The sequence below is a fragment of the Saccharopolyspora sp. MMCC62 genome, assembly GCF_057736575.1.
Genome location: NZ_JBYKCM010000001.1, coordinates 449960 through 565302, shown reverse-complemented (window position 1 = coordinate 565302; position 115343 = coordinate 449960). Strand labels below are relative to the sequence as shown.

Here is a 115343-nt window from a genome sequence, read left to right as displayed (position 1 = left end):
AGATGGGCACGATCGACTACGTGGGCCACGCCGTCGCCGGGGTCGGGCTGCCGCTGCTGGCGGCGCTGCTGCTGTGCTACATCGGCGGTGTCGTGTCCGCGTTCGCGTCCTCGGTCGGGTTGATGGGCGCGCTGATCCCGCTGGCGGTGCCGTTCCTGGCGACCGGCACGATCGGGCCGATCGGCGTGGTGACGGCGCTGGCGGTGTCGGCGACGCTGGTGGACGTCAGCCCGTTCTCCACCAACGGCGCGATCGTGCTGGCCAACGCCAAGGGCGTGGACCGCGAGGTGTTCTTCCGCCGCCTGATGGTCTACGGCGGAGTGGTGGTCGCGGTGGGCCCGCTGCTGGCGTGGCTCGTGTTCGTCGTCCCCGGACTGGGGTGACATGGAACCGGAGGTAGGCATGGAACTGTTCCCGACGCTGCGCAGGCCGGTGGCGAAGGAGGCGGTGCGCTTCGGCGACCGCGCCCTGACCTACCCGGAGCTGGCGGCCGCCGCGGCGGGTGTCGCCGAGCGCGTCGGCGACGCCCGGCGGGTCGCGGTGTGGGCGACCTCGGAGCTGGAGACCGCGGTGGCGGTGCTCGGCGCGCTGGCCGCCGGAGCCGCGGTGGTGCCGGTGAACCCGAAGGTGGGGGAGCGGGAGCTCGCGCACATCGCCGGGGACAGCGAACCGGAACTCCTGCTCGCCGCCCCCGGTTTCGCCGTCCCCGCGGCGTTGTCCGAGGTCCCGCTGCACGAGGTGGACCTCGCACCGGGCGGTCAGCTGCCGCCCGAACCGGACGAGGAGCGCCCCGCGCTGATCGTCTACACCTCCGGCACCACCGGCCCGCCGAAGGGCGTGGTGCTGCCGCGCCGGGCGATCCGCGCCAACCTCGACGCGCTCGCCGACGCCTGGGAGTGGACCGAGCAGGACGTGCTGGCGCACGCGCTGCCGCTGTTCCACGTGCACGGGCTGATCCTCGGCACCCTCGGGCCGGTGCGGCTCGGCGGCACCGTGCACCACCTCGGCCGGTTCTCCTCGGCGGCGGTGGCGGCGGAGCTGGCCGGCCCGGCGACGATGCTGTTCGGGGTGCCGACCATGTACCACCGGCTCGCCGACGACGCCGAGCGCGATCCGGAACTGGCGCGGGCCGTGGGCTGCGCCCGGCTGCTGGTGTCCGGGTCGGCCGCGCTGCCCGCGGTGGAGCACGAGCGGATCTCGCGGCTGACCGGACAGCGCGTGGTGGAGCGCTACGGCATGAGCGAGACGATCATGAATTCGGGCGTGCGCGCCTCCGGGGACCGCAGGCCCGGCTACGTCGGCCTGCCCTTCGACGGGGTGGAGATCAAGCTCGTCGACGACGCGGGCGCCGACATCGAGGTCAGCGACGACGAGACCGTCGGCGAGATCCTGGTGCGCGGCCGCAACCTGTTCACCGGCTACCTGAACCGGCCCGACGCCACCGCCGCCGCGTTCGTCGACGGCTGGTTCCGCACCGGCGACGTCGCCACCCGCGCCCCCGACGGCTACTTGCGGATCGTGGGGCGCAAGGCCACCGACATCATCAAGAGCGGCGGCTACAAGATCGGCGCGGGCGAGATCGAGAACGCGCTGCTGGAGCACCCGGCCGTCGCCGAGGTCGCCGTCACCGGGCGGCCCGACCCGGACCTGGGCGAGCGGATCCTCGCCTGGGTGGTGCCCACCGCGGCGCCCGCGGACGCGGACGAGACCGGCCGGGAGCTGGCCGAGCACGTGGCCCGGCTGCTCACCCCGCACAAGCGCCCGCGCGAGGTCCGGTTCGTGGAGTCCTTGCCGCGCAACGAGATGGGCAAGGTCATGAAGAAGGCGCTGGGGTGATCCGGTGGGCGCGCGCGAGCTGATCACCGCGGTGTGCGCGGACTTCACCGAGTTCGCGCCGCGCCGCACCGGAACCAGCCCGGCGGACGGCCCGCTGGACTGGGACGGGTACGGCGAGCAGCGGCAGCGGGCCGCCGAGCGCACCGGCGCGGCGGAATCGGTGCGCTGCGGGCTCGGCTCGGTCGGGTCCGGTCGCGCGGTGCTGATCGCCTTCGAGTTCGGCTTCCTCGGCGGCTCGGTCGGCGAGGAGGCGGGCGCCCGGGTGGTGGACGCCTTCGACCGGGCCCGGGAACTGCGACTGCCGGTGGTCTCGCTGGTCGCGTCCGGGGGTAGCCGGATGCAGGAGGGGATTCGCGCGCTCACCCAGCTGCAGACGATCGCGCAGGCCTGCTCGCAGACCCGGCGGGCGGGCCTGCCGCACGTGGCGGTGCTGCGCGATCCGACGACCGGCGGCATGTGGGCGTCGCTGGCCGCGGGCGCCGACGTGGTGCTCGCGGTGCCCGGCGCGGAGGTCGCGTTCGGCGGCAGCCGGGTGCGCCCGGCCGAGGAGTCGGGGGAGGAGTTCACCGCGGCCGGGAAGTTCGCCGCGGGCCAGGTCGACCGGTTGGTGCCCGAGGACGAGCTGCCCGCGGTGCTGGCCGAGCTGATGGACCTGCTGCGACCGGGCCGTGCGGTCCCGGAACCCGTCGCACCGCCCGCGCCGCCGAGTGCCGGACCGCCGCCGAGTGCCGGATCGCAGTCGAGTGCCGGACCGCCGCCGAGCCCCGGACGGCAGTCGAGCCCCGCGCCGGAGACCGGGTGGGCGGCGGTGCAGCGGGCCCGCGCGGCCGGGCGCCCGCGCGCCGTCGAGCACTTGGACGCCTTCTTCTCCCGCCGGTTCGCGCTCAGCGGTGACCGGGCCGGCGGCGTGGATTCGGGAATGCTGTGCGGAATCGGCGAGCACGAGGGCCGCACCGTCGCCTACGCCGCGCAGACCGGCACCGCGAACACCCCGGCCGGTTTCCGCACCGCGGCCCGGCTGGTGCGGCTGGCGGACCGGCTGCGGCTGCCGGTGCTGACGCTGGTGGACACCCCGGGGGCGGCGAACGGCGCGGCGGCCGAGCTCGCCGGGGCCGGGCCCGCGATCGGCGAGCTGTTCACCGCGGTCGCCGAGGCGGAGGTGCCGATCACCACCGTCGTGATCGGCGAGGGCGGGTCCGGGGGAGCGCTGGCGCTGGCCGCGCCGGGGTCGACGTGGATCACCGCGGACGCCTACTTCGCCGTCATCGCCCCGGAATCGGCGGCGTCGATCCTCAAGCTCCCGCCGGAGCAGGTGCCGCACCTGGCGGACCGGTTGCGGTTGCGGCCCCGGGACCTGCTCGAACTCGGCTTCGTCCGCGACATCCTCGACCGGCCCCCGCCCGGCTGACCGGCCGCCACCGGCAGCGGGCCCGTGCCATCCGCGGCCCCGACCCGATCGCACGAATCTCCCCGCACAGCAACGAGAGCCCATCCCCGCGTCTGCGGGGCCGACCAGCTGGTGGCGGCCGTGGGGATGCCCACCGGGGGACCATCCCCGCGCCTGCGGGGCCGACCGCATTACCTGTTCCCATCCGCCACCCATGAGCGGACCATCCCCGCGCCCGCGGGGCCGACTAGAGGTAGCCGCCGACGATGGGACCATCCCCGCGCCCGCGGGGCCGACACTTCTTGACCTGCTGGTTCATCTCGTGGAGGTCTGATTTTCATTCACCCCGCTTCGTAGGCGGGGTTCGAGGTCCTGTGGTGGCTTCATGTGTTCGGGACTGGTTCGTCGGTAGGCATCGCTACGGTTCGTGCGTCCGATGTTACTGAGGGGGACGGGGACGGAGGTGTGCATGGTGGAAATCGAGGCCCGCCAAGCACAAGAGGAACGATCCGGCTGCGCCTCCGACCGCAACAGGCATCCATGATCAACACCCAGAACGCACTGAATGAAAACAGCCCCATCCGTCGATAAACCCGCAGTTCAACAAGTGTCGGCCCCGCGCACGCGGGGATGCTCCCGCGATGAGCCGGTGCCGGTTGTTCGTCGGCACGTCGGCCCCGCGCACGCGGGGATGCTCCCCGGTATTCCTCCAGCCGGGCGGCGAGATCGGCGTCGGCCTCGCGCACGCGGGGATGCTCCCGCGATCAGTTCTCGCAGTTGCGGCGCCCACCCGTCGGACCCGCGCACGCGGAGATGCTCCTGAGGATGCGGTGCGTGCGTCGGATGAGTTGGAGTCAGCCCTGCACGCGGGGATGACCCGATGGTGCGAGCGCCGGCGAGATTCCTGGAGGCGTCGGCCCCGCGCAGGTAGGGATGGTCCGCCCGGCCAGGACAAGACCGCAGGGGAGGCGCACGTCGGCCCCGCTCGTGTGGGGACGCGTGTCCGCGCCTCCTCGGCGAGGACCGCGTCCGCTGGTGCTGAGGGCAACCGGGCGCGTGGGGGTGCGGGACCAGATGTGATGGTCATCCCCTACCGAACCCCGCTGTGGTCAGGTTAGCCTAACCATACAGGGCTGAGCCGGTCTCGGAACAGGAGAACGAGCCCGGTCGTGGCAGCAGCCGAGGGGAAGGACGAGATGGACCGCAGTGGCATCAGCGGCCGGGTCGCGGTGGTGACCGGCGCCGCCCACGGTATCGGTACCGCTGTGGTGCACGCGCTCGGGGAGCTGGGGGCGACCGTCGTCGCCGTCGACCTCGACGCCGACGAACTCGCCGGAGTCGCCTCGACCGCGACCGGCAAGGGCCGCCGGGTGCTGGCCTGCCCCGCCGACGTCGCCGACTCCGCCGCCGTGGAATCCGTGGTCGAGCGCGCCGAACGCGAAGCGGGGCCGGTGGATCTGCTGGTCAACGTGGCGGGCATCCTGCGCCCCGGCACCGTGCAGGAGATCGACGAGGCGGACTGGCACCGCACCTTCGCGGTGAACACCACCGGCGTGTTCCACCTGTGCCGGTCGGTGTCGAAGCGGATGATCCCCCGCGGCCGCGGCTCCATCGTCACCGTCGGCTCCAACGCCGCGGGCGTTCCCCGCCAGGGCATGGCCGCCTACGGCGCCTCCAAAGCGGCCGCGACGCTGTTCACCAAGTCGCTCGGGCTGGAACTCGCCGAGCACGGCATCCGCTGCAACGTGGTCTCGCCCGGATCGACCGACACGCCGATGCAGCACCGGCTGTGGGACGAGCGCGGACCCGCACCGGTGATCGCCGGATCGCTGGAGACCTACAAGACCGGCATCCCGCTGGGCAAGCTGGCCACGGCCGAGGACGTCGCGGAGGCGGTCGTCTTCCTGCTCTCCGACCAGGCCGGGCACATCACGATGCACGATCTGTACGTCGACGGCGGCGCGACGCTGCGCGCCTGAGCCGCTCCTCGACCACCGCCGCACGGAAGGCACACATGACCATCGACAGCGATACCACCATGCGCGGAGAATCCGACGATCTCGGCGAGCGAGCCACCCCGGGCGTGCTGCTCGACCGGTACGCGGCGGGTTCCTCGTTCTTCTTCGCCTCGCCGCGCGGCTCGATGCTGGCGCGCGGCGTGGACGCCGTGGTGCCGAAGGCGACCTGTTCCGGAGGGCGCGACCGGCTCCCCGGTCAGGTCGCCGAATTCCTGCGCCACGCCGAGGAGTTCGGGCGGGAGAACCCCGTCGTCGTCGGTGCGGTGCCGTTCGGCGACAACCTGCCCGCGCACCTGGTGCTGCCCGCCGAGGTGGACCGGGCCGCACCGCTGTCCGAGCCGGTGCCCGCCCCCGACGCGCCCCGGGTGGACTACGAGGTCAAGCACGTCCCGGCACCGTCCGAGTACGAGCGCGCGGTGGAGCGGGTGCTCAAGCGGTTGCGCGACGGGGAGATGAGCAAGGTCGTGCTGGCCCGCTCCCTCGAACTGTCCACATCGGACCCGGTGGATCCGGCGGTGATGCTGCGGAACCTCGCGGGCACCGACCCGGGCGGGTACACCTACGCCGTGGACCTGCCGCGCCGCGGCCAGGACGGCTCCCGCGATTCCTTCGGCGAGCGGCCCGAGACCGGCCGCACCCTGCTCGGCGCCAGCCCGGAACTGCTGGTGTCGCTGGACGGCACCCGGGTGCGCTCCAACCCGCTGGCCGGTTCCCGGCCGCGCAGCGCGGACCCGGCGGAGGACCGCCGCCGCGCCGAGGAGCTGCAGCACTCCGAGAAGGACCTGCGCGAGCACGCCGCCGTCGTCGAAGCCGTGGTGGCCGCGCTGCGCCCGCTGTGCCGCGACCTCGTCGTCCCCGACGGGCCGTCGGTGGTGCACACCGCCGCGATGTGGCACCTGTCCACCGAGATCACCGGCGAACTCCTCGACCCGGAGACCACCTCGCTGCAGCTGGCCGTCGCGATGCACCCGACGCCCGCCGTGTGCGGCACCCCGCCCGAGGACGCCCGGGTCGCCATCGCCGAAGCGGAACCGTTCGAGCGCGGTTTCTACACCGGGATGGTCGGTTGGTGCGACGCCACCGGCGACGGAGAATGGGTGGTCACGATCAGGTGCGCCGAGATCGAGGACTCCGCGGTCCGCTTCTACGCGGGCGCCGGGATCGTCGAAGGTTCCGACCCGGCCGACGAACTCGCCGAGACCTCCGCCAAATTCCGCACCGCGCTTTCGGCGATGGGCTGGACGGACGCGCTGTAACCGCCCGACGCCACTGCCCACCACCGAACGAACAGGAACGACGATGCTGCCCGGATGCCCCACCTGGCCCGAGAAGGACGCCGCCCGCTACCGCGAAGCCGGGTACTGGCGCGGGGAGACCTTCGGCGAGATCCTCCGCGCCCGCGCCGCCGAGCACGGTGAGCGCGTCGCGGTCGTGGACGCCGAGCGCTCGCTGACCTACGGCGAGCTCGACACCCGCGCCGACCGGCTCGCGGCCGGGCTGCGCGAGCTCGGCATCGGCGCGCAGGACCGGGTCGTGGTGCAGCTGCCGAACATCGCCGAGTTCTTCGAGGTGTGCTTCGCGCTGTTCCGCCTCGGTGCGGTGCCGGTGTTCGCGCTGCCCTCGCACCGGTTGACCGAAGTGGCCTACTTCTGCGAGTTCGCCGAGGCCGCCGCCTACATCACCTGCGACGTGGAAGGCGGGTTCGACCACCGCGCGCTCGCCACCGAGGTGCTCGCGAAGGTGCCGGGGCTGCGCCACGTGCTCATCGCGGGCGACCCGGGCGAGTCCGGGTTCCGCGCGCTGTCCGGGATCGACGCCGAACCGTCCGATGTGGATGGTCCGGGGCCGGGGGACATCGCGTTCCTCCAGCTCTCCGGCGGCAGCACCGGGGTGCCCAAGCTCATCCCGCGCACCCACGACGACTACGCCTACTCGTTCCGCGCCAGCAACGAGATCTGCGGAGTCACCGCCGACACCACCTACCTGGTGGCGCTGCCCGCCGCGCACAACTTCCCGATGAGTTCGCCGGGCACGTTCGGCGTGCTGCAGGCCGGGGGCAAGGTGGTGCTCTCGCGCAGGCCCAGCCCCGACGAGGTCTTCCCGCTCGTGGAACGGGAACGGGTCACGCTGCTGGCCGCGGTGCCGCCGCTGGCGCTGGTGTGGCTGGACGCGGCGGCGAACACCGCGCACGACCTCTCCAGCCTGGAGGTGCTGCAGGTCGGCGGCGCCAAGTGCAGCGAGGAGGTCGCGCGCCGGGTCCGCCCGGTGCTCGGCGCCACCCTGCAGCAGGTGTTCGGCATGGCCGAGGGGCTCGTCAACTACACCCGGCTCGACGATCCCGAGGACGTGATCGTCGGCACCCAGGGCAGGCCGATCTCCCCGGACGACGAGGTCCTCGTCGTCGACGACGAGGACCGGCCCGTCGCCCCCGGCGGCACCGGGCACCTGCTCACCCGCGGGCCCTACACGATCCGCGGCTACTACAAGGCCGAGGAGCACAACGCCAAGGCGTTCACCCCCGAGGGCTTCTACCGCACCGGCGACGTCGTGCGGTTCACCGCCGAGGGCAACATCGTCGTCGAAGGCCGCGCCAAGGACCAGATCAACCGCGGCGGCGAGAAGGTCGCGGCCGAGGAGGTGGAGAACCACCTGCTGGCCCACCCCGCCGTGCACGACGCCGCCGTGGTGTCCATGCCGGACCCCTACCTCGGCGAGCGCACCTGCGCGTTCGTGGTCGCCCGCGGCGAGGCGCCGAAGGCCCGCGAACTGATCAAGTTCGTGCGGCAGCGCGGACTCGCCGGCTACAAGGTGCCCGACCGCGTCGAATTCATCGACGCGTTCCCGCAGACCGGCGTCGGCAAGGTCAGCAAGCGCGACCTGCGCGAAGCGATCCAGCGCGACCTGGTGCCGGAACTCGAACGTCGTTGACCGGCCGAGCGGCCCCGCGCGAACGGGGCGGGCCCGGCGATTCCCGGCCGGGGCGGCCCCGGACCGGACGTGGAGCAGGACAGGAGGACGCACAGGTGGGGTTGCCGACGATCGCGCCGTACCCGGTTCCGCGGCAGGACGAACTGCCCGCCAACCGGGTGGACTGGCGACCGGATGCGGACCGGGCCGTGCTGCTCGTGCACGACATGGAACGGCACTTCGTGAACGTGTTCGAGCCCGACGCCGAACCGCTCACCGAGGTCGTGCCGAACATCCGCAGGCTCGCCGCGGGCGCCCGCGCCGCCGGGGTCCCCGTCGTGTACTGCGCCCAGCCCAGCGGCCAGACCCCGCAGCAGCGCGGGCTCCAGCTGGAGTGGTGGGGGCCCGGTGTCGCCGACCCCGAGCAGGAGGCGATCATCGACGAGCTCGCGCCGGAACCCGGCGACGTGCGGCTGACCAAGTGGCGCTACAGCGCCTTCCAGCGCACCGAGCTGCGCGAGATGCTGCGCGGCTGGGGCCGCGACCAGCTGATCATCACCGGCATCTACGCGCACATCGGCTGCCTGATGACCGCGGCCGAAGCGTTCCAGCAGGAGGTCCAGGCCTTTCTGGCCGCCGACGCCGTCGCCGACTTCTCCGCCGAGGACCACCGGATGGCGGTGCAGTACGCGGCCAAGCGGTGCGCCGTGGTGGACTCGACGCAGCGGCTCGTCGAAGCGCTGGCGCCGCAGCCTTCCGCGGTGGCATGAGCGCCGCGACGACCGGACCGGGCTTCGCCGAAGCCGGTGGAGAACGGGTGCAGGAGGAGAACATGAGCGGGAAGCTGACCCTCGACGACGTGCGGGCCGACGTGGCCGAGCTGCTCTACGAGGACCCGGCCGAGATCAGCGACGAGGAGAACCTGCTGGACTGGGGCCTCGACTCGGTGCGGATCATGAGCCTGGTGGAGCGGTGGCGCACCAAGGGGGTCGAGGTCACCTTCGCCGACCTGGCCGAGCGCCCCAGCCTCGCCGAGTGGTGGACGGTGCTGGAGCCGAAGGCGGGCTGAGCCCCGCCGCCCCGCGGCCGCGGCACCCGCCGCGCGCACCGGTCAGGCCGGGTCGTGCAGCAGCCGGTGCAGCCGGGCCGCGACCGTGGGGCGGCGCCAGTCCTGCGCGGGCAGCACCGTCAGCAGCGCCTCGTGCACCTCGATGTCGTCGCGGCCCGCCGGGCCGTCGGCGAGCCGCCACAGCGGTTCCGGGTCGCGCGCCGCCAGCACGGCGCCGCGCAGGCCCGCCAGCAGGTCTTCCCGCTCCTCGCGGACCGCCGGTGCCTCCGAACTGGGCAGCAACGTGCCCCGGTGCAGGTCCAGCGCCGGGTCCAGCCGCCCAGCCCGCAGCGCGGTGCGCAGCTGCAGGAAGTCCGCGTCCACCTCGGCGGCGATCCGGTACGGCTTCGTCTGCACCACGTCGTGGCCGAGCTGGGTGCGCAGCCGGTGGATCTCGGCGCGCACCGTCACCGGGTTGCCCTGCTCGCCGTGCAGGGCCAGCGCGAGCTGTTCGGCGCTGAGGCCGTCGGGGGAGAGCGCGAGCACCGCCAGCAGCTCGGCGCGGCGCGGGCTCAGCGACACCTCGCGGCCGCGCAGCTCCGCGATCGGCCGGGACGTGAGGAAGCGCAGCCGCAGTGTCGGTGCCCGGGGTTCGTCCTGATCGGCCGAGTACGGTGCCGGGCCTGCCTCGGCGCTCGTGCCCGTTCCGGCGGCACGCGCCGGACCCGTCCCGGCCGCACCGCCCGAACCCGCCGGGCCGGGGCCCGCGACGGCCCGGGGCGCCCGCAGCAGGTACCCCTCGGCCAACGGCTCGATCCGCGCCTCCCGGCCGCTCAGCCGCAGCGCGCCCTCCGGGCGGTCCAGCTCGACCCGCTCCGGCAGCGCCAGATCACCCGGTTCGGCCGCGATCACCCGCCCGGTGGCGCTCAGCAGCGCCCCCGGTTCGCCGCGCAGCGCCCGCAGCACGTCCGAGTTCCGCTCCCGCAGCCGCTCGTCGCGGCGCGCCATCCAGTCCCGCAGCGTGCTCTCCACCAGCGTCGTCGCCGCCGCGACCAGCGCCGCCAGGGCCGGGTGCATCGTGTGCAGCGGCCCGCTGATGTCGATCGAGCCGAGGATGCGGCCGGTCTCCGGGTCGTGCACCGGGGAGGCCGCGCAGGTCCACGAGTGGTAGCGGCGCACCAGGTGCTCGGCCGAGTGGATCTGCACCGGGCGGCCGGTGGCCAGCGTGGTGCCCATCGCGTTGGTGCCCATCGAGGCTTCCGACCAGGTGGTGCCCTCGGACAGCTGCACCCGGTCCGCGGCCCGGCAGACGTTCGGATGCCCCTCGCGCCAGAGGATGTTCCCCTCGGCGTCGGTGATCACCATGATGTGCGTGGTGCCGTCCGCCGCGTCCAGCAGGGTGCGGCGCAGCAGCGGTACGCAGGCCGCGAGCGGATGCGCCGCGCGCATCTCCGCGAGCCGGTCGACGCCGACGCCCATCGGCGGTTCCACCCGGTCCGGGTCGACGCTGGCCGCCAGCGAGCGGCGCCAGGATTCGAACACCACCGCGCGCGGGGCGTGCGGCGCGCGCTCCCCGGAGAGCACGGCGCTGTGCACCCGCCGCAGCAGGCGGGCGCGTTCCATCGGGTCGGCGGGAATCTCGTCGGTGCGCTTCATGCCTCCGTGCTCACAACCGGGACGGGGCGGACACCGCCCTCGCTGAAGATCCAGAGCCGGTACGGTACTCGACCGCTCATGCGCGGTCACGCTCGGAAGCTGCTCCACCGGTGCGGCGGAGCGCGCCCGATCGGCCCATCCTGGACCGTGACGCGCGCAACAGGCAAGGACGCTCACCCCATTGCCAGCGGGGTGCGCCGCCCGTGGGCAACGTCACTGCAACGTCGCCGCCCGTAGCTTCGCGCCCAGCACCGCACAACGTCGTACGGGAGGCACCAGATGACGCTCTACGCAGCACCGGGGACCGAGGGCGCGGTGGTCGAGTACCGCTCGCGCTACGACCACTTCATCGGTGGCGAGTACGTCGCCCCCGCGAAGGGCGACTACTTCGAGAACCCCACCCCGATCACCGGCAAGGTGTTCACCGAGATCGCCCGCGGCACCGCGGACGACGTCGAGCGAGCCATCGACGCCGCCGAAGGCGCCGCACCCGCCTGGGGCCGCACCGCTCCGGCCGAGCGCGCCGGGGTGCTGCTGGCCATCGCCGACCGCATGGAGCAGAACCTGGAGAAGCTCGCGGTCGCGGAGAGCTGGGAGAACGGCAAGCCCGTCCGCGAGACGCTGGCCGCCGACATCCCGCTGGCGATCGACCACTTCCGCTACTTCGCGGGCGCGCTGCGCGCCCAGGAGGGCACCCTCTCGCAGGTCGACGAGGACACCGTCGCGTACCACTTCCACGAGCCGCTGGGCGTCGTCGGCCAGATCATCCCGTGGAACTTCCCGATCCTGATGGCGGTCTGGAAGATCGCGCCCGCGCTGGCCGGTGGCAACGCCATCGTGCTCAAACCGGCCGAGCAGACCCCGGCGTCCATCCACGTGCTGCTGGAGGTCATCTCCGACCTGCTGCCGCCGGGCGTGCTCAACGTCGTCAACGGCTTCGGCGTCGAGGCGGGCAAGCCGCTGGCCTCGAACTCGCGGATCCGCAAGGTCGCCTTCACCGGGGAGACCACCACCGGGCGGCTCATCCTGCAGTACGCCAGCGAGAACATCATCCCGGTGACGGTGGAGCTCGGCGGCAAGAGCCCGAACATCTTCTTCGACGACGTGGCCGCCCAGCGCGACGCCTTCTACGACAAGGCGCTGGAGGGCTTCGCCATGTTCGCCCTCAACCAGGGCGAGGTGTGCACCTGCCCGTCGCGGGCGCTGGTGCAGCAGGGCATCTACCGGGACTTCCTGGCCGACGCGGTCGCCCGCACCGAGAAGATCAAGACCGGGCACCCGCTGGACACCGACACCCAGATCGGCGCGCAGGCCAGCAACGACCAGCTGGAGAAGATCCTCTCCTACATCGACATCGGCAAGCAGGAGGGCGCCAAGGTCCTCACCGGCGGGGAGCGCATCGAGCACGGCGGCGAGCTCGCCGGCGGCTACTACGTGCAGCCCACCATCTTCGAGGGGCACAACAAGCAGCGGATCTTCCAGGAGGAGATCTTCGGGCCGGTGCTGTCGGTCGCGTCGTTCGCCGACTACGACGAGGCGATCAAGACCGCCAACGACACCCTCTACGGCCTCGGTGCGGGCGTGTGGGCCCGGGACGGTTCCACCGCCTACCGCGCGGGCCGCGACATCCAGGCGGGCCGGGTGTGGGTGAACAACTACCACGCCTACCCGGCGCACGCGGCGTTCGGCGGCTACAAGCAGTCCGGCATCGGCCGCGAGACGCACAAGATGATGCTGGACCACTACCAGCAGACGAAGAACCTCCTCATCAGCTACTCCCAGAGCGGTCCGGGGTTGTTCTGATGGCGGACGAGGACACGGGCACTCCCGCACGGGTGGCCGTGACGCCGGAGGCGGCGGATCTGATCCGCCGCCTCCGGGCCCAGCACGGCCCGGTGATGTTCCACCAGTCCGGCGGGTGCTGCGACGGCAGCGCCCCCATGTGCTATCCGCAGGGCGAGTTCCGCACCGGAGCGTCCGACGTGCACCTCGGCGACCTCGCCGTGGTTGACGAGGACGGGAACCCCGATCCGGTGCCGATGTGGATGTCCGGCGCCCAGTTCGAGTACTGGAAGCACACCCACCTCACCGTCGACGTGGTCCCGGGGCGGGGGAGCGGTTTCTCCTTGGAGGCGCCCGAAGGCGTGCGCTTCCTGATCCGGTCCCGGCTGCTCACCGACGAGGAGTGGGCCGGGCTCGGCGAGCGCTGACCGCGGTGCGGCCGGGCGGGGGGCCCGGCCGCACCGGAGGCCTCACGGCCAGTCGATCTGCGGGGATCGGGTGTAGCCGATGCCCGCCGCCTCCCAGCGCGGGCCCTGCTGCGCCAGCCGGGCCCGGAACGACTCCCAGTCGTGGGTGGCCGCGGGCGACCAGCCCAGCTCGGCGATCGCGGGCAGCCGCGGGAACGCCATCAGCTCGACGTGCTCGGAGTTCTCCAGCGTCTCCGTCCACATCGGAGCCTCCACGCCGTGCACCGCGTCCGCGGGCACCCCGGGCAGCAGCGTCGCCGGGTCCCAGCCGTAGGCGTCGGCGACCTCGACGTAGCCGGCCCAGCTCAGGCCCAGCTCGGTGGACTCGTCGTACTTCATGTCCAGGTAGGACCGGTCCGCGGGGGACAGCAGGATGCGGTTGCCGCGCTCGGCGGCCGCGGCCATCAGCTCCGCGTCGGCACCCTCGGTGCCCCAGTACTGCACGACCGATCCGGCGGCCGGTTCGGCCTTGGCGTACTCGTGCCAGCCGACCGCGGTCTTGCCGTACTTCGCCACGATCGGCAGCGCCCGGTCCATGAACGCCCGGTACTGCTCGTCGGTGGTGGCGTCCGCCTCGTCCCCGCCGATGTGCAGGTACGGGCCGGGGGTCAGGGCGGCGATCTCGCGGATCACGTCGTCCAGGAACTCGTAGGTGATGTCCGAGTCCACGCACAGCGAGCTGAACCCGACCTCGATGCCGGTGTACAGCGGCGGCGCGACCCCGTCGCAGTTGAGCTCGGCGTAGGAGGAGAGCGCCGCGTTGGTGTGCCCCGGGGTGTCGATCTCCGGGATGAGCGTGATGTGCCGCGATTCGGCGTGCGCCACGATCTCCGAGTAGTCCTGCTGCGTGTAGAAGCCGCCGGGCCCGCCGCCGACCTCGGTGCTGCCGCCGTGCTCGGTCAGCCGCGGCCAGTCGGTGATCTGGATCCGCCAGCCCTGGTCGTCGCTCAGGTGCAGGCGCAGGAAGTTCACCTTGTACCGCGCGAGCTGGTCGATGTAGCGCTTGACCGAGTCGACGTCGAAGAAGTGCCGGGCCACGTCGAGCCCGGCGGCACGGTGCTCGTAGCGCGGCCGGTCGGTGATCTCCCCGCCGGGCACCGTCCACGGCACGTCCTGCACCTGCGGGCTCTCGATCTCGGCGGGCAGCAGCTGGCGCAGCGTCTGCACGCCGTGGAACAGGCCGGTGTCGGTGGCGGCGTGCAGCGTGACCGCGTCCGCGGTGACCTCGAGCCGGTAGCCCTCCGGTCCGGCGTCCGGCTCGTCGAGGCGCAGCGCGAGGTCACCGCCGTCGGATACCGGCAGCGGGAACCCGGTGGCGGGCCGCAGCACCTCGGCGAGCCGGTCGGCGACCTCGGTGGCGCCGGGGTCGGCGCTGATCGCGCTGTCGGCGGTGAGCGCGAACTCGACGCCCGGCGCCTCCTGCACTGCTTCGGGAGCCGGGATGACCTGGTGCAGCCGCGCCTGCGGGTCCGCGGAGGCGTCGGGGGTGAGGGTGCTCAGGGCTCCGGCGGCGAGCACGCCGGTCAGCAGCGCCGCCGTCGCGGCGCGCACGGGGGTGAGGGGCATCGGCAACTCCCGGTCGGGGACGTGGTCGTAAAAGGTATAGACCACGCATCCCGCGTGGGCAGCGGCCGAACGGACGTATCGGGCGCCGCTCGGCCCGGCCGCGCTCCGGCGGTCAGCGCTCGCCGCGCAGCGCGGTGCGCAGGGCGTCCAGCACCGCCGGGTCCTCGATGGTGGAGGGCACCTTCGCCTCGCCGGTGTCGGCGATCTCCCGCATCGACTTGCGCAGCACCTTCCCGGACCGCGTCTTCGGCAGCCCGTCCACCACGTCCACGTCCCGGAACGCCGCCACCGGCCCGATCTGGTCCCGCACCGCGGCCACCAGCTCGGCCCGCAGCTCCGCCGGATCGACCTCGACACCGGACTTGAGCACCACGAAGCCGCGCGGCACCTGGCCCTTCAGCGCGTCGTGCACGCCGATCACCGCGCACTCCGCGACCGCCGGGTGGGCGGCGAGCACCGCCTCCATCGAGCCGGTGGACAACCGGTGCCCGGCCACGTTGATCACGTCGTCGGTGCGGCCCATCACGAACACGTAGCCGTCCTCGTCCACGTGCCCGCTGTCGCCGGTCAGGTAGTAGCCGGGGTAGCGGGACAGGTACGACTCCCGGAACCGCTCGTCGTCGCCCCACAGCGTCGGCAGCATCCCCGGCGGCAGCGGCTGCTTGATGCAGATCGCGCCGTCCACGCCGGGCGGCAGCTCCTCGCCCGCCTGGTCGAGCACCCGCACGTCGAACCCGGGCACCGGTACCGTCGGCGACCCCGGCTTGATCGGCATCGGTTCCAGGCCGCGCAGGTTCGCGCAGATCGGCCAGCCCGTCTCGGTCTGCCACCAGTGGTCCACCACCGGCACGCCGAGGGTGCGCACCGCCCACTGGTAGGTCTCCGGGTCCAGCCGCTCCCCGGCCAGGAACAGCGTGCGCAGCGAGGACAGGTCGTAGCGGGCGAGCTCGGCGGCGTCGGGATCGACGCGCTTGATCGCCCGGAACGCGGTCGGCGCGGTGAACAGCGCCCGCACCCCGTGCGCGGCGATGACCCGCCAGAACGCGCCCGCGTCCGGGGTGCCCACCGGCTTGCCCTCGTAGACCACGGTCGTAGCCCCGGCCAGCAGCGGGGCGTAGACGATGTAGGAGTGCCCGACGACCCAGCCCACGTCGGAGGCCGTCCAGAACACGTCACCGGGCCCGATGTCGTAGATCGCGCCCATCGACCAGCGCAGCGCCACCGCGTGCCCGCCGTGGTCGCGCACCACGCCCTTGGGGCGCCCGGTGGTGCCGGAGGTGTAGAGCACGTACAGCGGATCGGTGGCCGCCACGGGCACGCAGTCGGCGGGTTCGGCGGCCGCCAGGGCTTCCGCGGCATCGGCGTCGCCCGGTCCCAGCTCGGCCCGCGCCTGCTCCCGCTGGAACACCAGCACGCCGCCCGCCGGGCGGTGCTCGGCCAGCCGCAGCGCCTCGTCGACGATCGGCTTGTACTCCACGACCCGGTTCGGCTCCAGCCCGCAGGACGCGGCCACCACGATCGCCGGGTGGGCGTCGTCGATGCGGGCGGCGAGCTCCTTCGGCGCGAAGCCGCCGAAGACAACCGAGTGCACCGCCCCGATCCGCGCGCACGCCAGCATGACCACCAGCGCTTCCGGGATCATCGGCAGGTAGACGATCACCCGGTCGCCCTTGCCGACGCCGCGCGCCCGGAGCGCCCCGGCGAAGCGGGCGGTGCGGTCCAGCAGCTCGCGGTAGGTCCAGCGGGACACCTCGCCGGTCATCGCCGAGTCCCAGATCACCGCGGTCCGCTCGCCCCGCCCGTCGCGGACGTGCCGGTCCAGCGCGTTGAAGCAGGTGTTGAGCACCCCGTCCGGGAACCATCGCCCGGACTCGTCCAGCGCCCGCTCCGGTGCGCGGTCCCAGTCGATTGCGGTCGCGGCCTCCAGCCAGAACCCCTCGGGGTCGGCGAGGCTGCGCCGGTGCGCGTCGGCGTGGGCACCCATGGTCGAGACCTCCCGCGGTGATGTGTGGGACGGATGCCGGTGGTCTACCCGAAGGGGGCCGTCCGCGCCAGCACCCACGCGGTTCCCGCGGGCGGTGACCGCGACGCGCCGGGACCGCGGGCGTGGCGCGCCCGGGCCCGACAGTCCACAATGGTCGATCAGCGGAGGAGGTGGTTTCCGGTGCGGCTACCGAACATCGCGAGTTCCTGCGACGAGCGGTCGACACCGCTTCGGCCGCGCCGAACCCGCGCGCTTTCAAGATCATCCATTCGGCGTCGGGTCGCTCCCGCTGGGCGCAGGCGCGCCGAATTCGGGGAACCCCCGGTCGCCGGTCGAACACAATGCGTGGGTGGGGAGGCGGCCGGTTAACGCGGATCGCGACCGGGCCGACAACCGTGATGGAGGTGTCAAGCTGTGACCAGCGTGGAGATGACTCACCGGGACGGCATCGCCGGTGGTGAAGACGACGCGGCGGAACTACCCACCACCCCGTGCAGCGTGGTGTGGAGCCGTGGCCACTCGTTCGTCCTCGAAGGCGTCGGTGGCCGCGCCCGCTGGGCCGGGGTGGACGACCGCGGCCGGGCCCGCTTCCTGACCGACGCCGAGATGCGGCGCCGCGGCTGGAGCCACGAGCGCCGCTGACTCCGGCAGCGCACCCCGTGGCCGCTCCGGCCACCACCAGGGGGGTGTGGCACCCTGATCCGTGCGGACGCCCAGGGCGTCCCGGAGTCGCAGGCGCAGGTGAGCGCTTCGCGGCGGAACGCACAACCGCGTCAGGGGAGGGCTGTGGTGCAGGACGCCGACGGCACCACGGCCGGGTCCGGAGGCCGAGGTCGAGGGGGCGATCCCACGTCCCCGGAACCGGACGAACCGCGGATCACCGGCACCGAGCGGCCCGCGGCCGAACCGGCCGCGGACTCCGCCGGAGCGGACCGCGGCGGTGAACCGGCCACGCCGCCCGACCCCGGCATCGCCCGGATCAAGGAAGTCGCCGCGAGCGTCTGGGACGACCCGTGGATCACCTGGCCCAACCTGCTGAGCGCGGTGCGGCTCGCCGGGGTCCCGCTGTTCCTCTGGCTGCTGCTCGGCCCGCAGTCCGACCTGCTGGCGCTGCTGGTGCTGGTCGTCAGCGGAGCCACCGACTGGCTCGACGGCAAGCTGGCCCGCTGGCTCGACCAGTACAGCCGCGTCGGCGAACTGCTGGACCCGGCGGCCGACCGGCTCTACATCGTCGCCACGCTCATCGCCTTCGTGCTGCGGGACGTGATCCCGTGGTGGGCCGCGGCGGCGCTCATCGGCCGCGACGTGGTGCTCACCCTGTGCCTGCCGGTGCTGCGCTGGCACGGGTTCGAGCCGCCGGAGGTGCACTACCTCGGCAAGGCCGCCACGTTCTGCCTGATGTACGCGTTCCCGCTGCTGCTGCTCGTGCAGGAGGACTTCGCGTTCGCGGGCGTGGCGCGGCCGATCGCCTACGCCTTCACCTGCTGGGGCGGCGCGCTGTACGTGTGGGCGGGCGTGCTGTACCTGGTGCAGGTGATCGCCGCGGTGCGCGCCGCGCGCACGCTCAAGACCTGATCGGTCCAGGTCCGGCCGGTGCGGGTGTGATCACGCGCGGCCGCCTTGCGGCCGGGAGCGGCCCCGACCTAGGCTCGCTGGGTCCGTGGCGATCATCGCGCGGGTGCGGTGGCAGCCGGCCCCGCCCAGGTACGACGAGGAAGGCGGGACCACCAGTGGCCCCGGACGGGATCAAGTACACCCAGGAGCACGAGTGGGTGCGGCGCACCGGCGACGACACCGTGCGCATCGGCATCACCGACTACGCCCAGCAGCAGCTCGGCGACGTGGTGTTCGTGCAGCTGCCCGAGGTGGGCGAGACCGTCGAGGCCGGTGGCGGCATCGGCGAGGTGGAGTCGACCAAGAGCGTCTCCGACATCTACGCCCCGATCGCGGGGGAGATCGTCGCCCGCAACGAGCAGCTCGACCAGGAGCCGGAACTGGTCAACTCCGATCCGTTCGGCGACGGCTGGATGATCGAGATCAAGCTCGCCGACCCGGCCGCGTTCGACGGCCTGCTCAGCGAAAGCGACTACCAAGGCATCATCGACCAGGGATGATCGTTGATCTCGGGTTCGCGAACGGCGTGAGGTGGGAGTCCCGCGTCTGCGACCTGTGACGGCACGGTACGTTTGAACCACTTGCACGACCCATCCGCGCAGAGGAGAGCTCAGGTGAGCCAGAACGACGGGCCCGGCGGCGTTCCGCCGGAGCAGTCACCGGAGACCACCTCGGTCTTCAGGCCGTTCCTCTCGGAGCCGGAGAGCACCGAGAGTGCCCCCCAGGAGCCGGCGGCCTCCGGGGTCGATTCGCTGCCCGCCGGGGCTGCACTGCTGGTGGTCAAGCGTGGCCCGAACGCCGGGTCGCGGTTCTTGCTCGACCGCGAGACCACCAGTGCTGGACGCCACCCGGACAGCGACATCTTCCTCGACGACGTGACGGTGTCCCGTCGGCACGCCGAGTTCCGGCGAGAGGGCAACGACTTCGTCGTCGTCGACGTCGGCAGCCTCAACGGCACCTACGTCAACCGGGAACCGGTGGACACCTCGGTGCTGGCCAACGGCGACGAGGTGCAGATCGGGAAGTTCCGGTTGGTGTTCCTGACCGGTCCCATCGACGGTCAGGGCCGCTGAGGCGGACGTTCCGCGGACCGAGCGCATCGGGGCGACGCCGATCCGGCGCCGCCCCGATCGCTCTCGGCGGTGATCGTTCCAGGCGATCTCCGGGCCGCTGGTTCCCGCAGTCCGGAACGGGTTCTGCGGGATGCGGTGCGGTGTATCGTGACGGGGGACATCGTTCGCGTCGCGAGCGGTCGGCGCCCGACCCGGGAACCGACCTGGTCGGAGTCGCGGGAGCCGCGTCCGGTGAGCACCTCCGGGTGCCCGCGGAACCGGTGCGCGACGGCGTCGAAGACCGCCCCTGCCCGGGGCGGACAACGGAAGGGCCCGGTACCGGCGACCCCGCTGGTGCGAGGCCCGGAACGAGCCGGAAAAGCCGTCCACCGAGCGGAAAATCCGGGCGGGAACGACGGCCGGAGGTCGGCGTGTCCGCCGTATCGCGGGTAGCGTCAGAGGCGTCGGTGCGCGATCCTCGACCAAGGATGTCACGCTTCGGCGCGCTGGAGGAGGCGATGTGTCGATGAGCAGCGAAATGCGCGTCGTCGGCGTGCGAGTGGAACTACCAGCCAACCAGCCGATCCTGCTGCTGCGCGAGACCGAGGGCGAGCGGTACCTGCCGATCTGGATCGGATCGGTGGAGGCCACCGCCATCGCGCTGGAGCAGCAGGGCGTGCGACCCGCCAGACCTCTCACCCACGACCTGCTCAAGGACGTCATCGGCGCCCTCGGGCGGGACCTGGAGCAGGTGCGAATCACCGACCTGCAGGAGGGCACGTTCTTCGCGGAGCTCATCTTCGACGGGGACGTGCGGGTCTCGGCCCGGCCGAGCGACTCGGTGGCGCTGGCGTTGCGGATCGGGGTGCCGATCCACGCCGACGAATCGGTGCTGGACGAAGCCGGGCTGATCATCCCGGACGAGCAGGAGGACGAGGTCGAGAAGTTCCGGGAATTCCTGGACTCGGTCTCGCCGGAGGACTTCCGCGGCGCGGACACCTGATCGCGGCGGGCGGGGCTCGGCCCCGCCAGGCCGACCGCGTCGTTCGAGAGGGGCTCCTGGTGCCGCGCGCACCAGGGGCCCTTCTCGCATGCCGGGCCCCGGTCGGGGCACGCGTCACACCGGGGTCGGGGGACGGCTCCGCGCGTCGCGTTGACCCGGTCTCGGGGCGGGCTTACCTTCGAGGTGCGCGAATCGCCCCGATGTGATTTTCCAGGTCGGGGAAGGTCAAACCCCCGGTTCCATGATCGTTCGTGGTCGTTCTCGATGATCATGCGTCGAGCCGGGTTCGGTGGTTCGCCGGCTTCGGGCCGGGCGGAGGGAGGCAGGCGTGGTGGAGCGAGCACCTGGCGAGGAAGCCGCCGCAGGGGGTTCGGCACCGTTCCCGGACTCCGCGCTGCCGGACGAGCTCGTCGGTTATCGCGGACCCGCGGCGTGCCAGATCGCCGGGATCACCTACCGGCAGCTGGACTACTGGGCGCGCACCAAGCTGGTCGGGCCGTCCATCCGCGGCGCGGCCGGGTCCGGTTCGCAGCGGCTGTACTCGTTCAAGGACATCCTGGTGCTCAAGGTCGTCAAGCGGCTGCTGGACACCGGGGTCTCGCTGCACAACATCCGGGTCGCCGTCGAGCACCTGCGCCACCGCGGGGTCGAGGACCTGGCCCGGATCACGCTGTTCAGCGATGGCACGACGGTCTACGAGTGCACGTCCGCCGAGGAGGTCGTGGACCTGCTGCAGGGCGGTCAGGGCGTGTTCGGCATCGCGGTGAGCGGTGCGATGCGCGAGATCACCGGCACCATCCACGAGTTCCCCGCCGAGCGCGCCGACGGCGCCGAGGCCGTCGAGCCGGTCGGGGACGAGCTGTCCCGCAGGCGCGACCGCCGCATCGGCTGAGCGCTGCCACCCGGCACCGCTGGGTGCCGGGGCCATCACCGCCCGTCAGCGGCCCGCCTGGACCGTTGGGATGATCGGGCGGGATGAAGATCGCACCGTTCGGCCGTCACCGGATCGGGTAAGCTGCTGAGCATCGCCGACCCCGCGCGGGAGAGTTCGCCGTTGACCTGGTCAGCGGCGGCGCCGAAGGAGCAAACCCTCCCCGACAACCTCTCAGGCCTGCTGGACCGCACGGGCGAGATACCTCTGGAAAGCGGGACCACCGACGTGGTTCCCCGCCGACGGTGCAAGGCCGGTCCGCGGACCGGGTGAAGCTCTCAGGCGTTCGCATCGCGGACAGTGACAGAGGGGGAGAGCAGCACACGTGCTGCCGCCCTGTCCGTCGCGATGAATGAGGTGTGGCGATGACGACCGAAGACCGCATCCCGCTGGCCGCCCTGGAACACGGGACTCCGTTCGCCGACCGCCATGTCGGGCCGCTGCCCGCCGAACTGGCCCGGATGCTCGACGTGATCGGCGTCGGGTCGCTGGAGGAGCTCGGGCAGGCGGCCGTGCCCGACGGCATCCGGGAACGAGACCTGCAGCTGGCCCTGCCGGAACCGGCGACCGAAGCCGAGGCGCTCCGGCAGCTGCGCGACCTGGCGCGGCTCAACAGCCCGCACACCGAGATGATCGGGCTCGGCTACTACCCGACGATCACGCCGCCGGTGATCCGCCGCAACGTGCTGGAGAGCCCGGCCTGGTACACCGCGTACACGCCGTACCAGCCGGAGATCTCGCAGGGCAGGCTCGAGGCGCTGCTGAACTTCCAGACCATGGTGGCCGACCTGACCGGCGTGCCCGTGGCGAACTCCTCGATGCTCGACGAGGCCACCGCGGCCGCCGAGGGCATGACGCTGGTGCGCCGCGCGGGCCGGGCCAAGTCGCCGCGGTTCGTGGTGGACGCCGACGTGATGCCGCAGACCCTCGCGGTGCTGCGCACCCGGGCGGAACCGCTGGGCATCGAGGTCGTGGTGGCCGACCTGAGCGCGGGCGCCTCGGCGCTGCCCGAGGGCGACTTCTTCGGCGCGCTGCTGGCCTACCCCGGTGCCTCGGGAGCGGTGCGCGACCAGCAGGAGATCATCGAGCAGGTGCACGAGCGCGGCGGCATGGTCGTCGTCAGCGCCGACCTGCTCGCGCTGACCCTGCTGCGCGCCCCCGGTGAGCTGGGCGCGGACGTGGTGGTGGGCACCACGCAGCGCTTCGGCGTCCCGATGGGCTTCGGCGGCCCGCACGCCGGCTACATGGCGGTGCGCAAGGGCATCGAGCGGCAGCTGCCCGGCAGGCTGGTCGGCGTGAGCGTCGACGCGGACGGGAACCAGGCCTACCGGCTGGCGTTGCAGACCCGCGAGCAGCACATCCGCCGGGAGAAGGCCACCAGCAACATCTGCACCGCGCAGGTGCTGCTCGCCGTCGTGGCCGGCATGTACGGCGTCTACCACGGTCCCGCGGGGCTGCGGGCCATCGCGAAGCGGGCGCACCGGATGGCGGCCGTGCTGGCGGAGCGGCTGCGCCGCGGCGGGGTGCGCATCGAGCACGCCGCGTTCTTCGACACCCTCGTCGCCGAGGTGCCCGGCCGGGCCGCCGAGGTGGTGCAGGCCGCGCGGGACGGCGGCATCAACCTGCGCCACATCGACGACGACCACGTCGGTGTCAGCTGCGACGAGACCACCACGCGGGAAGCGCTGGTGCGGGTCGCGGAGGCCTTCGGCATCGCCGGGGGCGCGCTGGCCGACATCGACGAGCTGGACGCCGAGACCGAGGACGCGCTGCCCGCCGGGCTGCTGCGCACCTCCGAGTACATGACGCACCCGGTGTTCCACGCGCACCGCTCGGAGACCTCGCTGCTGCGCTACCTGCGCAGCCTGTCCGACTCGGACGTGGCGCTGGACCGCAGCATGATCCCGCTGGGCTCGTGCACGATGAAGCTCAACGCGACCGCGGAGATGGAACCGATCACCTGGCCGGAGTTCGCCGAGCTCCACCCGTTCGCGCCGGCCCAGGACGCGACCGGCCTGCTGGAGATCGTGCACGATCTGGAGCGCTGGCTGGCCGAGATCACCGGGTACCACTCGGTGAGCCTGCAGCCGAACGCGGGCAGCCAGGGCGAGTTCGCCGGGCTGCTGGCCATCCGCGCCTACCACCACAGCCGTGGTGCGGCGGCGCGGGACGTGTGCCTGATCCCGGCGAGCGCGCACGGCACCAACGCCGCCAGCGCCGTGATGGCCGGGCTCCGCGTGGTCGTGGTGCGCTGCGACGACCAGGGCAACATCGAGCTCGACCACCTGCGCGAAGTCGTCGACCAGCACCGCGACGACCTCGCCGCCATCATGATCACCTACCCGTCCACGCACGGCGTGTACGAGGACACCGTGGAACAGGTGTGCGCCCTGGTGCACGATGCGGGCGGTCAGGTGTACGTGGACGGCGCGAACCTGAACGCGCTGATCGGCCTGGCGCGGATGGGGGAGTTCGGCTCCGACGTCTCGCACCTGAACCTGCACAAGACGTTCTGCATCCCGCACGGCGGCGGTGGCCCCGGCGTCGGCCCGATCGGGGTGCGCGAGCACCTGGCGCCGTTCCTGCCGAACCACCCGCTGCAGCCCGCGGCGGGTCCGGCCACCGGGGTGGGGCCGATCAGCGCCGCGCCGTGGGGGAGCGCCTCGATCCTGCCGATCTCCTGGACCTACGTGCGGATGATGGGTTCCGACGGGCTGCGGCGGGCCACGCTGACGGCCGTGGCGGCGGCGAACTACGTGGCGCGGCGCCTCGACGAGCACTTCCCGGTGCTCTACACCGGTTCCGGCGGGTTCGTCGCGCACGAGTGCATCCTGGACCTGCGGGCGCTCACCAAGTCCTCCGGCGTCACGGTGGACGACGTGGCCAAGCGGCTCGCCGACTACGGGCTGCACGCGCCGACGATGTCGTTCCCGGTGGCGGGCACGTTGATGGTGGAGCCGACGGAGAGCGAGAACCTGGCCGAGCTGGACCGGTTCTGCGACGCGATGATCGCCATCAAGGGCGAGATCGACAAGGTCGCGAGCGGCCACTGGCCCGCCGACGACAACCCGCTCGTGCACGCTCCGCACACAGCGGCCTCGCTGGCCGGGCCGTGGGAGCACGCCTACACCCGGGCGGAGGCCGCCTACCCGCTGGGCACCGGCGCGCCGAAGGTGTGGCCCGCGGTGCGCCGGATCGACGGGGCGCGCGGGGACCGGAACCTGGTGTGCTCGTGCCCTCCGCTTTCGGCCTACGAGGGCTGACCGCGGCGCGGGGGTGAGCGGGAGCCGCTGCTGATGCACTACGGTGGGCGGCTCCATCCGATCGCCTCCGAGAGGAGTGCAGCAATGCTCACGATCAGCGAGAGCGCAGCCGAGGTCATCAAGGTCGTGCTGGCCGGCGGTGACTCGCCCGAAGGGTCGGGGCTGCGCATCGCCCCGGTCGCCGACGAGGCCGGCCAGGCCGAGTTGCAGGCGTCGATCGCCAGCGAGCCGCAGGGAGACGACCAGGTGGTGGAGGAATCCGGTGCCCGGGTCTTCCTCGAACCGCAGGCGGCGTCGCTGCTGGGCGACAAGGTGCTCGACGCCGAGCGCGACGACAACGGCGAGCTGAACCTGGCCGTCCGGGACTGAGCCGGAGCGACCCGCCGCGCGCGGGTCACCGAGCCGACGACAGCGCCGGCCGGGACCGGGGGAGCGAACTTCCCCCGGCCCGGTCGGCGCTGTCGTGTTCCGGGGCTCAGCCCACCGGCCGCGGGACGGCCAGCAGCAGCTCGCAGTGCTCGACCAGGCGGTCCCGCAGCGGCGCGGCCCGCTCGGCGAATTCGCGCTGCGCCCGCACGTAGGCGGCGCGCCCGTCGGGCGTCTCCACCGCGACGGGCGGGTAGCCGAGGTCGGCGAGGTCGTAGGGGCTGGCGCGCATGTCCAGTTCGCGGATGTCCACGGCCAGCTCGAAGCAGTCGGCGACGAGTTCGGCGGGCACCAGCGGGTCCAGCTTGTAGGCCCACTTGAACAGGTCCATGTTGGCGTGCAGGCAGCCCGGCTGCTCCAGGGCGACCTGGTCCTCGCGGGCCGGTTGCAGCGCGTTCAGCGGTCGCGCGGGCGGGGTGAAGAACCGGAACGCGTCGTGGTGGGTGCACTTGATCGGCATCGAGTCCACCACCTCGTCGGTGCCCGCGTGCCCGAGCCGCAGCGGCCAGGACTCGTGCCGCACGTCGCCGGGGGAGGTGCGGTAGACCATCGCCCACTCGTGCAGCCCGAAGCAGCCCAGCTGCGGGCTGCGGGAGCGGATCGCGGTGAGCAGCCCGTGCACGAAGCGCACCGAGTCGTGGCGCTTCGCGGTGAGCACCGCCGGGTCCAGCGCCACGCCCTCGTCGGTGCGCAGGTAGCCGCGGCGCTCCAGGAACTCGGCACCGCCTTCGAGCGCGACGCCGAAACCGGGCTGCCAGCGCTCCAGCAGCGACGGGCGGTGCGAGTAGTAGGTGAACAGGAAGTCCATCACCGGGTGCTTCTCCCCGGCGCGCTGCCTGCGGCGGTGCGGTCCCGTCCAGCGCTCCACCCGCTCCCGGTGCGCGGTCGCGCGGCCCCGCCATTCCTGTTCGCCCAGCACTCGCATAGTGCGGCCAGGATAGGTCAGCCCTCGTCGGTGCCGGTCCGGCCGGGGCGCAGCTGCGAGATCAGCTCCCGCAGCCGTGGCGGGACGGGAGCCTTCCCACCCTGCGGATCGCGGCAGGCGAAGGTCATCCGGCCGTGGACGACCAGCTCGCCGTCCCGGGTGAACTCGAAGCCCAGCGCGTAGGAGGTGGTGCCGATCCGGTCCCGCACCACTTCGCAGGCCAGTTCGTCGAACACCCGCACCGGCGCGAGGTAGGTGGCCTCCGAGTGCACCCCGACGGTTCCGGTGCCCAGCTGCGCGGCCAGCTCCGCGGAGCGCAAACCGCGGGCGTGCAACCAGCTGCTGTAGGCGCGCTCCATCCACGGGTAGTAGATCGCGAAGTACGCGATGCCGAGCGCGTCGCAGTCCCCGTAGGACAGCCGGAAGCGCTGCACCTGGTCGGACACCGTCACCCTCCGATGTGGACGGACGCGGTGCCGGAGAGCACCGGATCTCCGCCGAGCACGTCGAGTCCGACCGCGCAGGACGCGATCAGCGCACCGTCCTGTTCGGACACCCCGAGGACCGTGCCGTGCGCGCGCAGCCGATCCCCGGCGAACACCGCGCCGAGGTGGCGCAGCCGAAGCTCCCGGATCCGGTGCGCGCCGCCCGCCCAGCGCGCCAGCATCGACACCACGTACGCCTGGTTCAGCGGTCCCTGGTTGATCACCCGGTCGCCGAGCCCGAGCGCCCGCACCGCCGCCGGATCGAAGTGGATCGGGTTCGCGTCCCGCATCAGGGCCGCCATCGTCCGCATCTTCTCCGCGCTGACCGGCCCGACCTGGTGGTCGGGCAGCACGTCCCCGGGCCGCACGCCGCTCATCGCGGCCGCCGCGGGAACAGGATCGAGCTGGTGCAGGAGGCGGCCGGGGAGCCGTCCGGTTCGTGCAGGTCGAGGCGGTACTCGACCAGGTCGAAGACGCCGGTGCGGGCGCCGTGCTTGCGCCGCGCGGACTCGATCCGGCCGCGCACCGCGTAGGTGGCGCCGACCCGCAGCGGGCGGTGCAGCACGGTGTGCACCTCCCCGGCCATCGGGCCGTCCGACTCGCGGGCGCCGAACCAGGCCCAGAACCGCTCCCAGCTCACCCCCATCGCCGAGGTGGCGGCCAGGAACGCGAACACCGGGCTCTCCGCCCCGTCGTCCGGGTCGGCGAGCGCGCAGTCGTTCACCAGCCGCACCCACCACGGCTCCAAGGTGAACTCCCCGCCGGGGAACTCGGTGCCGACGAGCTCGGCCAGCGCCGCCTCGTCGGGTACGGGTGAGGTCATGTTCGCTCCTGATCCGCCCAGTAGGGGGCGCGCAGCTCGCGCTTGACCACTTTTCCGGTCGGCGCCTTGGGCAAGCTCGCGACGAAGTCGACCGACTTCGGCTTCTGGTAGGACGGCAACCGTTCCCGGGCGGTGGAGATGATCTCGGCCTCGGTGGCGGTGGTACCGGGCTTGAGCACCACGACGGCCTTCACGTTCTCGCCCCACTCCGGGTCGGGCACGCCGATGACCGCGCACTCCAGCACCGCGGGGTGGGCGGCCACGGCCTCCTCGACGGGGACGCTGTAGATGTTCTCCCCACCCGAGATGATCATGTCCTTGGCGCGGTCGACCACGTAGACGTAGCGGTCCTCGTCCCAGGTCGCCACGTCCCCCGTCCACAGCCACCCGGCGCGCAGCGTGCGCGCGGTCAGCTCGGGCCGGTTCCAGTAGCGGGCCATGTTCGCCTCCGAGCGCACCACGATCTGGCCCGGCGTGCGCCCGTCCCGCGGCACCTCGGCCCCCGAGTCGTCCAGCACCCGCAGCCGCGCCCCGAAGCCCTCCCGGCCGCAGGAGCGCAACCGGTGCGGGTGCCGCCCCGCGATCGCCGCGGCGTGGTCCTCCTGGGACAGGAACGCCATGCCGGGGCCCTCGGTCTGCCCGTAGCCCTGGATCAGCGAGCACGGGAACGACTCCAGCGCCGCCCGCACCACCGAGGTCGGCATCGGACCGCCGCCGTACTGGATGTTGCGCAGGCTGCGCAGGTCGTAGCGGTCGAACCCGGGCACCGCGAGCATCCAGTTCAGCATCGTGGTGATCCCCAGGAACGCCGAGACCCGCTCCTGCTCGATGACCCGCAGCGCCTGCTCGGCCGCGAAGTCCACCAGCACCAGCGGGCAGCCGTGCCGCAGGTAGTTCATCGCGAGCACGATCGGGATGTGGAACATCTGCCCGGTCAGCAGGTACACGTCACCGGGCACGATGCGTTCGGCGACGGTCTGGTGCGCACCGCCCGCCTCGGCGCTGGAGTGGGTGTGCAGGGCGCCCTTGCTGCGACCCGTGGTGCCGCCGGTGTAGAGGATGAAGAACGGGTCGTGGTCGCCGACGTGCTCGCTGCCGGGCGGTTCGGCGTCCGAGGCGGCCGCCAGCAGCTCCTCGTAGCCGCCGTCGCCGCCGAACTCCAGCCAGTGCGGCACCTCGCAGCTCCGCTGCAGCTCCGCGGCCTGCACCGACCACTCGGCGGCGGTGACCGCCACCTGCGGTGTCGCGTCCCGCAGCAGCCGGGCCAGCTCGGCGGTGTCGAGCCGCCAGTTCAGCGGTTGCAGCACCAACCCGGCCCGGCCGCACGCGAAGTACAGCTCCAGCAGCTCCACCCGGTTCCGGGACAGCGCCGCCACCCGGTCGCCGCGGCGCAACCCCAGCCCGAGCAGCCCGTTGGCGAGCCGCCGCACCCGCCGGTCCAGCTCCGCCCAGCGCACCCGCCGCCCGGTCGGCACGTCGTGCACGGCGAGCGCGCGCGGCGTCAGCGCCGCCCACTTCGCCGGGATGAGCCCCTGGTTGAGGGTCACGAGAACGGCAGGTCCAGCTCGATCCGGAGCGTCGCGATGCGCCACTCCCCGGAGCCGGCCCGCAGCTCAGCGAGGTACCGCCCGGTGGTGATCGCGCGCAGCGCGCCGTCGGCGACCGCGAACAGCGTCAGGTAGGTGCGCGCCCGCGCCCGGTCGCCCGCGTGGTCCAGCACCAGGTTGCTCAGCACGTGCTTGCGCCGGTCCCGCTGCGAGCGCGCGGTCTCCCGCACCAGCTCGACGATGGCGTCCCGGCCGCGGACCGGGCCCGCCACCGGGCCGTCCGCCACGCGCATCGACAGCTCGGCGTCGGCGGTGAAGCAGTCCGCCAGCAGCTCCAGGTCGCCCTCGTCGTAGCCGAGCGCGTAGCGCGCCAGCACCTCTTCGACCGCGGCCCGCACCGCCACGCCGCTCTCGGTGGCCGTCGCGCTCACCGGACGCCGACGCCGGCGTCGACGGGGAACACCGCGCCGGTCACGAACCGGGCTTCGTCGCTGGCGAGGAAGGCGACGGCATCGCTGACGTCGGAGTCCTCCACCCACTTGGTCGGCAGCACGTGCATCGCCCGCATCGCGGGTTCCGCGTTCTCCAGCGTCGGCTCCGCGTCCGGCGGGCTGAAGAGGCCGTAGAAGGCGGGGTTGCGGATCATCGGCGTGTTCACGTTCGTCGGGTGGACCGTGTTGACTCGGATGCCGTGCTCCCCGAGCTCATCGGCGAGGCTCTGCATCAGCCCGACCACGCCGTGCTTGGCCGCCGAGTAGTGCGCGAGCCCGCCGCGGCCCTTCATCCCGGCGACCGAGGAGATGAACAGCAGGCAGCCGCCGTCGCCCTGCTCGATCATCGTCGGGATCGCGACCTTCGCGGTGTGGAAGACACCGGTGAGGTTCACGTCGATCATGTCCTGCCACTGCTCGGCGGTCAGTTCCCAGCTGCGGCCGAAGCTGACGATGCCCGCGTTGGCGACGACGACGTCGACCCGGCCGAGTTCGGCGACGCCCGAGTCGAACGCGGCCTGCAGGCCGTCGAGGTCGCGCACGTCGGCGATCCGCACCTCGGCGCGTCTGCCCAGCTTCTCCACCCCGCGCGCGGTCTCGGCCAGGTCGTGCTCGGTGGGCATCGAGTAGACGGGCGCGACCGAGTCGATCTCGGCGCACCGGTCGACGGCGATGATGTCGGCGCCCTCGGCGGCGAACCGCAGCGCGTGGGAACGTCCTTGGCCGCGCGCCGCTCCGGTGATGAAAGCGACCTTGCCGGCCATCCGCTCGGCCATGCGTCCGCCCTTCCTCGCACGCCGGAGCACGCGGTGCGCGTGCTCCGGGAACCCGCGGACCTCGGCTCAGGGCCCGCTCCGTAGCGGAGTATGGCCTTGCCGATCTTGCTGTCAAGACGCCGGAAACCGCGCCCGGACGGCCCGGCGGGCCACGGCCGGGAGGTGCGTCGAGGCCGTTTGCAGCGCAGTTGCGGCGATCGCGCACGGTGCTCCGGTCATCACCCCGGGTGTTCGGTGCGGGTGAATTCACGCGTTCGGCGGAGGGGAAGGCCGCGAGGGTCGTCACCCGTTCGGCCGGAGCTCAGGGCCGGGTCGCGGGGGAGCGGTGGCCGGGAACGGCGGCGCGGGCCGCCCCCGAGGGGACGGCCCGCGCCGATCGAGCTCCGCGCCGGTCAGGCGGTGACGTGCGTGCCGTCCCGGACGGTGCCCACGTACTCCTCCACGAGGTCCTCCAGCGCGACCACGCCGTGCGAGGCGCCGTCCGCGTCGACCGCGACGGCCAGGTGGCTGCGCGCCCGCCGCAGCGAGGTCAGCGCCTGGTCCAGCCGGGCCGTCACCGGCACCGACGGCAGCCTGCGGATGCGGGTGGGCGCGACCGGGGTGGAGGGCTCGCCGCCCGCCTGGTCCAGCACGTCCTTCACGTGCAGGTAGCCGAGCAGCTCACCGGAGTCCGCGCGCACCGGGAAGCGGGAGAACCCGGTGCTGGACACCGCGTGCTCCACGTCGCCCAGCGTCGGGGCACCGGGCAGGCTGGTGACCTGGTCCAGCGGCACCAGCACGTCCGCGACGGTGTGCTCCACCGAGGACAGCGTCTGCGCCAGCCTGCGGTGCTCGGACTGCTCCAGCAGACCCTCGCGCCGCGACTCCACCAGCAGCTCGGCCAGCTCAGAGGACGTGTACGCCGTGTCCAGCTCGTCCTTCGGCTCCACCTTCAGCGCCTTGAGCACGCCGTTCGCCATCATGTTGAACAGCGCGATCAGCGGCCGCGCCAGCTTCACGAACGCCACCAGCGCGGGCACCAGCCACAGCGCCAGCCGCTCCGGGTCGGCGAGCGCCAGGTTCTTCGGCACCATCTCGCCGATCAGCACGTGCAGCACCACCACGATCGCCAGCGCGATCGTGAAGCCCAGCGCGTGCACCACCGGCGCGGGCACCGAGAACGGCTGGATGAGCAGCTCCAGCCGGTGCGCCACGGCCGGTTCGCCGAGCCGGCCCAGGCCCAGCGAGCACAGCGTGATGCCCAGCTGGGCGCTGGTGAGCATCAGCGAACCCTCCTGGCTCGCCTTGATCACGGTGCGGGCCCGGCTCACGCCCTGGTCCAGCAGCGCCTCCAGCCGGTCCCGGCGGGAGGACAGCAGCGAGAACTCCGCGCCCACGAAGAACGCGTTGAGCAGCAGCAACAGCACGCCGAGCAGGATCGCCACGGTGTCGCTCATCGGGTCCCCCCAGAGGTGCCGGTGGAGTCCGCCGGGTGGTGCGCCTTCGTCAGGCGCAGCTCGGCGATGCGGTGGCGGTCCATGCTCGCGACGGTGAGCCGCCACGGGCCCACCTCGACCTGGTCGCCGTAGGCCGGGATGCGGCCCAGCCGCGCCAGCACCAGACCGGCGACGGTCTCGTACTCGCCCTCGGGCATCTCGAAGCCGGTGGCCTCCTCGATCTCGTCGGCGCGCAGCAGCCCGGAGACGATCCAGGTGCCCTCGGTCAGCCTGCGCACCGCAGCGGTCTCCCGCCGGTCGTGCTCGTCGCGGACGTCGCCGATGATCTCCTCGACCACGTCCTCCAGGCTCACCAGGCCCGCGGTGCCGCCGTACTCGTCGACGACCAGGGCCAGCTGCAGCCCGGAACCGCGCAGCCGGTTCAGCAGCGAGTCACCGTCCAGCGTCTCCGGCACGGTCGGCACCGGGCGGGCCAGCGACCCGACCCGGGTGGTGTCGCGCTGGTCGCCGGGCACGCCGAACGCCTGCTTCACGTGCACCACGCCCTGCACGTCGTCCAGGTCGTGGTCGTGCACCGGGAACCGGGAGAACCCGGTGCGCCGGGCCAGCGTCAGCAGGTCCAGCACCGACGCGTCCGAGGGCAGCGACTCGACCTTCACCCGCGGCGTCATCAGCTCGTCCGCGGTGCGGTCGCCGAAGCGCAGCGAGCGGTCCATCAGGGCCGCGGTGGACTCGTCGAGCGTGCCGTGCTCGGCGCTGGAGCGGACGATCGATCCGAGCTCGTCGGGGGAGCGCGCCGAGCGCAGCTCCTCCTGCGGCTCGATGCCGAAGCGCCGCACCGCCCAGTTCGCGCTGTTGTTCATGCCGTCGATCAACCAGCGGAACACCTGCGAGAACCGGGAGTGGTAGCCGGAGACGGCACGGGCGGTCGGCAGCGGCCGGGCGATGGCGAGGTTCTTCGGCACCATCTCGCCGAACACCATCGACAACGTGGTCGCCAGCAGGATCGCCACCGTCAGCGACAGCGGTCCCGCCGCCGCGTTCGGCAGGCCGACGGCCAGGAACGCGGGGCGCAGCAGCTCACCGATCAGCGGCTCGGCCACGTAACCGGTGATCAGGGTGGTGAGGGTGATGGCGACCTGCGCGCCGGAGAGCTGGAACGACAGCGTGCGGTGCGCGCGCTGCACCGCTTTCGCCCGGCGGTCGCCGACCTGGCTGACGTGGGCGTCGACGGTGCTGCGTTCGAGCGACGTCAGGGAGAACTCGGCGGCGACGGCGAGCGCGGTGCCCAAGGTGAGCACGGCGACGAACAGGAGTCCGAGGACGGAGAGCACGATGGCCATCAGCGATCACCTCGCCGCAGGCCGGTAGTGAGCGGAAAGCCGGGACCACGTCCCGGCTCGGTACTTCCTTCAGGGGACTGTGCCGTGGGCACCGAACGTGTCACTCCTCGGGAGGAAAACGGAAATAAGCGACCCGAGTATATCCCGATCGGAGCACTGGAACCGCGCATCGTGACTCCGGCGATGCGCGGAAGGGATGTGGAGTCGCGGGGTGCGACGGCGCAGCCACCCGCGGTCACGCGGTCGCGTCCACCTCGGCGACCGCGGCAGGCTCAGCCCGCCGGCGCGCTCACCCCGGTCAGGACATTCGTGATCACCGCGCCGCCGGGGGAGCGCCGCACCCGGCCGCCGCCCACCGGCGATTCGCCGTCGAGCGGCAGGCCGTCCCGCTGCGAGACGCGCCCGAACCCGGGCGGGCCCGCCTCGGCGCCGACAGCCCGGACACGTGGGTGGCGGCGCCGTCGGACGAGATCGGGAAGGCCCGGCGATCCGCTGTTCCGGGGCGTCCTCCGCCGGCTCGCGCAGCAAATCGGGGTGCTCCATCCTGGCGGAACGCACCGCGCCTCCCGGCCCGCCCACCGCTGGACCGGAGCGCGACCGCGGATCTCGGGGACCCGCCGGGAAGGCGGACCCGCGAACCGCGGTGGGTGCGGGGGCAACGGCACTGCGTCCGATCGGCGGTAGCGCGATCGCGCCGAGTGCTCGCAGAACAGCGCTGCGTACGTCGCTGCGGATGATCACCCCACCGGTTTTCACCGTATTTCCAGGTTGCGGTTCACACCATTTGGGCAAGGCGTAACCTCTGCGCAGTTCCGCACGCGGCCACCCGCCGCACCAGCACCAGAGAGGTCGTGATCGTGAGTAACCCCACGGTTGCGGACGCGCCGCAGCAGGGCTTCTTCGGCCAGCCACGGGCACTGTCCACGCTGTTCTTCACCGAGATGTGGGAGCGGTTCTCCTACTACGGGATGCGCGGGATCCTCGCGCTCTACCTGTACACGGCGGTGCAGGACGGTGGTCTCGGGCTTCCGGAGACCACCGCCACCTCGCTCGTGTCCGCCTACGGCGCCTCGGTGTACCTGACCGGCGTCGCCGGCGGCTGGATCGCCGACCGGATCTTCGGTGCTCGCCGCGCCGTGTTCTGGGGTGGCGTCCTGATCATGTTCGGGCACATCGCGATGGCGATTCCCGGCGGTCTGGTCACCACCGGCATCGGCATCGTGCTGATCATCGCCGGTACCGGCTTGCTCAAGCCGAACGTCTCGAAGATGGTCGGCGACCTCTATGCGCAGCAGGACAAGCGCCGCGACGCCGGTTTCTCGATCTTCTACATGGGGATCAACCTCGGCGGGTTCGCGGGGCCGCTGATCGCCGGGTTCCTCCAGTCCGAGATCGGCTTCCACTGGGGCTTCGGCGCCGCCGCGGTCGGCATGGCGCTGGGCCTGGTGCAGTACGTGCTGGGCAGGCGCAACCTCTCCAGCGTCAGCGACGTGCCCGGCAACCCGCTGCCCGCCGAGCACAAGGGCGCCGTGCTGGGCCGCGCCGGCGGCATCGCCGCGGTGTTCGTGATCGGGCTGGTGGCGCTGGTCGGCACCGGGGTCATCGGTCTCGGCGGCCTCGTCAACGTGGTCACGGTGATCTCGGCCGTGCTGCCGATCGCCTACTTCACGGTGATGCTCAGCAGCAAGCAGATCACCAAGGTGGAGCGGGAGCGGCTCGTCGCCTACATCCCGCTGTTCCTCGCGACCGCGCTGTTCTTCATGCTCTTCGAGCAGCAGGCCAGCACCCTGGTGATCGTCACCGACATGCAGACCACCCACGAGGTGTTCGGCTGGGAGTTCCCGGTCAGCTGGTTCCAGTCGATCAACTCGCTGGCGATCATCATCCTGGCACCGGTGTTCGCCGCGCTGTGGCTGAAGCTGGGTGACCGGCAGCCGAGCACGGCGATCAAGTTCGTCGGCGGTCTCGTGTTCGTCGGACTGGGCTTCCTGTGGGTCGTGGTGTCCGGGTTCATCACCGACTCCAGCGGCAAGCAGCTGGCGCTGGTGGTGGCGCTGGTGTTCGTCATCCTCACCATCGGTGAGCTGATGCTCTCGCCGGTCGGGCTGTCGGTGACCACGAAGCTGGCGCCGCCGGTGTTCTCCTCGCAGACGATGGGCCTGTACTTCCTGGCCCCGGCGCTGGGGCAGGGCGTCGGCGCGCAGGTCGTGAAGCTCTACGACCCGGCGAACCAGATGCTGTACTTCGGCGTGATCGGGTTGGCGACCATCGCCTGCGGCGGGCTGCTCGCGCTGGGCGCACCGAAGATCAAGAAGTTGATGCACGGGGTGCCGTGATCCAGCCCCTCGACGGCGGCGGGCGGTCCGGTTCGGGCCGCCCGCCGCGTCATGCCGGGGCCCGCTCCCGGGTGCTGCCGAGACCGGTCTCCTCGGCGAGGTCGTCCAGCAGCCCCCGCAGCCGGTCCAGGGTGGCGAGCGTGCGGTGCAGCGAGGTCGGGTCCTGCGGCAGCGACTCGGCGAGGTCGCGCAGGTCGTCGGCCCAGGACTGCGCGGACTCGCGGGCCTCCCGGGTGCTCTGGGTGGCCTCCTGGGTCATCGATTCGGCCGTCTCGGCCATCGCCCACAGCAGTTCGGCCAGCCTCTCGCGGGTGTCCCCGTCGAGCATGTCCACGGCGGGCGGCAGCACGGCCGCCAGGTTGCGGGCGGCGTAGGCGCAGCCGGTGAGCACCGTCAGGGACCGGTCGAGCGCGCTGCGCCGCGACGGCATCCGGTACGCCAGCAGCGGCCGGGCGCTGGAGAGCGAGCTGTCCAGCGCGTCGTCCACCTCGCGGACGCCTTCGCGCAGGCCCTCGCCGCAGTCGCCGGCGCTCACCGCGGTGCCGGTCGACCGCAGCAGGTCCCGCAACCGCAGCAGGAAGTCCTCGGCGTTGTCCCGCACCAGCCGCCGGGTGCGGGTGGGCAGCACCACCGTCGCCGCCAGCACCCCGGCGCTCGCGCCGATCGCGGTCTCGGCGAGCCGCACGCCCAGCACGCTCACGTCGAAGGTGCCGAGCACCGCGTAGAGCGCCCCCAGCATCGTGGTGATGAAGAAGGTCATCCCGGCGTAGGACACCCCGGCCAGGTAGAACGCGGCGAACACGCAGCACAGGATCACCAGCAGCTCCGCGGCGGGATCACCGGTGATGCGGGAGGCCACCAGCACCCCGGCGACCACCCCGAGCATGGTGCCCGCGGTGCGCTGCCAGGCCCGCACCAGCAGCTCGCCGCGGCTGTTCGCGCTGATGAACACCACGAACGCCGTGATCACCGCCCAGTACCAGCGGTTCGGCGAGACCAGCTGGCCGAACACGATCGCCATCGCGGCGGCGCAGGTGGCCTGCACGGCTGCGCGCACCTCGGGGCGGCGCAGCCCGGTCTCCTCCTGCTCCCCGCGGTCCCGGTCCTGGTCGTCCCGGTCCCGGTCGGCCGCGTCGCGCTCCTCGCGGGAGCTCTGCCCGGCGTCCTCCCCGGCGGTGCCGTCGGCGTCCCCGGTGCGCGGTGCGACCCGGCCGAGGTCGCCGTAGGCGGCGGTGAGCTCGGCGAGCGCCGCCCCCAGCCTGCGGATCGCCATCGCCAGCTCCACCGAACCGTCCCGCGTCGTCCGGGACCCGTCGCCGTCCGCGACCGCGGTGGCCGCGCCCGGTGCGGCGCGCACCCCGTCGCGTTCGATGCGGTCGGCCAGCGAGCGCGCGGCCGCTCGGACCTCGGAGGCGTCGCTGCGCACCACCGCCAGCAGCTCCGCGACGGCCTGCGGGACCGCCGTTCCGCCGCTGGGGTGGTCGAGCACCCGCATCAGCGGGGTCAGCAGGTTCTCCGCGGTCAGCTCGACGCCGAGGATGCGCCGCCGCAGCAATTCCCGGCCCGCCTCGCCGAGCTCGTCGAGGTCGGACACGGCGCTCTCCAGCATCCGGGCGGTCTCGTTGAGCCGCACCGAGCGGTGCCGCAGCCGCTTGCGGCGCCGCTCCGAGTCCGGCTGCTGGGCCAGCGCGCGCACCTCGTGCAGCAGGGCCTGCACCTGGGCGCGCAGCGTGCGCCGCCCCCGCTCCAGCACCCCGCGCGGGTCGTCTCGCAGCAGCACGAACCGCAGCAGGAACGCGCTGCCCGCCCCGCACACCGCCGCCCACAGCAGGTCCGGCAGCTGCGGCAGCTGCGGGCGGAGGAACATCGCGAAGAAGTACCCCATGAACGCGACCATCCCGAACGCGAAGTACCGCGAACCGAACCGCCGGATGTAGGTCGCCGCGAACACCACGGGCAGGAACAGCGCCACGTGCAGCACCGGCAAGCCGGCCGTGGAGGTGGCCAGGGCGAGGGAGATCGCGGCGGGCACCGGGATCAGCAGCGTGGTGCGGCGGCGTTCCCGTTCGGTGGCGTCGTTGACCGCGGTGACCGAGTTGATCGCCACCACCGCGGCGACCATCCCGTTGGTCACCGGCCGGTGCAGCAGCCAGAGCGCTCCCATCGCGACGATGAGCGCGAAGGCCACCGCCAGCGTCGTGCGTGCGGCGTTGCGCAGCCTGCGCAACGCCGGGTCGGAGGCGAGGAAGCGGTTCCACCACTCGCTGACCACGTTGCGCTCGCTCCTTCCTCGCCGCTCGCCGCGGCCGCCGCCGCGACCCTACGCCGCGCTACCGCCGGATGGGCGTGGCGCGCCGGGCGGACGGGGGAGCGGTTGTCAGGCCCCGCGGTGCCTGCGCACGCTCTCCTCGACGACGTCGAGCACCGGGCCGAGGTCGTCGGCGGGCAGGCCCATCGCCAGGTGCGAGACGAGTCCTTCGAGGACCAGTTCGAGGTAGGCGGTGAGCACGTCGACGTCCACGTCGTCGCGCAGGTTCCCGCCGTCGCGCTGCCACTGCAGGCGGGCCTTGGTGGCGGCGGTGAGCTGTTCGGAGCGCTGCGCCCAGCGGGCCCGGAACTCGGCGTCGGTGCGCAGCCGCCGCGACACCTCCAGCCGGGTTCCCAGCCACTCGGCCTCCGGTTCGCTGCCGCCGCCGGGGGTGCGGTCGGCGAGCAGGTCGCGCATCACCTGCACGAGGCCTTGCTCGGCGACCACGTCGGCCATCCGGGCGGCGTCGTCCTCGGCGAGGGCGAGGAAGAGCGATTCCTTGTCCTTGAAGTGGTGGAAGATCGCGCCGCGGGACAGTCCGGTGGCCTCTTCCAGCCTGCGGACGGTGGCACCCTCGTACCCGTTGCGGGCGAAGCAGCTGCGGGCACCGTCGAGGATCTGGCGGCGCCTGGCCTGGAGGTGATCCCGACTGACCCTGGGCATGGGTTGATCGTCCCAGTTCGGTCGCGCCCCATGCAATCCGTACGTACGTATTGTTGGCAACCATCCACCTGTTGGGGAAGTATTCCGCAGAGGCACTGGACTTCTCCGCACACCTGCGCACCGATTTCGACCCGCCCGTGACGTTCGCCCGATTCGTGGCGTTCCCGCCGGCTCCGGTCGGGCAGGCACCGCGCCCGGACGGTCCCGGCGGCCCAGGTGGGCCCCGGTGGCGCCGGTGCTCTACCCAGGTGGTGATGATCCGCATGACCGCGTCGATCGATTCCCCCTCCGCGGCGCACCCGCCCGCCGAGGTACCCAGCTCCCGCATCCGCACCAGGGCCGAAGCGGAGGCCTACGTGGCTTCGGTCTGCTTCAAGCACGGGCCTCCGAGGCTGCTCGGCGTCGAACTCGAATGGACCGTCCACCACGCGGCCGATCCCCGGCGGCCGCTCGACGCCGAGGCGCTCATCGCGGCGCTCGGCCCGCACGCCCCCCGCTCCCTGGTCCCGGACAGCCCGCAGCGCCCGCTGCCTAACGGCTCCGCGCTCACCGTCGAACCCGGTGGCCAGGTCGAGGTCTCCAGCCTCCCGTCGCCCTCGCTGCGGTCCCTGCTCGACACGACCGCCGCCGACGCCGCGCACGTCCGGCGCAGGCTCGCCGACGCCGGACTGCTGCTCGGCGAGCGCGGCACCGATCCGTGGCGCATCCCGCACCGGTTGCTGCACGTCCCCCGCTACGCCGCGATGGAGTGCGCATTCGACCGCATCGGCATCGGTGGCCGGCTCATGATGTGCAGCACCGCAGGGGTGCAGGTGTGCCTGGACGCCGGTGAACCGCACCGGGTCGCGGCGCGCTGGGCGGCGCTGCACGCGCTCGGCCCGGTGTTCATCGCGGCGTTCGCGAACTCCCCGCAGCTGTTCGGCGACCCCACCGGCTGGGCGTCGGCGCGCACCCGCTCGCTGCTGCGCACCGACATCCCGCGGATGCGCCCCGGCCCGGCGACGGCCGATCCGGGCGCGGACTGGGCGCGCCGGGTGCTGGACACCGCGCTGCTGTGCCTGCGCCGCGACGGCACCGACTGGCGGGCGCCCGGCGGGGTGACCTTCGCCGAGTGGATCTGCGGCGCGCTGCCCTGGCCACCGACCTTCGACGACCTCGACTACCACCTGAGCACGCTGTTCCCGCCGGTGCGGCCGCGCGGGTACTTCGAGGTCCGCTACCTGGACGCGCAGCACGGCGACGGCTGGATGCTGCCCGCCGCCGCGCTCGCCGCGCTGTTCGCCGACGAGTCCGCTGTGGACCGAGCGCTGGAGCTCGCCGCGCCCGCCGCGGGCCGCTGGGTCGCCGCCGCCCGCCACGGCCTCGGCGACCCGGTGCTGGCCCGCACCGCGACCGCCGTGCTGGAGCTGGCCTGCCGCGAGCTCGACCGGCTGGACGAGACCCCGGAACTGGTGGAACCGCTCGCCGACGTGGTGCGCAACCGGCTCGCCGAAACCCGCTGACCGACGCGCAGTCATCCCGCGCGTCGAGGTGGCAGCCCCGGCGCGCCCTTCCCGCCGAACATGGAGGTGACCCGGTGAACACCAGGTCCCAAGCAGGCACCGAACCCCAGCACCCCCCGCGTCCCGGCCGCGGCGACCTCGCCGACCTCGGCGTCGAAGCGCTGCGCTCGCGGGTGGCCGACGAACTCATCCGCACCCGCGCCCGCAGCGAGGCGCTCACCGGCAGCGTCGACGACGACGACCTCACCCGGCAGCACTCGCCGCTGATGTCGCCGCTGGTGTGGGACCTCGCGCACATCGGCAGCCAGGAGGAACTGTGGCTGGTGCGCGACGTCGGCGGGGCCGAGGCGATCCGCCCCGACATCGACGACCTCTACGACGCGTTCCAGCACCCGCGCCGCGACCGGCCGCAGCTGCCGCTGCTCGGTCCCGCCGAAGCCCGCTCCTACGTGGGCGAGGTGCGGACCAAGGTGCTCGACCTGCTCGACCGCGCCCCGCTGGAGGGCAGGCGGCTGGTGGCGCAGGCGTTCGCGTTCGGCATGATCGTGCAGCACGAGCAGCAGCACGACGAGACGATGCTCGCCACCCACCAGCTGCGGCAGGGCCCGCCGGTGCTCACCGCCGACGACCCGCCCGCCGCCGGAGCCGAGGCGCTGCCCGCGGAGGTCCTGGTGCCGGGCGGGCCGTTCACGATGGGCACCTCCACCGAACCGTGGGCGCTGGACAACGAACGCCCCGCCCACCGGGTGCACGTGCCGGACTTCCTCATCGACACCACCCCGGTCACCAACGCTGCCTACCGGCGCTTCGTCGACGGCGGCGGCTACGACTCGCCGCGCTGGTGGAGCGAGGAGGGCTGGGCGTACCGGCAGCACGCGGAGCTCACCGCGCCCCGGTTCTGGCGGCGCGACGGCGACGGCTGGCTGCGCCGCCGGTTCGGGCACGTCGAGCCGTTGCCGCCGGACGAACCGGTGCTGCACGTCAGCTTCCACGAGGCCGAGGCCTACGCGCGGTGGGCCGGCAAGCGGCTGCCCACCGAGCAGGAGTGGGAGAAGGCCGCTCGCCACGACCCGCGCACCGGGCGCTCGCTGCGCCACCCGTGGGGCGACGAGGACCCCGGGCCGGAGCACGCCAACCTCGGCCAGCGGCACCTGCGGCCCGCGGCGGCCGGTGCCTACCCGCTGGGTGCGGCGCCGTGCGGGGCGCGCCAGCTCATCGGCGACGTGTGGGAGTGGACGTCCTCGGACTTCCTGCCCTACCCGGGTTTCGCGGCGTTCCCGTACCGGGAGTACTCGGAGGTGTTCTTCGGCCCCGGGCACAAGGTGCTGCGCGGCGGCTCGTTCGGCACCGATGCGGCGGCCTGCCGCGGCACCTTCCGCAACTGGGACCTGCCGATCCGGCGGCAGATCTTCAGCGGCTTCCGCTGCGCCCGCACCCCGCGCCCGGACGAGCTCGGCTGAGCGCGGCATGTGCAGGCACCTGGGCTACCTCGGGCCACCGCTGCCGCTGGCGGAGCTGCTGCTGGACCCGCCGCACTCGCTGCTGGAGCAGACGTGGGCGCCGCGGGACATGCGCGGCGGCGGCACCGTCAACGTCGACGGGTTCGGCGTCGGCTGGTACGAAGCCGGCGCCGAGCCCGCCCGGCACCGCCGAGCCGTTCCGATGTGGACGGACCGCTCGTTCGCGGAGCTCGCGCGCAGGCAGCGGTCCGGGGCGGTGCTGGCGGCGGTGCGCTCGGCGACCGTCGGCATGCCGGTCAGCGAGGCGGCGTGCGCCCCGTTCACCGACGGGACGTGGCTGTTCAGCCACAACGGCGTCGTCGCGGGCTGGCCGGAGTCGCTGGCGAAGGCCGCGGCCGAGCTGGACGTCGTGGACCTGATGACGCTGGAGGCGCCGACCGACTCGGCGGTGCTGTGGGCGCTGCTGCGCCACCGGCTGCAACGCGGCGCGGAACCGGCGCGGGCGGTGCGCGACGTCCTCGGCCAGGTGGTGCGCACCCGGCCGGAATCGCGGCTGAACCTGCTGCTCACCGACGGCGGCACGCTGATCGGCACCACCTGGGGCCACGCGCTGTCGGTGCGCGCGGACGCGGACTCGGTGCTGCTGTCCGCCGAACCGTTCGGCGACGACTCCCGGTGGCGGCCGGTCCCGGACCGGCACCTGGTCATCGCCCGGCCCGGCGATGTGCACGTCGCACCACTGCTCGACGAGGGGGAACGACCATGACCGAGCCCGAACTGATCGTGCACTTCACCGCGGCGGACGCGGCCCGCGAGCTGCGCGCCGACGCCCGCGCGGGCCTCACCGACCGGCCGAAGTGGCTGCCGCCGAAGTGGCTCTACGACGCCCGGGGCAGCGAGCTGTTCGAGCGGATCACCGAGCTGCCGGAGTACTACCAGACCCGCGCCGAGCACGGCATCCTCAGCAGGCACGCCGTCGACGTCGCCGAGCTCACCGGTGCGGGCACCCTCGTCGAGCTCGGCTCCGGCTCCTCGGAGAAGACCCGGCTGCTGCTGGACGCGCTGCGCAAGACCGCGACGCTGCGGCGGTTCGTGCCGCTGGACGTCTCCGAGTCCGCGCTGCGCCAGGCCACCGCGGCGATCGCGCTGGACTACCCGGAGCTCCTGGTGCGCGGCATCGTCGGCGACTTCACCACCGAGCTGGCCGCGGTCCCCGCGGGCAGCGGACGGCTGGTGGCGTTCCTCGGCGGCACCATCGGCAACTTCCCGCCCGCCGAACGCGCCCGGTTCCTCGCCGCGGTGCGGGCCGCGCTGCGGCCGGGGGAGTGGCTGCTGCTGGGCACCGACCTGGTGAAGGACCCGGACCGGCTGGTGCGGGCCTACGACGACGCGCAGGGCGTCACCGCCGAGTTCGACCGCAACGTGCTGCGCGTGCTCAACCGGGAACTGGGCGCCGGGTTCGACCCGGACGCCTTCGCGCACGTGGCGCGGTGGGACGCCGAACAGGAGTGGATCGAGATGCGGCTGCGGGCGTCCCGCGCGATGCGGGTGCCGGTGGACGGGCTCGGGCTGACCGTGGAGCTCGCCGCGGGGGAGGAGATCCGCACCGAGGTGTCGGCGAAGTTCCGCCGCTCCCGCGTCGAGGGCGAACTCGCCGACGCCGGGTTCGAGCTCACCCGCTGGTGGCTCGACGACCCGGGCGACTTCGCGCTGTCCCTGGCGACCGCGGTCTGAACCGGCGACCGCGGTCCGGCCGGTGGTCGGGGCCTGCCCGGTGGTCGCGATCACGATCGCGGGTCGCGGTCACCGGGCGGTGTGACAGGGTTGGCCGGGTGAAGGTCATGACCAAGGTCGCGCAGCGGCTCGGCAGGCAGCAGTGGTTCGCCGCGGTCGGCCGGAAGCTGGTGCCCGCCGACCTCGCGGTGCAGCGGCGCACCGGTGGCCGCATCGGCCTGGCGCGGCTGGGCGGGCTGTCCGCGATGGTGCTCACCACCACCGGGCGGCGCAGCGGCCTGCCGCGCGAGGTGCCGCTGCTGTACGTGCCGCACGGCGACGACTACCTGGTGATCGGCTCGAACTGGGGTCAGGCGGCGCACCCGGCCTGGTCGGCGAACCTGCTGGCGCACCCGGACGCCGAGGTGGACGTGATCTCCCGCCGGGTGCCGGTGCGGGCACGGCTGCTCACCGGGGACGAGCGGGAACGGCTGTGGCACGAGGTGGTCCTGCCGTTCTGGCCCGCCTACGAGGACTACGAACGCCGCGCCGGGGGCCGCGAACTGCGGGTCTTCCTGCTCAGCCCGCACTGACCGTCAGCGGCGCTCGCCGACGAGCACCGACCAGCCCAGCGAGCCGCGTTCGCGGGTCAGGTAGTCGTTGCGGAACCGGCGCGAGTCGCCGAGCACCCGGTCCCGGTCGGGGTGCTCGGGATTGCACTTGGCCCAGGTGTGGGCGTTCTTCCACTGCCCCGACTCGTAGCGGTCCCAGTCGTCGAGGGAGGCCGACACGAGGCCGGTGACCTCCACGTCGAACTCCTCGGCGACGTGCACCAGCTCGATCAGCGAGGGCAGCTCCTCGGTGGAGGACCCGTCCACGGAGTGCACGTCGCCGATCGCGAACCGGCCGTGCTCCACCAGCGCCGCCACCATCCACTCCATCGACGCGCGGAAACCGCCGAGCGCGAAGCTCGCGCCCAGGCAGGTCGCGACCGCGTAGCCGCCGGGCTCCGGCTCGAACTCCAGCGCAGGCCCGTGCACGTGCCGCACCCGGTCGGTCAGCCCGGAGGACGCGGCGCGCTCCCGCGCGGCCCGCACGAACTCCTCGTTGCTCTCCAGCCCGACCACGTCGGCGCCCATCGCGGCCAGCTCCGCCGCCCACCAGCCGCGGCCGGCGCCGATGTCGAGGACCCGGTCACCGGCGCCGATCTCCAGGTGTTCGGCGACCTCGCGGAGCTTCGCGGGGCTGATCGGGTTCTGCACGTCGTGGGTGGATTCGACGATGGAGAAGTAGTCGCTGTCGCTCATCGGCGGTCAGGGTAGCGGACCCGGTGATCGCTCCCGCCCGGTGATTCCCCGGGCTGCGCGGGCAGAACCGCCGGGATGGATCTTTGGCGCGTCCCGGCGGCGGAGCAGAGTTGCGGCCGTGCGCGCAGCCGGATCGGGAGGACCGTCGATGACCCGTGCGAGCCGACCCCGCGGCGTCGGTAGGTGCGAGCGCCGCGCGGCGCCGCCGGACCGGCCGCCGCGGGAACCGGACGAGGACGAGTGCCCGGCCGGTGGTGAGCACGTGCTGATCCCGGAGCAGGGCGGCCGCATGGTCTGCATCAAGTGCAACCAGGTCAGGTGAGCGGCCCGTTCCCGACCTGGCCGGGCGCGGGGAGGCCGACGAGGCAGCGCAGGCACGGCATCCCGGCCGGGCCGTGCGAGACCTCGGCGAGGTCGGCGGGGATCAGCTCACCGCAGGCGGTGGTCCACTGCGCCACGTCCTCGACCGGTCCGGCGGCTTCGGCGAGGTGCGCTTGCCTGCGGGATTCGGCGACGGCGCCCGGCGCGTAGCGGACGGCCACGACCTGCGTGGTGCGGGCGGGCGATCGGTCGCCGCCGGATAGCTCGTGCTCCGATGCGTCGGACAAACCGGTTCACCTCCGGGGGTGGGACGCGGTCGCCCACGCAGGGTAGGCGGGGCCGCTACCCGAGCAGGGTAACGACAGCGGGCGGACGGCGGTAGCTCCCGACGTCGAGCCGGTTTCCGAAGCGGACGGTGACCGGCGGGCCCGATTTTCGCCGCTGCACGCGGGTGTTCGGCGGAACGGAGTACGCGCGGGACTGCGGTGGTGGGCCCGCGGCACGCGGCTGAACGGAGCAGCCGCGGATAGCCTGACCAGCGGTCCGCGCAATCCAGGGGGTGGCTCGTTGAGTCGAGAATCACGCGCGTTCGACGCACCGCGGCTGCCGCACCGATCGCGGGCGTCGACGGTGGCCCGGGTCGGCGCGGCCCTGCTGTCGGCGGCGGTGCTCGCCGCGACCGGCTACGGCTGGGCGAACTACGGCGACCTGCGGTGGGCGTTGAGCACCAGCTCCGCCACCGAGGGCGCGAGCGCCGACGGCGCCACCGACATCCTGCTGGTGGGCCTGGACAGCCGCACCGACGCGCAGGGCCGCCCGCTGCCGGACGACGTGCTGCGCAGGCTGGGTGCGGGGCGGAATCCGGCGAGCCTCACCGACACGCTGATCCTGGTGCACGTGCCGGAGGACGGGTCGCGGGCGACCGCGTTCTCCATCCCGCGGGACACCTACGCGACCATTCCGGGCCACGGCGAGCACAAGATCAATTCGGCGTACGGGCGGGGGAAGGCGGCGGCCGCGGCGAGCATGGGCGGCCTCGACCCCGCGGAGCGGGAACGGCGCTCCGCCGACGCGGGCCGGTCGCTGGTCACCGACTCGGTGCAGCGGCTGACGGGGGTGCAGGTCGACCACTACGCGGAGGTGAACCTGCTCGGTTTCGCCCGGCTCACCGATGCGGTCGGCGGGGTGCCGGTGTGCCTGAACCGACCGGTGCGCGATTCCTACTCGGGGGCGGAGTTCGCGGCGGGCCACCAGCGGATCGCGGGCGCGGACGCGCTGGCGTTCGTGCGCCAGCGCCACGGCCTGCCCCGCGGCGACCTGGACCGGATGGTGCGCCAGCAGGCTTTCCTGGCCGGACTGGTGCGGACCGCGACCTCCGGCGGGGTGCTGTCGCAGCCCGCGCGGCTGAGCGAGCTGATCGACTCGGCGCGGCAGTCGATCGTGCTGGACCGGGAGTGGGACGTGCTCACCTTCGCCCAGCGGATGCAGGGGATCACCGCGGGGGCCGTGGAGTTCTCCACCATCCCGATCCGGGACGCGAACTTCGCCACCCGCGACGGCCAGGCGGTCCGGGTGGATCCGATCGAGGTCGGGCGTGCCGTGCAGGGCGCCGCGGACGGACGGCCGGTGCCGCGCCAGGCCGAGCCCACCGGCGCGCGCGCCACGGGGGAGTCCACCGGGGAAGCCGGCCGGTCGTCGGCGCCTCGCAGCACCCGGGATGACGAGACCGGGTCCTCGTCGAGCTCGGCCCGGCCGTCCACGACCCGCACGTCCCGGTCGAGCGAGGGGACGACGAGCCGCTCCGGCACGACCCGCTCGTCCAGCAGCCGCGAGACCACCTCCGAGGCCTCCGAGACCTCGGCGCCGTCGACGAGCCGCAGCGCCACGTCGTCGGCCCCCGCCACCTCGACGACCCCGGTCGACCGGCCGATCGCCCCGGACCCGATCACCGCCGACGGCATCAACTGCATCAACTGACCCCGGACGCGCGACGGCCCCGGCACGCTTGTGACGTGCCGGGGCCGCCGATCAGCTACCTGCCGGATCGGCAGGTGATCAGGAGCGGATCATCTTGCGCAGCACGTACTGCAGGATGCCGCCGTTGCGGTAGTAGTCCGCCTCACCGGGGGTGTCGATGCGCACCTTGGCGTCGAAGTCCACAGTGGACCCGTCGGCCTTGGTGGCCACGACCTTGACGGTCTGCGGGGTCTCACCGTCGTTGAGCGCGGTGATGCCCGAGAAGTCGAAGGTCTCGGTGCCGTCCAGGCCCAGCGACTTCGCCGAGGAGCCCTCCGGGAACTGCAGCGGGATGACGCCCATGCCGATCAGGTTCGAGCGGTGGATGCGCTCGAAGGACTCGGCGATGACCGCCCGCACGCCCAGCAGGCTGGTGCCCTTCGCGGCCCAGTCGCGGGACGAACCGGAGCCGTACTCCTTGCCGCCCAGCACGACCAGCGGGGTGCCCTGCGCGGCGTAGTTCTGCGCGGCGTCGTAGATGAACGCCTGCGGAGCGCCGTCCTGGGTGAAGTCCCGCGTGTAGCCGCCCTGCACGTCGTCCAGCAGCAGGTTCCGCAGCCGGATGTTCGCGAAGGTGCCGCGGATCATGACCTCGTGGTTGCCGCGGCGCGACCCGTAGGAGTTGAAGTCCTTGCGGTCGATGCCGTGGTCGCTGAGGTACTTGCCCGCGGGGGAGTCCGGCTTGATCGCACCGGCCGGGGAGATGTGGTCGGTGGTGACCGAGTCGCCCAGCAGCGCCAGCACGCGGGCACCGGAGATGTCGGTGACCGGGCTCGGCTCCATGCCCATGCCGTCGAAGTACGGGGGCTTGCGCACGTAGGTGGACTCGCCGTCCCAGTCGAAGGTCTCGCCCTCGGGGGTGGGCAGCGCGCGCCAGCGCTCGTCGCCCTTGAAGACGTCGGCGTAGTCCTTGGTGAACATCTCCTGGGTGATCGCGTAGTCGATGGTCTCCTGGACCTCCTGCGGCGAGGGCCACAGGTCGCGCAGGAACACCGGCTTGCCCTCGGTGTCGTGACCGAGCGGGTCGGTCTCGAAGTCGAAGTCCATGGTGCCCGCGAGCGCGTAGGCGATGACCAGCGGCGGCGAGGCCAGGTAGTTCATCTTGACGTCGGGGTTGATCCGGCCCTCGAAGTTCCGGTTGCCCGACAGCACCGAGGTGACCGACAGGTCGTTCTGCTGCACGGCCGCGGAGATCTCCTCCGGCAGCGGGCCGGAGTTGCCGATGCAGGTGGTGCAGCCGTAGCCGACCAGGTGGAAGCCCAGCTTCTCCAGGTACGGCCAGAGACCGGCCTTCTCGTAGTAGTCGGTGACGACCTGCGAACCCGGCGCCATCGAGGTCTTCACCCACGGCTTGCGGGTGAGGCCCCGGTCCACGGCGTTGCGGGCCAGCAGCGCGGCACCCAGCATGACCGAGGGGTTCGAGGTGTTGGTGCAGGAGGTGATCGAGGCGATCACCACGGCACCGTGGTCGAGCTCGAACTCGCCCAGCTCGTCCGAGTTCACCTTGATCGGGTTCGTCGGGCGGCCGGAGGCGCCGTCGGCGGCCGAGACCAGCCGCGGCTTGTCGCCCTCGCCGTGGTGGGTCACCGACACCGGGTCGCTGGCGGGGAAGGACTCCTCGCCCGCCTCGTCGAGCGCCGCGTCGTCGGTGTTCTGCACCTGGACGTAGTCGGTGAGCGACTTGCGGAACGACGGCTTGGCGTCGGAGACCTCGATGCGGTCCTGCGGGCGCTTCGGCCCGGCGATGGACGGCACGACCGTGGACAGGTCGAGCTCCAGCAGCTCCGAGTACTCCGGCTCGTGGTCCGCGTCGTGCCAGAGGCCCTGCTCCTTGGCGTAGGCCTCCACCAGTGCGACCTGGTCGGCCGGGCGCCCGGTGAGCTTGAGGTAGCGGATCGTCTCGTCGTCGATCGGGAAGATCGCGGCGGTCGAGCCGAACTCGGGGCTCATGTTGCCGATGGTGGCGCGGTTGGCCAGCGGCACCGAGGCGACGCCGGAACCGTAGAACTCGACGAACTTGCCGACGACGCCGTGCTTGCGCAGCATCTCGGTGATCGTGAGGACCACGTCGGTGGCGGTGGCACCGGCGGGGATCTCCCCGGTCAGCTTGAAGCCGACGACGCGCGGGATGAGCATCGACACCGGCTGGCCCAGCATCGCGGCCTCGGCCTCGATGCCGCCGACGCCCCAGCCCAGCACGCCCAGGCCGTTGACCATGGTGGTGTGCGAGTCGGTGCCGACGCACGAGTCCGGGTAGGCCTGCCCGTTGCGGGACATCACGGTGCGGGCCAGGTGCTCGATGTTGACCTGGTGCACGATGCCGGTGCCCGGGGGGACGACCTTGAACTCGTCGAAGGCGCCCTGGCCCCAGCGCAGGAACTGGTAGCGCTCCTTGTTGCGGCCGTACTCGAACTCGACGTTGCGTTCGAAGGCGTCCGGCTTGCCGAACACGTCGATGATCACCGAGTGGTCGATGACCAGCTCGGCGGGGGCCAGCGGGTTCACCTTGGAGGTGTCGCCGCCGAGGTCGGCGACGGCCTCGCGCATGGTGGCCAGGTCGACCACGCAGGGGACTCCGGTGAAGTCCTGCATGATGACCCGCGCGGGGGTGAACTGGATCTCCGTCGACGGCTCGGCCTTGGCATCCCAGCTCGCCAGGGCGCGCACGTGGTCGGCGGTGATGTTCGCACCGTCCTCGGTGCGCAGCAGGTTCTCCAGCAGGATCTTGAGGCTGTAGGGCAGCCGCGCCGCGCCGTCGACCGCGTTCAGCCGGAACACCTCGTAGGAGGCGTCACCGACCTTCAGCGTGCCGCGGGCACCGAAGCTGTCCTTGCTCGCAGGTGCAGTCACGTTCAACTCCATCTCGCGACGGGCGCAAGTCAGTTCAGGGAACGACCGCGAGTCTCGCGCACGTCGGCCGAGCGTGCGCGCAGCCCCGGCGGTCTGATGGTCATAACAGTACGCTTGTCCTGTAAATCGGCTCAAGGCCGGGTCCGCCCGAATCGGCCCTCCGATGTTCCGGTTCGTGCACAACCCCGTTTTTTCCGGCGGAATCCCGTCCGGAACGCAGCGGAACGGTGCGGGAGATCACGTTTCGCCCGGGCGCGCCCCTCGGCGCTCGCGGAGGCGCGCGCCCGCCCGGCCGCGGACTTACCCTCGACGCGGCGCACCACCGGGCGGACCGGGGCCGCCCGGCGCCTCAGCGCAGGGGGAACCATGGCCACACGGGAGCGGTCCCGCAACGGGATCGGCGGCGAGCTCGCCGCGGAATTCCTCGGCACCTTCGTGCTCATCCTGCTCGGCTGCGGCTCGGTCGCCGTCGCGCTCGCCGGACTGCCCGGCTCCGGGCGCCAGGCCGACGCCTTCGGCGCGGGCAACTGGCTCATCATCGCGTTCGGCTGGGGGTTCGCCGTCGTGTTCGGCGTCTACGTCGCCGGCGGCATCAGCGGCGCGCACATCAACCCCGCCGTCACCCTCGCGTTCGCCGTCCGCCGCGGCTTCCCGTGGCGCAAGGTCGTGCCCTACTGGGCGGCGCAGGTCGTCGGCGCGTTCCTCGCCGCGGGCGTCGTGCACGCCTGCTACCGGTGGGCCATCGACGCCTACAACCTGAAGGCCGGGGTCGGACGTCCCGAATCGCTGGACACGTTCTCCATCTTCGCGACGTTCCCGGCGAAGTACTTCGGTTCCTCCTGGTTCGGCCCGCTGCTGGACCAGGTGGTGGGCACCGCGATCCTCGTCGCGCTGATCTGCGCGCTCATCGACCTGCGCAACACCGCGCCCGCCTCGAACCTCGGCCCGTTCCTGATCGGGATGGTGGTGACCGCCATCGGGCTGAGCTTCGGCACCAACGCGGGCTACGCGATCAACCCGGCGCGCGACTTCGGGCCGCGGCTGTGGACCTACCTGGCCGGGTGGGACCGAATCGCGCTGCCCGGCAGCTACCAGTACTTCAGCTGGTACTTCTGGATCCCGATCGTCGGCCCGCTGATCGGCGGCGTGCTCGGTGCCGTGGTCTACGACCTGTTCATCGGCAGGGTGCTCGCGGCGCGCGACACCGCGCCCGAGCCCGGTCGCACCGGCGACCAGGAGACCTGAACCCGGCCGGTGCCGGAACCGGGCGCGGTGGGGCCGGGACCTGTGCTTCGATGATCTCCGTGCGCACCCTGCTCGCCGCCCCCAAGTCCGCCGGTGTGACCGCAGCGATCCTGTCCGCGTTCTGCTTCGGCGGCTCGGGGCCGTTCGCGAAACCCCTGATCACCGCCGGGTTCAGCCCGCTGCAGGTGGCGTGGATGCGGCTCGCGGGCGGCGCGCTGCTGATGCTGCCGTTCGCGGTGCGTCACGCCGGAGCGCTGCGGCGCGCGCCGTGGCTGCTGCTGGGCTACGGGCTGTTCGCCATCGCCGGGGTGCAGACCTTCTACTTCGCCGCCATCGCCGCCATCCCGGTGGCGGTGGCGCTGCTCATCGAGTTCCTCGGTCCGGTGCTGGTGCTCGGCTGGATCCGGTTCGTGCGCCGCGCCCCGGTGACCAGGCAGGCCGCGATCGGCACCGCGCTCGCGCTGGTCGGGCTCGCGTGCGTGGTGGAGATCGCCGCCGGGCTGCGCTTCGACGCGGCCGGGCTGCTGCTCGCGCTGGCCGCGGCCGGGTGCCAGGCCGGGTACTTCCTGCTCTCGGACAGCTCCGCCGAGGTCGACCCGCGGGCGCTGGCCTCCTACGGGCTGCTCGTCGGCGCCGCCGTGGTCACGCTGGTCGCGCGGCCGTGGGAACTCGACTGGGTGCTGCTGGCGAAGCCGGTGGAGCTGGCCGGGGTGCCCTTCCCGGCGCTGCTCGTCATCGGCTGGGTGGTGCTGGTGAGCACCGTGCTCGCCTACCTGACCGGCATCGTCGCGGTGCGCAGGCTGTCGCCACCGGTGGCGGGTGCGGTGGCGTTCCTGGAGCCGGTGGTGGCCACGGTGCTGGCCTGGCTGTTGCTCGGCGAGCACGTCGGCGGCTGGCAGCTGGCCGGGGGAGCGCTGGTGCTCGCGGGCGCGTTCATCGCCCAGCGCTCCGCTCCCGCGGTCGAACCCACCGCGCGGCCCGTCGAGGTCTGACCAGCGGCCTCCGGTCAGGCCACCCGGCCGCGGGCCATGCGCTGGTAGGCGGTCTTGGCGGCGTGGACGATGAGCCCCTCGAGGAGGGCCACGGCCACGCTGGTCAGCAGGGTCGCCAGGAAGTTCATGGTGGGCGCGCTTTCTGCCGTCTCGGATTCCTGCTCGTACGCCCCGACGGTCCCGGTACGGGGTGAGGAGCGGGTGGGTTCCGGGTGACGGGCAGGTGAAGTGGCGCGGAAAATCCGCCGTTGTCCCAGGTGGGGGATCTACGAGGGCTCGACGCGGCCGGTCGCCCCGAGCCCTACCGGGCGACCGGCCGCGGGTGTCACCCGGGTGTCGTGGCGAGCTGCCGCGAGCCTGCGGGCCGACCGCGATCGACGCCGTTGCGGGGCTCCGGGAGCACCTCGCCGTCGACGACGGCAGCACGCTCCGCGTCCGGCTCCGCGACCGGTTCATCCGGTTCCTCCGCTGCCGCGGCCGGTAGCTCGCGCGGCTCTTCGGGTGTCGAATCCGCAGGTGGGCGCTGCCATATCACCACGGCTGTGGTGGTTCCGACCGCCGACCCGAGTGCGATCCACCACTGGTGTGGTAGTAGCGGAGTGCTGCCGAAGAACTGGCTCAGACCCGGCACCTGCACCACCCCGAACAGCACCGCCAGCGACACCGCACCGGAGGCCAGCACCAGCGGGGTGCGGCCGCGCACGGCGAGGGTCTGGGCGAGCTGCGCGGACACCAGCGCCACCAGACCGGTGGTCCGGGCCTGCGCCGGGGTGGACACCGGGCGGGCCAGCGCCCAGGCGAGGCCGGCCGCACCGGCCGTGGCCGCCGCGCGCAGGTATACGGCCTCGGTCAGCGCCTTGCCCAGCGAGGCGTCCGGCCCCTCGGCGAGCAGCCGCTCCGGGGTGGCGTTCGGCGGCGGGCGCACCGCGATGGCGATCGCGGGCAGCACGTCGGTCAGCATGTTCACCACCAGCAGCTGGCGGGCGTTGAGCCCGGCGTCGCCGCCGAAGAACCCCGAGCCCACCGCGTAGCCGATCTCCCCGAGGTTCCCGCCGAGCAGCATCGACAGCGCGTCGTGCACCGAGGCCCACATCCCGCGGCCCTCCACGATGCCGTCGGTGATGGTCTCGATCCGGTCGTCGGCCACCACGAGGTCCGCCGACTCCCGCGCCGCCGGTGTCGCGCGCGAGCCCAGCGCGATCCCGACGTGCGCGAGCTTGATCGCGGGCACGTCGTTGGCGCCGTCGCCGGTCATCGCCACGGTGCGGCCGTCGGCGCGCAGCAGCCGCACGATGCGCGCCTTCTGCGCCGGGCTGACCCGGGCGAACACCGAGATGGCCGGCAGCTCGGCGGCCAGCTCCTCGTCGTCGAGCTCGTCGAGCTGCGCGCCGTGCAGCACCCGCTTGCCGCCGAGCATGCCGAGTTCGGCGGCGATGGCCTCCGCGGTGCTCGGGTGATCACCGGTGATCATGATGACGTCGACCCCGGCCCGCTGCAGCCGGGTGACGGCCTCGGCCGCGGTGGGGTGGACCGGGTCGGCGAGGCCGAGCAGCCCGACGAACTCCAGCCCGGCCACCTCGGCGTCCTCCAGGTCGGTCCCGGTCTCGTCCGGGGTGGCCTTCTCGGCGACGGCCAGCATCCGGTAGCCCAGCAGCGCGAGCCGTTCGATCTCCGCCTCGACCCGGGCGCGTGCCGCCGCGTCGAACTCGGCGCCGCGCCACCGCGCGCAGCGCTCCAGCACCACTTCCGGCGCGCCCTTGACGTGCAGCGCCACCCCGTCGGGACCGCGGGTGCGGGTGGCGTGGAAGCTGCGGGACGGTTCGAACGGCAGGTCCGCCAGCACCTCCCGGCCGTTCGGGTCGATGCCCGCGGCCAGCGCCCCCTCCAGCACCGCCCGGTCGGTGAGGTGCGGCAGCGGCTGGTCGCCTTCGGCCTGCGGGTTCGCCCGCACCGCGGCCTCGACCACGGCGCGTTCGGCGGCGTCGAGCCGGTCCGGGCTGCTGCTGTGCGTGCCGTCGGAGACCTGGCCGAGGGTGATGCGGCCCTGGGTGAGGGTGCCGGTCTTGTCGAAGCACAGCGCGTCCACCCGGCCCAGCGCCTCGATCGTGGCGGGACTGCGCACCAGCACGCCGCGGCGGGACAGCCGCCGCGCCGCGGCCAGCTCGGCGAGGGTCGCCACGAACGGCAGCCCTTCCGGGACGGCGGCCACCGCGAGCCCCACGGCGCGGCCGACGGTGGCCTGCAGCGGGGTACCGCGCAGCAGGTCGACCACCAGCAGCGCGCCGCCCGCGCCGACGGACAGCGGCAGGATCTGCCGGGTCAGCTCGGCCAGCCGGGCCTCGACGCCGCCCGCCGCGCCGCCGGACCGGCCGTCCTCCTGGGTGGTGCGGCCGACCTCGGTGGCGGCCCCGGTGGCGACGACGACGGCGGTCGCGGTGCCGGTGGCGACCGTGGTGCCCTGGTAGAGCATCCCGGTGCGGTCGCCGAGCGCCGCGGCCGTGGTCGCCTCCGGGGTCTTGACCACCAGGTTCGACTCGCCGGTGAGGCTGGACTCGTCGACCTCCAGGTATTCGGCCTCCAGCACCCGGCAGTCGGCGGGCACCCCGTCGCCGGAGCGCAGCTCGACCACGTCGCCCGGCACCAGCTGGTCGGCGGGCACGGTGGAGGTGGTGCCGTCGCGGCGCACGCGCGCGGGCAGCTGACCGGCGTCGAGCAGCTTGGCGAGCTCGCGATCGGTGGCGATGCGCTGCGCCCCGTCGATGAGCGCGCTGATCCCCAGCACCCCGATGATCAGCACCGCGTCCAGGACGGAACCGAGCCCGGCGGACACGACGGCTCCGGCGACCAGCACCGGGGTCATCGGGTTGACCAGGCCTTCCAGCGTGGCGCCGACGACCCCGGCCTCGTGCTCCGCCCGTTGCGGCTGGGCCCGCCGCCAGCGGCGCGCGACCGCGGCGCTGAGGCCGTCCACCGAGCTGTCCAGCACCCCCAGCACGGCCCGGCCGGGCAGCGCGTGCCACGGGGTGCGCTGGTGCGGCGCGGGCGGCGGTCGCTGCCCGGCCTGGAAACCGGCGAGGGTCCCGGTGCCGAGCGCGAACAGGTTCGCGGCGTGCACCGGCAGCCCGGCGCGCGCGGGCGCGCCCAGCGACGGCCCGATCGCGCCGAACAGCACGCCGAGGCACGCCCCGCCCGCGCACAGCGCGGCGGCGTGCTTGCTGGCGGTGCGGGCTTCGGCGACGGCGCACAGCGCGCTGTGCGCCTCGGACCGGTTCGGGGACAGCAGGTCGGCTCCCCACGGCGCCGGCTGGTCGTTCTCGGCGATCCCGATGCCGACGTCGGCGGCGGCCAGCGCCGCGTGCCCGCGGGTGGACACCACGGCCACGACGTGCCCGTCCTGCTGCAACCGCCGCACCGAGGCGGCGAGCCGGGTACCGCCGTGCACCACGTCGTCGACGGCGAGCCTGCGGTCCAGCTTGCTGCCGATCCCGGCGAGCACCGCGGTCCCGGCGCTGCGGGCGGCGTCGATGAGCGCTTCGGCGAGCGGGTCGAGCTCCTCGATGACGGCGACCACGGCGACGAGCTCGTCGTGCCTGCGCAGTTCCAGCAGCACCGCGCCCCGGTCGCGGTGCTCGCGCAGTTCCGCCTGCACCCGTGCCGGCAGCTGCGCGGTGCGGCCGTCCAGCGGCGCGCAGGACCACTTCCCGCGGCTGCGGCGGGCCTTGGGCCGGTCGGGGGCGACGAGTTCGGCGGCGTGCGCGAACAGCCGGGTGGCGTCGGCGTCGCTGTCCAGCGGCACCACCTCGTCCACCACGCGGCGTCCGGTCAGCAGCGCGGGCGCGTCCAGCACGACGGTGTCGACCCGGTCGAGCCTGCGCACCGCCTTCGGTTCGAGGACGAGGGTGCCGCGGGCGGACAGCGCGGTGGTGAGCTGCGCGGCGAACCCGTCACGGCCGGTCTTGGCCGGTTTCGGGATCGCGGCGAGCATGGTGGCGAGCGCGCGCCGCTGGTCGCGGGTCGCGGCGAGCACCGTGCCGTAGCCGCCGAGCGCGAACGCGCCCGCGAGGTTCGCGACCTGCTCGACCGGTCCGTCCGGCAGGTCCACCGGCCGCGGTTCGGTGCTGATCGCGGTGGACTCGTGCGAGCCGGGCTGGGTGGTCTCCTCCCAGTGCCGCCACGCCTGCTGGCGGGCGATGCCCTCGCGGGCGGAGCTGAACCGGGCGGCCAGGTCGCTGAACACCGCCAGCGGGTTCTGCGCGAGCCCCTGGGTGACGGCTCCGCCGACGGCGAGCGCGGCGTCGGCGCCGGTGCGGCCGAGGGAGCTCTCCGCGCCCCGGCGCAGCCACGGCACCGAGTCGGCCAGCGACACCGCCGCCGGGATCAGCGGGGACGCGGGCCGGAACGGCAGCAGCCCCGCGGCGGCCGAGTAGCCGAGGCCGAGCACGCTCAACCCGAGCGCGCCGACGTCGCGCATCAACCCGTCCGCGTTGCCGGGGTGCGCGGCACCGGCGGGGGAGTTCCCGAGCCCGGCCAGGTCGTGGTCGCGTTCGACCGCGTCGACGACCTCGGCCAGCGCGGCGCACCCCACCTGCTCGGCGTCGTGGTGCACCAGCACCCGGCCGAGCACGGCGTTCACCTCGACGGAGCCGACACCGTCCACAGCGGACAGCCGGTCGCGCAGGTCCCGGGCGGCGCCGGCGGACTCGGGCACGTGCAGGCCGCGGACCTCCAGGTGGCTGCGGCCGTGCCGGGTGTAGGTGCGGCGGTTCAGCGGTGGCGCGCCGGCGTTGCGGACGGCGTCGACCACGGGTGCGGCGACGTGGACGGCTCGGGATAGCAGGGCGCCGAACGGCATGGAATCCCTCTCCGGGAGTGCGGGCGCGGTGCGCGGGAAGCGCGGTGCCGGGTGGCGCACGCACCGCCCCGGTCCCGGGAACGACCGCGTGGACCGGGGCGGTGGGCGGTTCGGGATCTCCGGAACCGCGGTGCGGCTACTTCTGGTCGTGGCCGATGACGGCGGTGCCGACGCCGATGGCCAGCGCGACCGGCCACTCGAGCAGGCTCAGCGCGACGCCCGCGGCGAGACCTCCGTAGAACAGGGCCTGGCGGGGTTCGGGCAGCTGGGCGCGGACCGCTTCGGTCGCGGAGGCGAGCTCCTTCTTGCCGGGCAGGTGCACGTCGGGCGCGTGGAACTGGGCGGTGACGAACGGCAGGTGCACCGTGGCCTCCTGCGCCTTCGACGTGGCGGTCGACTGCGAGGTGGTCCCGGATCCGGTGCTCGCGGTGCTGCGGCCGCTCGAGCCGCGAGTCCCGGTCGCGGTGCTGCGGGAGGTTCCGGTGCCGCGGGAGGTTCCGGTGCCGCGGGAGGTTCCGGTGCTGCGCGAGCTCCGCGCAGTGCTGGACCCGCGACCGGACCTCGTGCCCGTGGAGGTGGTGCTCGTCCTGGTGGTGCCGGACCCGCGCGCCGACCTCGTGCCCGTGGAGGTGGTGCTCGTTCGAGAGGCGCCGGATCCGCGACCGGACCGGGTGTTCGCGGAGGTGGTGCTCGTCGTCCGCGAGGTGCCGCCGGTGCTCTTCCGGGTGCTGCCGGAGCGCGAGCCGGACCCGGAGCCGCGCCCCGCGGCGCTGCCGCCGGACGTGCTCCGGCCGGAACTCGACTTCGCTCCGGAACTGGTTGCGCTGGTCATGTGTTCCTCCCCGCTGACGACGCAAGAAACGTCCACCGTAAGTGGGTATGAACAAGGTATGAATCGAACGGACTCCAAGTCCCCACGAAGGGGTCAGGTCGGAGGACCCGGGCTCACCGCGGGTGAACCGCTCCCGCGCGGACCGGACCGGACACCGCGCGGAGGGCCGCCCGGTAGCGGCGCAGCACCAGGTCCACCACCAGCGGGTGCGCCCCGATCGGCTCGGCCACTCCGCGCACCGGCAGCGCGGCCAGCCGCCGGTGGAACGCCCCGGGAGCCAGCAGGTACGGCGCGACGAACCGGTCCGGTCCCGGCTCGGCGCACACCCGCTCGGTGCGCGGCTCCGCGGTCGTGACGTAACTCGGCCGCAGCACCCGTCCGCACCGCGCGCCGAGCAGCCGGGCCGCCGCCCGCACGTCCGCCAGCGCGCGCGGATCGGTGGAACCGGCGGCGGCGAACACCACCTCCGCGCCCGGCCGCCAGCCCACGGTCCGCAGCCGCCGCAGCAGCACCGCCGCGAGCTCCGGAGCGGGCCCCAACGGCGCGGTCGTGGTCACGTCCGCGCGTCCGGCCGCGGCCAGCTGCGCGGGCAGGTCCACGCGCACGTGGTACCCGGCGGCGAGGAACGCGGGCACCGCCACCACCGGACCGTCCAGCCCGTGCAGCGCCTCGGCGACGGTCGGGCCGATGACGTCGACGTAGGCGGTGCGCACCGCGATCCCCGCGCGCTCGGCGACCGCGGCGGCGATCCGGTCGACGACCGGCGGGCCCGCCGGGTCGCGGGTGCCGTGCGCGACCAGCAGCAGCGGGGGAGTCACGCGCCCTCCGCGTCCAGCGGCAGCCGGTAGCCGCGCTTGATCACCGTCTGCACCAGTTCCGGGACGCCGAGCGCGGACCGCAGCCGCGCCACGGCCTGCTCGACGGCGTGCTCGTCGACGGCCTTCGCCCGGCCCGCGGCCAGCGCGGCGGCGAGCTCCTCGCGGGCGACGACGCCGCCGGGCCGGGCCAGCAGCACCCGCAGCAGCGCCTTGCCGCCCGGCGACAGCGGCCGCGGTTCCCCGTCCACGGCGGCCGCGTGCCCGCGCAGCTGCAAGGTGCGTCCGGCGACCGGCAGCGACGGGTAGCGGCCGGGCAACCGCTCGCACAGCTCCCGCACCAGCGCACCGAGCCGGGCGCGCTGCGGCAGCACCGCCGGCACTCCCGCCTCGGCCAGCGGCGCGTGCGTCACCGGGCCCACGCACGCGGCCAGCACGGGGCCGGACAGCGCCGTGAGCAGCTCGGCACGGCACCCCTGCTCGGTCGCGCGGTCCAGCAACCCGGCCGCGGCGGGCGCGCTGGTGAACGTGACGGCGTCGACCTCGCGGGCGCACACCGCGTCGACCAGCGCGGCCAGCGGTCCGGTGTCGGCGGGCGGGCACCAGCGGTACACCGGGATCTCGACGACCTCGGCGCCCGCGGCCCGCAGCGCGGCGGTGAAGTCCGGCAGCGGCCTGCCGTGCAGCTGCACCGCCACCCGCACCCCGGTCAGCGGCCCGGACAGCAGGTGCGCCAGCAGTTCGGCGGAGGACTCCGAGCCGGGGGACCAGGCGTCCGGCAGCCCGGCCGCGCGGACCGCACCGCGCGCCTTCGGGCCGCGCGCCAGCAACCGGGCCGGGCCGAGCGCACCGAGCAGGTCCGCGCCGAGGCCCCAGCCGTCGGCGGCCTCCACCCAGCCGCGGAATCCGATCCCCGTCGTGGCCACCACGACGGCGGGCGGGGCGGCGACGCAGCGCTCGGTGGCCGCGCGCAGCCGCGCGTCGTCGGCGACCGGCACGATCCGCAGCGCCGCCCCTGGCAGCACCCGCGCCCCGCGCCGCTCCAGCAGCGCGGCCTGCTCGTCGACGCGGCGAGCGGCGGTGACCCCGACGGTGAACCCGGCCAGCGGCAGCGGTGGTTCCAGGGACGTCACGGCAGGCCGATCTCCACGACCTCGTCGCGCCGCCGCACCGGGAAGGTGCGCAGCCGGGCGGCCGGATCGTCCAGGCACTTCCCGGTGCGCAGCGAGAACACCTGCTTGAGCATCGGCGAGGCCACCGTCGGCTCGCCGCCGCGATCACCGACGATGCCACGGCTGATCACGCCGGCCCCGCAGAACGGGTCGACACCGCCCACCGCGTACAGCTCGTCGTCGGAGGTGCGGAACAGCGCGACCGGTTCGGCGGCCAGCAGCGCGGGCACACCGCAGGCCGGCGGCAGCGCCGCCCACGGGCAGATCGGAAACCAGGTCGTCATGCGGGGACCTCCGCGGAATCGGGCCGGATCGACGGGGCGGGCAGCGGCACCGGACCTGCGGCGGACCGGTCCCGGTCGGGCAGGAACCCGATCGTCGGGTCGGGCGCGTCGGGGGCGTTGACGAAGGACACGAACCGGGCCAGCTTCGCCGGATCGGCGAGCACCCCGGCCCACTCGTCGGCGTAGCCCGCGACGTGCTCGGCCATCGCGGCCTCCAGGTCGGCGGCGATGCCCAGCGAGTCCTCGACGACGACCTCCCGCACGTGCTCGAGGCCGCCGTCGAGGGATTCGATCCACGCGGCGGTGCGCTGCAACCGGTCGGCGGTGCGCACGTAGAACATCAGGAACCGGTCGACGAGCCGGATCAGCCCCTCGTCGTCGAGATCGGCGGCGAGCAGCTCCGCGTGCCGCGGGCTGAACCCGCCGTTGCCGCCGACGTACAGGTTCCAGCCCCGGTCGGTGGCGATGACGCCGAAGTCCTTCGACCGGGCCTCCGCGCACTCCCGCGCGCAGCCGGACACCCCGGACTTGAGCTTGTGCGGCGCCCGCAGCCCGCGGTAGCGCAGTTCGAGCCGGACGGCCATCGCCACCGAGTCCTGCACGCCGTAGCGGCACCAGTCGGTGCCCACGCAGGACTTCACGGTCCGCAGCGCCTTGCCGTAGGCGTGCCCCGATTCGAACCCGGCGTCCACCAGCCGCCGCCAGATCGCGGGGAGCTGCTCGACGCGGGCGCCGAACAGGTCGATCCGCTGCCCACCGGTGATCTTCGTGTAGAGCCCGAACTCGCGGGCCACCTCGCCGAGCACGATGAGCCCGTCCGCGCTGATCTCCCCGCCGGGCACCCGCGGCACCACCGAATAGGTGCCGTTGCGCTGGAGGTTGGCCAGGAACCGGTCGTTGGTGTCCTGCAGCCCGGCGTGCTCGGCGTCGAGCACGTGCCCGCGCCCGAGGCTCGCCAGGATCGAGGCCACCGCCGGTTTGCACAGGTCGCAGCCGCGCCCGCGGCCGTGGTCGCGGATCAGCTCGGAGAACGTGGCGATGCCGGTAGCGCGGACGATCTCGAACAGCTCGGCGCGGGTGTGCGCGAAGTGCTCGCACAGCGCGCGGGCAGGGGCGACGCCGCACTCGGCGAGCAGCCTGCCCAGCACCGGCACGCACGACCCGCAGCTCGTTCCCGCCCGGGTGCAGGCCTTGACACCGGCCACATCGGACAGACCGGAGCCGCTGATCGCCGCGGTGATGTCCCCTTTGGACACGTTGTTGCAGGAGCACACCACCGCGTCGTCCGGCAGCGTCCCCGCGTCCGGCGCGGGGCCGGTGGGCAGCAGCAGCCGCTCCGGCGGTGCGGGCAGCGCGCGGCCCACCAGCGGTCGCAGCGAGGCGTAGGCGCTCGCGTCGCCGACGAGCACCCCGCCCAGCAGCACCTGCGCGTCGTCGCTGAGCACGAGCTTCGCGTAGGTGCCCGCCGCGTGGTTGGCGTGCACCACCTCCAGCGCGCCGTCCGCGGTCGCGTGCGCGTCGCCGAAGCTGGCCACGTCCACCCCGAGCAGCTTCAGCTTCGTCGACATGTCGGCACCGGTGAACGGCTCGCCGTCCAGCCCCAGCAGCTCGCGCACCACCACTTCGGCCATCGCGTAGCCGGGAGCGACCAGCCCGTAGCAGCGGCCGTCGACGGCGGCGCACTCACCGACCGCCCAGACGCGCTCGTCGGAGGTGCGGCAGCGCCCGTCCACCAGCACCCCGCCGCGGTCGGCCCGCACCAGCCCGGATCGTGCGGCGAGCTCGTCGCGCGGGCGCACCCCCGCGGAGAACACCACCAGCTCGGCCGGGATCGTGCCGCCGTCGCCGAGGGTCACCCCGGCGACTCGCCCGTCCGGTCCGGCGTCGATCGAGGCGGTCGCCGTCCCGCAGTGCACCGCCAGCCCCAGGTCCTCGACCAGCCGCGCCAGCACCCGGCCGCCGCCGTCGTCGACCTGCAGCGGCAGCAGCCGCGGCGCCCGCTCCACCACGTGCGGGCGCATCCCCAGCAGCCGCAGCGCGTTCGCCGCCTCCAACCCGAGCAGCCCGCCGCCGATGACGACACCGGGCGCCCCCGCCACCGCCGCGTCCCGGATGCCGTCCAGGTCGTCGAGCGTGCGGTACACGTGGCACCCGGCCAGGTCGTGGCCGGGCACCGGTGGCACGAACGGTCGGGACCCGGTGGCGAGCACCAGCGCGTCGTAGCGGAACTCGGCGCCGCCCGAGGTGCGCACGGTCCGCGCCGCGCGGTCGATGCTCGCGACGGCGTGGTCCAGGTGCAGCCGCACCATCGGGTCGTCGAAGAAGCCCGGTCCGGCCAGATCGAGGTCCGCGGCGCTGCCACCGTCCAGGTAGGACGACAGCGCGACGCGGTCGTAAGCGGCGCGGGGTTCCTCGGCGAGGACCTCCACCCGCCAGCGGTCCGCGTCGTCGCGGGAGCGCAGCTCTTCGACGAGGCGGTGGCCGACCATCCCGTGGCCGATCACGACAAGGGTGCGGGTCATGCGGCGCCCTCCTGTTCGGGTTCGTCCGCGCCGGCCGGTTCGGCGGCGCGCAGCGCGGCGCACAGGCCGCGCACTTCGTCGGCGCAACCGCCGCAACCGGTGGTGGCCCGGGTGGTCCGGGCCAGCGCGCCGAGGTCGCGGGCCCCGGCGCGCCACGCGTCCTCCAGCCGCCGCTTGCTCACGTCGTTGCAGCGGCACAGCACCGCGTCCGCGGTCGGCTCCGCCGGTGCCGCGGTGGGCGCGGCGCCCAGCAGCAGGCCCAGCCGGTCCACCGGCAGCGGCAGGTCCCGGTCGTGCAGCTGGGCGAGGGTGGCGGTGGCCTGCGGGAACCCGATCAACACCGCCCCGGCGAGGCGTTCGCCCCGGACGGCGAGCTTCGCGTACCGGCCGCGCGCCGGATCCGAGAGCACCACGGGCTCCGCCGCCGGGGATGCCAGCTCCGCCACCTCGCCCAGTGAGGCCACGTCGATGCCGCGCGCCTTGAGCCTGGTCACGGTCCCGCCGGCGCGGTAGCGCGCCGAACCGCCCGCGAGCCGCCGCGCCAGCACCTCCGCCTGCTCCCAGGCCGGGGCGATCAGGCCGGGCACCCGCCCGTCGTGCTCGGCGCAGTCGCCGAGGGCGTGCACGTGCGGGTCCGAGGTGGCCAGGTGGTCGTCCACCAGCACACCGCGGCCCACGGCCAGCCCGGCCTCGCGGGCCAATCCGGTCTCCGGGACCACGCCGGTGCACAGCACCACCACGTCCGCGGCCAGCACCTCGCCGTCGTCGAGCACCAGCTCGCCCGGCCGGTGCGCGGCGGCTCGGCGACCGAACCGGGTGCGCACGCCCGCCTCCCGGAGGTGCTCGGCCAGCAGCGCCCCGCCCGCCGCGTCGAGCTGCCGGTCCATCGGGTGCGGCTGCGGGTGCACCAGCACCACCTCCAGGCCGCGGCCGAGCAGCCCGCGCGCGGTCTCCACGCCGAGCACCCCGCCGCCGAGCACCACCGCGCGCCGCGCCCCGGCCGGAATCCGCGCGCAGTCCGCGAGGGTGCGCAGCACCGCGACCCCGGCGGCGAGCGCCCCGCCCGCCGCGCGCAGCCCCGGCACCGCGGGCACCGCCGCCCGCGCCCCGGTCGCCAGCACCAGCTCGTCGTACCGGTGCACCACCCCGGTGTCCGTCCGCACCAGCCGCCGCGCGGGATCGACCGCGGTGGCGGTGACTCCGGTGCGCACGTCGGCGTCGAGCTCCGGCAGCTCCACCGCGTCCGGCGGCAGCGTCCCGTCCAGCACCGAGGCCAGCAGCACCCGGTTGTAGGCGGGCCGGTCCTCCGCGCCCAGCACGGTGATCGGCCCGTCGTGGCCGTGCCCGCGCAGCCGCTCCACCAGCCGGTGCGCGGCCGGACCGTTCCCGGCGATCAGCACGTGGCTCACGCGAACACCTCCGCCGCGGCACCGGTCGGCGGCGCCACGTCCGCGGGCAGCGGATCGAGGCGGGCGGCGGCCACCTTGAACTCCGGCATCCGGCTGCGCGGATCGAGCGCCGGATTGGTGAGCAGGTTCGCCCGTCCCGCGCCGGGGAAGTGGAACGGCAGGAACACGGTGTCCACCCGCATCGAATCCACCAGCCGCACCCGCGCCGCGGTCCGGCCGCGCGCCGAGCTCACCAGCGCCACGTCCCCGTCGCCGAGCCCCGCCCGCCGCGCGGTGTCGGGGTGCACCTCCACGAACGCCTCGGGCGCTGTCGCGGCCAGCTCCGGCACCCGGCGGGTCTGCGCGCCGGACTGGTAGTGCGCCAGCACCCGGCCGGTGGTGGCGTGCAGCGGGAACTCGGCGGACACCTGCTCCGCGGCCGGTCGGTGCTCCACCGCGGCGAACCGGGCGCGTCCGTCGGGGTGGGCGAACCGGTCCAGGAACAGCCGCGGCGTGCCCGGGTGGTCCTCCGCCGGGCACGGCCAGTGCAGCGCCTCCCCGGCGTCGAGCCGCTCGTAGCTGATGCCCGCGTAGTCGGCGGCGCCACCGGCCGAGGCGCGGCGCAGCTCCGCGAACACCTCGCGCGGCGCGGTGGGGTAGCGGTGGCCGGGTTCGCCGAGCCGCCGCGCCAGCCCGTGCAGCACCTCCAGGTCGCTGCGCGCGTGGCCCGGTGGCACCCGCAACCGGCGGCGGCGAAGCACCCGGCCTTCGAGGTTGGTCATGGTGCCGTCCTCCTCGGCCCACTGCGCCACCGGCAGCACCACGTCCGCCGCGCGCGCCGTCTCCGAGGGCACGAAGTCCGCCACCACCAGCAGGTCCAGCGCCGCCAGCCGCTCGGCGACGTGCCCGGCGCGCGGCGCGGAGACCACCGGGTTCGACCCGAACACCAGCAGTCCGCGCACCCCGCCAGGTTCACCGGCCGAATCCAGCAGCTCGTAGGCGCTGATGCCCGGGCCGGGCAGCGAGTCCGGCGGCACGCCCCACACCCCGGCGACGTGCGCGCGCGCCGCCGGGTCGGCGAGGGAGCGGTAGCCGGGCAGCTGGTCGGCCTTCTGCCCGTGCTCCCGGCCGCCCTGCCCGTTGCCCTGCCCGGTCAGGCAGCCGTAACCGCTGCCGTCGCGCCCGGGGAGCCCGAGGGCGAGGGCCAGGTCGATGAACCCGGCGACGGTGTCGGTGCCCTTCGCGTGCTGCTCGGCGCCGCGCCCGGTCAGGACGTAGGCCCGGTCGGCACGAGCGAGCATCCGCACCGCCGCCCGCTGCGCGCGCACCGGTACTCCGGTGATCCGCTCCACCCGTTCCGGCCACCAGCTCATCGCCCGCCGCCGGACCGCCTCGAACCCGGTGGTGCGGTCCCGGACGTAGTCGCCGTCCACCCACCCGTCGACGACCGCGATGTGCAGCATCCCCAGCACCAGCGCCAGATCGGTGCCAGGCGCGGGCTGCAGGTGCAGGGCGGCGCGCTGCGCGGTGGCGCTGCGCCGCGGATCGATGACGACCAGCTCCGGCGCGGCGAGGTGCCGCAGCAGCGGCGGCATCGTCTCGGCCGGGTTCGCCCCGGCCAGCAGCACCACGTCCGCCCGGCCCAGGTCGGTCACCGGGAACGGCAGCCCCCGGTCCAGCCCGAACGCCGCGGTCCCGGCCGCGGCCGCCGAGGACATGCAGAACCGGCCGTTGTAGTCGATCCGGCTGGTGCCCAGCGCGAGCCGCGCGAACTTGCCCAGCAGGTACGACTTCTCGTTGGTCAGCCCGCCGCCGCCGAACACGCCCACCGCGTCCGCGCCGTGCGCGGCCTGCAGCTCCCGCACCCGCTCGGCGACGGTGCGCAACGCGGTGTCCCACTCCACCGGCCGCAGCCGGCCGCCGCGCCGCACCATCGGGTGCAGCAGCCGGTCCGGTGCGTCGAGCAGGGCGGGCGCGGTCCAGCCCTTCTGGCACAACCCGCCCCGGTTCACCGGGAAGTCTGTCGGTTCGACCGCGACGCCGGTGCGCTCCCGGCTCAACCGGGTTCCGCACTGCAAGGCGCAGTAGGGGCAGTGGGTGGTCACGCTGCGTGGTTCAGGCACGGCCGGATCCTCCCGCGATCACGGCAGGCGCCTCGGCGGGCCGCGGGCGCAGGTACACCGCCCAGGTCAGCGAGGCGCACACCAGGTAGCAGCCCAGGAACGTGGTCAGCGCCGCGTCCCCGTCGCCCGCCGCACCGCCGAACGAGGCGCGGAAGGTGAGGTTGATGAACACCCCGCCGAGCGCCCCGACCGCCCCCGCCACGCCCATCAGCGCCCCGGACAGCCTGCGGGCCCGCGCGAACGCTCCCGAGGGCTCGCCGCCCTCGGCGATCTCCCGGCGCGCCCCGGCCGCGAACACCGCCGGGATCATCTTGTACACCGAGCCGTTCCCGATCCCGCTGAGCACGAACAGCAGCACGAACGCCCCCAGGTACAGCGGGAACGAGTCCAACCCGGACGCCACCAGCAGCACCCCGGTCCCCGCGGCCATCGCCAGGAAGTTCCAGCACGTCACCCGCGCCCCGCCCCGCCGGTCCGCCAGCAGCCCGCCGATCGGCCGCGCCAGCGACCCCAGCAGCGGTCCCAGGAAGGTCCAGGTCGCGGCCTGCAGCGGGGTGAAGTCGAACTCGCTCTGCAGCACCAGGCCGAACGCGAACCCGTAGCCGATGAACGACCCGAACGTCCCGACGTAGAGCAGCGACAGCCACCAGGCGTGCGAGTCGCGCAGCACCTCCCGCTGCGCGCCCGGTGCGGTGACGACCGCGTCGACGTTGTCCATCCGCAGCGCCGCCAGCAGCGCGGCCAGCACGATCAGCGGCAGGTAGATCCCGGCGACCAGCGACGGGCTCGTCCCGCCCGCCACCGCCACCACGAGCAGCCCCACGATCTGCACGACGGCGACGCCGATGTTCCCGCCGCCCGCGTTGAGCCCGAGCGCCCAGCCCTGCTCCCGCTGCGGGAAGAAGCTCGTGATGTTGGTCATCGAGGACGCGAAGTTCCCGCCTCCGAGCCCGGTCAGCGCGCCCAGCACCAGGAACACGCCCAGCGGCGTCCCCGGCTGCTGGACGAAGTAGCAGATCAACCCGGTGGGCACCAGCAGCACCGAGGTGGCGAGCACCGTCCAGTTCCGCCCGCCGAACCGGGTCACCGCGTAGCTGTAGGGCAGCCGCAGCAGCGCCCCCACCAGCGTCGGCACCGTGGTCAGCAGGAACTTCTCGGCGGGGTCGAAGTCGAAGCCGATCTCCGGGGACAGGAACAGCACCAGGACCGACCAGATGCTCCACACGGAGAACCCGACGTGCTCGGACAGGATGGACAGCCACAGGTTGCGGCGCGCGATGCGCTTGCCGGTGCGCTGCCAGAACGCCTCGTCCTCCGGGTTCCAGCCGTCGATCCAGCGGCCGGGCCTGCTGTGCGGGGTGGTGGTCACCGCGGCTCCTCTCGTCGTGCCGGACCGACGCTAGGGAGCGGGTGTTTCCGCTGATCGCCGCTGCGCGTTACCGCCGGGCAAAGCCGCCTTCACATCCGCGGACCCGCCGGGCGTGAACTGCGCGGACGCCCGGATTCGGGGTGGTGCCCGCCACGTGGCACCGTGGTGGGGTGACAGCACGCGGCAGCGATCCCGGCACCGAGCACGCGCACGCTCGGGAGTTGTTCGCCTCGGCCCGGCGGATCACCGCGCTGACCGGTGCGGGGGTGTCCACCGACTCGGGCATCCCGGACTTCCGCGGCCCGAACGGGGTGTGGACGCGGGACCCGCAGGCCCAGCGGCTCACCGACCTCGACTCGTACGTGGCCGATCCGGAGGTGCGCAGGCTGGCCTGGCGCGGCCGCGCCGAGCACCCGGCGTGGGCGGCGGAGCCGAACCCGGCGCATCGCGCGTTCGCGGACCTGGCCGCGCAGGGCCGGTTGACCTCGCTGCTCACCCAGAACATCGACGGGCTGCACCAGCGGGCGGGGCTCCCGGTCGGGTTGGTGCTGGAGCTGCACGGATCGGTGTTCGGCGTGGTCTGCCTGGATTGCGGGGCGACTGGGTCGATGCGGGCGGCGCTGGAACGCGTCGCCGACGGCGAGGAGGACCCGCCGTGCCGTTCCTGCGGCGGCATCCTGAAGTCCACGACGATCTCGTTCGGCCAGAACCTCGACCCGGACGTGATCCGCTCCGCGCAGCGCGCCGCGCTGGACTGCGACCTGTTCCTGGCCGCCGGGACGTCGCTGACGGTGCACCCGGCGGCGGGGCTGGCGGAGCTCGCGGTGCGCGCGGGCGCGCGGCTGGTGATCTGCAACGCCGAGCCGACGCCGTACGACGAGCTCGCCGCCGCGGTGCTGCGCGAGCCGCTGGCCGAGGTGCTGCCGGAGCTGGCCGCGGTGCCGCTCGCCGAGCCCGCCGAGCCGCTGCGCACCTGGGGCGACCCCAGCACCTGGGGCTGATCCGCCTCCGCCTCGCGCCCACCCGCTGAGACCGTCCACCACGTCCCCGTGTTCGCTGGAACGGTTCAGCGCGCCCGAAATATCCCGTTGATGCCGTGATGTCGACCTTGTGGCGCGTGTGGTTCGTGCGACGAATTGCGAGCAGTGGGGTCACGATGCACAGTTGTGCTCGTCCTGTGCGCTGAATGGCGCAACACTGCAAGTCCGAACGGACCAGTTCGGCGTCCTGGAGGTGGCGGTCGTGCGGCGACCTCGACTACTGCCCGGCGGCCTGGTGCTCGCCTCCGCGATCGCCCTCGCGCTCCCGCTGGCCGCGGCCGGCGCGCCGGAACCCCCGGCGCGACCTGACGACGGCGAGATCCAAACACAGCGCGACCGCGTCGGCGACCGGGCGGACCGCGTCGGCGAACTCACCCAACGCCTCTCCGAAGCCGAAACCCGGCTCACCGAGCTGGGCGCGCGGGTGGAACTGGCGATGGAGGACGCGAACAAGGCGCGCGTCGACCTCGACCGCGCCGAACGCGCCCGGGCCCGCGCGGAGCAGACCGCCGCCGGGGCGCAGGGCCGGGCCCGCGCGGCCGCCGACGAGGTGGAGCGCCAGCGCGCCCGCCTCGACGAGTTCGCGGCGGGCAGCTACCGGCAGGGCAGCAAGCTGGGGTCGCTCACCGCGTACGTGGGCGCGCACGGGCCGGACGAACTGCTCGAGCGCGCCGAGCTCCTCGACACCGTCGGGCGCACCCAGCTCGACGTGCTCGACGACATGGAGCGCTCCCACATCGACCAGGTCAACAAGGACTCCCTGGCGCGCAAGGCCTTCCAGGAGGCCGCCGCGGCCCGGGCCACCGCCGCCGACGCGAAGGGTCGCGCCGACGCCGCGCAGGACGCCGCGATCTCCGCGCGCGCCGCGCAGGCGAGCACCTCCGCGAAGCTGGAGGCCGAACGCTCCGGCGTGCAGCAGGAGCTCACCGCCGCCCGCGCCGCCGTCCGCGGGCTGGAGTCCCAGCGCGACCGGTACGAGGAGTGGCTCAAGGCGAGCCAGGCCGCGCAGGCCCAGCAGGCCGCCGAAGCGGCCGCCGCCGGGAACGCGCAGGGCGGCTCGGTGCCCGACTCCGACGATGATGACGACGACACCGAGGTCGCCACCGGCTCGGTCGAGGCCGTGGTGCGCCGGGCCCTCAACCAGGTCGGCATGCCCTACGCCTGGGGCGGCGGCAACTCCAGCGGCCCCACGCGCGGCATCCGCGACGGGGGAGTGGCCGACTCGTACGGCGACTACCAGAAGATCGGGTTCGACTGCTCCGGTCTGATGATCTACGCGTTCGCCGGGGCCGGGGTCCAGCTCGACCACTACAGCGGCTACCAGTACCAGTCCGGCACCCGGGTGCCGCTGTCGTCGATGCAGCGCGGGGACATGCTGTTCTGGCGCAGCAGCGGGCGGGTGCACCACGTGGCGCTGTACCTCGGCGGCGGCCAGATGGTGGAGGCGCCGTACTCGGGTTCGAAGGTGCGGGTCACCTCGGTGCGCTACGCGGGCATCGCGCCCTACGCGGTCCGCGTCCTCTGATCGGTTCCGGAAGCGGTCGTGCCGGTGGGTCTCCCGGCGCGGCCGCTTCCGCGCGTTCCGGGTGGGGTGCCCGCGATGCGGCGGCGGGGCTGCGGTAGGCATCGGGGCGTGGTGGACGAATTCGCGGCGGTGGTGCTCGCGGGCGGGAGTTCCCGCCGGCTCGGCGTGGACAAGCTGGCGCTGAACACCGGTGGCCGCACGTTGCTGGAGCACACCGCGCTGGCGGTGCGCGACGCCGACCCGCTGGTGGTGGCCGGGCCGCGGCGGCCGGTGTCGCCGCCGGTGCGGTGGGCGCGGGAGGACCCGCCCGGCTCGGGTCCGCTCGCCGGGCTGCACGCGGGGCTGGGGGAGGTCCCGTTCGAGCGGGGCCTGGTGGCGGTGCTGGCCGCCGATCACCCGGGGCTCACCGCGGAGACGGTGGCGCGGCTGCGCGCGGCGGCGGGGGAGCGCGGCGCGGTGCTGGTGGACGCGGACGGCGCCCTGCAGTGGCTGCTGGGCGTGTGGCCGGTGGCGGTGCTGCGCGCGGCGATGCCGGAGCAGGTGCGGGACCGACCGGTGCGCGCGCTGTTCGCCGCGCTGGACCCGGCGCACGTCCCCGCGGTGGGGGCGGAGGCCGCCGACGTCGACACCCCGCAGGACCTGCACCGGTTGGACTGAGCCGCACTGCGCTGGCTCGGCTGCGCGCTCCCGCGCCGCATCATGTTCGTGAGCTCGATTCCTTCAGTGTCGGCTGAAATCAATGCGCCCGCAGCGGCCCGGCATCGCGGGCGCGGGAAAGGACCGCACGGAGGGCGGAGATCGCTTCACAGGGGTCACACCGCCCGTGCGGTTGACTTCGAACCTGGCCGGGTGCCCCCTCGCGCAACCGGGGCGCCGCCGTGCCAAGATCGCTGCGACGTGCGCTCGGCGCGCGAACGCCCACGTCCGCCGAGGTCCGGCGGCCCGGCACCGCGGCGAACGCCCGAAGCGACCAGGGAAGCGAACGAGAGGTGTCGAAGTGACCGAGGCCGGCGAGGGCGGGGCGGCGCCCGCGGAGCAGGTGAGCACACCGGCCCGGGACGCGCAGTTGCTCGAACGCACCGTGTTCGAGGTCAAGCGGATCATCGTCGGGCAGGACCGGCTCGTCGAGCGGATCCTGGTCGGCCTGCTGGCCAAGGGCCACGTGCTGCTCGAAGGCGTGCCCGGCGTCGCCAAGACGCTCGCCGTGGAGACCTTCGCGAAGGTCGTCGGCGGCTCGTTCTCCCGACTGCAGTTCACTCCCGACCTGGTGCCCGCCGACATCCTCGGCACCCGCATCTACCGGCAGGGCAGCGAGCGCTTCGACGTGGAGCTCGGGCCGGTGCTGGCGAACTTCGTGCTCGCCGACGAGATCAACCGCGCGCCCGCCAAGGTGCAGTCGGCGCTGCTGGAGGTCATGGCCGAGCGGCACGTCTCCATCGGCGGCGAGAGCTTCCCGATGCCCAAGCCGTTCCTGGTGCTGGCCACCCAGAACCCCATCGAGAACGAAGGCGTCTACCCGCTGCCGGAGGCGCAGCGGGACCGGTTCCTGTTCAAACTCCAGGTCGAGTACCCCTCGGCCGAGGAGGAGCGGGAGATCGTCTACCGGATGGGCGTGGCGAGCCCGGAACCGACGCCGGTGCTCGACGCCGACGAGCTGACCCGGTTGCAGGACGTCGCCGCGCAGGTGTTCGTGCACCACGCGCTGGTCGACTACGTGGTGCGGCTGGTGCTGGCGACGCGCACCCCGAACGACCACGGCCTGTCCGACATCGCAGGGTGGGTGTCCTACGGCGCCTCGCCGCGCGCGAGCCTCGGCATCGTCGCCGCGTCCCGGGCGCTGGCGCTGGTCCGCGGCCGCGACTACGTGCTGCCGCAGGACGTGGTGGACGTGGTGCCGGACGTGCTGCGGCACCGGCTGGTGCTGTCCTACGACGCGCTCGCCGACGGCATCCCGGTCGACCACATCGTCAACCGGGTGCTGCAGACCGTGCCGTTGCCGCAGGTCTCGGCCCGCCCGCAGGCGAACCCGCCGCAGGCGCAGCCCGGGTACGGGCAGGCGCCGGTCGGCCCGCCGCAGTACTGACGCGCGGCCGCGCGCCCGTGCCCCACCCGACGAACGAGGAGCGATCAGCCGTGCCGGTGAGTTCCGCCCGCGAAGGTGCGGACCGCCCGTCCTGGGCCCCGCCCGAACTGGAAGGGCCGCGGCTGCACGCCGCGCTGCGCTCGCTGGAGCTGACCGTGCGCGGCAGGCTCGACGGCCTGCTTCAAGGCAACCACCTCGGCCTGGTGCCCGGACCGGGCACCGAACCGGGGGAGGCGCGGGTCTACCAGCCCGGCGACGACGTGCGGCGGATGGACTGGGCGGTCACCGCCCGCATGTCCGAACCGCACATCCGGCAGACCGTGGCCGACCGGGAGCTGGAGACCTGGGTGGCGATGGACCTGTCGCCGAGCCTCGACTTCGGTTCCGCGGCCTGCGACAAGCGGGAGCTGGCGATCGCCGCGCTGGCCGCGGTGACGCACCTGACCAGCGGTGGCGGCAACCGGATCGGGGCGGTCGTGGACAACGGCACCGGCCCGGTGCGGCTGCCCGCGCGCGGCGGGCTGGGGCACTCGCGCGGGTTGCTGCGCAACGTCGCCGAGACGCCGCGGGCGGCGGAGGGAACCCGGGGTGATCTGCCGCGGCTGCTGGAGTCGTTGCGGCGCCCGCCGCGGCGGCGCGGGCTCGCGGTGGTGATCTCCGACTTCCTGGGTGAGCTGGACTGGCAGCGCGCGCTGCGCGGGCTCGGCGCCCGGCACTCGCTGCTCGCGGTCGAGGTGCTCGACCCGCGGGACCTGGAGCTGCCGGACGTGGGCACCGTCGTGCTGTCCGACCCCGAGACGGGGGAGCAGCGGGAAGTGCGCACGACACCGGTGCTGCGCAAGGAGTTCGCGGCCGCGGCCGCGGCGCACCGCGAGGAGGTCGCGGCGGAGCTGCGGCGAGCGGGCTGCGCGCACCTGGTGCTGCGAACGGATTCGGATTGGATCGCCGACGTGGTGCGGTTCGTGGTGGCCCGCAAGCGCGGATGGTCCGGAGGAACGGCGTGATGTTGAGTTTGTCGGGTTTCACCGCGCCGTGGTGGTTCCTGCTGCTGCTGGTGGTCGCCGCGCTCGTCGCCGGCTACGTGTGGGCGCAGCAGCGGGCGCGCAAGGAGACGTTGCGGTTCAGCAACCTGGCGGTGCTGGACCGGGTGGCGCCGAAGCGGCAGGGCTGGCCCAAGCACGTGCCCGCCGCGCTGCTGGCCGTCGCGATGATCCTGCTGACGGTGGCGCTGTCCGGGCCGACCGCCGAGCAGCGCATCCCGCGGAACCGGGCGACGGTCATGCTCACCGTCGACGTGTCGCTGTCGATGATGGCCAAGGACGTCGAGCCGAGCCGCCTGGAAGCGGCGAAGATCGCGGCGAAGGAGTTCGCCGACAAGCTCACCCCCGGCATCAACCTCGGGCTGGTGTCGTTCGCGGGCACCGCCACCGTGATGGTCATGCCCACGACCGACCGGACCGCGGTGAAGCAGGCCATCGACAACCTGTCGTTGTCCGAGGCGACCGCGACCGGCGACGGCATCAACGCCTCGATGTCGGCGATCGACTCGTTCGGCAAGATGGTCGGCGGCCCCGGCGGCGCCCCGCCCGCGCGGATCGTGCTCATGGCCGACGGCGGGCAGACCATCCCGCGCGACATGAACGCCCCGCGCGGCGCCTACACGAAGGCGGGGGAGGCGAAGAAGGCCGGGATCCCGATCACCACGATCTCGTTCGGCACCGACTACGGCACGATCGACATCGAAGGCCAGTCGCAGCCCGTGGAGGTCGACGACGAGGCGATGGAGGAGATCGCGGACCTCTCCGGCGGCGAGTTCCACAAGGCCGCCAGCGCCGAACAGCTGCGCCGCGTCTACGACACGCTGGGCGAGCAGATCGGCTACGAGATCAAGCACACAGACGCCAGCAAGCCGTGGTTGGTGCTGGGTACGCTCACCGCGATCGTCGCGGCGGTGCTCTCGTTGCTGCTGGGGCGACGTCTGCCCTGACGCCGCAGAGCACGGGAGCCCGACGTGAGCAGTGCCGCCGGTGCGGTGGAGTTCCTCCGCGAATTCGTGAAGTCCCCGACGACGACGGCCGCGGTGGGCCCCAGCTCCCGCCACTTGGCGCGGGGCATGGTGGCGCCGATCCCGGCCACCGGTGATCCGGTGGTGGTGGAGCTCGGCCCCGGCACGGGCGCGTTCACCGAGGCGATCCAGCAGCGGCTCGGCGGCCGCGGCACCCACCTGGCGGTGGAGCTCAACCAGCGGTGGGCGGAATCGCTGAGCGCCCGGTTCCCCGAGGTGGACGTGGAATGCGCCGACGCCCGCGCCTTGCCGCGGCTGCTGGCCGAGCGGGACGTGCGGGCCGACGTGGTGGTCAGCGGGCTGCCGTGGGCGGCGCACGCACCGCAGAACGGGGTGCCGCTGATCCGGCTGATCGCGGACTCGCTGACCGAGCAGGGGGCGTTCACGCAGTTCGCGTACACGTGGACCCGGTGGGCGGCCCCGGCGCGGCGGCAGCACGCCGATCTGCGCGCCGCGTTCGAGGAGACGGTGCTCAGCCGCACGGTGTGGCGCAACGTGCCGCCCGCGCTGGTGTACCTGGCCCGCCGCCCGCGGCGGTGAACCGGCGGCGCCGCTAGGGCGTGCGCAGCAGGACGAGCCTGCCGAGGGGGCTGGCGATGATCTGCGGTGCGCGGAAGCCGGCTGCGGTGCCCTCGGCGGCGAGGTCTTCGGCCGACACGCCGAACGCGACCCGCTGGCGCCGGTGGAAGAGGCGGTCGAGGGCGCCGCGCGTGCCGGGGTCCGCCTGCGCGGGGAAGAGCTCCTGGACCAGCAGCAGGCCACCGGGGCGCAGGGCGCGGCGGATCGCGGCGAGCACGTCGGCGCGGTCGTCGGCGGGGAAGAACGCCTGGGCCCAGTAGCAGACCTCGAAGGCGTCCTCGTCGCGCAGCTCGCGGGCGTCGGTGGTGCGCACGTCGAGCCGGTCGGCGACGCCGGCGTCCGCGGCGCGGGCGGTCAGTTCGGCGGCGACCTCCGGAACGACCTCGACGCCGACGGCGCGCAGTCCGTCGAACAAGGTGAGCGTGGTCAGCAGCGCGCCGCCGACGCCGCTGCCGACGTCGAGCAGCGGGCCGCCGCGGGCCAACCGGTCGTGGTACTCGGGCAAGGCCTGGTAGAGCATCCGGTACAGCTGCCGAGCCCCGTCCTCGGGCCGCACGCCCCAGCCGCGGGCGAGTCGCAGCGCCTGCTCGCCGTCGAGGTCGCGGTCGGCGGGCAGCACGGCGCCTGCGACGCGGTCCCGGGCCAGGTCGGCGGCGTCGAGCACGGTCGGCACGTCGACGCCGGAGGCGCCCGCGGTGAGGGCGTGGAAGGCGGGGGTGAGCCGGAACGCGGTGTCCTGCTCGTGCGCGACGCCCGCTGCGGTGAGCACGGCCAGCACGTCGGCGGCCTGTTCGGCGGGGACTCCGGTGGCGTCGGCGAGTTCTGCGGTGGTGGTCCCGTCGCGCAGCAGGTCCAGCCAGCCCGCGCGGTGCGCGGCGCGGAAGAGTTCGAGCAGTTCCAGGCCTTCGGCCCAGCCCTGCACGGTCGCGCGCGCGGCCAGGGCGCCCTGGAGTTCGTCGAGGCCGGATGTTCCGCTGTCGTGCACTGCCGCTCCCCGGTCCGCTCCGCCGTTCCATGATCGACGGTACTCCGCCGGTGCGGTACCGGGCGGTGCGGTCCGTTTCGCGGCGAATGGTCTCCCTGTCCGGTGTTCGTACTGGTCAAGGTGGTGTGGGTGATCGTTCCGGTGGTGGTGATCATGGTCTGCGGGTGTGTCCGGTGCGCCGTGGCCGGGTTACGTTCGTCGGATGGCGGACGAGGTGGTCTCAGGATTCGGTGAGATCCCGCTGCTCGTGGAACTGGGGAGCGCGCTGCTGCTGTCCAGCCTGGTGGGGCTGGAACGCGAGGTGCGGGCCAAGAGCGCGGGACTGCGCACGCACACCCTGGTCGGGGTGGGTGCGGCGCTGTTCATGCTGGTGTCGAAGTACGGCTTCGGCGACATGCTGGAGTTCGACCGGGTGTCGCTGGACCCGTCGCGGGTCGCCGCGCAGGTCGTGTCGGGCATCGGGTTCATCGGCGGCGGGTTGATCTTCGTGCGCCGGGACGTGGTGCGAGGGCTGACGACGGCGGCGACGGTGTGGCTGGTCGCGGCGATCGGGATGGCCTGCGGGGGCGGCCTGGTGCTGCTGGCGTCGGCGACGACGCTGGTGCACTTCCTGGTGGCGGTCGGGTATCCGCGGTTGCTGCAGCTGCTGCGCGGAGTCCTGCGGGAGCCGCAGGTGGTGCGGGTCGGCTACCTGGACGGGCACGGGGTGCTGCGCGAAGTGCTGACGCTGTGCACCAGCCGCGGGCTGAAGGTGCTGGACCTGCAGGTGGAGCGGGAGGACACCGACGACGAGGACCAGCGCACCGCCGTGGTCGCCGTCCGGCTGCAGGGCAAGCAACCGGTGTCCGGACTCGTCGAGGAGATCAACGGCTTCCCCGGAGTGCTGCACGCCGCGGTCGGCGACTCCGCGGAAGCGGGGATTTGACCAGCCCGCCCTGAACTCGGACGGCGAGTGGTGTCTGGATCTTGTCAGCGGCGAAGCCGCTGAGCAGCGACCGCCCTGGCAACTCGCACCGCCGCGGGTTCTCGGCGTTCTCCTCGCTGCGGGATCGTTTTCACCGGTGGCTCCGCCACAGGAGAAAACGCTGTCCTCGCGAGGAGAACGCCGAGGTTCCGCTACCCGAACACCGAGAAGCAGGAGTGGCAGGACTCAGCCGTCGAGGGCGCGGCGGACCAAGGTGGCCAGGTGCACGGGTTCGACGTCGGTGGCCTGGCGGATCTGCAGCCGGCAGCTGAAGCCGTCGGCGACGACCGCGGTGCCCGGTTCGGCCGCGCGGATCGCGGGCAGCAGGGCCTGCTCGGCGCAGTCCATCGACACCTCGTAGTGGCCGCGTTCGAACCCGAAGTTGCCCGCCAGCCCGCAGCACCCGGCGTCGAGGACCTCCGCGTCGGCGCCGGTGGCGGCGAGCGCGGCCCGGTCGGCGTCGAAGCCGAGCTCGGCGTACTGGTGGCAGTGCCGCTGCACGAGGGCTTTGCCGCCGCCGCTGCGCTGCCAGCGCTCGCGGGTCGGTTCGACGTGTTCGGCGAAGGTGCGGGTGGCCGCCGCGAGCGCCTGCACGTCCGGGTCGTGCGGGGCCAGTTCGAGGGCGTCGCCGCGCAGGAACGCGGTGCAGCTCGGTTCGAGCCCGATCACCGGCAGGCCGGCGTCGATCCGCGGGCGCAGCAGCCGCGCGGTGCGCTGCACGACGCGCCGTGCGGTGCCGAGCTGCCCGGTGGAGGCCCAGGTCAGTCCGCAGCACACCGGTTCGCGGGGGAGCTCGACGGTGTGGCCGAGGCGTTCCAGGGCGAGGACGGCGTCGCGGCCGATGTGCGGGTCGAAGTGGTCGGTGAAGGTGTCCGGGAACAGCAGCGCCGGAGCGCCCCCGGTGGTGCTGGGCCGTTCGCGGTGGGCCCACCAGGACCGCAGGCTGCGGCCGGCGAGCTGCGGCATCCGCCGTTCGGCCGCGATGCCGCCGAGGCGTTTGACCAGCGGCGCCGCCGGTCCGTCGAGCACGGCGTTGACCAGTCGGGGCGCGACCCGGCCGAGGGCGAGCCACAGCGGCAGGAAGCCCATCGAGTAGTGCGCGGCGGGCCGCGGCCGGTGCCGGTAGTGGTGGTGCAGGAACTCGGCCTTGTAGGTCGCCATGTCGACACCGACGGGGCAGTCGGTCTTGCAGCCCTTGCAGGACAGGCACAGGTCGAGCGCCTCGCGCACTTCGGGGGAGCGCCAGCCGCCGCGGACCAGCGAGCCGTTGAGCATCTCGAACAGCAGGTGGGCGCGGCCGCGGGTGGAGTGCTGCTCGTCCTTGGTGGCCCGGTAGCTGGGGCACATCACCCCACCTGTGGTGTTCAGGCACTTGCCCATGCCGACGCAGCGCCTGCTGGCGGGCGCGAGGTCGCCGCCGTCGGCGTGCAGCGCCAGCTCGGTGCGGGTGGGGATGTTCGGCGGCGCGACGAGCAGCCGCAGGTCGGTGTCGACGGGCCGGGGCCGCACGATCTGGCCGGGGTTGAGCAGGTCATCGGGGTCGAAGGCGGCCTTGAACCGCTCGAACGCGCGGATGATCTCCGGCGGGTACATCCGGGGCAGCAGCGCCGAGCGGGCCCGCCCGTCGCCGTGCTCGCCGGAGACCGAGCCGCCGTGGGCGACGACGAGGTCGGCGGCGGCCTCCATGAACTCCCGGTAGCGGGCGGCGCCCGGCCCGGTGAGCAGGTCGAAGTCGACGCGCACGTGGATGCAGCCGTCGCCGTAGTGCCCGTAGGTGACGCCCTTGCGCCCGAACCGGGCCAGCAGCGCGTCGAACTCGCGCAGGTAGGCGCCGAGGCGTTCCGGTGGCACGGCGGCGTCCTCCCAGCCCGACCAGCGCTCGGAACCGTCGGCCATCCGGGTGGAGTACCCGGAGCCCTCTTCGCGGATCTTCCACAGCGCGCCCATCCGGGCCGGGTCGGTGTGCACGACGGCTTCGGCGCGCGAGCCGATGGCGCGGCGGACGCGTTCGGCGGCGTTCTCGGCGTCGCGGCGATCGGTGCCGCCGACCTCGACGAGCAGCCAGCTGCGGCCGCCGGGCAGCAGCCGCAGCGCGGGGGAGGAGGGGTTGCGGGCGGAGACCACGTCGACGAGTTCGGCGCTGAGCCCTTCGATGGCGAGCGCGTCGAGCCCGCGCAGCCGGGTGACCTGGTCGGCGGCGGCGTAGCTGTCCTCGAACCCGAGCACGACCATGGCGCGCGCGGCCGGGGTCTCGACGAGTTCGACGGTGGCGCCGAGCAGCACCGCGCAGCCGCCTTCGGTGCCGGTCAGCGCACGGGCCAGGTGGAATCCGTGCTCGGGCAGCAGCTGGTCGAGGTTGTAGCCGGACACCCGCCGGGTGAGGTCGGGGAACGCGGCGCGCACCTGCTCGGCGGTGTCCTCGCGCAGCGACCGCAGCTGCCGGTAGAGCCGCCCGGTGCGGTCCTCCCGGACGCACAGCGCGTCGAGTTCGGCGGGGGAGGTCTCGCCGACGGTGAGCCGGGTGCCGTCGGCGAGCAGCACGTCCAGCGAGCGCACGTTGTCGACGGTCTTGCCCCACGCCACCGAGTGGGTGCCGCAGGAGTTGTTGCCGATCATCCCGCCGAGCGTGCACCGGCTGTGCGTGGACGGGTCGGGCCCGAACGCGAGCCCGTGCGGCTTGGCCGCGGCCTGCAGGGTGTCGAGCACGACGCCCGGTTCCACCACGGCCAGCCGCCGCTCGGCGTCGACCTCGAGGATGCGGTTGAAATGCCGGGAGAAGTCCAGCACCAGCCCGGGGCCGCACGCGTTGCCCGCGATGCTGGTGCCCGCGCCGCGCCCGGTGATCGGCACCCCGTGCTCCCGGGCGACGGCGACCGCGGCGGCCACGTCCTCGGCGTGCCGCGGGTGCACGACCGCGAGCGGCACCTGCCGGTAGTTCGAGGCGTCGGTGGAGTACAGGGCGCGGGTGCCGGGGTCGGACCGGGCAGACCCGTCGAGCACGCGGCGCAGCGCGGCGGCGAACTCGGCGGGTGCGGGCTGGTGCGCGGTGGTGGTCGCGGCGGTCGTCATGCGGGAACTCCTGTCCGGGCCGGGGGCAGGGCGGTGCGGTCGGGCGCGGTCGGCGATCGAGGCTGTACGCACCGTAGGGCTTCGCGGGGCCGGATGGCGGTGTCCACTGTCGGCGCGCCACCGCTCTGGCGATCGTTTTCTGTTCGGAGTGGATGGGAGGCGCGCACCGGTGAACCGATAATGTCGCGGCTGTTCAGGTGAACGGACTCGCCCGTCGTGGTGCTGGCGTTCACCGCGCAGGGCTTTTCGGGAGGAGATCCACAGTGGGACGGTCCGTTCTGGTGACCGGAGGTAACCGCGGTATCGGGTTGGCCATCGCCCGCGCGTTCCAGGCGGCGGGCGACGAAGTGGCGGTCACCCACCGCGGCTCGGGCGCTCCGGACGGGCTGCGCGGCGTGCAGTGCGACGTCACCGACGCCGAGCAGGTCTCGGCGGCCTTCGACGAGGTGGAGGCCGCGCAGGGCCGCGTCGAGGTGCTGGTGTCCAACGCCGGGATCACCGATGACGGGCTGCTGCTGCGCATGGGGGAGGAGCAGTTCGGCCGGGTGCTGGACGCGAACCTCGCCGGTTCGTACCGGGTGGCGAAGCGGGCGGCGAGCAGCATGCTGCGGCTCAAGCGCGGCCGGATGGTGTTCGTGTCCTCCGTGGTGGGCCTCTCCGGCGGGGCGGGGCAGGCGAACTACGCGGCGAGCAAGGCGGGCCTGGTCGGCCTGGCGCGCTCCATCGCCCGCGAGCTGGGGTCGCGGTCGATCACCGCGAACGTGGTCGCCCCCGGGTTCGTCACCACCGACATGACCGATCAGCTCTCCGAGGAGCGCAAGAAGGAGATCTTCGCCCAGGTGCCGCTGGCCCGGTTCGCCGAGCCGGAGGAGGTCGCGAGCACGGTGGCGTGGCTGGCCTCGGACGCGGCCGCCTACGTGACCGGTGCCGTGATCCCGGTCGACGGCGGCCTGGGCATGGGGCACTGAGCGGTACCGGCCCGGTTTTTCACCCGGCCCGCCGCGCGGCGGGCCCAAGCAAGCACAGCGGAGGAAGTTCGTGAGCGGATTGCTCGAAGGCAAGCGCATCCTGATCACCGGCGTGATCACCGACGCGTCGATCGCGTTCCACGCGGCCAAGATGGCGCAGGAGCAGGGCGCCGAGGTGGTGCTCACCGGGTTCGGCCGGATGAGCCTGGTGGAGCGCATCGCGGGCCGGTTGCCGAAGCCCGCGCCGGTGCTGGAGCTGGACGTGACCAACGCCGAGCACCGCGACAGCCTGGCCGACCGGGTGCGCGAGCACGTCGACGGCCTCGACGGCGTCCTTCACTCGATCGGGTTCGCGCCGGCGTCCTGCCTGGGCGGTGACTTCCTGGACGCGCCGTGGGAGGACGTGTCCACGGCGGTGGAGATCTCGGCGTACTCGCTGAAGTCGCTGACCACGGCGACGCTGCCGCTGCTGTCGGCGGGCTCGTCGATCGTGGGCATGGACTTCGACGCGCGCGTCGCCTGGCCGGCCTACGACTGGATGGGCGTGGCGAAGGCGGCGTTGGAGTCGACCAGCCGCTACCTGGCGCGCGAGCTCGGTCCGCAGGGCATCCGGGTGAACCTGGTGTCGGCGGGCCCGGTGCGCACGATGGCCGCGAAGTCCATCCCGGGCTTCTCCGGGCTGGAGGAGACCTGGGGCGAGCGGGCGCCGCTGGGCTGGGACGTCAACGACCCGACCCCGGTCGCGCAGTCGATCTGCGCGGTGCTGTCGGACTGGCTGCCCAAGACCACCGGCTCGATGATCATGGTGGACGGCGGGTTCTCCGCGCTCGGCGCGTGATCTCCCGCGGGGCGTGCGCGGACCGCCGCGCACGCCCCACCCCCCGTGAGCGGCCCGTTCGGCGGCGGGCCATCATGGTCGGGTGAGTTTCGATGCGCTGCTGTTCTTGTCGTTCGGTGGACCGGAAGGCCCGGAGGACGTCCGGCCGTTCCTGGAGAACGTCACCCGGGGCAGAGGCGTGCCGCCGGAGCGCCTCGACGAGGTCGCCGAGCACTACCACCACTTCGACGGGGTCTCCCCGATCAACCGGCTCAACCGCGAGATCATGGCCGGGTTGCAGGAGCAGCTGCGCGCCGAGGGTCGGGACCTGCCGGTGTACTGGGGCAACCGCAACTGGCACCCGATGGTCGAGGAGACCGTGGCGCGGATGGCCGAGGACGGCGTGCGCAACGCGCTGGTGTTCGCCACCTCCGCGTGGGGCGGCTACTCGGGTTGCAAGCAGTACCACGAGGACATCGCCCGGGCCCGCGAAGCGGTGGGGGAGCAGGCCCCGGACCTGGTGAAGCTGCGCCAGTTCTTCGACCACCCGCTGTTCGTGGCGGCCAACGCCGACGCGGTGCGCCGCGCCTACGCCGAGATCGGCGATCCGCAGGCCCGGCTGGTGTTCACCGCGCACTCGGTGCCGGTGCGCGCCGACTCGATGCCCGGCCCGGACGGCCGCCCCGAGTGGTACTCGCGGCAGGTCTCCGAGTGCGCCCGGCTCGTCGCCGAGGAGGCCGGGGTGGAGGCCTTCGACGTGGTGTGGCAGTCCCGGTCCGGCCCGCCGCAGGTGCCGTGGCTGGAACCGGACGTGGTGGACCACATCGAGGACCTGCACGCCAAGGGCGTCACGTCGGTGGTGGTGAGCCCGATCGGGTTCGTCTCCGATCACCTGGAGGTGATCTGGGACCTGGACAACGAGGCCGCGGAGAAGGCCGCCGAGCTCGGCGTGGCCTTCGTGCGGGCCGGGACCGCCGGGGACGATCCGCGGTTCGCGAAGATGATCGTGGAGCTGATCTCCGAGCACGTGGACGAGGTGCGGCCGCGGAAGCTGTCGCTGATGCCCGCCGCGGGCTGCGGGCGCAACGGGGACGTGTGCGCGCCGGGCTGCTGCTCGCCGTCCTGACGTCGTCGTCAACGGCTGAGCTCCCGCCGGTGCGGCCTTCCTGGACGGGCGCGCGAGAGCGCCCGTCCAGGAGCGTTGCGCTCACCGGGTGGCGGTGCGATCAGAGCCGCCGGTAGTAGGCGACGACCGGCAGCGGAGTGCACCCGAGCCGTTCGTAGAGCGCCCTGGCCGGGGCGTGGAAGGCGTCTCCGCCCGTGCCGATCTCGACCACCTCGGCGCCGCGGGCGCGCATCTCGGCGAAGGCGTGCTCGCACAAGGCGGCGCCCACGCCGCGGGCGCGGTGCTGGTCGTCGACCGCGAGCAACGTGATCGTGCCGTTGCGCCGGGGCGGTTCGACGCTCCACGCCACGTATCCCGTGATGCCGTCCTCGCCGACGGCGACGGCGACGTGGGCGTTGCGCTCCGGCGCGTGCAGTGCGGCGACCTGATCGTGGTAGTCCTCGCGCCAAGCGCCGTGCTGGTGGGTGAAGACGACTTCGCCCACCAAGGGCCGGAAGACGTCCTCGTAGAACGGGCGGAACGTCCGGATGGTCAGGTCGATGAGCGTGCTGAGGTCGTCGGCGACGAACTCGCGGATGAGCATGGTGGGGTGCCTTTCGGGCGGAGGGCCGGTACCCGGTGCTGACGACGGGCAGGGGGCGGTCCGCTCATGGCGGCTGAGGACCGGCGACGAGCGGACTCTCAGCGGCGGGTACGCCGGGCGATGAAGCACTCCACGTCCAGGACCGTAACTGCCGGGACGCGTTCCGGGGGCCTGTTCGCGCCGGTCAGTCCCCGGTGGGCGTGCCGACGGCGAGGAAGATGCGCGTGCAGTGCTCGACGAGCTCGTCGCGGTCGATGCGCAGCGCTCCGTCCAGCCAGGCGGTGAGGGTCTGGGCGAGCCCGCCGACGGCGAACTGGCTGAGCACGTCCAAGTCGGCGCTGTCGGCCACCCCGTAGAAGTCCTTGGCCTGGCCGCCGAGCAGTCCGACGAACAGCAGGGTGGAACGCTGCCTGCGTTCGGCGAGGGCGGCGCCCGCGCGGGCGGAGAACAGCAGCCTGCCGCGCCGCGGGTCGTCGCCGACGACGCCGATGACGGTGCCGAGCCCGGCCCGCACCTTGGCGGCCGCGTCGTGCGGGGCGGCGGCGACCGCGCTCAGCGCACCGGTGGCGAGGTCGTCGATGACCTGGTCGTAGACGGCGGCGGTGAGCTCTTCTCGGTCGGTGAAGCTCTCGTAGAAGTAGCGGGCGGCGAGCCCGGCGCGCTTGCAGACGCCGCGCACCGACAGGGTGGCGTCGGCGTCGGGGGCGCCGAGCAGGTCCAGGCCCGCGTCGAGGAACCGGGCGCGGCGTTCGGCCTGGCGGTGGTCGCCGTCGACACCGCCGTACACCCGCAGGGAAGACGGCTCCATGCCGCCCATCTTGGCATCCGCCGCGGTGCGGTCGGGCGGGTCTTGACAGCTCGGGAACCGATCGGTTCCATATTTGCACACGGCTGTGTGCAGAGTTGGTCGCGCACCGCCACCCGCTAGCGGAGGAGAGACACCCGATGACGGCTCCCACCGGATCACGCGTGCGCGAGGACGAACTGGTCGTCGGCGCCGGACTGCTCGCAGGCGGCGCCAACGTGATCATGCAGCTGGCCCGGCCCGGCGTCGGCTACGGCGTGGTCGAGAGCAAGGTCGACAGCGGCAACATCTTCAAGCACCCCGTCAAGCGCACCCGCACCACGCTGACCTACCTCGCCGTCGCCACCATGGGCACCGACGAGGAACGCGCCCTGTTCCGGCGCGCCACCAACCGCTCGCACGCCCGGGTGCGCTCCACCGAGTCCAGCCCGGTGTCCTACAACGCCTTCGACAAGAACCTGCAGCTCTGGGTGGCGGCCTGCCTCTACCGCGGCATCGAGGACGTGTACCGGATCTTCGTCGGAGACCTCACCGACGCCGAGATCGACGAGCTCTACCGGCGCTCCGCCACCCTCGGCACCACCCTGCAGGTCACCGACGACATGTGGCCCGCCGACCGCGCGGCCTTCGAGGAGTACTGGAACACCGCGCTCGACCAGGTCCACGTCGACGACACCGTGCGTCCCTACCTGCGCCGGATCGCCGAGCTCGACTTCATGCCGCGCTACGTCAGCGCGCCGCTGGGCCGGTTCAACCGGTTCATCACCACCGGCTTCCTGCCGCAGCGGTTCCGCGACGAGATGCGGCTGCCCTGGACCGACCGCGACCAGCGCTGCTTCGACCGGCTCACCCGCGCGATGGGCGTGGTCATCCGGCGGCTGCCGACGGTGCTGCGCAAGTTCCCGTTCAACTACTACCTGTGGGACGTGCGGCGCCGGATCAAGGCGGGCACCCCGCTGGTGTGAGTCAGTGCCTGCTGGCGCTGTCGGCCAGCACCCGCACCATCTCCGCGACCGAGGCGCGCCGGGCCGCCCGCACCGAGTCGAACAGCGGGCGCAGCGCCTCGGTCCGCGCCCTCGTCGCCGATGCCGACAGCGCCCCGCCCGGGGCGTCGTCGGTGGCCACCCACAGGATCGCCTCCACCTCGGAGGCGCGCTGCAGGATCCGCAGCGGCCGCTGCGGCACGTCCTCCGGCCACGGCGGCTTCGGGCGGTCGGCCACCGTCGAGGCGATCTCGTCGCGCACGCCGGGGCGGTGCTTGGCGATGTCCAGGTCGATCAGCGTGCTCGCGGCCTCCCGCATCGCCGAGGACATGCCGTGCTCGGCCTCCCCGATCGGCAGGTGCTCGGCGGGCGGGAGCTCGCCGACGGCGAACACCGTCCAGCGCAGGATCCCCTCGGCGATCGGCTCGGGCACCAGGGCCAGCCCGGCCTCCGGCAGCACCGCCGCCTCACCGCGGCGCAGCGCCTGCTTGGAGAACGCACCGGCCGACCCCAGGCCGCGGACATCGCCGGGGACCGGCAGCACCAGGTCCCCGCCCACCGCGCCGGCCTTGCGCAGCGCCGCCAGCAGCAGCGCCGGACCGGCCGGGGTGTCCTGCGGTCCCGGCAGTTCCAACCGGGCGGCGAGTTCGTCGTCGGCGGCGCGCACTTCCTGCGACTCGCCCCAGACCTGCAGAGCGTCGAGCACGTCGTCCGCGGCGGTCGCACCGTGCAACCACGCGGACGTCCAGACGACCATCGTTGCGCTTGGGCATGGCACGTCGAGAGAGAGTACGTATCCCGTCCGCCCGCATCAGCCCGGGGGCCGGGCGATGTGGGTCTCGTCGCGCGGGCGGCGCGCCGCGACCACCCGGCCCGCGGCGGTGAATAGGATCTTCGCGTGCGTTCGGTCAACTACGGCAACGACGTCCTGTCCGGCGGCCGCAAGCGCCGCGAGATCCCCGAGGTCCCGGCCGAGCCCGGGCTCGTGGTCGAGGACCCGGCCAGCGGCTTCTGCGGCGCGGTGGTGCGCGTGGAGAAGGGCAACGCGGTGCTGGAGGACCGGCACGGCGCGCACCGGCTGTTCCCGATGCGACCGGCGGCCTTCCTGCTGGACGGGCGCCCGGTCACCCTCGTCCCGGCGCCCGCCGCCGTTCCGGCCGCGACCCGCACCTCCGCTTCCGGTTCGGTGCACGTCGACGGGCTGCGCGCCCGGGAGGCCCGCGGCAGCCGCATCTGGGTGGAGGGCCTGCACGACGCCGAGCTCGTCGAACGCGTCTGGGGCCACGACCTGCGCGTCGAAGGCGTCGTGGTGGAACCGCTGCACGGCGTGGACGACCTGCCCGGGCTGCTCGGCGAATTCCGGCCCCGCGCTGGCCACCGGGTCGGCGTGCTGGTCGACCACCTCGTCGAGGGAAGCAAGGAATCCCGGCTCGTCGCCGGGATCGACGACCCGCACGTGCTCATCACCGGTCACCCCTTCGTCGACGTGTGGGAAGCGGTCAAGCCCGCGTCCCTCGGCATCGCGGCCTGGCCGCGGGTGCCGCGCGGGCAGGACTGGAAGGAAGGCGTCTGCGCCGAGCTGGGCTGGGGCGAACCGGCCGAGGGCTGGCGACGCGTGCTCGGCGCCGTCGAGGGCTTCCGCGACCTGGAAGCGCCGCTGATCGGCGCGGTCGAGCGGCTGATCGACTTCGTCACCGAGCCCTGACGCCCTTCCGGTGACGCCCGCCCGGAGGTCCACTGCGGACCAGGTGTCCTCGGGTTGGGCGAATTCACCCACAGCGAGCTTGTGTTCTGCCACGATGGGTGCATGGCCCCCGTCGTCTGGTTGATCATCGGTGTGATCCTCGTGGCGGCCGAAGTGCTGTCCGGCGAGTTCGTCCTGGTGATGCTCGGCCTCGCCGCGCTGGGGACGGCGCTGGTCGTGGTGGCCGGTGCGCCGCCGTGGCTGGCCGTCGTGGTGTTCGCAGCGCTGGCCGGGGGACTCGTGCTGGGGGCGCGTCCGGCGTTGAAGCGCCGCTTCCTGGGTGGCCGGGAGCTCAAGACCAACGTGGACGCCCTCGTCGGCAAGCACGCGGTCGTGGTGGCCACGGTCGACCACCAGGGCGGCCGGGTCCGCATCGACGGGGACGTGTGGTCGGCCCGCGCGAGCCACGAGGCCGATGTCTTCGAAGCCGATTCGACGGTGCTGGTCACGGAGATCTCCGGGGCCACCGCCGTCGTCGCGGCGCAACCGTGAACTGGAGGGTGCAGTGGAACTGATCGTGCTGGCGGTGGTGGTGCTGCTGGTGATCGTCGTGGTGGCCAAGTCGGTCCTGGTGGTGCCGCAGGCGCAGGCCTCGGTGGTCGAGCGGCTGGGCCGGTTCCGCACCGTCGCCGCGCCGGGGCTGAACTTCCTGATGCCGTTCCTCGACCGGGTGCGGGCCAAGATCGACCTGCGCGAGCAGGTGGTCTCGTTCCCGCCGCAGCCGGTCATCACCCAGGACAACCTGACGGTGTCGATCGACACCGTGGTGTACTTCCAGGTCACCGACTCGCGCTCGGCCGTCTACGAGATCTCCAACTACATCGTCGGCGTGGAGCAGCTCACCACGACGACGCTGCGCAACGTGGTCGGCGGCATGAGCCTGGAGGAGACGCTGACCTCCCGGGACCAGATCAACACCCAGCTGCGCGGGGTGCTGGACCAGGAGACCGGACGCTGGGGCATCCGCGTCGCGCGCGTCGAGCTCAAGGCGATCGACCCGCCGCCGTCCATCAAGGACTCGATGGAGAAGCAGATGCGCGCGGACCGGGAGAAGCGCGCCATGATCCTGAACGCGGAGGGCGCGCGAGAATCCGCGATCAAGACCGCGGAAGGCCAGAAGCAGTCCCAGATCCTCGCGGCCGAAGGCGCCAAGCAGGCGTCGATCCTCGACGCCGAGGGCGAGCGCCAGTCCAGCATCCTGCGCGCGCAGGGCGAGCGAGCCAGCCGCTACCTGCAGGCGCAGGGCCAGGCGAAGGCGATCGAGAAGGTCTTCGCGGCGGTCAAGCGCGGCAAGCCCACGCCGGAGCTGCTGGCCTACCAGTACCTGCAGACGCTGCCGCAGATGGCGCAGGGCGACGCGAACAAGGTGTGGGTGGTGCCCAGCGACTTCAACAAGTCCCTGGAGGGCTTCGCCCGGATGCTCGGCGCGCCCGGCGAGGACGGCACGTTCCGCTACGAGCCGCCGAAGGAGGAGCCGCCGGCGGGCAGCCCGGAGGACGAGGAGGAGTCGGTGGCCGCGTGGTTCGACACCTCGTCGAACCCGGAGGTCGCCGAGGCCGTCCGTGCCGCGGAGGAGGTGGCCCGCAAGGAGGTGCCCAGCGCCGCGGCGGGGATGCAGTCCGGTGCTGCGCTGTCCGGGCCGAAGGCGACGCAGGCGCTGGGGGAGACCGGGGCGCTCGGTGAGCCTCCGGTGGGCGGTGGTTCCCCGGCCTGATCGGGCTCTTCCTCCCGGCCCGAGTCCGGGAGCGGATCAAGTGGGCGGCGTTCGCGCCGCCCACTTTTGCACCTCGGTAACTTTATTGACTCGATGTCTTCAGTGTCGGGTGAAATCAATAATCTGAAGATCAAAAAAGATCCGCAACGAGGCGCAGGGCTTTTCCCAGCCGGTCAGGCCGGGGGTTCGAGCATCGGGCCGCCCGCGACGCCGAGGGCGCGCAGCACGCCGAGCAGGTGGTCGCGCAGTACTTCCTTGGCGGTGTCCGCGGCGCCGTCGCGCACGGCGGCCGCGACTTCGGCGTGCTGCCGGGTGATGTCCGGGCGCCGGTTCTGGGTGCGGGCACCCGCGGTGATCCGCAGCTGGCGGTCCCGCAGCGCGGTGTAGAGGTCGTCGATGATCGGGTTCGCCGCGGCGGAGACCAGCCGGGCGTGGAAGTCGCGGTCGGCTTCGTGCATCTCCGCGGTGCTCAGCCCGCTGCCGTCGCACGCCGGGTGGGCGCGGAGGTCGGTGCCGACCTCGCGCATCGTCGCGGGGCCGTCGGCGGCGATCTTGTCGATGGCGAAGGTCTCCAGCGCGAGCCGGGCCTCCAGCACGGCTCTGGCCTCGGTGGGGGTCACCGGGACGACGAGGGCGCCCCGCTTCGGGTAGAGGCGCAGGAACCCTTCCGTCTGCAGTCGCAGGAAGGCCTCCCGCACCGGGGTGCGGGACATGTTGATGGCGGTGGCCACTTCGCCTTCGGACAGCAGGTGCCCGTCGGGGTAGGTGCCGTCGAGCAGTCCGGTCTTCACGTGCCGGTAGGCCCGGTCCGCGGCCGGTGGCTCCGCGGGCGCCTGTCCGGCGTCGCCGGGTGCGGCGGTGGGCGGCGGCACGTCGTGGTTCGGTGTTGCGCTCGACACGTGCCCATAGTACTGATCCGCATCTTGTATCTATGGTGGATACAAGTTCGCGGAGAGGTGGGTGTTCCGGTGTCTGTCGGTGTTGCCGGGGAGCAGCAGGTGGCGAGGGCGATCGCGCCCCAGCGCGGCGCGTGGCTGGTGTGGGGCGTGGGCGCGGCGTGCTACTTCGTGGCGCTGTTCCACCGGGCGAGCCTGGGGGTCGCGGCGCCGGACGCGCTGGTGCGGTTCTCCGCGGGCCCGGGGGTGCTGGCGCTGTTCTCGGCGTTGCAGCTGGGTGTGTACCTGGTGCTGCAGGTGCCGTCGGGGCTGTTGGCGGACCGGTTGGGGCCGCGCCGGGTGATCACCGGTGGAGTGCTGGCGCTGGCGATCGGGTCCGCGGTGTTCGCGGTGAGCGGTTCGGTGCTGGGCGGGGTCACCGGTCGGGTGTTCATCGGCATAGGTGACGCGTTCATGTTCACCAACGTGCTGCGGCTGGCCGCGCAGTGGTTCCCGGCCGACCGGTACGGGCGGGTGGCGGCGTTGACCGGTCTGGTCGGTGGGCTCGGGCAGGTGCTCTCGACGGTGCCGTTGACGGCGGCGCTGCACGGCCTGGGCTGGGTGCCGACGTTCCTGGGCGCGGCGGGCCTGACCGCGGTGCTGGCGGTGGTGGCCGGTGCGGTGATCCGGAACCGGCCGGCCGGGCTGGGCTCGGAGGTTCCCTCGGAGGTCGGGGAGCGGATCTCCCGCACGTTGCGCCTGGTGGTGGCGCAGCGCGGCACGAAGCAGTCGTTCTGGGTGCACTTCGTGCTGCTCTCGCAGTTCTTGGCGATCACCACGCTGTGGGGTGCGCCGTGGTTGACCGGTGCGCAGGGCGTGGCGTCGGCCGCGGCGGGTGAGCTGCTGCTGGTGGCGGCGATCGGGTTCATCGTGGGTTCGCTGGTGGCGAGCCAGTGGATCGCGGGTCGGCCGCGGCGGCGGGAGCGCTACACGTTGGGGATGTCGGTGCTGGTGGTGCTGACCTGGCTGCTGGTCGTGGCGTGGCCGGGGGCGATGTCGGTTCCGGTGCTGGTGGTGGTGCTGGCGGTGCTGGGCTTCGGCGGTGGTGCGGCGATGCTGGCGTTCGACGGTGCGCGGGAGGCGAATGCGGTCCACCGTTCGGGTGCCGCTTCGGGTGTGGTGAACATGGGCGGTTTCCTGGCGGGCGTCGTGATCCAGCTGGTGGTCGGGCTGGTGCTGGAGGCGGTGTCGGCGCTGCCCGCGGTGGTGGCGTGCCGGTGGGCGTTCGTGCCGGTGGTGGTGCTGCTGGCGGTGGGGACCGCGGGTCAGTGGGTGTGCCGGACGCGTCCGGTGGAGGTGTCGCGGTGAGGGCGCGGCGCGGCTGAGCGCGGGGCCGGTGCGCGGTTAGGGTCGCGTGATCGGTGCCGTCGGTCGGAGGAGGTCCGGGTGTCCACTGCGCTGGAGCTGCGGAACGTCGTGGGCGGGGTGCGTTCGGGGACGGTGGCGCGGGAGTCGTTGCCGTTGGTGGATCCGGCTTCGGGGGAGGAGTACGGGTCGGCTCCGCTGACGCGGTGGACCGATGTGGACGAGGTGATGGGGGTCGCGGCGGCGGCGTTCGAGGAGTGGTCGGTGACGACTCCGGGGGAGCGGCAGCGGGCGTTGTTGCGGTGGGCGGAGGAGGTGGAGCGGTCCGCGGAGCGGTTCGTGCTGGCGGAGTGCCGGAACACGGGCAAGCCGTGGGAGGTGGTGCGGTCGGGGGAGTTGCCGCGGGCGGTGGATCTGCTGCGGTTCTACGCGGGTGCGGCGCGGTTGCAGGAGGCGGGTGCTGCGGGTGAGTACGTGCCGGGGTGCACGTCGTTCGCGCGGCGGGAGCCGATCGGGGTGTGTGCGCAGGTGGCGTCGTGGACGCATCCGTTGTTGTTGGCGGTGGCGCGGGTGGCGCCTGCGTTGGCGGCGGGGAATGCGGTGGTGTTCAAGCCTGCGGAAACGACTCCGGTGAGCGCGGTGTTGTTGGCGGAGTCGGCGGTGGGGGTGTTGCCGCCGGGGGTGTTGAACGTGATCTGCGGTGATCGGGACAGTGGTCGGGCGATGGTGGCGCACGAGGTGCCGGGGATGTTCTCGATCACGGGGACGGTGCGGTCGGGGATGGAGGTGGCGGGTGCTGCGGCGGCGGATCTGAAGCGGGCGCACTTGCAGTTGGGCGGGAAGGCTCCCGCGGTGGTGTTCGGGGATGCGGATGTGCCGGCGGCGGCGCGGGGGATCGCGGCGGCGGCGTTCGGGGATGCGGGGCAGAGCTGCACGGCGGCGAGCCGGGTGCTGGTGGCGGATGAGGTGTACGCGGAGTTGGTGGGGGAGTTGGCGGCGCAGACGGAGGTGTGGCGGCCGGGGCCGCCGCAGGATCCGGATGCGGCGTTCGGTCCGTTGAACAGCGCGGGGCAGTTGGAGTTGGTGGCGGGGTACGTGGAGCGGTTGCCGGCGCATGCGCGGGTGGTGGCGGGTGGTCGTCGTCGTGGTGGGCGGGGGTTCTTCTTCGAGGCGACGGTGGTGGCGGATGTGGAGCAGTCGGACGAGTTGGTGCAGCACGAGGTGCTGGGTCCGGTGGTGGCGGTGCAGCGGTTCTCCTCGGAGGAGGAGGCGGTGGGGTTGGCGAACGGGGTGCGCTACGGGTTGGTGGCGAGCGTGTGGACGCGTGATCATGCGCGGGCGCTGCGGATGTCGCGTGCGTTGCAGGCCGGGACGGTGTGGGTGAACGTGCATCGGCCGTTGGTGGCGGAGATGCCGCACAGCGGGTTCAAGCATTCGGCGTCGGCGCGGGATTTCGGGCGGTTCGGGTTGGAGGAGTACAGCCGGATCAAGCACGTGATGTCCGAGCTGGGGTGAGCGGGGCTGGAGTGAGCGGAGCTGGGGTGAACCGGGCTGGGGTGAGCGGGTGGTGGTCATGACTCCATGATGCGGAGTTCGAACACGCGTTCGCCAGTGCTCGATGGGGTGATCGTGTCAGCGGGGTCCGGTGCCGTTGTCGGCGGCGTCGCGGAGGGCGACGGAGAGCAGGGCGGCGGCGGGGCCGGTGAGGCGGTGTCCGGCGCGCCAGACGGCGTGCAGGGGCCGGTGCAGGTCGAGTCCGGTGACGGGGACTTCGACGACGTGCCCGGCGGCGAGGTCGGTGGCCACGGCGAGGGTGCTGAGCACGGCGGGTCCGGCGCCGGCGACGACGCTGTTGCGCACCGAGGTGGTGGAGTGCAGCTCGAGGAGCGGTTCGGCGGGGGTGGCGCCTGCGGTGGCGAGCGCGTGGTCGAGGGTTTCGCGGGTGCCGGAGCCGTGTTCGCGGACGATGAGCGGGGTGGCGGCGAGTTCGGCGGGGTCGAGGGGTTCGCGGCGGCGGGCCCAGTGGTGGTCGGGTGGGACGACGACGGTCATGCGGTCGCGGGCGAGGTAGCGCACGGAGACGCCGTCGGGGACGTCGGGTGATTCGAGGAAGCCGAGGTCGGCGCGGTCGTGGCGGACGGCGTCGGTGACGGCGGTGGAGTTGGCGACGTCGAGTTCGAGGCGGAGTCCGGTGAAGGCGGTGCGCAGCGAGGTGAGCCAGCGGGGTGCGAGGTAGTCGGCGATGGTCATGCTGGCGGCGACGCGGAGGCGTTGTTCGTGGCGGGCGCGCAGGGCGTGCACGCCGGTGTGCAGGGCGTCGAGGTCGGTGAGGATGTCGCGGGACCAGTCGAGGACGGTGTTGCCCGCGGGGGTGAGTTCGGCGCCGCGGCGGGTGCGTTCGACGAGGTGCAGGCCGAGGCGGCGTTCGAGGCTGTTGAGGCGTTTGCTGGCGGAGGGCTGGCTGATCCGCAGTTGTGCGGCGGCGGCGCCGATGCTGCCGAGTTCGCCGATGAGCACGAGCAGTCGCAGGGACAGCGGGTCGGGGTCTGCCATGCAGCAACTGTAGCGCTGGAGCGGGTTTCGGGGTTGCGGTGATGCAGTTCGGTTATGGGGACCTGTGCGGTTGACGGCTACCGGCGGGGGCCGTGGCGGGTGAGGCTCGGGTCATGCGGACGTCGGTGGAGTTGCGTGCGGTGTGGGTGGAGCGGCTGCCGGGTGTGGTGGTGGCCGCGGTGGGCGTGCTGGTCGCGCAGCTGGTGTCGGCGTGGGTGCCGGGGGTGGGTGTGGTGACCGCGGCGGTGGCGTTGGGGGTGCTGGTGGGGAATCTGCCGGGCGGGACGGGTGCGGCGGGTCCGGGGTTGGCGTGGGTGGCGCGGTCGCCGTTGCGGGCGGGGGTGGTGCTGCTGGGGTTGCAGCTGGCGGTGGGCCAGGTGCTGGGGCTGGGGGCGGCGACGCTGGGCGTGGTGGTGGCCGTGGTCGTGGTGGGGGTGGTGGGCACGGTGCTGATCGGCCGGGCGCTGGGGTTGCCACCGGGGTTGTCGGTGCTGGTGGCGGTGGGGTCGTCGATCTGCGGTGCGTCGGCGATCGCGGCGGTGGAGGGGGTGGTGGAGCGCGAGGACGAGGACGTGGCGGCCGGGGTGGCGATGGTGACGGTGTTCGGGACGCTGCTGGTGGTGCTGGTGCCGCTGGTGGGTTCGGCGTGCGGGTGGGATGCCGCGGACGTGGGTCGGGTCGCGGGTGGCGGGGTGCACGAGGTCGCGCAGGTGGTGGCGGCGGCGTCCCCGGCGGGTGCGGCGGCGGTGTCGGTGGCGGTGGTGGTGAAGTTGAGCCGGGTGGCGCTGCTGGCCCCGGTGGTGGCGGTGGTCGGATGGGTGCGGCGACGTGGTGCGGGGGGTTCGGGGGTGCCGTTGCTGCCGTTGTTCGTGGTGGGTTTCCTGGTGGCGATGGGGGTGCGGGCGACGGGCTGGGTGCCCGCGCCGGTGTTGGGGGTGGCGGCGCAGGTGTCGTCGGTGCTGCTGGCGGCGGCGTTGTTCGCGTTGGGCACGGCGGTGCGGGTGGGCGGGTTGCGGCGGGCGGGGCCGCGGGCGCTGCTGCTGGGTGCGTGTTCGACGGTGCTGGTGGTGGGCACGGCGGCGACGGGGATGTTGCTGCTGACGTGAGCGACGCGGCCCCGCCCGGGAGGTTCCGGGCGGGGCCGCGTGCACTGCGTGCGTGGTGTTCGGCGGTGCGTCACCTGCCGGGGCGCTGCCAGGGGTGGGCCTGTTCGTAGGCGCGGCAGGCGCGCAGGACGCGGGCGTCGGAGTGGCGGGGGCCGATGATCTGCAGGCCGATGGGCAGGCCGTCGCCGGTGAATCCGCAGGGGATGCTGGCGGCGGGCTGCTGGGTCATGTTGAACGGGTAGGTGAACGGGGTCCACCCGGTCCAGCGGGGGCTGGTGGCGTCGGCGGGTGCTTCGAGTCCGGCTTCGAACGGGGCGATGCCGACGGTGGGGGTCAGCAGCAGGTCGTAGGTCTCGTGGAAGGCACCCATGCGCTGGCCGAGGAGCATGCGGGTGTTGGTGGCCTCGAGGTAGTCCTGGGCGTCGTAGGTGAGGCCTTGGCGGACGATCTCGGCGAGTCCGGGGTCGAGCAGGGCGCGCTGGTCGTCGGTGAGGTGTTCGACGGATTTGGCGGCGCCGGAGAACCACAGCACGTGGAAGTCCTCGACGGGGTCGGTGAAGCCGGGGTCGGCGTGCTCGACGGTGGCGCCGAGTTCGGCGAAGGTGCGGGCGGCGCGGGTGACGGCGTCGGCGATCTCCGGGTCGACGGTGGCGAAGCCGAGGTCGGTGCTCAGGGCGATGCGGAGTCCGGCGACGCCGTCGTCGAGGCCGTCGAGGAAGGAGTGCGCGGGTGGTTCGAGGGCAGACCAGTCGCGGCTGTCGGGTCCGCTGAGCACGTCGAGCATGAGCGCGGTCTCGGTGACGGTGGTGGTCATCGGTCCGGCGTGGGCCATGGTGCCGTAGGGGCTGGCTGGGTAGTGCGGGATGCGCCCGTAGGTGGGTTTGATGGTGCAGATGCCGCAGAAGGCGGCGGGGATGCGCACGGAGCCGCCGCCGTCGGTGCCGATGGCCAGGGGTGCCATGCCGAGGGCGACGGCGGCGCCTGCTCCGCCGCTGGAGCCGCCGGGGGTGCGCTCGGGGTTCCAGGGGTTGCGGGTGATGCCGGTGAGGGTGTTGTCGGTGACGCCCTTCCAGGCGAGTTCGGGGGTGGTGGTCTTGCCGACGAACACGGCGCCGTGTTCGCGCAGCCGGGCGACGGCGGGGGCGTCGGCGGTCCAGGGCTGGTGGGGGTCGATGGTGCGGGAGCCGCGGAGGGTGGGCCAGTCGCGGGTGAGGAAGATGTCCTTGATGGAGGTGGGCACGCCGTCGAGGCGGCCGCGGGGTTCGCCGCGGGCCCAGCGGGTTTCGGCGGCGCGGGCCTGGTCGAGGGCGCGGTCGGCGTCGACGAGGCAGTAGGCGTTGACGGCGGGGTCGGCGTCGGCGATGCGGGTGAGGGTGGCTTCGGTGGCCTCGACCGGGGAGAGCTCTCCGGTGGCGAAGCGTTCGAGCATGTCGGTGGCGGTGAGGTCGGCCGGGGTGGTGGCCGCGGGGGTCTGGGTCATCGGGTTCGCTCCGTTCCGCTGACGTAGCCGCGCTGCTTGTCCACTACGTTGCGCAGTTCTCCGCCGTGGGCGTAGTTGCGCAGGTTGTCCAGGAACAGTTCCACCAGTTCCGTGGTCCAGCCGATGGTGTCGCCGGACATGTGCGGGGAGATGAGCACGTTGGGCATCTCCCACAGGGGTGAGGTGGTGGGCAGGGGTTCGGTGTCGAAGACGTCGAGGGCGGCGCCTGCGATGGTGCCCGCTTCGAGTGCTTCGACGAGGTCGGGTTGGACGACGAGTTCGCCGCGGCCGACGTTGATCAGGCGTGCGGTGGGCCGGAACCGGGTGAGGGCGTCGGCGTCGATGAGCCCGTGGGTCTTGTCGGTCAGCGGTGCGGCGAGCACGACGTAGTCGTAGTCGCCGAGGACGTCGTGGAGCCGGTCGGAGGCGTGCACGGTGCCGAAGTCGGGGTCGCCGGTGCGGGCGATGCGGCCGGCGCCGTGCACGTGGAGTCCGGCGGCGGTGAGGTTGCCCGCGATGGCGCGGCCGATGGGTCCGGTGCCGACGACGAGGGCGGTCTTGCCGGTGATGCGTTCGGTTTCGCGGTGGCGCCATTCGCGGCGGTCTTGCAGGCGCACGCTGGTGTGCAGGTCCTTGGCGAAGGTGAGCACGGTGGCCAGGACGTATTCGGCCATGGGTGCGTCGAAGATGCCGCGGGAGTTGGTGAGGGCGACCGGGGAGTCGAGCAGTTCGGGGAACAGCAGCCGGTCGACTCCGGCGCTGGCGGCGTGGACCCAGCGCAGCGAGTCGGCGTGCGCCCAGGTGTCGGCGACGGCGTCGGAGCGGAAGTCCCACACGAACAGCACGTCGGCGCCGGGCAGTGCGGTGGCGAGTTCGTCCTCGGTGGCGGGGCGGAGTTCGGCGGCCGCGGCGATGCGGTCCATGGCCGGTGGCGGGTTGCCACCGTGGAGGACGACGACGGTGGGGGTGTGCTGGGTCATGACCTGCCTTCGCGGTGGTCGGGGTGGGTGCGCGCGTCGTCGCGGTGCCCGGAGATCGCGCCTGGCCTGGGTGTCGATCATGACCTGAAGTCGATCGCCGTCCGGGGATTGACACGCTAGGAAGCGCTCGTAGGATTGTCAACAATCCGCAGGTACCTCGCTGCGGGGCCGCCACCGGTCGGTGCGCGCGGCCCGCGGGGGAGGTCTTCGGCCCTGGGCAGGGCACGGCGTGGCCGGTGGTGGCCGCGAGCCGAGACCGCGGAGACCGATTCGCATCTGCTGTCCCCCCATGGAACGGAATTCACGATGCCCAGGTACCTGTCGATCACGCTGGAGAAGCGCGGCGTGTCCTGCGTGGCGGAGTTGCTGGACGCCGACGCCCCCCGCACCTGCGAGGCCGTGTGGCAGGCGTTGCCGCAGGCGGGGCCGGTGCACCACGCGAAGTACGCGCGCAACGAGATCTACACGATGGTCGAGCGGTTCGCCGCGCGGGAACCCGGCCAGGAGAACCCGACCGTGACGCCGATCCCCGGTGACCTCGTGTACTTCTCCTTCGACAGCGGGATGCTCGACCGCGGGTTCAAGGAGGAGAAGGACCTGCAGGAGCTGCCCGGGGTGATCGACCTGGCGATCTTCTACGGGCGCAACAACCTGCTGCTCAACGGGGACGTGGGCTGGGTGCCGGGCAACGTCTACGGCTCGATCGTGGAGGGGCTGGCGGAGTTCGCGGCGGCCTGCAACGACGTGTGGCGCGCGGGCAGCGTCGGGGAGCGGCTGCGCTACGAACGCCACTCGGGTTGACGGGGGCCGGACCGATGCCGCCGGAGGACCTGCTGGGCGGGCTGCCGGGTCCGGTGCCGCAGCGCGGGGTGGGCGTGGTGGCCCCGTTCGACCTGGCGATGGATCGCGAGTTGTGGCGGTGGACGCCGCCGGAGGTGTCGCTGTACGTGACGCGGACGGCGTTCGTGCCGGTGCCGATGACGGTGGAGATGGCGTCGCTGATCTCCGACGAGGCGGCGGTGCACGCGGCGACGCGCGACCTGCTGACCCCGGAGCCGGAGGTGGTGGCCTACGCGTGCGCGTCGGGCAGTTTCGTCGACGGCGCGGCCGGGGAGCGGAACCTGACCTCGGTGATGCGGGATGCGGGTGCGCCGGCGGCGGTGACGACCTCGGGTGCGCTGGTGCAGGCGCTGGAGGTGCTCGGGGTGCGGCGGGTGGCGATCGCGACGCCGTACGTGGAGAACGTGACCGAGCGGCTGGTGGGGTTCCTCGGCGAGCACGGGGTCGAGGTGGTTACCAGCGTGGGGCTGGGCCTGCTGGGCAGGATCTGGCAGGTCGGGTACCGGCAGGTGGTGGACATCGTGCGTTCGGCGGACCGCCCGGATGCGGAGGCGATGTTCATCAGCTGCACGAACCTGCCGACCTACGACATCATCGGGCCGCTGGAGCAGGAGCTGGGCAAGCCGGTGCTCACGGCGAACCAGGTGACGATGTGGGCGGCGCTGCGGGCGATGGGGCTGCCCGCGGTGGCGCCGCAGCAGCGGCTGGTGCGGGCGGGCGCGGCGTCCGCGGCCTGATCGGCGCCGGTGTGCGGCGTGTCGATCGAATTACGAAAGCGTTTCTGCCATGTCGGGCGACCCCGAACCGTGCGGTAACATTGTCGACAATTGACCGCCGGTCCGGTGTCGTTCGCCCGTGGTCCCCTCGGGGTCGCGGGGCGAGCAAGGAGGGAGCTGCCGGTGTCGATCACCGCGGGAATTCTCTACCCCGGATACAGCGCCGAGGACGACTACCCGGTCCTGGAACGGCTGCTCGGCGGCGACGTCGCGCTGCCGCTGGTGCACACCGAGATGCGCGAGGACGCCCACCGGGTCGACGCGCTGCTGGACGTCGGTTCGGAAGAGGTGCTGGCCGCCGGTGCGCGCTCGCTGCTGGCCCACGAGGTCTCGGCGGTGATCTGGGCGTGCACCAGCGGCAGCTTCGTCTTCGGCTGGGACGGCGCCCGCGACCAGGTGGAGAAGTTGCAGGCCGTGACCGGGCTGCCGACCTCCAGCACCTCGTTCGCGTTCGTGCACGCCGCGGCGCGCCTCGGGCTGCGGCGGGTGGCGGTGGCCGCGACCTACCCGGCCGACGTCGCCGACCGGTTCGCGTCGTTCCTGGCGCACGACGGCATCGAGGTCACCCGGTTGTCCAGCCGCGGCATCGTCACCGCCGCCGAGGTCGGCACGCTGGACCGGGAGCAGGTGCTGGAGTTCGCGGCGGCCAACGACGACCCACCCGCGCAGGCGCTGCTGATGCCGGACACGGCGCTGCACAGCGCGGCGTGGCTCGACGAGCTCGAACAGCGCGTGGGCAAACCGGTGCTGACCGCCAACCAGGTCAGCGCGTGGGAAGTGCTGCGACTGGCCGGGGACACCCGCGCCCGCGAGGGCCTGGGCACCTTGTTCCGGCAGGCCGGTCCGGCGGACGGGCAGCTCGGGGGAGCGGGCCCGCACTAGCGGAGGCGATGAGGAGATGGTGTCGGTGCTCGGAGTCGACGAGCAGAACCAGCACGGCGAGTTAGAGCCGGTGCAGCGCAAGTCCACCGCCGCGATCGTGGCCGACCAGCTGCGCTCGGCGATCATGTACGGGTCGTTGCCGCCGGGCAGCCAGATGGGCGAGGCGGAACTGGCGTCCCGGCTCGGGGTCAGCCGCGGCCCGCTGCGGGAGGCGATGCAGCGGCTGGTGCAGGAAGGGCTGCTGCACAGCGAACCGCACCGCGGGTTGTTCGTGACGACGCTCGACGCCGACGACGTCGCCGACATCTACCTGGCGCGACTGGCGGTGGAGCGCGCCGCGTGCGAGCGGATCGTGCGCCACCACCGGGTGGAGGCGGTCGCGGAGCTGACCGCGGCGCAGGCCCGCATCGTCTCGGCCGCGGGCCTGGGTGATGCGATCGAGCTCTCCGACGCCGATCAGGAGTTCCACGAGACGCTGGTACGGGTCTCGGGCAGTCCCCGGTTGCAGCGGATGGCGCAGACGCTGCTGGTGGAGAAGCGGATGTGCCTGACGGCGTTGCAGGACAAGTACACCGCGGATCCGCAGACCCTCGTCGACGAGCACGCGGGCCTGGTCGATGCGATCGAGTCCGGGGACGAGGCGCTGCTGCTGGCGCGGCTGGAGGCGCACATGAACGACGCGCTGGAGCGGCTCAACGCCTACGCGCCGCTGCTGTCGGAGTCCGACGCGAGCTGATGACCGGTGCTCCGGGCGTCGCGGGGTGCGGCGCCCGGAGCGGTCTGGGCGCGGTTCAGTGCGCGGGTGCGACGGGTGCGGGCAGGCCCGCGTCGGCGCGCACGGCGCGTCCGGTGACCTCGACGGCCTTGAGCGCGTCGACGACGGCGTCCGCGGTCACCGGGAACGGCAGGTTGTGGATCGTCTCGTCCGGGTGGCAGGCCGCTTCGGCGGCGGTGCGCAGCACGGCGTCGTCGGCGTCGCCGAGCCCGGCCTCGGTCAGCGTGGTGGGCAGGCCGACGCGGGTGGTGAACTCGACGAAGTCGTGGATCTCGCTGGTGGGGCGGCCTTCCAGGATCAGCTGCGCGATCGACCCGATGTTGACCTTCTGGCCGTGGGCGAGGCCGTGGGTGTGCGGGACGGCGGTGAGCCCGTCGTGGATGGCGTGGGCGGCGGCGAGACCGCCGGATTCGAACCCGAGACCGGACAGCAGCGTGTTGGCCTCCACGACCTCCTCCACCGCCGGGGTCACCAGGTTCTGCTCCACGGCGCGCACCGCGGGGATCGCCGACTCGTGCAGGATGTCCCAGGACAGCTGGGCCAGGGCGGCTCCGGCGCGGGTCGCGGCCCCGCCGGCCATGGTGGTGGCGTTGGCCTGGCGCACGGCGCGGGCTTCGATCCAGGTCGCCAGCGCGTCCCCGATGCCCGCGACGAGGAAGTGGGCGGGCGCGTCGGCGACCAGCCGGGTGTCGACGAGCACCAGCGCCGGGTTGCGGTGGTAGAAGCGGTAGGACTCGAAGGAGCCGTCGCCGGTGTAGACGACCGACAGCGCCGAGCAGGGCGCGTCGGTGGAGGCGACGGTGGGGACGCTGACCACGGGCAGCCCGGTGTCGTCGCCTGCGGCCTTGGCGGTGTCGATGGGCGCCCCGCCCCCGACCCCGATGATCACGTCGGCGCCCTGGTCGCGGACGACGTCGCCGACGCGGCTGCTCTCGGCGGCGGTGGGCACCCCGCCGAACCGCTCGAACCGCACCGGCAGCCCGGCCGCGGTGAACGAGGCGGTGATGGCGTCCTCGGTCAGGCCGCGCACGACGTCGTCGGCGAGCACCAGCGGCGTGGCGCCGAGCTGCGCGACGTAGGAGCCCAGCGAGTCCAGTGCGCCGCGGCCCTGCACGTAGCGGCCGGGGGAGATCAGCGTGCGCAGTGGCGCGGACGTGTCGGTCATGGAGAGGTGCCTTTCCTGCGTGCGACCCGGTGGACCGGGGTTCGCCCCGAGGGGAACGCGCCACCGCCGTGCGGGGCAACCCGCTGCTCCACATGCTGATAACGCGCTACCCGCCACCGCCGGCACCGGAAACACCGCGGCGGGCGGGTTCCTGGCCTCGACGGGGTGTCACTGCAGGTCGGTGCGTTCCGCGCGTGCCCTGCGGTGGTGGGCCGCCCGCTGCGCGGGTGATCGACGTCGCAGGTGGGGTGCCGTGCTCACAACGGAGGGAGCAGGTCCAGGGCGGCGCGCGAGTCCGGCGTGCCGAGTTCGGCGAGGCGGGTGCGCCAGAACGCCCACCGGGCGGGGGAGAAGCCGTGGCCGTCGATCCCGCGGGACAGCGCCAGCGGCCCCAGCCGGTCCGGTCCGCGGTCGTGGTCGTGGTCGGCGAACACCCGGTGGGTGCGGGCGTGCTCGGCCAGCACCGGACCGGCGTGGCGGGCCCAGCTCAGCACCGCACCCAGGTCCCGCGGCGGATCGGGGTGTTCGAGGTGCTCGCGCAGCGCCCACAGCGCGTGCAGGGAGAAGTCGTTCCCGCTGCTGGTCAGGCGGGCGGCGAACGCGGCCAGCGGTACCTGCCCGGCGGGGTCGGCGTCCCAGCTCTCGCGCAGGAGCGCGCCGAAGCAGGGCAGGTCGGTGAACACCTCCAGGCCCCACACCTGGTTCCGCCCGGGAAGCGGCCCGAGGTCGCGCACCGCCGCCACCAGTGCCACCAGCCGCGGCTGGGTGGCGGGGGCGGTGCGGGCGGCGGTGAGCACCGGGTGCCAGGCGGCCCACAGGATCGCGGCGATCGCGTCCTCCCCGCGGCGGCGGGTGCAGGCGTCGCGCACCGGTGCGGCGAAGAGGGCCGCGCCTTCGGCGGGCGGTGCGCCGCTGGTGAGGTGTTCGGTGATCAGCGCCCGGTAGTGCGCCGCGGCGGCGTCGTGATCCACCCCGGGCACGCTACCGGGCCCGGACGTGGCGGGGCCCCGCGCGCCCTGCACGCGGGGCACCGCAACGCGGGGCGGACGGGGATCACAGGCCGCCGATGGCGATGTACTTGGTCTCCAGGAACTCGTCGATGCCGACCTTGCCGCCTTCGCGGCCCAGCCCGGAGGCCTTCACCCCGCCGAACGGGGCCGCCGGGTTGCTCACCACCCCCTGGTTGAGGCCGATCATGCCGCTCTCCAGGGCTTCGGAGACGCGCAGCGCCCGGTTGAGGTCCCGGGTGTAGACGTAGGCGACCAGCCCGTACTCGGTGTCGTTGGCCTGGTCGATGGCGGTCTGCTCGTCGGTGAAGGTGCTGATGGGTGCGACCGGCCCGAAGATCTCCTCCCGGGTCATGCGGGCCTGCGCGGGCACGTTCTTGAGGACCGTCGGCGGGTAGAAGTAGCCGTCGCCGCCGTGACGGGAGCCGCCGACGACGACCTCGGCGCCGTGCCCGACCGCGTCGTTGACGAGGTCGTCGACCTTGCCCAGCTGGGTGGCGTCGATCAGCGGCCCCACCTGCACGTCCTCGGCGACGCCGCGGCCGATGCGCAGCGCTGCCATGCGCTCGGCCAGGCGCCGGGAGAACTCGTCGGCGACGTCGGCGTGCACGTAGAACCGGTTGGCCGCGGTGCAGGCCTCGCCGATGTTGCGCATCTTGGCCTGCATGGCGCCTTCGACGGCGGTGTCGAGGTCGGCGTCGGCGAACACCAGGAACGGGGCGTTGCCGCCGAGTTCCATCGACACGTTGAGGACCTGCTCGGCGGACTGCTCGATGAGCTTGCGGCCCACCGAGGTGGAGCCGGTGAAGGAGAGCTTGCGGGCGCGCCCGTCGCGGATCATCGGTTCCATCACCGACCCGGCGCCGACGGCGGTCACCACGTTGAGCACCCCGTCGGGCAGGCCCGCTTCCTGCAGGATCTCGGCGAGCGCCAGCATCGACAGCGGCGTCTGGTGCGCGGGTTTGATCACCGAGGTGCAGCCGGCGGCGATGGCCGGGCCGATCTTGCGGGTGCCCATGGCCATCGGGAAGTTCCACGGGGTGATCAGCAGGGTGGGGCCGACGGGCTGCTGGGTGACCAGGAAGCGGCCGGTGCCGCTGGGGGCGACGGCGTAGTCGCCGCCGATGCGCACGGCCTCTTCGGCGAACCAGCGGAAGAACTCCGAGGCGTAGGTGATCTCGCCGCGCGCTTCGGGCAGCGGCTTGCCCATTTCGAGGGTCATCAGCAGGGCGAGGTCCTCGTGGCGCTGCTGGATGAGTTCGTAGGCGCGGCGCAGGATCTCCCCGCGCTCCCGCGGCGGGTGCTTGGCCCAGGTGGCCTGGGCGTCGTGCGCGGCGGCGAGGGCGGCGATGCCGTCTTCGGGGCTGGCGTCGGCGACCGAGCACAGCGCGCGGCCGGTGGAGGGGTCTTCGACCTCGTAGGTGCGGTCGCCGGTGGCCGGGCGCCACTTGCCGCCGATGAGCAGCTGCTTGGGGGCGGCGTCGACGACGGCGGCCTCTCGGGACTCGGTGCCTGCGGGGGAGCTGCTGGGGGTGCTCATCTCTGTTCTGCGGGCCTTCCGTGTCGGCGGGTGGACATGACGCAGTCGTGATGGTTGCATGTCCCTCGCGATTGTCAACAATCCTACATTCGAGATACGACAGCTTGGAGTCGGACATGGCTGAGCTCTCGCCGGCGTTGAAGCAGGCGACACCAGTGCTGGCCGCCCGCGGGGAGGGCGTCTACCTCTACGACGAGGACGACCGCCGCTACCTCGACTTCACCGCCGGCATCGGCGTCACCAGCACCGGACACTGCCACCCCCGCGTGGTCGAAGCAGCGCAGCGCCAGGTGGGCACCCTGATCCACGGCCAGTACACGACGGTGATGCACCGGCCGCTGCTCCAGCTGACCGAACGCCTCGGCGAGGTGCTGCCCGCCGGGCTGGACCGGATGTTCTACGTCAACTCCGGCAGCGAAGCGGTCGAAGCCTCCGTGCGGCTGGCCCGCCAGGCCACCGGGCGCCAGACCATCGTCGCCTTCCACGGCGGATTCCACGGCCGCACCATGGGCGCCGGCGCGCTGACCACCTCCGGGGTGAAGGTGCGCGCCGGCATCGGGCCGATGATGCCGGGCGTGGCGTTCAGCCCGTTCCCCGAGACCTACCGGCACGGCTGGTCCGAGGCCGAAGCGGTGCGCTTCGCCCTCGCCGAACTCGACCAGCTGCTGCTGACGGTCACCTCCCCGAAGGACACCGCCGCGTTCATCGTCGAACCCGTCCTCGGCGAAGGCGGCTACATCCCCACGCCCCCGGAATTCCTCGAAGGGCTGCGCGAACGCGCCGACCGGCACGGCATCCTGCTCATCGCCGACGAGGTCCAGACCGGAGTGGGGCGCACCGGGAAGTTCTGGGGGCACCAGCACTCCACCATCACACCCGACATCCTGATCACCGCCAAGGGCATCGCCAGCGGGTTCCCCATCTCCGGCATCGCCGCCTCCGCCGACCTGATGGGCAAGGCGTGGCCCGGCTCGCAGGGCGGCACCTACGGCGGCAACGCGGTCGCCGCGGCCGCCGCCCTGGCCACCCTGGACGTCGTGCGCGACGAACACCTCGTGGACAACTCCGCCGAACAGGGCGCCCGCCTGCAGGAAGGGCTGCGCAAGGTCGCCGCCGAACACCCCGTCATCGGTGAGGTCCGCGGCCGCGGGCTCATGATCGGCAACGAGTTCACCACGCCCGACGGCCGACCCGACACCGCCACCGCCACCCGCGCCCACGCCGCCGCCGCCGAACGGGGCCTGCTGCTGCTGACCTGCGGTCCCGCGGGCAACGTGGTGCGGATGATCCCGCCGCTGATCGTCACCGCCGAGCAGGTCGACGACGGCGTCGCCCTGTGGTCCGAAGCCGTCGCGGCGGCCGTCGCCGGCTGACCCGCGCCGCCCCCGGAGCACCCCGGCGGGGTGCGGTGCCCGTGCACCGCACCCCGCTGCTGCGTTCGGACGCGGGTTTTCCCGCGGATGCCCCGCACCCGTTGCACCCGCAGGTTCCGGACGGGTGGTTTCCATACCGTTGCGGTAGCGGTGTGCCGATCGCCACGGCGCTTCTGGGATGCTGCACCGCACAGGTCGGCACGGAGCGTGTCGGCGAGTCGACTCCGCAGGTGTGAAGGTCATGAGTGATTGGTCGGCGAATCCGCCGAGGGGCCGACGGCCGCAGCAGGGCGGCTACGACTACTACGCCCGCAGCCGCGGTGGTGGCGGTGCGCCGCCGCAGCCACCACCCGCCCGCCGCACCGGGCCGCCGCCCCCGCCGCCGCGGCGCAAGCGGATGGGCTGGGGCAAGCGAATCGGCATCGTCGTGCTGGTGCTGCTGCTGGTCGTGGTCGGATTCGGCATCTACGTCGACAGCGTGCTGCAGCGCACCGAAGCCCTCGAGTACGACGGGCGCATCGCCGACACGCCCGGCACCAACTGGCTGCTGGTGGGTTCCGACAGCCGCGAAGGGCTCGACGAGTCCCAGCGCGAGGAGCTCTCGGCCGGGGACGCCGCCGGGCGCCGCACCGACTCGATGATGCTCGTGCACATCCCCACCGGCGGCGGCAAGCCCGCGCTGGTCAGCCTGCCCCGCGACTCCTACGTCCCGATCCCCGGGCACGGCAAGGACCGGCTCAACGCCGCGTTCTCCATCGGCGGCCCGCAGCTGCTGGCCGAAACCGTGGAAACGGTCACCGACGTGCACATCGACCACTACGCCGAGATCGGCTTCGGCGGGTTCTCCGACCTGGTCGACGCCGTCGGCGGCGTGGACATGTGCCTGGAGGAGCCGATGGAGGACGAGAAGGCCAACGCGCACCTGCCCGCGGGCTGCCAGGAGCTCGACGGGCCGCAGGCGCTGTCGTTCGTCCGCGCCCGCTACTCCCTCAAGGGCGGCGACCTCGAACGCGCGGAGAACCAGCGCAAGCTGCTGGGCGCGCTGACCGACAAGGCGATGGGCCCGGCGACGCTGCTCAACCCGTTCCGGATGGTGCCGCTGGCCAACGCGGCGGGCACCACGTTCCTGCTCAACGACTCCGACCACGTCTGGCACCTGTTCTGGCTGGTCAAGGCGCTCGGCGACGTCAGCGGCGGCAACGGGATCACCACCAGCGTCCCGTTCGGCGACTTCGTGCGCACCGACAGCGGCCAGTCCGTCATCAAGTGGGACAGCGCGAACGCATCCCGCCTGTTCGGGGCCATCGCGGCGAACGAACCGATCCCGGACGACCTCGTCGGCCCCTGATCGGCTCCTTGTCGGCGCGGTGCACGAACGAGAAGGGGTGGGACCGGAATCCGGTCCCACCCCTCCTTCGTGCCGCCGCCCGGGCCCCTACCCGGCGAACCGCGCCAGCTGCCCCGGATCGCCGTTGAACGTGTTCTGGTCACCGGGGAACACCCCGGCGTTGTTGAACTGCCAGATCGCCTGGTAGTCCCAGCCCGCCGGCAGCGGCCCCATCTCCGGGGCGAACCGCGCCAGCCACAGCGGGTTGTTCGCCGCGAAGTCGGGGTTCGACCCCGTGCACTGGTCCCACCAGCGGGTCGTGGTGTAGATCGTGGGGAACCGGCCGGTGCGGGCCTGGTAGGTGCCGCTGAAATCGGCGATCCACCCCGACATCTGCTCCGGGGACAGGCCGTAGCACGTGTCGCCGTACGGGTTCGACTCGATGTCCAGCGCCCCCGGCAGGGTCCGCCCGTCCGGCAGCCAGCCACCGCCGTGGTCGACGAAGTAGTGCGCCTGCTCGGCGCCGGTGGAGCTGTCGGGCAACCCGAAGTGGTAGGCGCCGCGGACCATGCCCGCCGCCGCCGCACCTTCGTACTGCTGCAGGTAGCTGTCGCTGGTGAACCCGATGCCCTCGCTGGCCTTGACGTAGGCGAACCGGGCCCCGTCGGCGTAGGCCCGCGGCCAGTCCACCGCGCCCTGGTGCCCGCTGACGTCCATGCCCGCCACCCCCGGGCCGCGCACACCGGGCAGGGAGCGGTCGGTGTCCTCGGTGGCGGAGCGGCCGACGCTGAACCCGGCCCACGCCCCGTCCGGGTCGGAGCGGTCCAGGCGCGGCGCCCCGTCCCCGGAAGCGGGGGACACGATCGCGGCCAGCAGCGCACCGGTCAACGCGGCCGTCAGCCCGTGGCGCAGCCGGCGGCTCCGGGACGGGCGTGGATGTCGGGGAACGGGCACGGCGGTTCGCCTCCAATGGTGCGGGACGTCCGGTCGGCGCACGCCCGGTCGGCCACTGCGGGTGCTCGCCCGGGTCGAAGATCGTGCGGGCGGAGGATAACCGCTTGATCGGCAACCCGCCCGATCTCAGTCGCTCGACCGTGACCGGACCGGAGCGGATTGGATATTCGCCGCCACGTCGGGTACCTGTCGGGCCATGGCAGAACGAACCCACGGACCCGGCGGCCCCCGGCGCGGCGGGCACGGCCGCCCCGACCGCCGGCCCGGGCGCGAGGGCGCCCCCCAGCAGTACTCCGGGCCGCGCGACGCCGCCGGGCTGCGCGCGCTGCTGCGCGAACTGCACGGCGCCGGCTACGGCCGCTACAAGACGCTGACCGGGGACTGGTCGTTCGACGGGTTCGACCTGGAGGTCCAGCGCGTCCAGCCCGACCCCTACGCCCCCGCCAGCCGCTGCGAGGTGCGGGTGCACCCCGCCACCGCGGGCCTGCCCGAGCAGCTGCGGTCCACACCGGTGCGGGCGCGGGCGGTGGCCGGGTTCCTGGTGCGCGCCGCGGAACGCCGGTTGCGCGAGAGCGGGCTGCGCGTCGACGCGGGCCGCCAGCAGGTCCTCGACCGCAGTTCCTGCCAGGTGCTGCCCGACGGCGGGGTGCGGCTGCGGCTGGGCATCGACCTGCCCGGGCGCGGGCGCAGCATCGACGGCCGCGCTGCCGAACGCGCCCTGTGCGACCGGGTGCCCGACGTGGTGGAGGCGGCGCTGCGCCACGCCACCGCCGACCAGGACCGGCTGCGGGAGTTCGTGGAATCGGTGGAGGACACCGACGCGCTGCGCGAGGAGCTCGCCGCCCGCGACCTGGTGGCGTTCGTCGCCGACGGCTCGGTGCTGCCGCGGCGCAGCGGCGTCGACGAACGCCCCCTGCCGGATGCGGTGCCGTTCCGCTCCCCGGAGTCGATGCGGGTGTCGGTGACCCTGCCCAACCGGGGCGAGATCACCGGCATGGGCATCGGGGAAGGCATCACCCTCGTCGTCGGCGGCGGCTTCCACGGCAAGTCGACGCTGCTGCGCGCCCTGGAGAACGGCGTGTACGACCACGTGCCCGGCGACGGGCGGGAACTGGTCGTCAGCCGCGAGGACACCGTCAAGGTCCGCGCCGAGGACGGGCGCCGCGTGCACCGGGTGGACGTGAGCCCGTTCGTGAGCCACCTGCCCACCGGCGCCGACACCGCCGACTTCTCCACCGACAACGCCTCGGGTTCCACCTCGCAGGCCGCGGCGATCGTGGAATCGGTGGAGGCCGGGGCCGGGGTGCTGCTGGTCGACGAGGACACCGCGGCCACGAACCTGATGATCCGGGACGCGCGGATGCAGGCGCTGGTGGCCAAGGAATCCGAGCCGCTGACCCCGTTCCTGGACCTGATCCGGCCGCTGTCGCGGTCCCGCGGGGTCTCCACGGTGCTGGTGATGGGCGGCTCGGGCGACTACATGGACGTCGCCGACCGGGTGCTGATGATGGACTCCTACCGGGCTCGGGAGGTCACCGAGCAGGCCCGGCGGCTGGCGGCGACCCCGACCGGGCGCAGCAGGGAGGCCGAGGAGTTCCCGCCGGTGCGCGCCCGCATCCCCGACCCGTCCTCGCTCGACGGTCCGCGTCCGAAGGTGCGCTCGCGCGGCACCGATGCGCTGACGCTGGGCGAGTCGACGGTGGAGCTGCGCGCGGTGGAGCAGCTGGTCGACCCCGCCCAGGTCACCGGGATCGGGCTGGCGCTGGTGACGTGCGTGCGGGCAGGCCTGCTGGACGGGCGGCGCACGGTCGCCGAGGTCCTCGACGAATTCGGGGCGCGCGTCGCCGAACGCGGCGTGGCCGGGGTGGACGAGCGGTACGCGGGTGATTTCGCGGTGCCGCGCCGCTTCGAACTGGCCGCGGCGCTCAACCGGCTGCGGACGTTGCGGGTCGCGGCGTTCCGGGACTGATCGCTGCCCGGCGGGTTTCCCGTCCCGAGCCCGCCGGGCACACGGTGGTGGCAGGGTCGCTTCGGGAACGGAGGCCGATGATGCCGGGGCGCGGCGCGGCGGAGCAGTACCGGGACCGCGAGCACGCGGGGGAGGTGCTGGCCGAGCGGCTGGCCGACCGGACGTGGGTGCGGCCGGTGGTGCTGGGCCTGGCCCGCGGCGGGGTGCCGGTGGCCGCGCGGGTCGCCGCCCGGCTCGCCGCGCCGCTGCGGGTGGCGGTGGCCCGCAAGATCGGCGCGCCCGGGCAGCCGGAGCTGGCGCTGGGCGCGGTCACCGCGCACGGCCCGCCGAGCTACGACGAGCGGCTGCTGCGGTCGTTCCGGGTGGACGAGGCGGCGCTGGCGCGGGCGTGCGAGCGGGAACGCGCCACCGCCCGCGCCCGCGAAGAGCGCTTCGGGACCGGCCGGGAGCTGCAGGTCGCGGGACGGGACGTGCTGCTGGTCGACGACGGGCTGGCGACGGGGGCGACGGCGCGCGCCGCGGCGCGGATGCTGCGGCGACTCGGCCCGCGGTCGGTGGTGCTGGCGGTGCCGGTGGGCGCCCCGGACGCGGTGGCGGCGTTGCGAGCGGAGACCGACGAGGTGGTGTGCGTGCTGCAGCCGGTGGACTTCAGCGCGGTGGGGCAGTGGTACGGGAGCTTTGCGGCGACCACCGACGAGGAGGTCGCCCGGCTGCTGGCGAGCACCGGGTGATGGTGGCGCCGCCCGGTGCTGACCTGCACGGTGGTGACGCTGCGTGGTCCCGGCCCGGGCGGTGGGGGTGTGGCGGGATGTCGCCGGCCCTCCCACATCCCAAGAAAAGATCGTTGCGTGGTGCGCAACCCAGGCGTGAGGTTGTGCGGGAAACGGGTTGTTCTCGAGAACTTTCGCACCGAAGGTGTGGTCTCTACCGCTTCCGTGGGGTTGGCTGAGCTGTTATGACCCTCCCCGCGCACTCCGATCACGCTCCGGCCCCGACCCAGCGGCGCTCGTCCGCCCCCGGCGGCAGGCGACCCGGGGTCGACGACGGTGGCTACACCGCGGAGGTCGCCCTCCAGGTCGGCGAAGCCGCCCACGTCCTGGGGGAACGGCTCGGCGATCCCGCCATGTCGCACTCGATCGCCGACCTGGAGCAGTCCACCCGCGGTTTCGCCGCCACAGCCGAAGGCATGGCCGCCGGGGTCGCCGGCATCACCGAGTGGTTGCGCGCCGCCGGGCACGCCGGCGCCCTGACCGGGCACGCCAGCGTCGTGGCCGAACGCCTCGTGCACGTCAGCCGCGAGCTGACCCGGCTCGCCGACGCGGTCGACGCCGCCGAACACCCCGCCTGATCACGCGCGCCCGCTCAGCCCTCGGGTTCGTCGCCCGCGGACGGCGGTTCGGGGCGCAGCAGGGCGGGGTCGTCGTCGGCGGGCGGTTCGGCGTCGAGCTCCTCCTGGGCGCGGGTGGGGTGGTTTCCCTGCAGGAGGCCGCGCACGTCCTGTTCCAGCGCGTCGTCCTGGGCGGGACCGTGCTTGTCGCTGCCGCGTTGCATCGGTGCCCTCCTTCCTTCGTGCGGCCCGCGTTCGGGCCGTCTCCGTCGTGGGGTCCCTCGCCTACCCGTCGTCCGGGTGGTCGAATCCCGCTGCGCGGGAGGCGTATCCCACGATCTTTGAAGTTAGGCACGCTAACGAACTAGCGTGGGATGACGTGACCGCACACGACACCCGGGCGACCGCGACCAGAACCGACCGGGCACTGCCCCGCAGCTTCGTGCTGACCATCGCCGCCGGGACCGTGCTCCAAGCGCTCAACGCCTCCACCATGGCCGTGGCCCTGGTCGACATCCGCGACGAGTTCCACGCCGGCGCCGCCGCCTCCTGGCTGATCTCCGGGCTCTACCTGGCCACCGCCATCGGCTCGCCCACCGCCGGACGCCTGGCCGACCGCATCGGCCCACGCCGCGTGTTCACCACCTCCCTCGCGCTCACCGTGCTCAGCTCGCTGCTCGCCCCGCTCGCACCCGACCTCGGCTGGCTCATCGCGCTGCGCATCCTGCTGGGCCTGGGCACCTGCGCGGCCTTCCCCGCAGGCGTGGCCATGCTGCGCGCCGAAGCCGACCGGCGCGGCACCGCCCTGCCCGCCGGGGCGCTGAGCGCACTGGCCATCGGCGGCCAGGTCATGATCGCCTTCGGGCCCGTCGTCGGCGGGCTGCTGGTGTCCTGGCAGGGCTGGCAATCGATCTTCCTGATCAACGTGCCCCTCGGCGTCGCCGTCGGCATCGCCGCCCGGCGCCACCTGCCCACCGACCCGCCCCGGCCACCGACCAGCACCACCGCGGTGCTGCGCGGCCTCGACCTGCCCGGCGGCGCCCTGTTCACCGGCTGCATCGCCGTGCTCATGCTGTTCCTGCTGTCCCTGGCCGACCAGCCCCGCTGGTGGCTGCTCGGACTGCTCGCCGTCCTCGTCGCCGCCTTCGCCGCGTGGGAACTGCGGGTGCCCGACCCGTTCGCCGACGTGCGGATGCTCGCCCGCAACCGGCCGCTGACCGGCACCTACCTGCGCACCGCCCTGACCTACGTCGCCTTCTACACCGTCTTCTACGGGTATCCGATGTGGCTGCAGAGCGCCCGCGGCCTCACCCCCGATCAAGCCGGACTGGTCGTGCTGCCCATCGCGCTGCTGGCGATGGGCTCGGTGGCCGTGGCCGGACGCGTCATCCGCCGCCGCGGCCACCGGCCCGTGCTGCTGGTCGGATCGGTGGCGCTGCTGGCCGGCGGGCTCGGACTGACCCAGCTGCACTCGGCCAGCGGCCTGGTGCTGCTGCTCGGCGTCGCCGCCGTGCTCGGCCTGCCCAACGGGTTCAACAACATCGGCAACCAAGCCGCCCTCTACCAGCAGGCCGACGCCGCCGACGCGGGCATGGCCTCCGGGCTCTACCGCACCTCCCAGTACGTCGGCGCCAACATCGCCGCCGCCGTCATCGAACTCGGCTTCGCCGGACCGGCCGCTGACGCCGGACTGCACCGGCTCGGTACCGTCGTAGCCGTGATCAGCGCCGTGCTGCTGGCAGGCGCCCTGGGAGAACGGCTCACCAGCGGGCGCCGCACGGGCGGTGCGTTCCCACCCGCACGGAGTTGATCACTATGGTGGCGTGGTGCGGGCACGAGCGGTGCCCGCCGGGGCAGGAGGTGTACCGGTGGATCGGGGCAGTGCAGGCGATGCGTCGGCCGCATTCGATTCGCTGCTCAACAGCCTCGTCGAAGGAGGCGGCGAGCAGCGCCGCACCGAACACGGCCCCGGCGGCCTCGGCCTGTCCAACCTCCTCGACCCCGAAGCCCACGACGTGGTCTCCAAAGCCATCCACGCCACCGTGGACTGGGGCAGCCGCGAACTCGACAGCACCCACCTGCTGTGGGCGGTCACCCAGGTCGACTCCACCGCCCGGATGCTCGCCGACTCCGGCGTCCGCGTCACCGACCTCGCCACCGGAGTCCGCACCGTCGCGGGCACCGTCGACGCCGTCGCGGGCGGACCGCGCCGCGCACCCGTGCTGTCCTCCTCCGCGCGCCGCGCCCTGCTCGGCGCCCACCAGCAGGCCCTCGGCGAAGGAGCCGAAGTCGTCGGCGCCCGCCACGTGCTGCTCGGCCTCGCCCACGACCCCGAATCCGTCGCGGGCCGCGCCCTGGCCCGCGCCATGGAAGGCGGCGACCGCACCACCCGCGGCACCAGCACGGGTTCGCTGAGCGCCACCCCGCGCCTGGACGAGTTCGGCCTCGACATGACCGAACTCGCCCGCAACGGCGCCCTCGACCCCGTCATCGGCCGCGAGGAGGAGATCGACCAGGCCATCGAAGTCCTCGGCCGCCGTTCCAAGAACAACCCCGTGTTCATCGGAGACCCCGGAGTCGGCAAGACCGCCCTGGTCGAAGGCCTCGCCCAGCGCATCGTCGACCGCGACGTGCCCTGGCCGCTGGCCGGGAAACGCCTCGTGTCCCTGGACCTGGCGGGCATGGTCGCCGGGGCCAAGTTCCGCGGCGAATTCGAACAGCGCTTCCGCGACGTGCTCACCGAACTGCGCACCCACCGCGACGACGTCGTCGTGTTCATCGACGAGATGCACAGCATCGTCGGCGCGGGCGCGGGGGAGGGCTCCATGGACGCGGGCACCATGCTCAAACCCGCCCTCGCCCGCGGCGAACTGCACCTGATCGGCGCCACCACCGTCGAGGAGTACCGCAAGCACGTCGAGAAGGACCCGGCGCTGGAACGCCGCTTCCAACCCGTCCTGGTGCCCGAACCGTCCGTCGAGGACACCATCCGCGTCCTCGACGGCGTCGCCGAGAAGTACCGCCGCCACCACCGGGTCCGCATCGCCCCCGACGCCCTCGACGCCGCCGCCCGCCTCGCCGACCGCTACCTCACCGACCGGTTCCTGCCCGACAAGGCCTTCGACCTGCTCGACCAGGCCTGCTCCCGGGTGCGGATGCGCCGCGGCGGCACCTCCTGGGCCCCCGAACCGCTCGTGGAGGCCTCCGACATCGCCGACGTCGTCGCCCGCCGCACCGGCATCCCCGTCGCCGAAGTCTCCGACCAGGACCGGCGCCGCCTGCTCGACCTCGAACAACGCCTCGCCGAACGCGTCGTCGGCCAGCCCATCGCCGTGCGCTCCGTCGCCGAAGCCGTCCGCCGCGCCCACGCCGGGCTCGCCGACCCCGACCGGCCCATCGGCAGCTTCCTGTTCCTCGGCCCCACCGGCGTCGGCAAGACCGAACTCGCCCGCGCCCTGTCCCGCGCCCTGTTCGGCGACGCCGACCGCATGGCCCGCTTCGACATGGGCGAGTTCCAGGACAAGCACACCGTCTCCCGCCTCATCGGCGCCCCACCCGGCTACGTCGGCTACGAGGAAGCCGGGCAGCTCACCGAACGCATCCGCCGCCAGCCCTACTCGGTGGTGCTGCTCGACGAAGTCGAAAAAGCCCACCCCGACGTGTTCAACACGCTGCTGCAGGTCCTCGACGCCGGACGCCTCACCGACGCCCAGGGCCGTGCCGTCGACTTCCGCAACACCGTGATCATCATGACCTCCAACATCGGCGCCGACCGCATCCTCGACTCCGCCGCCCCCGCCGACGAACTCGCCGACGCGCTCCTCGACGACCTGCGCGGCTTCTTCCGCCCCGAATTCCTCAACCGCATCGACGAGGTCACCGTCTTCCAAGCCCTCGGCGACCGCGAACTCGGCCAGATCACCTCGCTGCTGCTGGAACGCACCGCCGCCCAGCTGCGCGAGCAGGGCATCCGCATGGAGATCTCCGACGCCGCCATGACCTGGCTCGCCGAACGCGGCGCGGGCGGCGAGTTCGGCGCCCGGCCCCTGCGGCGCATCATCCAGCGCGAACTCGACACCCGCCTCGCCTCGCTGCTGCTGGACGGATCGCTGACCGACGGGGGAGACGTCCTCGTCGACGTCCTCGGCGGCGAACTGTCCCTGCACGTCTCCGCCGCCCGCCACGGCGCACCCGGCGGCCGCCACGCCGCCCCCGCGCACCGCCGCACCGGCGCACCCGCCTGACCCACCCCGCAGCACCCCGCCGGCGACCACGGCAATGGCACAGGCCAGCGGCACGGGCAGGTGGCACGGCGGTGCACGGCCTGATCGTTTGCCCCGCGCCCCGCCCGGGTAGCCCGGCGAAGACCGGTGATCCGCACCCGCCCCGGGAGGCACCGATGCCGCAGACCCTGGCGCACAAGCTCATCACCACCCACCTCACCGACGGCGAACCCGCCCCCGGCGCCGAGATCGGCCTGCGCATCGACCAGACCCTCACCCAGGACGCCACCGGCACCCTCGTCATGCAGGAACTCGAAGCGTTCGGGCTCCAGCGCGCCCGCACCCGCCTCAGCGTCCAGTACGTCGACCACAACCTGCTGCAGACCGACGAGAAGAACGCCGAAGACCACGCCTACCTGCGCACCGCCGCCGCCCGCTACGGCATCTGGTACTCCCGGCCCGGCAACGGCGTCTCCCACCCCACCCACATGCAGCGCTTCGGCACCCCCGGCGCCACCCTCGCCGGCTCCGACTCCCACACCTGCGCCGCCGGATCCCTCGGCATGCTCGCCATCGGCGTCGGCGGCCTCGAAGTCGCCCTCGCCATCACCGGCGCACCCCTGCGCCTGCGCATGCCCCAGGTGTGGGGAGTGCACCTCGACGGGCGGCTACCGCCGTGGGTGTCGGCCAAGGACGTGGTGCTGGAGATGCTGCGCCGCCACGGCGTCGCGGGCGGCGTCGGGCGCATCATCGAATACCACGGGCCCGGCCTCGCCGAACTCACCGCGATGGACCGGCACGTCATCGCGAACATGGGCGCCGAACTCGGCGCCACCACCACCGTGTTCCCCGCCGACGACGCCGTCCGCGACTTCCTGCGCGCCCAGGACCGCGACGCCGACTTCACCCCGCTGGCCGCCGACCCCGGCGCCACCTACGA

General features: G+C 73.4%; 97 protein-coding genes, 1 pseudogene and 1 riboswitch (2 of these 99 running past the window's edge). Of the genes and pseudogenes, 58 read left to right on the top strand and 40 right to left on the bottom strand.

Annotated elements, in window-relative coordinates:
- The 8 genes from AC29IT_RS02595 to AC29IT_RS02560 form a co-directional block, all read left to right on the top strand.
- Nucleotides 1-383: the 3' portion of an SLC13 family permease gene (locus AC29IT_RS02595; protein ID WP_358442604.1), read on the top strand. Its footprint begins 868 nt before the window's first position; 383 of the gene's 1251 nt are visible here — the last part of the coding sequence; its start codon lies beyond the left edge, outside the window; the stop codon is at nt 381-383.
- Between the two features lies 1 nt (nt 384).
- Nucleotides 385-1836 (top strand): acyl-CoA synthetase, encoded by a 1452-nt coding sequence (locus AC29IT_RS02590; protein WP_488217682.1) that lies wholly within the window; start codon nt 385-387, stop codon nt 1834-1836.
- Nucleotides 1837-1840: 4 nt separating this feature from the next.
- Complete coding sequence (locus AC29IT_RS02585) at nt 1841-3244, top strand: carboxyl transferase domain-containing protein (protein ID WP_488217681.1); 1404 nt, start codon at nt 1841-1843, stop codon at nt 3242-3244.
- 1175 nt (nt 3245-4419) lie between these two features.
- The gene (locus AC29IT_RS02580; protein WP_488217911.1) at nt 4420-5202 is read left to right on the top strand and encodes a 2,3-dihydro-2,3-dihydroxybenzoate dehydrogenase; all 783 of its coding nucleotides are present in this window, start codon (nt 4420-4422) and stop codon (nt 5200-5202) included.
- Between the two features lie 35 nt (nt 5203-5237).
- The gene (gene dhbC, locus AC29IT_RS02575; protein WP_488217680.1) at nt 5238-6497 is read left to right on the top strand and encodes an isochorismate synthase DhbC; all 1260 of its coding nucleotides are present in this window, start codon (nt 5238-5240) and stop codon (nt 6495-6497) included.
- Between the two features lie 43 nt (nt 6498-6540).
- Entirely contained in the window at nt 6541-8169 is a 1629-nt protein-coding gene (locus AC29IT_RS02570) for a (2,3-dihydroxybenzoyl)adenylate synthase (protein WP_488217679.1), read from the top strand.
- Between the two features lie 95 nt (nt 8170-8264).
- A complete protein-coding gene (locus tag AC29IT_RS02565; protein WP_358445644.1) occupies nt 8265-8918 on the top strand; it encodes an isochorismatase family protein in 654 nt (217 codons plus the stop codon).
- On the top strand, nt 8915-9217 hold the full coding sequence (locus AC29IT_RS02560) for a phosphopantetheine-binding protein (protein ID WP_488217678.1): 303 nt from the start codon (nt 8915-8917) through the stop codon (nt 9215-9217). Before AC29IT_RS02565 ends, AC29IT_RS02560 begins: the two co-directional genes overlap by 4 nt.
- A 42-nt stretch (nt 9218-9259) precedes the next feature.
- Here the strand turns inward: AC29IT_RS02560 and AC29IT_RS02555 are convergent, their stop codons facing one another.
- Nucleotides 9260-10852, bottom strand: coding sequence for a GAF domain-containing protein (locus tag AC29IT_RS02555; RefSeq protein ID WP_488217677.1), 1593 nt, complete (start codon nt 10850-10852; stop codon nt 9260-9262).
- 279 nt (nt 10853-11131) lie between these two features.
- On the opposite strand from AC29IT_RS02555, the gene exaC reads away from it, so the two are divergent.
- Together exaC and AC29IT_RS02545 are read left to right on the top strand one after the other, a co-directional pair.
- The gene (gene exaC, locus AC29IT_RS02550) at nt 11132-12655 is read left to right on the top strand and encodes an acetaldehyde dehydrogenase ExaC (RefSeq protein WP_488217676.1); all 1524 of its coding nucleotides are present in this window, start codon (nt 11132-11134) and stop codon (nt 12653-12655) included.
- Entirely contained in the window at nt 12655-13062 is a 408-nt protein-coding gene (locus tag AC29IT_RS02545) for a DUF779 domain-containing protein (RefSeq protein ID WP_358445650.1), read from the top strand. The genes exaC and AC29IT_RS02545 overlap by 1 nt, the downstream gene beginning before the upstream one ends.
- Before the next feature lie 42 nt (nt 13063-13104).
- Here the strand turns inward: AC29IT_RS02545 and AC29IT_RS02540 are convergent, their stop codons facing one another.
- Both AC29IT_RS02540 and AC29IT_RS02535 read right to left on the bottom strand, forming a co-directional pair.
- On the bottom strand, nt 13105-14667 hold the full coding sequence (locus AC29IT_RS02540) for a beta-N-acetylhexosaminidase (RefSeq protein ID WP_488217675.1): 1563 nt from the start codon (nt 14665-14667) through the stop codon (nt 13105-13107).
- 112 nt (nt 14668-14779) lie between these two features.
- A pseudogene (locus tag AC29IT_RS02535) lies at nt 14780-16663 on the bottom strand (propionyl-CoA synthetase); the annotation flags it as partial.
- Nucleotides 16664-17065: 402 nt separating this feature from the next.
- Here AC29IT_RS02535 and AC29IT_RS02530 point away from each other — a divergent pair.
- From AC29IT_RS02530 to AC29IT_RS02495, 8 genes are all read left to right on the top strand, one after another.
- Entirely contained in the window at nt 17066-17293 is a 228-nt protein-coding gene (locus tag AC29IT_RS02530; protein ID WP_488217674.1) for a hypothetical protein, read from the top strand.
- Nucleotides 17294-17620: 327 nt separating this feature from the next.
- A complete protein-coding gene (gene clsA, locus AC29IT_RS02525) occupies nt 17621-18226 on the top strand; it encodes a cardiolipin synthase ClsA (protein WP_488217910.1) in 606 nt (201 codons plus the stop codon).
- A gap of 155 nt (nt 18227-18381) precedes the next feature.
- A complete protein-coding gene (gcvH, locus tag AC29IT_RS02520; RefSeq protein WP_358445656.1) occupies nt 18382-18765 on the top strand; it encodes a glycine cleavage system protein GcvH in 384 nt (127 codons plus the stop codon).
- Between the two features lie 114 nt (nt 18766-18879).
- Nucleotides 18880-19338, top strand: a complete 459-nt coding sequence (garA, locus tag AC29IT_RS02515; RefSeq protein ID WP_358445659.1) for a glycogen accumulation regulator GarA — start codon at nt 18880-18882, stop codon at nt 19336-19338.
- Between the two features lie 505 nt (nt 19339-19843).
- Nucleotides 19844-20320 carry a bifunctional nuclease family protein gene (locus AC29IT_RS02510; RefSeq protein ID WP_224957385.1) on the top strand — a complete coding sequence of 159 codons (477 nt, stop codon included), beginning with the start codon at nt 19844-19846 and terminating at the stop codon, nt 20318-20320.
- A 328-nt stretch (nt 20321-20648) separates the two neighbouring features.
- Nucleotides 20649-21212 (top strand): MerR family transcriptional regulator, encoded by a 564-nt coding sequence (locus AC29IT_RS02505; protein WP_358445663.1) that lies wholly within the window; start codon nt 20649-20651, stop codon nt 21210-21212.
- Between the two features lie 137 nt (nt 21213-21349).
- Nucleotides 21350-21452, top strand: a riboswitch (glycine riboswitch).
- 164 nt (nt 21453-21616) lie between these two features.
- Nucleotides 21617-24514 (top strand): aminomethyl-transferring glycine dehydrogenase, encoded by a 2898-nt coding sequence (gene gcvP, locus AC29IT_RS02500; protein WP_358445666.1) that lies wholly within the window; start codon nt 21617-21619, stop codon nt 24512-24514.
- An 84-nt stretch (nt 24515-24598) separates the two neighbouring features.
- Entirely contained in the window at nt 24599-24883 is a 285-nt protein-coding gene (locus tag AC29IT_RS02495; protein WP_358445667.1) for a HesB/YadR/YfhF-family protein, read from the top strand.
- A gap of 106 nt (nt 24884-24989) precedes the next feature.
- Here AC29IT_RS02495 and AC29IT_RS02490 read toward each other — a convergent pair whose 3' ends face one another.
- The 9 genes from AC29IT_RS02490 to AC29IT_RS02450 all read right to left on the bottom strand — a co-directional run bounded on the left by AC29IT_RS02490 (nt 24990) and on the right by AC29IT_RS02450 (nt 32766).
- On the bottom strand, nt 24990-25865 hold the full coding sequence (locus AC29IT_RS02490; protein ID WP_488217673.1) for a 3-methyladenine DNA glycosylase: 876 nt from the start codon (nt 25863-25865) through the stop codon (nt 24990-24992).
- 17 nt (nt 25866-25882) lie between these two features.
- Complete coding sequence (locus tag AC29IT_RS02485; protein WP_488217672.1) at nt 25883-26311, bottom strand: acyl-CoA thioesterase; 429 nt, start codon at nt 26309-26311, stop codon at nt 25883-25885.
- A gap of 2 nt (nt 26312-26313) precedes the next feature.
- On the bottom strand, nt 26314-26727 hold the full coding sequence (locus AC29IT_RS02480; RefSeq protein WP_358447086.1) for a MaoC family dehydratase: 414 nt from the start codon (nt 26725-26727) through the stop codon (nt 26314-26316).
- On the bottom strand, nt 26724-27173 hold the full coding sequence (locus AC29IT_RS02475; RefSeq protein WP_488217671.1) for a hypothetical protein: 450 nt from the start codon (nt 27171-27173) through the stop codon (nt 26724-26726). The genes AC29IT_RS02480 and AC29IT_RS02475 overlap by 4 nt, the downstream gene beginning before the upstream one ends.
- Entirely contained in the window at nt 27170-28720 is a 1551-nt protein-coding gene (locus AC29IT_RS02470) for an AMP-binding protein (RefSeq protein WP_488217670.1), read from the bottom strand. The genes AC29IT_RS02475 and AC29IT_RS02470 overlap by 4 nt, the downstream gene beginning before the upstream one ends.
- On the bottom strand, nt 28717-29151 hold the full coding sequence (locus tag AC29IT_RS02465) for a nuclear transport factor 2 family protein (RefSeq protein ID WP_488217669.1): 435 nt from the start codon (nt 29149-29151) through the stop codon (nt 28717-28719). Before AC29IT_RS02465 ends, AC29IT_RS02470 begins: the two co-directional genes overlap by 4 nt.
- Nucleotides 29148-29987 (bottom strand): mycofactocin-coupled SDR family oxidoreductase, encoded by an 840-nt coding sequence (locus tag AC29IT_RS02460; protein ID WP_488217668.1) that lies wholly within the window; start codon nt 29985-29987, stop codon nt 29148-29150. Before AC29IT_RS02460 ends, AC29IT_RS02465 begins: the two co-directional genes overlap by 4 nt.
- A 392-nt stretch (nt 29988-30379) precedes the next feature.
- Nucleotides 30380-31423, bottom strand: a complete 1044-nt coding sequence (locus AC29IT_RS02455) for a hemolysin family protein (protein ID WP_488217667.1) — start codon at nt 31421-31423, stop codon at nt 30380-30382.
- On the bottom strand, nt 31420-32766 hold the full coding sequence (locus AC29IT_RS02450; protein ID WP_358446235.1) for a hemolysin family protein: 1347 nt from the start codon (nt 32764-32766) through the stop codon (nt 31420-31422). The genes AC29IT_RS02455 and AC29IT_RS02450 overlap by 4 nt, the downstream gene beginning before the upstream one ends.
- Before the next feature lie 857 nt (nt 32767-33623).
- Here AC29IT_RS02450 and AC29IT_RS02445 point away from each other — a divergent pair.
- On the top strand, nt 33624-35102 hold the full coding sequence (locus AC29IT_RS02445; RefSeq protein WP_488217666.1) for a peptide MFS transporter: 1479 nt from the start codon (nt 33624-33626) through the stop codon (nt 35100-35102).
- Between the two features lie 49 nt (nt 35103-35151).
- Here AC29IT_RS02445 and AC29IT_RS02440 read toward each other — a convergent pair whose 3' ends face one another.
- The gene (locus AC29IT_RS02440; protein WP_358446241.1) at nt 35152-37374 is read right to left on the bottom strand and encodes an FUSC family protein; all 2223 of its coding nucleotides are present in this window, start codon (nt 37372-37374) and stop codon (nt 35152-35154) included.
- Nucleotides 37375-37479: 105 nt separating this feature from the next.
- Nucleotides 37480-38073, bottom strand: coding sequence for a TetR/AcrR family transcriptional regulator (locus tag AC29IT_RS02435; protein WP_358446244.1), 594 nt, complete (start codon nt 38071-38073; stop codon nt 37480-37482).
- Between the two features lie 254 nt (nt 38074-38327).
- Here AC29IT_RS02435 and egtA point away from each other — a divergent pair, with 254 nt between their 5' ends.
- From egtA to AC29IT_RS02410, 5 genes are all read left to right on the top strand, one after another.
- Entirely contained in the window at nt 38328-39575 is a 1248-nt protein-coding gene (gene egtA, locus AC29IT_RS02430) for an ergothioneine biosynthesis glutamate--cysteine ligase EgtA (protein ID WP_488217665.1), read from the top strand.
- Nucleotides 39576-39736: 161 nt separating this feature from the next.
- Nucleotides 39737-41035 carry an ergothioneine biosynthesis protein EgtB gene (egtB, locus tag AC29IT_RS02425; RefSeq protein ID WP_488217909.1) on the top strand — a complete coding sequence of 433 codons (1299 nt, stop codon included), beginning with the start codon at nt 39737-39739 and terminating at the stop codon, nt 41033-41035.
- A 7-nt stretch (nt 41036-41042) separates the two neighbouring features.
- Complete coding sequence (egtC, locus tag AC29IT_RS02420; protein ID WP_488217664.1) at nt 41043-41801, top strand: ergothioneine biosynthesis protein EgtC; 759 nt, start codon at nt 41043-41045, stop codon at nt 41799-41801.
- Nucleotides 41798-42769, top strand: a complete 972-nt coding sequence (gene egtD, locus AC29IT_RS02415; RefSeq protein ID WP_358446253.1) for an L-histidine N(alpha)-methyltransferase — start codon at nt 41798-41800, stop codon at nt 42767-42769. The genes egtC and egtD overlap by 4 nt, the downstream gene beginning before the upstream one ends.
- A 107-nt stretch (nt 42770-42876) precedes the next feature.
- Nucleotides 42877-43341: a nitroreductase/quinone reductase family protein gene (locus tag AC29IT_RS02410; RefSeq protein ID WP_358446256.1), complete on the top strand. Its 465-nt coding sequence runs from the start codon at nt 42877-42879 to the stop codon at nt 43339-43341.
- A 3-nt stretch (nt 43342-43344) separates the two neighbouring features.
- Here AC29IT_RS02410 and AC29IT_RS02405 read toward each other — a convergent pair whose 3' ends face one another.
- Entirely contained in the window at nt 43345-44055 is a 711-nt protein-coding gene (locus tag AC29IT_RS02405) for an SAM-dependent methyltransferase (RefSeq protein ID WP_488217663.1), read from the bottom strand.
- A 148-nt stretch (nt 44056-44203) separates the two neighbouring features.
- Between AC29IT_RS02405 and AC29IT_RS02400 the strand changes: the two genes are divergently transcribed.
- The gene (locus AC29IT_RS02400) at nt 44204-44377 is read left to right on the top strand and encodes a hypothetical protein (protein ID WP_358446261.1); all 174 of its coding nucleotides are present in this window, start codon (nt 44204-44206) and stop codon (nt 44375-44377) included.
- Here the strand turns inward: AC29IT_RS02400 and AC29IT_RS02395 are convergent.
- Nucleotides 44370-44663: a hypothetical protein gene (locus AC29IT_RS02395; protein WP_358446264.1), complete on the bottom strand. Its 294-nt coding sequence runs from the start codon at nt 44661-44663 to the stop codon at nt 44370-44372. The two genes, AC29IT_RS02400 and AC29IT_RS02395, sit on opposite strands and share 8 nt — an antisense overlap.
- A 280-nt stretch (nt 44664-44943) precedes the next feature.
- On the opposite strand from AC29IT_RS02395, the gene AC29IT_RS02390 reads away from it, so the two are divergent.
- On the top strand, nt 44944-46353 hold the full coding sequence (locus AC29IT_RS02390) for an LCP family protein (protein WP_358446267.1): 1410 nt from the start codon (nt 44944-44946) through the stop codon (nt 46351-46353).
- A gap of 78 nt (nt 46354-46431) precedes the next feature.
- Here the strand turns inward: AC29IT_RS02390 and AC29IT_RS02385 are convergent, their stop codons facing one another.
- Entirely contained in the window at nt 46432-49254 is a 2823-nt protein-coding gene (locus tag AC29IT_RS02385; protein ID WP_488217662.1) for an aconitate hydratase, read from the bottom strand.
- 354 nt (nt 49255-49608) lie between these two features.
- On the opposite strand from AC29IT_RS02385, the gene AC29IT_RS02380 reads away from it, so the two are divergent.
- Together AC29IT_RS02380 and AC29IT_RS02375 are read left to right on the top strand one after the other, a co-directional pair.
- Nucleotides 49609-50487 (top strand): MIP/aquaporin family protein, encoded by an 879-nt coding sequence (locus AC29IT_RS02380; protein ID WP_358446567.1) that lies wholly within the window; start codon nt 49609-49611, stop codon nt 50485-50487.
- Between the two features lie 50 nt (nt 50488-50537).
- On the top strand, nt 50538-51479 hold the full coding sequence (locus AC29IT_RS02375) for an EamA family transporter (protein WP_488217661.1): 942 nt from the start codon (nt 50538-50540) through the stop codon (nt 51477-51479).
- Between the two features lie 325 nt (nt 51480-51804).
- On the opposite strand, the gene AC29IT_RS02370 is transcribed toward AC29IT_RS02375, so the two are convergent.
- The 9 genes from AC29IT_RS02370 to AC29IT_RS02330 all read right to left on the bottom strand — a co-directional run bounded on the left by AC29IT_RS02370 (nt 51805) and on the right by AC29IT_RS02330 (nt 66836).
- Nucleotides 51805-56331, bottom strand: a complete 4527-nt coding sequence (locus tag AC29IT_RS02370; RefSeq protein ID WP_488217660.1) for an HAD-IC family P-type ATPase — start codon at nt 56329-56331, stop codon at nt 51805-51807.
- A gap of 136 nt (nt 56332-56467) precedes the next feature.
- On the bottom strand, nt 56468-56695 hold the full coding sequence (locus AC29IT_RS02365; RefSeq protein WP_358446575.1) for a hypothetical protein: 228 nt from the start codon (nt 56693-56695) through the stop codon (nt 56468-56470).
- 581 nt (nt 56696-57276) lie between these two features.
- Nucleotides 57277-57981: a sirohydrochlorin chelatase gene (locus AC29IT_RS02360; protein ID WP_358446577.1), complete on the bottom strand. Its 705-nt coding sequence runs from the start codon at nt 57979-57981 to the stop codon at nt 57277-57279.
- Complete coding sequence (locus tag AC29IT_RS02355) at nt 57978-59102, bottom strand: uroporphyrinogen-III synthase (RefSeq protein ID WP_488217908.1); 1125 nt, start codon at nt 59100-59102, stop codon at nt 57978-57980. Before AC29IT_RS02355 ends, AC29IT_RS02360 begins: the two co-directional genes overlap by 4 nt.
- 5 nt (nt 59103-59107) lie before the next feature.
- The gene (nirD, locus tag AC29IT_RS02350; protein WP_358445541.1) at nt 59108-59434 is read right to left on the bottom strand and encodes a nitrite reductase small subunit NirD; all 327 of its coding nucleotides are present in this window, start codon (nt 59432-59434) and stop codon (nt 59108-59110) included.
- The gene (nirB, locus tag AC29IT_RS02345; RefSeq protein ID WP_488217659.1) at nt 59431-61956 is read right to left on the bottom strand and encodes a nitrite reductase large subunit NirB; all 2526 of its coding nucleotides are present in this window, start codon (nt 61954-61956) and stop codon (nt 59431-59433) included. Before nirB ends, nirD begins: the two co-directional genes overlap by 4 nt.
- Nucleotides 61953-63365 (bottom strand): FAD-dependent oxidoreductase, encoded by a 1413-nt coding sequence (locus AC29IT_RS02340; RefSeq protein WP_488217658.1) that lies wholly within the window; start codon nt 63363-63365, stop codon nt 61953-61955. Before AC29IT_RS02340 ends, nirB begins: the two co-directional genes overlap by 4 nt.
- Nucleotides 63362-65467, bottom strand: coding sequence for a molybdopterin oxidoreductase family protein (locus tag AC29IT_RS02335; RefSeq protein ID WP_488217657.1), 2106 nt, complete (start codon nt 65465-65467; stop codon nt 63362-63364). Before AC29IT_RS02335 ends, AC29IT_RS02340 begins: the two co-directional genes overlap by 4 nt.
- Complete coding sequence (locus AC29IT_RS02330; protein ID WP_488217656.1) at nt 65460-66836, bottom strand: MFS transporter; 1377 nt, start codon at nt 66834-66836, stop codon at nt 65460-65462. The genes AC29IT_RS02335 and AC29IT_RS02330 overlap by 8 nt, the downstream gene beginning before the upstream one ends.
- A gap of 170 nt (nt 66837-67006) precedes the next feature.
- Between AC29IT_RS02330 and AC29IT_RS02325 the strand changes: the two genes are divergently transcribed.
- The 7 genes from AC29IT_RS02325 (at nt 67007) to AC29IT_RS02295 (ending at nt 74089) form a co-directional block, all read left to right on the top strand.
- Complete coding sequence (locus AC29IT_RS02325) at nt 67007-67837, top strand: SIR2 family NAD-dependent protein deacylase (RefSeq protein ID WP_488217655.1); 831 nt, start codon at nt 67007-67009, stop codon at nt 67835-67837.
- A 241-nt stretch (nt 67838-68078) separates the two neighbouring features.
- Complete coding sequence (locus AC29IT_RS02320; protein ID WP_488217654.1) at nt 68079-69401, top strand: NlpC/P60 family protein; 1323 nt, start codon at nt 68079-68081, stop codon at nt 69399-69401.
- Nucleotides 69402-69509: 108 nt separating this feature from the next.
- Nucleotides 69510-70058 carry a molybdenum cofactor guanylyltransferase gene (gene mobA / locus AC29IT_RS02315; protein WP_488217653.1) on the top strand — a complete coding sequence of 183 codons (549 nt, stop codon included), beginning with the start codon at nt 69510-69512 and terminating at the stop codon, nt 70056-70058.
- 340 nt (nt 70059-70398) lie between these two features.
- A complete protein-coding gene (locus AC29IT_RS02310; protein WP_358445564.1) occupies nt 70399-71484 on the top strand; it encodes an AAA family ATPase in 1086 nt (361 codons plus the stop codon).
- Between the two features lie 50 nt (nt 71485-71534).
- Nucleotides 71535-72488 (top strand): DUF58 domain-containing protein, encoded by a 954-nt coding sequence (locus tag AC29IT_RS02305; protein WP_358445566.1) that lies wholly within the window; start codon nt 71535-71537, stop codon nt 72486-72488.
- 2 nt (nt 72489-72490) lie between these two features.
- Complete coding sequence (locus AC29IT_RS02300; protein WP_358445584.1) at nt 72491-73471, top strand: VWA domain-containing protein; 981 nt, start codon at nt 72491-72493, stop codon at nt 73469-73471.
- Nucleotides 73472-73495: 24 nt separating this feature from the next.
- Entirely contained in the window at nt 73496-74089 is a 594-nt protein-coding gene (locus AC29IT_RS02295) for a class I SAM-dependent methyltransferase (RefSeq protein ID WP_358445569.1), read from the top strand.
- A gap of 13 nt (nt 74090-74102) precedes the next feature.
- On the opposite strand, the gene AC29IT_RS02290 is transcribed toward AC29IT_RS02295, so the two are convergent.
- Nucleotides 74103-75113 (bottom strand): SAM-dependent methyltransferase, encoded by a 1011-nt coding sequence (locus AC29IT_RS02290; protein ID WP_488217652.1) that lies wholly within the window; start codon nt 75111-75113, stop codon nt 74103-74105.
- 202 nt (nt 75114-75315) lie between these two features.
- Between AC29IT_RS02290 and AC29IT_RS02285 the strand changes: the two genes are divergently transcribed.
- Nucleotides 75316-76038: an MgtC/SapB family protein gene (locus AC29IT_RS02285; RefSeq protein ID WP_488217651.1), complete on the top strand. Its 723-nt coding sequence runs from the start codon at nt 75316-75318 to the stop codon at nt 76036-76038.
- Between the two features lie 225 nt (nt 76039-76263).
- Here the strand turns inward: AC29IT_RS02285 and AC29IT_RS02280 are convergent, their stop codons facing one another.
- Nucleotides 76264-79146 (bottom strand): FAD-binding and (Fe-S)-binding domain-containing protein, encoded by a 2883-nt coding sequence (locus AC29IT_RS02280; protein WP_488217650.1) that lies wholly within the window; start codon nt 79144-79146, stop codon nt 76264-76266.
- Between the two features lie 263 nt (nt 79147-79409).
- On the opposite strand from AC29IT_RS02280, the gene fabG reads away from it, so the two are divergent.
- The 3 genes from fabG to AC29IT_RS02265 all read left to right on the top strand — a co-directional run bounded on the left by fabG (nt 79410) and on the right by AC29IT_RS02265 (nt 82057).
- Nucleotides 79410-80114, top strand: coding sequence for a 3-oxoacyl-ACP reductase FabG (gene fabG, locus AC29IT_RS02275; RefSeq protein ID WP_488217649.1), 705 nt, complete (start codon nt 79410-79412; stop codon nt 80112-80114).
- Between the two features lie 70 nt (nt 80115-80184).
- The gene (gene fabI, locus AC29IT_RS02270; protein ID WP_488217648.1) at nt 80185-80952 is read left to right on the top strand and encodes an enoyl-ACP reductase FabI; all 768 of its coding nucleotides are present in this window, start codon (nt 80185-80187) and stop codon (nt 80950-80952) included.
- Between the two features lie 82 nt (nt 80953-81034).
- A complete protein-coding gene (locus AC29IT_RS02265) occupies nt 81035-82057 on the top strand; it encodes a ferrochelatase (protein WP_358446893.1) in 1023 nt (340 codons plus the stop codon).
- Between the two features lie 100 nt (nt 82058-82157).
- Here the strand turns inward: AC29IT_RS02265 and AC29IT_RS02260 are convergent, their stop codons facing one another.
- Both AC29IT_RS02260 and AC29IT_RS02255 read right to left on the bottom strand, forming a co-directional pair.
- Nucleotides 82158-82640 carry a GNAT family N-acetyltransferase gene (locus tag AC29IT_RS02260; RefSeq protein ID WP_358446890.1) on the bottom strand — a complete coding sequence of 161 codons (483 nt, stop codon included), beginning with the start codon at nt 82638-82640 and terminating at the stop codon, nt 82158-82160.
- Nucleotides 82641-82824: 184 nt separating this feature from the next.
- The gene (locus AC29IT_RS02255; protein WP_358446887.1) at nt 82825-83448 is read right to left on the bottom strand and encodes a TetR/AcrR family transcriptional regulator; all 624 of its coding nucleotides are present in this window, start codon (nt 83446-83448) and stop codon (nt 82825-82827) included.
- 137 nt (nt 83449-83585) lie between these two features.
- Between AC29IT_RS02255 and AC29IT_RS02250 the strand changes: the two genes are divergently transcribed.
- On the top strand, nt 83586-84410 hold the full coding sequence (locus AC29IT_RS02250) for an oxygenase MpaB family protein (RefSeq protein ID WP_488217647.1): 825 nt from the start codon (nt 83586-83588) through the stop codon (nt 84408-84410).
- Nucleotide 84411: 1 nt separating this feature from the next.
- Here AC29IT_RS02250 and AC29IT_RS02245 read toward each other — a convergent pair whose 3' ends face one another.
- Nucleotides 84412-85185, bottom strand: coding sequence for a hypothetical protein (locus AC29IT_RS02245; RefSeq protein WP_358446881.1), 774 nt, complete (start codon nt 85183-85185; stop codon nt 84412-84414).
- Between the two features lie 141 nt (nt 85186-85326).
- Between AC29IT_RS02245 and AC29IT_RS02240 the strand changes: the two genes are divergently transcribed.
- The 3 genes from AC29IT_RS02240 to AC29IT_RS02230 all read left to right on the top strand — a co-directional run bounded on the left by AC29IT_RS02240 (nt 85327) and on the right by AC29IT_RS02230 (nt 87886).
- On the top strand, nt 85327-86133 hold the full coding sequence (locus AC29IT_RS02240) for a DUF3097 domain-containing protein (RefSeq protein ID WP_488217646.1): 807 nt from the start codon (nt 85327-85329) through the stop codon (nt 86131-86133).
- A gap of 102 nt (nt 86134-86235) precedes the next feature.
- Nucleotides 86236-86664 (top strand): NfeD family protein, encoded by a 429-nt coding sequence (locus AC29IT_RS02235; RefSeq protein ID WP_358446876.1) that lies wholly within the window; start codon nt 86236-86238, stop codon nt 86662-86664.
- Between the two features lie 13 nt (nt 86665-86677).
- Nucleotides 86678-87886: an SPFH domain-containing protein gene (locus tag AC29IT_RS02230; RefSeq protein WP_488217645.1), complete on the top strand. Its 1209-nt coding sequence runs from the start codon at nt 86678-86680 to the stop codon at nt 87884-87886.
- 173 nt (nt 87887-88059) lie between these two features.
- Here AC29IT_RS02230 and AC29IT_RS02225 read toward each other — a convergent pair whose 3' ends face one another.
- Nucleotides 88060-88785, bottom strand: a complete 726-nt coding sequence (locus AC29IT_RS02225) for a GntR family transcriptional regulator (RefSeq protein WP_488217644.1) — start codon at nt 88783-88785, stop codon at nt 88060-88062.
- A 69-nt stretch (nt 88786-88854) separates the two neighbouring features.
- On the opposite strand from AC29IT_RS02225, the gene AC29IT_RS02220 reads away from it, so the two are divergent.
- Nucleotides 88855-90129: an MFS transporter gene (locus AC29IT_RS02220; protein ID WP_488217643.1), complete on the top strand. Its 1275-nt coding sequence runs from the start codon at nt 88855-88857 to the stop codon at nt 90127-90129.
- 78 nt (nt 90130-90207) lie between these two features.
- Nucleotides 90208-91641: an aldehyde dehydrogenase family protein gene (locus AC29IT_RS02215; RefSeq protein WP_488217642.1), complete on the top strand. Its 1434-nt coding sequence runs from the start codon at nt 90208-90210 to the stop codon at nt 91639-91641.
- 117 nt (nt 91642-91758) lie between these two features.
- Here the strand turns inward: AC29IT_RS02215 and AC29IT_RS02210 are convergent, their stop codons facing one another.
- Entirely contained in the window at nt 91759-92679 is a 921-nt protein-coding gene (locus AC29IT_RS02210) for a LysR family transcriptional regulator (RefSeq protein ID WP_358446543.1), read from the bottom strand.
- Nucleotides 92680-92792: 113 nt separating this feature from the next.
- Here AC29IT_RS02210 and AC29IT_RS02205 point away from each other — a divergent pair, with 113 nt between their 5' ends.
- On the top strand, nt 92793-93785 hold the full coding sequence (locus tag AC29IT_RS02205; protein WP_358446545.1) for a YeiH family protein: 993 nt from the start codon (nt 92793-92795) through the stop codon (nt 93783-93785).
- 70 nt (nt 93786-93855) lie between these two features.
- Here the strand turns inward: AC29IT_RS02205 and AC29IT_RS02200 are convergent, their stop codons facing one another.
- Entirely contained in the window at nt 93856-95265 is a 1410-nt protein-coding gene (locus AC29IT_RS02200; RefSeq protein WP_358446548.1) for an amidase, read from the bottom strand.
- Nucleotides 95262-96245 (bottom strand): D-2-hydroxyacid dehydrogenase, encoded by a 984-nt coding sequence (locus AC29IT_RS02195; RefSeq protein ID WP_358446551.1) that lies wholly within the window; start codon nt 96243-96245, stop codon nt 95262-95264. Before AC29IT_RS02195 ends, AC29IT_RS02200 begins: the two co-directional genes overlap by 4 nt.
- Before the next feature lie 306 nt (nt 96246-96551).
- Here AC29IT_RS02195 and AC29IT_RS02190 point away from each other — a divergent pair, with 306 nt between their 5' ends.
- The 4 genes from AC29IT_RS02190 to AC29IT_RS02175 all read left to right on the top strand — a co-directional run bounded on the left by AC29IT_RS02190 (nt 96552) and on the right by AC29IT_RS02175 (nt 99479).
- Nucleotides 96552-97046, top strand: a complete 495-nt coding sequence (locus AC29IT_RS02190) for a DUF3830 family protein (RefSeq protein WP_358446553.1) — start codon at nt 96552-96554, stop codon at nt 97044-97046.
- A gap of 14 nt (nt 97047-97060) precedes the next feature.
- Nucleotides 97061-97822, top strand: a complete 762-nt coding sequence (locus tag AC29IT_RS02185) for a maleate cis-trans isomerase family protein (protein WP_358446556.1) — start codon at nt 97061-97063, stop codon at nt 97820-97822.
- Nucleotides 97823-97984: 162 nt separating this feature from the next.
- Nucleotides 97985-98743 carry a maleate cis-trans isomerase family protein gene (locus AC29IT_RS02180; RefSeq protein WP_488217641.1) on the top strand — a complete coding sequence of 253 codons (759 nt, stop codon included), beginning with the start codon at nt 97985-97987 and terminating at the stop codon, nt 98741-98743.
- 25 nt (nt 98744-98768) lie between these two features.
- A complete protein-coding gene (locus AC29IT_RS02175; RefSeq protein ID WP_358446561.1) occupies nt 98769-99479 on the top strand; it encodes a GntR family transcriptional regulator in 711 nt (236 codons plus the stop codon).
- 55 nt (nt 99480-99534) lie between these two features.
- On the opposite strand, the gene AC29IT_RS02170 is transcribed toward AC29IT_RS02175, so the two are convergent.
- The 3 genes from AC29IT_RS02170 to AC29IT_RS02160 all read right to left on the bottom strand — a co-directional run bounded on the left by AC29IT_RS02170 (nt 99535) and on the right by AC29IT_RS02160 (nt 103230).
- The gene (locus AC29IT_RS02170) at nt 99535-100683 is read right to left on the bottom strand and encodes a glycerol dehydrogenase (RefSeq protein ID WP_358446563.1); all 1149 of its coding nucleotides are present in this window, start codon (nt 100681-100683) and stop codon (nt 99535-99537) included.
- 257 nt (nt 100684-100940) lie between these two features.
- Nucleotides 100941-101654, bottom strand: coding sequence for a DUF3632 domain-containing protein (locus tag AC29IT_RS02165; protein WP_488217640.1), 714 nt, complete (start codon nt 101652-101654; stop codon nt 100941-100943).
- 82 nt (nt 101655-101736) lie between these two features.
- Nucleotides 101737-103230, bottom strand: a complete 1494-nt coding sequence (locus AC29IT_RS02160) for an NAD-dependent succinate-semialdehyde dehydrogenase (RefSeq protein WP_358445632.1) — start codon at nt 103228-103230, stop codon at nt 101737-101739.
- Between the two features lie 116 nt (nt 103231-103346).
- On the opposite strand from AC29IT_RS02160, the gene AC29IT_RS02155 reads away from it, so the two are divergent.
- Entirely contained in the window at nt 103347-104603 is a 1257-nt protein-coding gene (locus AC29IT_RS02155; RefSeq protein ID WP_358445629.1) for an aspartate aminotransferase family protein, read from the top strand.
- Between the two features lie 241 nt (nt 104604-104844).
- A complete protein-coding gene (locus AC29IT_RS02150) occupies nt 104845-105951 on the top strand; it encodes an LCP family protein (protein ID WP_358445625.1) in 1107 nt (368 codons plus the stop codon).
- 87 nt (nt 105952-106038) lie between these two features.
- On the opposite strand, the gene AC29IT_RS02145 is transcribed toward AC29IT_RS02150, so the two are convergent.
- A complete protein-coding gene (locus AC29IT_RS02145; protein WP_488217639.1) occupies nt 106039-106884 on the bottom strand; it encodes a lysozyme in 846 nt (281 codons plus the stop codon).
- A 196-nt stretch (nt 106885-107080) separates the two neighbouring features.
- Here AC29IT_RS02145 and AC29IT_RS02140 point away from each other — a divergent pair, with 196 nt between their 5' ends.
- The 3 genes from AC29IT_RS02140 (at nt 107081) to AC29IT_RS02130 (ending at nt 110201) form a co-directional block, all read left to right on the top strand.
- On the top strand, nt 107081-108853 hold the full coding sequence (locus AC29IT_RS02140) for an ABC-ATPase domain-containing protein (protein WP_488217638.1): 1773 nt from the start codon (nt 107081-107083) through the stop codon (nt 108851-108853).
- 80 nt (nt 108854-108933) lie between these two features.
- Nucleotides 108934-109584: a phosphoribosyltransferase gene (locus AC29IT_RS02135; RefSeq protein WP_358445635.1), complete on the top strand. Its 651-nt coding sequence runs from the start codon at nt 108934-108936 to the stop codon at nt 109582-109584.
- 224 nt (nt 109585-109808) lie between these two features.
- Nucleotides 109809-110201, top strand: a complete 393-nt coding sequence (locus AC29IT_RS02130; RefSeq protein WP_358445617.1) for a hypothetical protein — start codon at nt 109809-109811, stop codon at nt 110199-110201.
- 14 nt (nt 110202-110215) lie between these two features.
- On the opposite strand, the gene AC29IT_RS02125 is transcribed toward AC29IT_RS02130, so the two are convergent.
- On the bottom strand, nt 110216-110404 hold the full coding sequence (locus tag AC29IT_RS02125; RefSeq protein WP_358445614.1) for a hypothetical protein: 189 nt from the start codon (nt 110402-110404) through the stop codon (nt 110216-110218).
- A gap of 155 nt (nt 110405-110559) precedes the next feature.
- Between AC29IT_RS02125 and AC29IT_RS02120 the strand changes: the two genes are divergently transcribed.
- The 3 genes from AC29IT_RS02120 to AC29IT_RS02110 all read left to right on the top strand — a co-directional run.
- The gene (locus AC29IT_RS02120) at nt 110560-111990 is read left to right on the top strand and encodes an MFS transporter (protein WP_488217637.1); all 1431 of its coding nucleotides are present in this window, start codon (nt 110560-110562) and stop codon (nt 111988-111990) included.
- Nucleotides 111991-112048: 58 nt separating this feature from the next.
- Complete coding sequence (locus AC29IT_RS02115; protein ID WP_488217636.1) at nt 112049-114424, top strand: ATP-dependent Clp protease ATP-binding subunit; 2376 nt, start codon at nt 112049-112051, stop codon at nt 114422-114424.
- Nucleotides 114425-114579: 155 nt separating this feature from the next.
- Nucleotides 114580-115343, top strand: the start of a protein-coding gene (locus AC29IT_RS02110) for an aconitate hydratase (protein WP_488217635.1). 1180 nt of this gene lie beyond the right edge of the window; the window shows 764 of its 1944 coding nt (coding positions 1-764); it begins with the start codon at nt 114580-114582; the stop codon falls past the right edge of the window.

Bases quoted from the DNA above. Each gene is read 5' to 3' on its own strand.
- AC29IT_RS02590 (WP_488217682.1), top strand. From the start codon at position 385: ATGGAACCGGAGGTAGGCATGGAACTGTTCCCGACGCTGCGCAGGCCG.
- AC29IT_RS02580 (WP_488217911.1), top strand. From the start codon at position 4,420: ATGGACCGCAGTGGCATCAGCGGCCGGGTCGCGGTGGTGACCGGCGCC.
- dhbC (WP_488217680.1), top strand. From the start codon at position 5,238: ATGACCATCGACAGCGATACCACCATGCGCGGAGAATCCGACGATCTC.
- AC29IT_RS02570 (WP_488217679.1), top strand. From the start codon at position 6,541: ATGCTGCCCGGATGCCCCACCTGGCCCGAGAAGGACGCCGCCCGCTAC.
- AC29IT_RS02560 (WP_488217678.1), top strand. From the start codon at position 8,915: ATGAGCGCCGCGACGACCGGACCGGGCTTCGCCGAAGCCGGTGGAGAA.
- AC29IT_RS02555 (WP_488217677.1), bottom strand. From the start codon at position 10,852: ATGAAGCGCACCGACGAGATTCCCGCCGACCCGATGGAACGCGCCCGC.
- exaC (WP_488217676.1), top strand. From the start codon at position 11,132: ATGACGCTCTACGCAGCACCGGGGACCGAGGGCGCGGTGGTCGAGTAC.
- AC29IT_RS02545 (WP_358445650.1), top strand. From the start codon at position 12,655: ATGGCGGACGAGGACACGGGCACTCCCGCACGGGTGGCCGTGACGCCG.
- AC29IT_RS02540 (WP_488217675.1), bottom strand. From the start codon at position 14,667: ATGCCCCTCACCCCCGTGCGCGCCGCGACGGCGGCGCTGCTGACCGGC.
- AC29IT_RS02510 (WP_224957385.1), top strand. From the start codon at position 19,844: ATGAGCAGCGAAATGCGCGTCGTCGGCGTGCGAGTGGAACTACCAGCC.
- gcvP (WP_358445666.1), top strand. From the start codon at position 21,617: ATGACGACCGAAGACCGCATCCCGCTGGCCGCCCTGGAACACGGGACT.
- AC29IT_RS02495 (WP_358445667.1), top strand. From the start codon at position 24,599: ATGCTCACGATCAGCGAGAGCGCAGCCGAGGTCATCAAGGTCGTGCTG.
- AC29IT_RS02490 (WP_488217673.1), bottom strand. From the start codon at position 25,865: ATGCGAGTGCTGGGCGAACAGGAATGGCGGGGCCGCGCGACCGCGCAC.
- AC29IT_RS02480 (WP_358447086.1), bottom strand. From the start codon at position 26,727: ATGAGCGGCGTGCGGCCCGGGGACGTGCTGCCCGACCACCAGGTCGGG.
- AC29IT_RS02475 (WP_488217671.1), bottom strand. From the start codon at position 27,173: ATGACCTCACCCGTACCCGACGAGGCGGCGCTGGCCGAGCTCGTCGGC.
- AC29IT_RS02460 (WP_488217668.1), bottom strand. From the start codon at position 29,987: ATGGCCGAGCGGATGGCCGGCAAGGTCGCTTTCATCACCGGAGCGGCG.
- AC29IT_RS02455 (WP_488217667.1), bottom strand. From the start codon at position 31,423: ATGAGCGACACCGTGGCGATCCTGCTCGGCGTGCTGTTGCTGCTGCTC.
- AC29IT_RS02450 (WP_358446235.1), bottom strand. From the start codon at position 32,766: ATGGCCATCGTGCTCTCCGTCCTCGGACTCCTGTTCGTCGCCGTGCTC.
- AC29IT_RS02435 (WP_358446244.1), bottom strand. From the start codon at position 38,073: ATGCCCAGGGTCAGTCGGGATCACCTCCAGGCCAGGCGCCGCCAGATC.
- egtA (WP_488217665.1), top strand. From the start codon at position 38,328: ATGATCCGCATGACCGCGTCGATCGATTCCCCCTCCGCGGCGCACCCG.
- egtC (WP_488217664.1), top strand. From the start codon at position 41,043: ATGTGCAGGCACCTGGGCTACCTCGGGCCACCGCTGCCGCTGGCGGAG.
- egtD (WP_358446253.1), top strand. From the start codon at position 41,798: ATGACCGAGCCCGAACTGATCGTGCACTTCACCGCGGCGGACGCGGCC.
- AC29IT_RS02410 (WP_358446256.1), top strand. From the start codon at position 42,877: ATGACCAAGGTCGCGCAGCGGCTCGGCAGGCAGCAGTGGTTCGCCGCG.
- AC29IT_RS02405 (WP_488217663.1), bottom strand. From the start codon at position 44,055: ATGAGCGACAGCGACTACTTCTCCATCGTCGAATCCACCCACGACGTG.
- AC29IT_RS02400 (WP_358446261.1), top strand. From the start codon at position 44,204: ATGACCCGTGCGAGCCGACCCCGCGGCGTCGGTAGGTGCGAGCGCCGC.
- AC29IT_RS02385 (WP_488217662.1), bottom strand. From the start codon at position 49,254: ATGGAGTTGAACGTGACTGCACCTGCGAGCAAGGACAGCTTCGGTGCC.
- AC29IT_RS02380 (WP_358446567.1), top strand. From the start codon at position 49,609: ATGGCCACACGGGAGCGGTCCCGCAACGGGATCGGCGGCGAGCTCGCC.
- AC29IT_RS02375 (WP_488217661.1), top strand. From the start codon at position 50,538: ATGATCTCCGTGCGCACCCTGCTCGCCGCCCCCAAGTCCGCCGGTGTG.
- AC29IT_RS02370 (WP_488217660.1), bottom strand. From the start codon at position 56,331: ATGCCGTTCGGCGCCCTGCTATCCCGAGCCGTCCACGTCGCCGCACCC.
- nirD (WP_358445541.1), bottom strand. From the start codon at position 59,434: ATGACGACCTGGTTTCCGATCTGCCCGTGGGCGGCGCTGCCGCCGGCC.
- nirB (WP_488217659.1), bottom strand. From the start codon at position 61,956: ATGACCCGCACCCTTGTCGTGATCGGCCACGGGATGGTCGGCCACCGC.
- AC29IT_RS02285 (WP_488217651.1), top strand. From the start codon at position 75,316: ATGGCGGACGAGGTGGTCTCAGGATTCGGTGAGATCCCGCTGCTCGTG.
- AC29IT_RS02280 (WP_488217650.1), bottom strand. From the start codon at position 79,146: ATGACGACCGCCGCGACCACCACCGCGCACCAGCCCGCACCCGCCGAG.
- AC29IT_RS02260 (WP_358446890.1), bottom strand. From the start codon at position 82,640: ATGCTCATCCGCGAGTTCGTCGCCGACGACCTCAGCACGCTCATCGAC.
- AC29IT_RS02255 (WP_358446887.1), bottom strand. From the start codon at position 83,448: ATGGAGCCGTCTTCCCTGCGGGTGTACGGCGGTGTCGACGGCGACCAC.
- AC29IT_RS02250 (WP_488217647.1), top strand. From the start codon at position 83,586: ATGACGGCTCCCACCGGATCACGCGTGCGCGAGGACGAACTGGTCGTC.
- AC29IT_RS02245 (WP_358446881.1), bottom strand. From the start codon at position 85,185: ATGGTCGTCTGGACGTCCGCGTGGTTGCACGGTGCGACCGCCGCGGAC.
- AC29IT_RS02235 (WP_358446876.1), top strand. From the start codon at position 86,236: ATGGCCCCCGTCGTCTGGTTGATCATCGGTGTGATCCTCGTGGCGGCC.
- AC29IT_RS02210 (WP_358446543.1), bottom strand. From the start codon at position 92,679: ATGGCAGACCCCGACCCGCTGTCCCTGCGACTGCTCGTGCTCATCGGC.
- AC29IT_RS02205 (WP_358446545.1), top strand. From the start codon at position 92,793: ATGCGGACGTCGGTGGAGTTGCGTGCGGTGTGGGTGGAGCGGCTGCCG.
- AC29IT_RS02200 (WP_358446548.1), bottom strand. From the start codon at position 95,265: ATGACCCAGACCCCCGCGGCCACCACCCCGGCCGACCTCACCGCCACC.
- AC29IT_RS02195 (WP_358446551.1), bottom strand. From the start codon at position 96,245: ATGACCCAGCACACCCCCACCGTCGTCGTCCTCCACGGTGGCAACCCG.
- AC29IT_RS02190 (WP_358446553.1), top strand. From the start codon at position 96,552: ATGCCCAGGTACCTGTCGATCACGCTGGAGAAGCGCGGCGTGTCCTGC.
- AC29IT_RS02185 (WP_358446556.1), top strand. From the start codon at position 97,061: ATGCCGCCGGAGGACCTGCTGGGCGGGCTGCCGGGTCCGGTGCCGCAG.
- AC29IT_RS02170 (WP_358446563.1), bottom strand. From the start codon at position 100,683: ATGACCGACACGTCCGCGCCACTGCGCACGCTGATCTCCCCCGGCCGC.
- AC29IT_RS02160 (WP_358445632.1), bottom strand. From the start codon at position 103,230: ATGAGCACCCCCAGCAGCTCCCCCGCAGGCACCGAGTCCCGAGAGGCC.
- AC29IT_RS02155 (WP_358445629.1), top strand. From the start codon at position 103,347: ATGGCTGAGCTCTCGCCGGCGTTGAAGCAGGCGACACCAGTGCTGGCC.
- AC29IT_RS02150 (WP_358445625.1), top strand. From the start codon at position 104,845: ATGAGTGATTGGTCGGCGAATCCGCCGAGGGGCCGACGGCCGCAGCAG.
- AC29IT_RS02140 (WP_488217638.1), top strand. From the start codon at position 107,081: ATGGCAGAACGAACCCACGGACCCGGCGGCCCCCGGCGCGGCGGGCAC.
- AC29IT_RS02135 (WP_358445635.1), top strand. From the start codon at position 108,934: ATGCCGGGGCGCGGCGCGGCGGAGCAGTACCGGGACCGCGAGCACGCG.
- AC29IT_RS02130 (WP_358445617.1), top strand. From the start codon at position 109,809: ATGACCCTCCCCGCGCACTCCGATCACGCTCCGGCCCCGACCCAGCGG.
- AC29IT_RS02125 (WP_358445614.1), bottom strand. From the start codon at position 110,404: ATGCAACGCGGCAGCGACAAGCACGGTCCCGCCCAGGACGACGCGCTG.